The organism is Kocuria sp. WRN011 (assembly GCF_002295155.1).
In the GTDB taxonomy this organism is placed as follows: Bacteria; Actinomycetota; Actinomycetes; order Actinomycetales; family Micrococcaceae; genus Kocuria; species Kocuria carniphila.
Map to the genome: position 1 here is coordinate 398405 of NZ_NSGI01000001.1, position 114417 is coordinate 512821.

Consider the following 114417-nt stretch of genomic DNA (forward strand, 5'->3'; position numbering starts at 1 on the left):
TCACGCTGATCTTCAAGGATCTGCGTTTCGTGGGTCCCATGGTCACCGGCTTGGTGCTGCTCATGCTGTGCGCGGCCACCATCGCGTTCCCCACCCCGGTGTCGCCGCTGCCCCCGGCGCTGCAGTCCTACTGGCTGATCATCCACGTCTCCATCGCCGTGGCGGCCTCCGGCCTGTTCACCATCACGTTCGCCATGGCCGTGCTGCAGTTGCTGCAGTCCCGCCGGGAGAAGAACCTGGCCGCGGGCGAGGAGACCAAGCTGGGCTTCCTGCGCGTTGTACCCAATTCGACCACCCTGGAGAACTTCGCGTTCCGCCTCAATTCCGTGGGCTTCGTGTTCTGGACTTTCACCCTGGCCGCCGGTGCCATCTGGGCCGACCAGGCCTGGGGCCGCTTCTGGGGCTGGGACACCAAGGAGGTCTGGACCTTCGTGATCTGGACCGTCTACGCCGCTTACATGCACGCCCGCGTAACCCGCGGCTGGAACGGCAACCGTTCCGCGTGGCTGTCGATCGTCGGCTACCTCTGCGTGGTCTTCAACTTCACCGTGGTCAACGTGTACTTCCCGGGTTTGCACTCGTACTCGGGTCTGTAAGCGCGTGATTTAGGGTTCCCTATTACCGATTCCGTGGCGAAAATCGGGCATAGCTAACCACAGATCGAAGGAAGCCCCGTACCTCTCGAGAGGTACGGGGCTTCCTTATGAGTTCTGGGCCACCGCGGGTTTGCGTGCCTCTGCAGGGGGCTAGGCGCGGGGGCCGGGTGCGGCGTCCGGTTCCGGACCGTTGTCCGGATCTTGCGGATCGTCAGTGCCAGTGCCGGCAGCGGTGCTGCCGCCGTCCTTGGGGGAGTCGGTGCCGGGGTTTTTCTGGCCCGGGGCGTCAGGCTCGGGGGCGCCGTCGGTGTCTTTCAGGACTTCTTCGCTCAGACGGGGATCGTCCGGGTCCAGCGGCTGGGGTTTCTCTCCCGGGGGACGTCCCGTGCGTTTGAGCTCGTTCTCCCATTCCTGGAGCCTGCGCTCGTGCTCTTGTTGACGACGCCGCTCTTCCAAGTTCCGCAGGAACTGCGGGTCATCGTCGGGGCCGCGACCGCGCTGCGGTTGAGTGGTCGGGTCCGCTTTTTTGGGGCGGCCGAAGAATAACCACAGGACCGCGCCAATGATGGGCAGCAACAGGATCAACAGGATCCACGCACCCTTGGGGATGGACCTGACCTTGTACTTCTCTGTTTGGGCGCATTCGATGAGTGAATAAATGATCACACCCACGGCGAGGGCGCCTGCTCCGATAATGAGTATCGCTCTGCCCATGGCCACAATCCTAGGGGAGCATGCTGATCACTTGCGCATCGGTGTCTGAGCGTTAAGTCATGGGCGTATCTGACGGTGACAAGTTGCGATGACGATCGGGTGCCGGAGCGAAGCATGGCCCCCACATGCGGTGTGGGACGGGTCAACGGGCCGGATGAATCACGTGAACGGCATGGGGCGGGCATCCAGGGCATGCCAGTAGACTGGGCCGCGTGAATTTCCTCAAGTACTCCCTGCTGCGGTTGGGCATCCTGATCGTAGTGTTCGTGATCTCCATGTACGTGGGTGCGGGACTGATCCTGTCCGGCATCGCGGCCGTGGTGGCTGCGTTCGCGATCTGCTACATCTTCTTCCCCAAGCTGCACTTGGCAGCCAGCCAGGACTTCCACCGCTGGATCGACCGCTCTCCCAAGCCCAAGAACCGGGTGGCCATGGAGGACCAGGAGGTCGAGGATTCCTACACGGATCAGCAGGCCCGCAAGGACATCTGAGTCTCTGAGTCCTAGGCGAGGTCGTAAGCCAGCCCTGAACATACTTGTCGGGCCGTGCTCGTTGGACCTAGCTCGCAGACCCTAGACGTACTGGTAGACCAACACGGCCAGTGCGTACAGCACCGTGAATCCGAGGTTGACCAGCCCACACTGTTTGAGCACCGGGATCAACGCCCGGCGTTCCTTGCTCTTGAGGACCGTGATACTCGCGGCCAATGCCAACGGGGTCATCGCGTAGACGAGCAGCACCCACGGGTTGTAGGGCACCAACAGCAGCGGCAGCAACATACCCACGGCCATCTCCGCGGCGAACGTCAAACGCGCCGTGGAATCACCCAGGCGCACTGCCAGGGTCTTCTTGCCTACCTCCCGGTCACCCGGGATATCGCGCACATTGTTGGCCATCAACAGGGCACACGCGAACAAGCCCGTGGAGATTGCCATGATCCAGGCATCGAGGTTCAACCGACCGGCCTGCGTGAGCGTGGTGCCCAGCGTGGCCACGGGGCCGAAGAAGATGAACACGAAGATGTCACCCAGGCCCAGGTAGCCGTAGGGTTTCTTGCCGCCGGTGTAACCCCACGCGGCGAAGACGGCGGCGACACCCACGATCGCGAACCACCACTGCTGGGAGACCACGACGAGTGCCGCACCAGCCAGCGCCGCGAGCCCGAAGCACAAGAACGCCGCGCGCTTCACATGCGAGGGCTTCGCCGCTCCGGAGCCGGTGAGTCGCAGGGGACCCACTCGCTCGTCGTCGGTGCCGCGCACGCCGTCCGAATAGTCGTTGGCGTAGTTCACGCCGATCTGGAGGAACAGCGCCACGAGCAGCGCCAGCCCGGCGTGACCCAGGTGCACCGCGTGCATCTGCTGGGCAGCGGCGGTACCGGCGATCACGGGAGCAGCGGCCATGGGCAGGGTTCTGAGACGTGCGCCCTCTACCCACTGTGCTGGCGTGGCCACGGACATACCTCCGAAAACTGGTGAATTGAACCGCGTTATTGTCTCATGCGTTGGAAAGTTTATTGAAAGCCCAGCTAGCGGAAGATCCGGGTTGCGGCCTGTCGATCCGGTTTGCCCGTGGCGAGCATGGGGATTTCACTGACTTCGCGCCAGTGCTTGGGAACTGCGGCGGAACCGTGCTGTACACGGATCAGATCACGAAGTTCTGCACGTAGCTCGTCAGAGAGTGCACCCTCGCGGGGTACCACCAGCGCTGCGACGGCCTGGCCCCACTCGGCGTCCGGAACCGGCACCACGAGCGCCTGCCGCACTCCCGGGTGCGAGGCCAGGGTGGCGGTCACGACTCCTGCGGAGACTTTGATGCCGCCCGTGTTGATCACGTCGTCCGTGCGACCCAGCACGCTCAACGATCCGTCCTCGTTGGTTCGCCCCAGGTCATCCGTGCGGTACCAGCGCCGTCCGTCGATCACGCGGAAGTGCTCGCCGGTCTGCCGGGGGTCCTCCAGATAGCCTCCGGCAATGACGTCGCCGCCCAGCCAGATGCGCCCTTCTTTCGGCCCGTGGCTAGGCGGGGAAGTGAAGTGCGAGAGGTCGAGAGCGGCGTCGTCGGGGACGGTGCGAATCTCGACGGCATCCAGGGGCCGGCCGTTGTAGACGCAACCGCCACACGTTTCGGACATGCCGTACGTGCTGACCAAGGCGAGGCCTGCGCTGTCGGCTAGCTGGGCGAGGGTGGGCGAGAGTGCGGAGCCTCCCACGAGAATCGCGTCGAATCGTGCGAGGGCGGCCACGGCTTCCGGGTGGGGAGCGGCGTCGGCGGGATCTAGGATGCGTTGCAGCTGGGTGGGGACCACGGACACGTAGCGCGTCTCATGACTCATGCCCGCCGCGGCCCGCGCGAAACCGTCCGGTGTGAACGGCCCGGGACCCATGACAACGGGCGTGGTGCCCGCGAGTACGGACCGGGCGAGCACCTGAACGCCCGCGACGTAGTGCGAAGGGAGACACAGGAGCCACTGACCGGGGCCGGACGTGGCGCGTTCGGTGGCGCGGCCCGATGCCGTGAGCGCCTCGGTGGTCAAGACCGTTTTCTTGGGGCGGCCCGTGGAGCCGGAGGTGGAAACGACCACCGCCGGTTCGGGGCGGGACAGCGCCTGCTTCAGCGGCCCGAGGAGACCCAGTGGGTCGCCCGCCACCGGACCGTCGAAGATGACCGTGTCCGTCGGCAGGTCCGCCGTACTGGGTACGGGCAGTGGCTCTCCGGGAAGCTCAGGCATCAAAAGTAGTAGGGGAACGCGGACCAGTCCGGGTCGCGCTTCTGCAGGAACGCGTCGCGGCCTTCGACGGCCTCGTCGGTCATGTAACCCATGCGCGTGGCTTCGCCGGCGAAGACCTGCTGGCCCACCATGCCGTCGTCCGGGAGGTTGAACGCGTACTTGAGCATGCGCACGGCCTGCGGGGACTGGGCGGTGATCTTGCGAGCCCATTCCAGCGCGGAGGTTTCGAGATCGGAGTGGGGGACCACCTTGTTGACGGCGCCCATGCGGAACATGTCTTCGGCGGAATATTCATCGGCCAGGAAGAAGATCTCGCGAGCGAACTTCTGGCCCACCTGGCGCGAGAGCAGCGCGGAACCGTAACCGGCATCGAAGGAACCGACGGTGGCGTCGGTCTGTTTGAACTTGCCTTGCTCGGCCGAAGCAATGGTCAAGTCGCACACCACGTGCAGCGAGTGACCGCCACCGGCCGCCCAGCCGGACACTGCCGCGATCACCACTTTGGGCATGGTGCGGATCAGGCGCTGCACTTCCAGGATGTGCAGTCGGCCGGCGCGAGCGGGGTCGATGGAGTCCGCGGTCTCACCCTCTGCGTAGTGGTATCCGTCGCGGCCGCGGATGCGCTGATCGCCGCCGGAGCAGAAGGCCCAGCCGCCGTCCTTGGCGGAGGGGCCGTTGCCCGTCAGGATGACCGCGCCTACGTCCGAGGACATACGGGCGTGATCGAGGGTGCGGTAGAGCTCGTCCACGGTGCCCGGGCGGAAGGCATTGCGGACCTCGGGACGATCGAACGCGATACGCACCCACGGCAGATCCTTGACCACTTCACCGTTGTCGTCTCGTTCGACGCCGCGGTGGTACGTGATGTCCTGCAGGTCCTCGAAGCCCTGCACCTGACGCCACTGCTGGGGGTCGAAGATCTCGGATACCTGCTCGGGAAGCTGCGCGTTGGTCATGGGTACCACTTTAGGCGGGAGGGCGAGCTGCCGTGGCACCCGGTGGGTCGTAGCGGACTCCCCGAGGGTTGGACGCGGTCAGCGCATAGATAAGAACGATGACCAGGCCCGCGATCGGGATGATCAGGGTGAAGAGCAAAACGGCGCTGGAATCAGTGTCGTGGAACCTGCGAGCGAGCAACGTGATGCTTGGAATGAGGTTCACCAATTGCCATGCGAACGGGAACATTCCGACGAACATCATCGTTTGCGTGAGAAGTTCCGGGGTGTCATTGGTAACGAAATGCGGCCCACCGATTGACAGCAGACGGCCAGCCAAAGTCCAGGCACCAGCAACGAGTGCCTGAAACAGAACCAGCCACCAAAACTCAGCCCGAGTGGCTCGCCCCCTGGTCCGAAAATAGTTCCGATAAAACAGCCGAACGGCCGTGGTGAACTGCCGCCACGGGGAGAGATCCATCCCACCCGACGGTAGATCATGGAACGACCGCGCATCTCGGTCCACGGAGGCATTTCTAACGGAGCTCGCCATCAGAACTCCTGGACGTCGCGGCCTCCTGGGCGCCTCGTCGATTGGCCATGACAACCGCGCATGCGCCGGTAACCATGGTCGTGAGGCTTAAGAATCCAGTCGCTAGGTTTCCTGCCCCGGTCAGCAGCATCATCAGGATGATTCCGGCCCCAACAATGATCGCCGCAACGCCCAATACACGGCCGAGTCTTGCGGTGGAATCCATCCGTTCCTCCTTTTCGGGGTTTCCACCGTAACAACCGTGTCCGAGGTCTCGGCAATACTTGAAACCATGAGTGCCGCCCCCTTTGACCTGGAACGGATTGGTCACGGCCTACCTTTCGCGGAGTCCGTGTCCGATCTGGAGAGTGCGCTCCAGCAGCGTGTCGCGGTGGTTCAGGCACCTCCGGGGACGGGTAAGACCACCTTGGTTCCGCCGGTGATCGCCAACGCTCTTGCCGACGACGCTCCCGCCTCCCAGCCCATTGGTCGCGTTGTGGTGGTGCAGCCGCGCAGGGTAGCCGCCCGAGCGGTGGCCCGCCGATTGGCTGCGCTGACGAGAACGCAACCGGGCGACGTCGTCGGCTGGAGTGTTCGTGGTGAAAGCACCACGAAACCGAGCACGCGCATCGAGTTCGTGACCCCCGGGATCATGCTGCGGCGCCTGCTGAGAGATCCGGACCTGCCGGGTACAGCGGCGGTGGTTCTGGACGAAGTGCACGAGCGAGGTGTGGAATCCGATCTATTGGTGGGCATGCTCGCGGAACTGCGAGAACTGCGCGATGACCTGACCGTGGTGGCGATGTCCGCGACCGTGGATGCCGCCCGTTTTGCCGAATTACTGGGCGCAGATGAACCCGCGCCGGTCGTCGATTGCCCGTCCGCGTTGTATCCGCTGAACGTTGAATGGGCCCCGGGGCCGCAACGCCTGGACGATCGCGGGGTGACTCCCGCGTTCCTGTCGCACGTGGCTCGCAAGGCTGCGGAGGCCCATTCGAAGGCTCTCAAAGTCCATGACGGCTCGGACGCCCTCGTGTTCGTGCCTGGCGCGCGCGAAGTCTCGCGCGTGGCATCCGAACTCCACAGGCTGTCCGACGCCGAAATTTTGGAACTGCACGGTCAGCTCTCGCCCCGGGAGCAGGACCGAGCGGTCGCTGGGCGCCAACCGGGGGATCCGCCGCGAATCGTGGTCACCACATCGCTTGCGGAATCGTCGCTGACGGTCAACGGGGTACGGCTGGTGGTCGACTCAGGCCTGGCGCGCCAGCCGCGGCGCGACGCGGGGCGCGGGATCTCGGGGTTGGTGACGGTCTCGGCATCGAAGGCCTCGGCCGAGCAGCGGGCCGGTCGTGCCGCTCGCCAGGGGCCCGGCACCGTGGTCCGCTGCTACGACGACGCCACCTGGGGCGCTATGCCGGCGCACACCGTTCCCGAGGTGCGCACCGCCGACCTCACGTTTGCTTGCCTGGCGCTCGCGGTGTGGGGCGCACCGGGCGGTGATGGACTGCGATTGCCGGATCCGTTGCCACCACGTGCTCGCGCGGACGCCGAAGCCGAGCTCATCCGGCTGGGTGCCATCGATGAGCACGGCCGCACTACTGACCTCGGTCGCGTCTTGGTGGACATGCCTGTGGAGCCCCGATGGGGGCGGGCCTTGCTGGACGGTTCGGCTCTGGTCGGGCGGCGTGCCGCTGCGGAGGTTATCGCCGCAATCGCCGACGGCGCTCGCATTCCGGGGGCAGACATTCCCGCGTTCGTGAGGCGGTTGCGTTCCGGCGGGGGAGCGGAGTCCGCACGGTGGAAGCGGGAAGTGTCCCGGTTGGAACGGATCTCTGGGGACCACAGTTCCGTGGCTGAAGCGGACGCTGTACGCGCTAGTGCTGTGAGTAGTGCTCCTGTGGAGGGCAGCTCGCACGGCGAGGTGGCTCGCGATGTGCGGGAGGGCGCCGTCGTCGGCCTGGGGAAACCCGAGTGGATCGCCAAGCGGATGGACAAGGCAGGAGAGCAGTGGCTGCTGGCATCGGGAACTCGCGCGGGGCTCGAGCCGGGGAGCCCGCTGCGACAGCACGAGTGGCTCGCTGTCGCGGAGCTCAGCCGCGCCGCAGGGAAAGTAGCGGCGGGCACCGGAGCGGTGATTCGTGCGGCCGCGCCACTGGATGAGCCCACGGCGTTGCTCATTGCGGGGTTGTTGGCCACCGAGGAGACCCGCGGAACTTTCGAGAACGGCAAAGTTCGAGCGCGCCGAGTGCGAGCCATCGGAGCAATCGAGCTTTCGTCCACGCCGGTCGCTGCCGATCCCACAACCGCACTGCCCGCCGTGCGGAGCGCACTGCACAGTCAGGGCCTGGAACTACTGCCCTGGGACGACGCCCCTCGCTCACTCCGCGCGCGCCTCGCCTTGTTGCACCGGCAACTGGGTGATCCGTGGCCGGCCATGGATGATTCGGCACTGCTCGACCGGCTCGACGAATGGCTGAGCGTGGAATTACAAGAAATCGCTCGAGGAGCGTCGCTGCGGTCGATCAAAGTGGCTGATGCGCTCCGCAGGCTCTTGCCGTGGCCGGAAGCCAGCCGGCTGGAGGAGTTAGTGCCGCAACGGTTGGCGGTGCCGAGTGGGAACACGGCGCGGATCGACTATCCGAAGGTCTATTCGCTGGACGAACCCGAGCAGCCTCCCGTGGTGGCCGTGAAATTACAAGAATGCTTCGGTTGGGCAGACACGCCGCGATTGGTGGACGGTCGGGTGCCCGTGCAGTTCCATCTGTTGTCTCCAGCGCGGCGGCCGTTGGCGATCACCGACGATTTGAAGTCGTTCTGGTCCGGCCCGTACCAGCAGGTTCGCTCCGAAATGCGCGGCCGCTACCCGAAGCATCCCTGGCCCGAAGACCCCTGGAACGCGGTGGCCACGGCTCGAACCAAGAAGCGAAGTGGTGGGTGAAGGTCGGCCGACAAGGTCATGAATTCGCTAGCGGTCGCCCAACGCGAGGATTGCTTGGGAAGAGGCCCGAACGGCGTCGTCCATCCAATCCGGAATGGTTTGGCGGGAAGCGATGTATGGGCGGACCAAACCGTAGGGGCTCTCTTCGCAGGCCGTGAGCATCAGAGTTTGATGGAACTCATCTGACGTGCCATATCTGCGAACGGCGAGCTCTTTCAGGGCAGCTATAACCGGGTGGTTGATCCGAGACACGTCATCTCGGAGTTCCTCGGGTCCGTGGGTGACCAGTTCGTGCTGTCGATAGAGAGTCATGGCAGCTGCGTCATGCGGGTGCTGTCGGCAGAACACAGGAATATGCACGGCACAGTCGATCGCGGCCTGGGCGGGATCCTCGCCGGCTGCTGCTGCCAGGAACCCCTGATGGAAGCGGCGGATGGATCGGATCCACAGATTCACCAGCAGAACGTCACGGGACGAGAAGCGGTGATATAGCGAACCGGTAGGTCCGCCCAGCTCGCTGGCAATCTGCACGAGGGTGACATCCCGGCCACGGTGGGCCACCGCGCGCGCGGCAGCGTCAAGAATGTCCTCCGTTGTGAACTTGGAAGGTCTTGCCACGCGTGCACCTCAGGTCTAGTTTTAAAATATGAATTCTAAAATGGGGATCGAGCCCAGCTCTCCACTCAGTCGAACCCTATCCAATGCCGCATTTCGCGAGTATCACTGCGCGGTCATCGATTCGTCGGTTGACAATGTGTGGGTCGAGCTACATGACCTTCGGTGGCTGGACCTCACTGCCGCCAGGCCACTCCTGTTGGCTCGCGGATTTGGGATTGCCGGACTTATGCACGCCGGCTGCCTGGAGATGTTCATGCTCAACGGCGCGAGTGAGGAATCAGCACCACGCCGGTTCACTGTGGTGATGGTGGGTAAGCCGTGGAGCCCTGTACCTGCATCAGTCCCCGTCTCATCATTGGCCGAGTGCCGACAGTTTTCGGCCCCCGGATGGCTCAAGTACGGGATGGACTGGACACTGACCGAGCTGGGGGATGATCGGACGTTGCTTGAAACCACCACACAGTGTGAACCCACGGACCGCAGTGCCCGATTGAAGTTCTCGCTGTACTGGGCTCTCATCCGAGGATTCAGCGGCCTGGTCCGGCGGGACATGCTGGGCTCCATCGGCAGGCTCGCACGAGGGAAAAGCCGCGTACCTGCCGTCTGATCGACCGTACGACCCGCAACGTCGAGGATTCTGGCTTTACTGTCGATCAGTTTGCAGCGGCCCTGGGGGTGGGTTTTTACGTCGATCAGCGTGCAATGGTCCCGCGAAACCGCCCAAGTTGAGTCTTGATGTGATCTTGGTTACGGTAGCCCTACCGCTTTTGCCCGGCGTGCCATCTCTCACGCGTAGGTCATCAAAGCACTGAACTGGTGCCGCTTGTCCTGGGGCTCTCTACTGGCAGCTGACCCGCTCCGACCGCTTCATCTCTCAGGTTGGTTCAGGCGCTCGGCTGACCCGCGCTTTCACCGCACAGCAGCTGCGGAAGCGTGTCCGTTCTTAGACACAGATCGAGAAGTGAATCATGTCCACCACCCTGTCAGAAACCATCGAAATGACCATTACGACCACTGAGAATCCCAAGGTTGGTCCGGAGCTGGCCCGTTCGTGGCTGCTCGTCAACGGTGCGCAGCCCGCGCGCTTCGACGTGGCGGCGAACAGCGCAGCGGATGTCGTGGTCCTCGATGTCGAGGACTCGGTGGCACCGGCGGACAAAGCCGCAGCCCGTCAGAACGTGATCGAGTGGCTGTCCTCGCGCAACGAACGCCACGAACTCAACCACGGGTGGGTCCGCATCAACGGTTTCGGCACCGCATGGTGGGAGGAAGACCTCCGCGCCCTGCGCGAAGCTCCCGGGCTGGAAGGCGTCATGTTGGCCATGACCGAATCCCCCGAACACGTGACTCGCACCGCGGAGATGCTGCGGGGAACCCGCATCGTTGCACTCGTGGAAACAGCCCGTGGCGTGCAGAACCTGCAGGACATTGCCACGGCGCGCTCCACCTACCGCCTGGCGTTCGGCATCGGCGACTACCGCCGTGACACCGGTTTTGGCGAGAGTCCCATGGTGTTGGCCTATACCCGTTCGCAGTTCACCATTGCCTCGCGTGCGGCCAATCTGCCCGGCCCGATCGACGGACCGGCCGTGGGCGCACTCGGTGCCAAGCTCGCGGAGGCCACCGGTGTGACCTCCGAATTCGGCATGACCGGCAAGCTGTGCCTCATGCCGGAGCAGACCGCCACGGTCAACGAAGGCCTGTCCCCGAGCCTGAACGAGCTGTCCTGGGCCACCGACTTCCTACAGGAGTTCGAGGCCGACGGCGGTCAGATCCGCAACGGCTCCGACCTACCCCGTCTGGCTCGTGCCCGTAAGGTGTTGGGCTTGGCCACCTCGTTCGGCATGAGCATCCCGGAGGGCTATGACGTGCACTTCGAGGCTCCCACCGATACCTATCACTGCTAGTCACCGAGCGCTCGGCCAATAACGCGCCGAGAAACACGAGGTGGTTGACCTCGTCACACGAACTATCCCCGGTGCGGCGGATACGTCACAATGGACTGTGGCAAGACCACATGACCACTGCAGCTCAGACACCACGTGAGCCTGCGGGACGTATCTGCCGTAACCGGGGAGTTTCCATGACCACCAGCACTGAAGCCACCGTCCGTAGAACCAAGATCGGCATTGTGGGAGCGGGGTCGGTGGGAACCTCGCTGGCGTACGCGGCCATGATCCGCGGCACCGCGACCGATATTGCCCTGTACGACCTCAACACCGCCAAGGTTGAAGCCGAGGCCCTGGACCTCTCCCACGGCCAGATGTTCGCTTCCGACACCCGCGTGGAGGGCTCGGATGACGTGGCCGTGCTCAAGGACTCGGACGTCATCCTGATCACCGCCGGCGCCAAGCAGAAGCCCGGCCAGACTCGCCTGGACCTGGCCGGTGCCAATACCGAGATCCTCAAGACGCTCATGCCGCAGCTCCTGGAGCACGCGCCCAACGCGATCTGCGTGCTCGTGACCAACCCGTGCGACGTGCTCACCGTGGTCGCTCAGAAGATCACGGGGCTGCCGTACCGCCAGGTCCTGAGCTCCGGCACCGTGCTGGACACCTCCCGCCTGCGTTGGATGATCGCCAACGAGGCCCGCGTGAACACCACCAGCGTGCACGCATACATCATCGGAGAGCACGGCGATTCCGAGTTCCCGGTGTGGTCCTCCGCTTCGATCGGTCAGGTGCCGCTGCGGGATTGGGAGATCGACGGCCGCAAACCCTTCACCGAGCAGCGCCTGGCGGAGATGACCGATCAGGTGGTCAACGCGGCCTACAAGGTGATCGAGGGCAAGGGCGCCACCAACTACGCGATTGGTCTGTCCGGCATCCGCATTGCCGAGGCCATCTTGCGTGATCTGCGCTCAGTACTGCCTGTCTCCTCGATCCTGGACGACTTCCACGGCATCAGCGGGCTTGCGCTGTCCGTCCCGTCCATCGTGGGCCGCCGCGGTGTGGAGCAACCGCTCGCGATCCCCATGGGTGAGCACGAGGAACAGCAGCTGCGCGATTCGGCCCAGGCCATGCGCAAGGCCCTCGCCTCGCTCGGCTTCTGAGCCTACTTAGCGGACCACGCCTCGGTGTGTTCCCCGGCCACCCGACCAAGGCGCGTGATGGACGACGACGCCGCGAGCGCCGTCGTTCTCGAAAGGTCACGGGCTAGAAGGGGCACGGAAGGACCCGCTCACCCGTCGGTGGGTGGGTCCGTATCGTCACGGGGCACGGTCACGCGTTTCATGAGATCGGCAAGGTATCGCGCATCCGGGTGCCGCATGAGGGACAGGTGCTGCGCGGTGATCGGAACCTCGTCCGCGGGCCGGTTCTGGCCGATCTTCGACTTGAACTCCACGGACCGGGGACGCAGCCGGAAACCCGCGATGACTCTGAGAAGCCGATGCATTGAATCCTCCGCGCTGTCGTTCATCAGCCACGGCCCGGAGGAACTGCCGGGCGCCGCGGTATCGGGCCCCTCCTGGCGCGGGCGCACTCGGTTCTCATGATGGTCGATGAGCCGCCGCAGATGATCCTCCAGCGCGGGCTGGTCCATCATGGTGGCTTGGCCGCGAATATGGACGGGCTCGAAATCGTAGGTGGGTAATCCGGCGTGGGTATACCAGTCCGGGCTGATGTATGCGGAGGGCCCGGGGAAGATCAACAACACCTCCCGGCCCGCGGCCAGATCCGTGTGCAACGGATCTGCCAAGGGGATGTGGCTTTCGACGACCACGGAACCATCGGGCTCCCGAACCGCCAGCATCGGCATATGTGTGGCCACCAGCTCGGAACCCACAATGATCCCCAGAGGGTAGTCGGCAATGAGATCGGCGAAGTCATGACCGGCCACGGGTTGGTAGAGCGGATTGATCAGCATGACTGCATTAACTCTGTGATCGGGGCATAAAGCAAGGGGCCCGCTCACCGTGTGGTGAGCGGACCCCTTGCTTCATCGGCGGGGAAGGAGCCCCGACAACGGGTGGAACTTAGCGGCGACCGGTGGCGACGTCGGACTCGACGCGGGTGGACGTAGCGGCTTCCGTGGGTGCCTGGTGAGGGGAGTTGGCCAGGCGCACGGCCTCGTCGAACTCGGCCTCGATCTCAGGATCACGCTTGTACGTGGCCAAGGAACCGACGATCGCGGCGAACATGCCCAGGAAGAAACCGGGGATGATCTCGTAGAGTTCGCTCCACGGGGTGTACTGCCACACGAACACGGTCACGGCGCCCACGATCATCGCGGTGATCGCGCCGGTGTTGGTGAGCTTGCGCCAGAAGAGGCTCAAGACGACCACGGGGCCGAACGCGGAACCGAAGCCGGCCCACGCGAAGCTCACGAGCTCCAGGATGGTGGCGTTCTGTTCCCACGCGAGAGCGGCAGCGACGATGGCCACCAACAGCACGCCGGCGCGGCCCATCCACACCTGTGCCTTGGGAGAAGGGGTCTTCTTGGAGGCCAGGTTGTACAGGTCCTCGACCAACGCGGAGGAGGAAACAATCAGCTGCGAAGACACGGTGGACATGATGGCGGCCAGCACGGCGGCCAGCACCAGGCCGGCCAGGGCGGGGTGGAACAGGATCTGGGACAGATCCAGGAACACGGCCTCGGGGTCGGTGGGCTCCTGATCCGGGCGGTTACCGAAGTAGGCGATACCCACCAGGGCGGTGGAGGTTGCGCCGATCACGGTGAGGATCATCCAGCCCACACCGATGCGGCGGCCGGACTTGGCGTCGGCCGGGCTGCGCAGGGCCATGAAACGCACAATGATGTGCGGCTGACCGAAGTAACCCAGGCCCCAAGCCAGTGCGGAGATGATGCCCACGGCGGTGCCGCCGGCCAGCAGGGACAGGGCATCCGGCTGGGCGCTCTGGATACGGTCCACCATTTCGGCGGGACCGCCCACCATGAACAGGCCCACAATCGGAACCATGAGCAGGGCCAACAGCATGAGCAGACCCTGGAAGAGGTCTGTGTAAGAAGCGCCCAGGAAGCCACCGAAGAAGGTGTAGAGCACGGTCACGCCCGCGATCAGCAGCATGCCGACCAGGTAGGAAGAACCGAACGAGGACATGAAGAACACGCCGCCAGCGACCATGCCGGAGGAGACGTAGAACGTGAAGAAGACCAGGATGATCACACCGGACACCACGCGCAGCACGCGGGTGTTGCCCTTGAGTCGGTTGTCCAGGAAGGACGGGATGGTGATCGAGTTGTTGGAGACCTCGGTGTACGCGCGCAAACGCGGCGCCACGAACTTCCAGTTCAGCCAGGCACCAATGGTCAAACCAATGGCGATCCAGGCTTCAACCATGCCCGCCAGGTACACAGCACCGGGCAGACCCATGAGCAACCAGCCGGACATATCCGAAGCGCCCGCAGACAGTGCGGCCACGCCGGGCTTGAGGTTTCTACCGCCCAACATGTAATCGTCGAGGTTCTTTGTCTTACTGTTGGCCCACAGGCCAATCGCGATCATGCCTAAGAAATAGATCACAATCGCGATGAGTTGATACGCCTGGTCGGACATAGGTGTACCTTCCGGTGCGAGAAATTTGGACGGCGTCCACTGTATGGGACGTTATTTAGCTACCCAAAGCTGTTAAGTGTCATCGCTCACCCTTAGGGGTGGTTTCAGGCCTGTTTCTGAGGCCATTCGGTGAAGGTGGCGGGGTTCGTGTTCCAGACCCCGGGGTTCCAGTCCTTCAGCAAGTCAGCCGTGGTATTGAGGGGGTCGTTGACCCCCAGCGAAGCACCGAGCCACAGCAACACGTCGCGCGCGCTGTAACCCAGTGCGTGTAATTCCTCAAGTGTTACAGCTCCGTCCCGTTTAGCCAACCGCGCACCCGTTGGCCCCAGCACGAGGGGCACGTGAACGTACTCGGGCGCGGGGTATCCCAACAGCCCTGCCAGGTAGGCCTGCCGCGGCGCGGAGGACAAGAGGTCGTCGCCGCGCACCACCTGATCGATGCCCTGGTGGGCGTCGTCCACGACCACCGCCAGGTTGTAGGCGGGGGTGCCGTCGTTGCGCACCAACACCATGTCGTCCACCGCGCCCGTGTACGCACCCGCAAAGTAGTCGTGCACGGTGAATTCGCTCACGTCCGCGCGCAGTCGGATGGCCGGCGGGCGCTCTTGCCGACGCCGCTCGCGAGCCTCCTCGTTCAGCTCCCGGCACGTACCGGGATAGGCCCCGGGGATCCCGTGCGGTGCCGACGCCGCGGCGTGAATCTCCTTGCGCGTGCAAAAGCATTCGTAGGTCAGTCCGGCAGCCGTGAGACGTTGCACCTCTCGCGAGAACTGCGGAATACGGGGGGCCTGGTAATCAACGGGCCCATCCCAATCCAGACCGATGGCCGCCAGATCCGCGATATTGCGCTCCGCGGCGCCCTTCTTCACACGGTCCAAGTCTTCAACCCGCAGGATGAACTTTCGCCCCGTGGCGCGAGCGAATCCCCACGCGGCCAACGCGGTGCGCAGATTGCCCAGGTGAAGGTCTCCCGACGGTGACGGCGCGAACCGGCCGGCGGGCGGCAGAGCGGCGTCGTTGGGAGAGGGTTTCGGGGAGGGCGAGGCAGGGTGGGAGGCGAACACGCGGGTCAGGCTAGCATTGCGTAACCTCAATCGTTGGGTGGATGTGGAGGGGTTCGGGTCCGGTTAGGCTGTTCGGCATGGCACGCATCCACGAGCTGCGCGACGGCGTTCACGTGATTGGCACGGAGAACTGGAGGTTGAACTCCGGACTCATCGTGGGATCTCAGCGTGCCCTGGTGATCGACACGGGTGCGGGACCGCGCCAGGGTCGCGAGATCCTCGCGGCCGTTCGTGAGGTGACCAACCTTCCCCTCACCGTGGTCAACACCCACGCGCATTACGACCACTACATGGGTAACGCCGTGTTCCAGCGTGCCGGTGTCGAGGAATTCTGGGCGCACAAGGCATGTGCGGTGGCCATGCGGGAGCACGGCGACTACCAGCGCAGTTTTGTGGGGACTCAAGAACCCGAAATGGGAGATGCCGAGGGTCTGGACACCCAGCTCGTGTTGCCGACCAACACCTTGCCCGGCAACGGTCGCCGCCCCTCGCTCACGCGTATCGAATTGGGCGACAAGCCCGTGACGCTGTTCTTCTTGGGCCTCGGTCACACCGACAACGACGTGTGCGTGGGCGTGGAGGACATTGTCTTCTGCGGTGACCTGGTCGAAGAAGGTGCGGATCCCAGCTTCGAGGATTCCTACCCGCAACGCTGGGTGGAAACGTTGCGCTCACTGGCGACGCTCGAGCGCTACAAGGTTTTCGTGCCCGGCCACGGCAGCCCGGTGTCCAACACGTTCGTGCTGCAACAGGCGGACACCATGGCGCTCGCGGTCAAGCGCGCGGAACAGGCCGATCCCACCTCGGCGGGCACTGTGACCGCTTCCATGTTCCGGCTCCCGTATCAGGCGGGGGTGGCCCGGGTCTTCCTGGACCGGTTGGCCACCGTCAGGATAGAGACCGCAGCCAGCGCGCCACAGATCGCCAGCTCAGAGCAGCCGCAGCCGCAATCCCAAGGTATCCCGCAATAACGGTCGCCCGCCCCGCCCACGTGCCTGCCACTGCGGGCGATGGCATCAGCGCCACGGTCACCGCCAGACCGATTGCCAGCACCAGCAGCGTGATGACCGTGCCCCGGCGGGGGCGCACTGGCGCACGATGGCCATGACCCGGTCCGTTGTACTGCGCGTACGGGTTCTGTTGGAATCCCGTGGGCGGGTATGGCTGCTGAGCCTGCGGGTACGGCGCGTTCACATATGGTGCGTTTGAGTACGACGCCGCCGCGGGGCCTTGGGTGCCGAAGCGCGGGTTTCCGTCTCCCCGGGGTCCTGGTTGTCCGATGCCCGGTTGGTGGGGGTTGTGCTGTTGCTGGTGAGATCCGGCGGGCGGGATGAATGCGCTGTCGCCGCGGTCCTCCCGGCGCTCAAGGTTCTCGCGACGGGCGTCCATCTTCTGTCGGACCCGGCGGTATACGTCGCTGGGGTGAGCTCCGGGACGGGACAGGGCGGCGTCGGTGAACCTGATGGCAATGACCGCGAGCACACCCCAGGCGCCCACGATGAGAAGGGCGGCGGCGGCGTCGGACGGGCGGTGCCAGCCGTTCAGCACGGTGAGCATGCCGGTGATCGCGGCCAGGAGCCATCCCCAGGTGGCTGTTTTGGCGCGCAGATGCGGGGGAGCGACCAGCAGAAGCGCCACGAGAATCGTGGCCGTGGCTGTTGTGTGACCGGACGGGAACGAATTGTGGACGATCTGCTGAATGCCGTAGTCGGGCTTGTTTAGGAGCACGCGCTTGAGGAACTGCGTGGTGAAATTGGCGCCCAGGATCATGCCCAGCCCCGCGAGGGCGGGGATCCAACGACGCGTGCGCACCGTCCACACGAGAGCCAGAACGGCGGCGGCGATCGATACCAGTTCCGGTAGGTGCTGGGCCGCGGCCAGGAAGATCCACGGGAAGAAATCGTTGCGATCGGCCTTGGCCTGCGCGAGAGCCTCGTCATCCAGGGACTGACCCGTCATGGTCATGAGGCTGATGTAGGACGCGATGCCAACGCACACGCCCAACATGGCCACGGTCATGAGCGGACGGATCACGGAGCGGCGGGGCATGGAACGCGCGGGCGCGGGAAGGAATGACAACGGGCAGCCTTATCGGGGGAAATCGACGAGCGCGGCCGGATCCGGATGATCGGCCATCGCAATATCTTGCCACGGGAGGCTTTGGTGGGGCTGAGAGAGGGCGCTCCGGCATGAAGGGGCCCCGGCACGGGGTGCGTGCCGGGGCTCAAACGGTCGTGTCTATCGGTTACTTGCGCTTGCGAGTGAATGCCGAGATACCGGTGATCTCGCGACCCACGATGAGTGCCTGCATCGAGTCGGTGCCCTCGTAGGTGGAGACGACTTCCATGTCGGTGAGGTGGCGGCCGATGTGGTTTTCCAGGAGGATGCCGTTGCCTGCGAGCATGTCGCGGGCGGTGCGGCACATGTCCAGGGCCTTGCGGGACGTGAACATCTTGACCATGGAGGCCATGGCGTCCGTGAGCTGGTCGTTCTCCGCCAGGTGGGCCATGCGGGTGCACATGAGCTGCATCGCAGTGAGGTCCGCGAGCATGGTGGCGAGTTTCTCCTGGACGAGCTGATAGTTGGCGATGGGTGCGCCGAACTGTTCGCGGTCCAAAGCATATTGCGCAGCGATTTCGAAGGCGGCCATGCCGTGGCCCAGGGCTTCCCATGAGGCGCCGCCTCGAGTGGCCTTGAGGACGCGGTTGACGTCTTTGAAGCTGTTGCAGTTCGGCAGGCGGTTCTCGTCCGGAACCTTGAGGTTCTCGATCACGATGTCCGCTTGGTTGATGGCGCGCTTGGCGATCTTGCCCTTGATGACTTCGGGACGGTAACCCTCGGGGTACTCGCCGTTGTCCTGCTTCTCGACCACGAAGGCCTTGACCTGCCCATCGGCCTCGTCACGTGCGTAGAGAACGATGACGTCGGCCGCGTGGCCGTTACCGATCCAGCGCTTGTGGCCGTTGATGACCCACTGGTTACCTTCCTTGCGGGCGGAGGTCTCCAGCGAGACGGAGTCGGAACCGTGGTCCGGTTCAGTCAGAGCGAAGGCGCCCGTCTTCTCGAGTTTGGCCATTACCGGAAGCCAGCGGTTGCGCTGCTCCTCGTTGCCGAGCATGTAGATGCTGCCCATGCACAGGTTGGAGTGCACGCCCAGGAACGTATTGAACGAGCCGTCAATGCGACCGAACTCGCGAGCCACGATGCCCGCGGTCTGACGCGAGAATCCGGGGCAGCCGTAGCCGGGAATGAAGGAGCCGATGATGCCCAGCTCGGGCAGCTTGGCGAACACCGGTTCCGGGTGTTCGGCGCGCTCCCAATACTCGTTGATGGTGGGCAGGATTTCTTTCTGACCGAAGGCCCTCACCTTGTCCCGCAGCTCAATGTCCTCGGGGGAGAGGTCCTGATCCAGGAGGAAGAAGTCGGGGTGATCGATGATGGCGGTCATGGTGGGCCTTTCGTTAGCAAGAGATGGATGAGGGTGACCGCTCTGTCGCGGTCTCGAATGTCAGGGTCGTTCAGTGATCAGCGCGGCAGCCAGGGCGTGACGCATGTGGTCGTCCAAGGGTTCGGGCTTCTGGGTGTCCGGATTGAGCTGGACGATCGCGGTTTCCGCAATCACACAGGGCTTGCCCTCCTGGTGCAGTTCGTGGTGCACGGTGTAGGATGTGGACCCGATTCGCGAAATCCACACGTGCGCCCACAGCTCTGGCCCGTAATTGATGGGGCGAAAGAAGTCCACGTTGAGTGAACGAACCACACGAGGCCGCGCGCCGTTGGGCACGGTTCCCGTCCAGTGCAGGGCAGCGCGTACGCGGGCTTCCTCGACCAAGGTGATCGCACGGGCATTGTTGACGTGGCCATTGGCGTCCTGATCGGACCAGCGCAGGTCGATCTCCCGTGAAAACTTGGTGCCTTGCGCTGGGTTGGTTTCAGCCATCACGACGGCGCTCCTCGAGCCAAGCGAGTACGCTCGCCTGATCCGCGCCCAAGGCCGGGGGTGCTTTGTCATACCCCACTGGTGTGCGGCTGAAGGACATGGGGTTCTTGATGGTCGGCACAGCCTCTTCGCCGGAGCCGGTCTCTACCACTGGGTTCAGCCCCAGGCGCTCCGCGTACTGCACGCCTTCATCGATATTGAGGATGGGCGCGCACGGAATGCCCTGGGCCTGCAATTTCGTGAACCATTCGTCCGCCGTCCCGGTGGACAGAGCTTCCACCAGCATGGGCCGAAGAATGTCACGGTGGTTGTTCCGGCCCTTCATGGTGGCAAAGCGTTCGTCCTCGGCCAGGTGGGCCACACCCAAGGTCTTCACCAAACGTGCGAACTGGCTGTCGTTGCCCACGGTGATGATCAAGTCCTTGTCACTCGTGGGGAAGGGGCCGTAGGGGTACAGGCTGGGGTGGTCGTTGCCCAGTCGCTGAGGTACGTTGCCGCACGCCGCGTAGCCGGTGGTCTGGTTGACCAAACCGGACAGCGCTGAGGACAACAGATCCAGCTGCAGGTGCTGACCTTGACCGGACTGTGCGCGTTCGTGCAGGGCACCTAAGATTCCGATGGCTGTGTGCAATCCGGTGATCACGTCGAACATGGCCACGCCCGCACGCTGGGGTGGGCCGTCCGGGGTACCGGTGACGGACATGAATCCTGACATGCCCTGCACCAACAGGTCGTAGCCCGGCATGGTGCGACCACCCTCGGTTCCGAAGCCCGTGATGCTCGCGTGGATCAGGTGAGGCCAACGCTCGGCGACCGAAGCGGCGTCGAGCCCGAATCGCTCGAGACCGCCCGGCTTGAAGTTCTCGACGAAAACGTCCGATGAATCGACGATTTGGTGAGCTGTCTCCAGGTCGGCCGGGTCCTTGAGGTCCAGTGCGACTGAATGCTTGTTCCGGTTCACGGACAGGAAGTAGGTGCTGACTCCGTCACGGTGCGGAGGAATCCACTGGCGGGAATCGTCGCCGCCGGGCCCCTCGACCTTGATGACCGTGGCACCCATGTCGGCCAAGAGCATGGTGCAGTACGGTCCCGCGAGAATGCGGGTGAAATCAGCAACGACCACTCCGCTGAGGGGGCCCTTGGGGGCCTCGGTGGCTGGCAGCGTCATGAAAGTGACCTCGAAGGGTGGGAATGAATGTGTCTTGAACCACATAACCACCGGTATTAGGCTCTGTCTAATATAAATTGCGTCCCCCGGTGATGCTCGAAACGCAATAAAGGCGGCAATTGATGGATGTCCACCAGGCCAAGGCGTTCCTCGCGGTCGCGGAAGAGCTGCATTTTGGGCGGGCCGCTACCAGATTGCGGGTGGCACAGCCGCCCCTGAGCAGGCTCATCAAGCAACTCGAAAAGAGTCTGGGTGCCGAACTCTTCGAGCGGAGCACTCGTCACGTGTCACTCACTCCGGCGGGCAAAGCCTTGATCGAACCGGCTACCAGGCTGGTGTCCACCTCCGAGGACGCCAAACAAGCCGTGCGGGACGCCGTGAGCGGTGAAACCGGGCGCGTCCGGTTGGGCTTTGCCGGCGCGTCCATCAACCACAAGGTGGGAGAGTTGGCGCGGCAAGTGAAGGCTAAGCGGCCCGGGGTCATGCTCGAACTGCACAGTTCGCAGTTCTCGCACTTAGGCCTGGAACGGCTCCTGGACGACTCACTCGATTTGGTCATTGGGCGCTGGGATTTCATCCCCGCGGAACTCAATTCCTGCATCCTGGCGCAGGAAGAAGTCATGGTCGTGTTGCCCAAGAACCACCCGATGGCCAACCAGCCGCGTGTGAGCATGGCCAGCCTGTCAGAAGAATCGTGGGTCACCCTGCCGGGCGGAGCGGTCTCGGCGCTCTCGAACCGCTTGAATTCCTTGGCCATGAGCGCAGGATTCGTCCCCCGCGTGGTGCAGACCGCCCCGGATTCCTGGACCCTGGTCGTGCTGGTGGGCGCGGAAATCGGGTGTGCAGTGAGTCTGGATTCTGTGCGCGACAACGTGTCATCTGACGGCGTGGTGTTCCTGCCGCTCGCTGAGGAGCAGCGCCCGCTGGAAGTCAGATTGGTGTGGCGGGCCTCGGACCGCAACCCTGCATTGCGATCAGTGATCCAGATCGCGCGCACGATGTTCGCCGAGGCCCGCCACACCGGTGAGCAGAACGCTCAGTCGTAGCTGTACCAGCCCTGCCCGGACTTTCGTCCGAAGCGGCCGGCCTCATAGAGCTCCTTGATGGCGGGCCGCGGGAGGCTCTCCGGATTTCCGGTTTGCTCGTACTCGGCCATACGGATCAAGTAAACGACGTCCACACCCACCAGGTCCATCAATTCAAACGGGCCCATGGGATGGCGCAGCGCGGTCTTCGCGGCGACATCGATGTCCTCGAAGTCGGCAATGCCCTCTTCGTAAAGCTTGAGCGCCTCGGTGCGGAGCGCACCCAGCAGACGGTTGGCCACGAAACCGGGGGTCTCCTGCTTGAGCTTCACGGGCTTCTTGCCGAAAGACTTGGCCAAGGCCACCGCCGTTTCGACCGTCTCAGCGGAGGTGTGCTCATTGGGAACCACTTCCACGCACTCCATGACCAGGGCAGGGTTGAAGAAGTGAAAATTGCAGACCTTGTCCGGGCGTTCGGTCGCATCGGCCACGCGGGAGGACACGATATTGGACGAGTTCGTGGCCAGGATCGCATGCGGTGGGCAGATCTGGTCCAGCTCCGTGAACAGTTCACGTTTGATACCCAGATCCTCCACTGCCGCCTCGATGACGAAGTCCGTCTGGGCGGCGCTCCCATCGCGGTCGGTGGTGAATGTGAGCCGATCGAACGCGGCTGCCACGTCCTCCTGAGAACGGCGGCCCTTTTCGACATCGCGATTCATGCGGGATTCAAGTTGAGATTTGGCGCGCTCCACGTACTCCTCGGCGATGTCCACGAGGGCGGTGGTGTATCCGGCCAGCGCGGACACCATGGCGATCTGGGAGCCCATGGCACCGGCACCGATCACGGTGACGTGCTTGACGCCCTCCAGGGGATTGCTGTTGTCGCTCACGCTTCATCGTCCTTTCGCTGGGCAGCTCGGTAGTCGGGCGTGCGCTTTTCCAGGAACGCGTTGGTTCCCTCGACCTTCTCGGCGCTGCTGTACAGCACCGACTGCGCCAGGCGTTCCAAGAGGATTCCCGTGCTGTGATCGGCGTCGAATCCGTGGCGCACCACGGTCTTGGCCAGCTGAGTGGCCAACGGTCCCTTGGAGAGGATCGTCTGCGCGGTTTCCTTGGCCTTTGACATGAGTTCTTCGGGTTCGACGACGTCCGTCACCAGTCCCATGGTCAAGGCCTCTTGGGCTTTGACGCGCCTACTGGTCAGAATCATCTCGGTGGCTCTACCCACTCCCACCAATCGCGCCAGGCGCTGAGTGCCCCCTGCGGCCGGCATGATGCCCAGGCTGGTCTCTGGTAGGGCGAACTGGGCGTTGGTGGACGCGATCCTGATGTCACACGACAAGGCCAGCTCGTGACCCCCGCCGAAGGCATAACCGTTGACCGCGGCGATGGTCGGCTTGTGGAACTGTTCGACCTTTTCGTAGACACCCTGCATTGCGGCGCGCAGGCCGTCCTTCGGCTTGCGGACGGCCAGCTCATTGATGTCAGCACCGGCCACAAAGGCCTTTTCGCCGGCGCCCGTGAAGATCACGATCTGAGCGTCGTCGTTGGCGGCCAGCTCATCCAAGGCCTGGGAAATTTGGCCGAGAACGGTCGCGTTGATGGCGTTGCGTACCTCGGGGCGGTCGATGGTGATCACGGCGATGCCATCCTGGATGTCCACCGTCACGGTGTTGTCAGCAGAAGTCACTGAGCGGGCTCCTTTTCTTCGGCTTGGGGAATGCGGGCTATTTGGCCGGTGTCCGGGTCAATCACCGGTGCAGGTTTCATGATGCGAACCACCACCGCAGAGACGACCACGATGGCCAGACCGATTAAGGTCACTACGAGACCGGGCAGGAACATCATGAATCCGCCCACTGCCAGTAGGACACGGAAGGGAATCGGGACCTGGCGGTCCACGAAGGACATCCAGCCGCCGATGGCCGCTGCCAGTGCATAGACGGCGATCAAGCTGAACACGAAGGCCAGGGCAACTTCTCCCGGGGGCGCCTGGGCAACCAGGGCGGGGTTGAGGGCGAAGCCGAACGGCACCACGTATTTGACCGCTCCGAGTTTCATGGCAGAGAAACAGGTAGCCATTGGCGAGGCCTTGGAGATACCGGCGGCAGCAAAGGCTGCCAATCCCACGGGCGGGGTGATGTAGGAGACCGAGGCCCAGTAGATGACGAACAGGTGTGCGGCGATCGGATCGACGCCCAGGGCGGTCACCGCTGGGACCATCACGATGGCCAGGAACACGTACGCGGCGGAGATGGTCAACCCCATACCGAGCACGAAACACACTGCTGCGCCGGCCACGAGGAGCAGTATGACGTTGTCGCCCACCAAGGCCACCAGGTCACGCGACAGTGACAGGGCCACACCGGTGGCGCTCAAGCCACCCAGGATCAGACCCACACCGGCAATGATGGCCACGATCTGACCGAGGGTCTTGCCCACGTCCACGCCCAGGTCGATCCACTGCGAGGGACCGAACTTCAGGCCGGGCTTGATCAATGCGATGACCAGCAGCAGACCGACTACCCAGAAGGGGACCTGGGATTCGGAATCTCCCACGAAGAGCATGACGGTCAGTAGACCGAGTGCGGCCAGGTACGGCCAGCCGGCGATCAGCGAGGCACCCGCACGGGGCAATAGGTGCTTGGCGGTGCCGCGCAGACCGCGCTGCGCGGCATAGCCGTCGATCTGGAAGAAGATGCCCAGGTAGTAGAGCAGGGCTGGGATCGCCGCGGCGATGAGGATGTTGGTGTAAGGCACACCCACGAAGGACACCATCAGGAATGCCGCGGTGCCCATGATGGGCGGGGTGATGGAACCACCGGAGGAGGCTGTTGCCTCCACCGCGCCGGCCACCTTGGAGCTAAACCCGGACTTCTTCATGGCTGGGATGGTCATGGGGCCGGTGGTCAGAACGTTGGAGACGGCCGAACCGCTCATCATGCCCATGGCTGCGGAGCTTGCCACGGAGACCTTGGCGGAACCACCGCGGTAGCGGCCGAAGATTGCCATGGACAGGTTGTGGAAGAAGTCCGCGCCGCCGGTGTGCTGGAGCACGGTACCGAACAGCAAGAAACCCACCAGGATGGTGCCAGCGGTCTGAAGCGGCAGCCCCAGGACACTGTCCGCGCCCATGGTGTGAACCTGGGCCAGTGTGGGCAGGTCGTAAGAGATGCCCTGCAGGAAGGAGAGCGGAATGGCACCGGCGAATAATGGGTACACCGAGAACGCGAAAGCAATCACGGTCACGATCCAGCCGGACCCGCGACGCAGAGCCTCCAGCACGATGATCCAGAACACGAAACTGAGCACGGTGGCCAGAGTGGGCGCAATGAACTGCCAGCCGTATTCCTGGATCTTCACACCGTTCACAGCGAAGTACCCGCACGTGCCAATGGTGACCAGAATCAGAAGGATGTCGTACCACGGAACTCCGCGAGCGGCGTCGGCGGTCTTGCCAGGGCGCGCTGCCGAGGAACCATCGCCGTCAGATCGTTCAGTAGTCTCTGCGCCCTTGGCCGGCTCCTTCTTCTTGACCAGCGGGGTGGCGATGAAAACGATCGGCACGAAGCACGCGATGAGCAGGTACAGGAACGTATTCGTCAGGACTGCCAGACCACCGATGTTCCAGAAGAACACCTGGTTCATGGTCAGGAGGATGCCGGCGACGGACAGCGCGATAATGACCCCGCGCCAGAAGGGGGTCAGGCGAGGGTTGTGGTCATGGAGCACGGCGTCGCCGGCGTGCGCGTGGGTATCGGCGAACGGATCCACATCCTGCGCCACGGACTGAGCGGATGGCTGACCGGCGGATTTGGCGGGTTGCTGGACGGTGCTCATGCCGCACCTCCGTTATCTGAAGAGTTGGGAAGGTCATCGATGGTGGGGAGCTTGGGTAGGTTCTCGCGCTTCCAATCGACCCACTTGGCGGGCACCTCGGGGTCGTTCTTATGCTGCTCCCAGAAGTCCGGCCAGGCCTCCGCCATCCGTTGTTCCCTGTCCAGCAGGGCGTCGTTGCGGGTTTGAAGGTCTTTGGTCCAGCGACCTTTCTCCTTGAGGAAATCGACCATGGCCTCGTGGAACGGGACCACCATCGGGTCCAGCAGGATCTGGTCGAAGGCGAAGTTCTTGGCGTCCGGGGTGGCGTTCTTGTAGTCCTCGAAGTACTTGTCCATCGCTGTGACCAAGCGAGTGACCTCGTCGTAGGGGCGCTCCGCCAGGGTGGTCAAGGGAATGGAGTACTGCATGTTTACCGCGGACTCGCCGTCGGCCATGCCTGCGCCGTCCGTGAATCGACCGGGGATGACCATGGGGGCGAGTTCTTCCCAGGTTTCGTAGCGGGACTGGTCGTTGCCGCCCAGGTCCAGCCAGCGGATCGGGTACTGCGAAGCAGGTTCCTCCACGTTGGCGCCCACCACGTTTTGATACATGGCGTCCAGCTGTCCGGTCTTGACCGCCTCGATCTGGCCGCCGTAGGAGATGTCCACCATTTCGACGTCCGACCCGGTGAGACCGCCGTAATTGAGGATGGCCTCCAACTTGCGGTTCATGGACGTGCTGGCGACCAGGCGAGGGTACTTTTTGCCCTTGAGGTCGGCCACAGTCTCGATGCCGCTGTCCTTGCGAACCAGCACGCCGTAGTTGCCCGGGGGTGTCCACACCTGGCGCAGGGGTTGGGGTCCCCACTGTTCGGAGGCGAACTCGTCGTTACCTTCAAAGGCGTAGTAGTACTCGTCGCCTGCTCGGGAGTACTGAGCGGTGCCGTTGATCAGTGGAGCTAAGCGGCCAATGCCGGTGTCAGAGGTCATGAGTCGGATCTGGCGACCCGTTTTACCGGTCAGCGTATTGGCTACGGCGGCGAGGTCGTTGTAGGTGCCCGTGCCCACGTTGTAGGTGGACCACACGAGTTGCTGGGTACGGTCGGTTGCACGAGGGCCGGATGAACAGCCCGAAAGCATCGCCAATGCGGACACCGACGACATGCCCATGAGCAATGAGCGTCGACTGATGGGACGTGGCATGTTGCCTCCATGAATCACAGTTGGAGAGGTGTCGCTCGGCAGACGCGCGAGGATCAAAAGTGCGTCGCGCGGTCTCGAAAACCGGCGTTGTTCATTCTTACCGTCATTGTGTGATGCGCAACACTATGCGGGGTGATTCATGTCGAACCGGTCATAATTCGATTCATGAGAAGCAAAGGGATTCGGTCTCGCCGCTGCGTTTTACCCCGGCGGAAACACCCCAGTCCCGCCCAGCGACACCGCCATGATCACCAGCGTGGACAACAGTCCCAGGACCACCGGCCGGCCGCCGACCCGCAGCAGAGTCTTGAAATGCACGCCCAATCCCAGCGCGAACATCGCCGCGGCCAACAGGAGCGTCTGCACCACCTGCACAACCGCGAGGACGCTCTCCGGAAGCACCCCTGCCGTGCGGATCAGCATGGCGATCACGAATCCCACCACGAACAGCGGCACCAGAGGGGGCCGCTTGCCGGCTCGTGCTTGGCCGTGACGATTCATGTACACGGTGATGCCCGCGATGACCGGAGCCAGCATGAGCACACGGGCCAGTTTCACGGTCACCGCCACAGCTAGCGCACCTCCGCCGACGGCGCCGCCCGCCGCCACGACCTGGGCCACCTCGTGCGTGGAGCCACCGATCCACATGCCCAAGGATTCCTCCGGCAAACCCAGTAGTTGTCCCAGGAATGGAACCAACGGGATCATCAGGGTTCCGAAGAAGACCACCAAGGCCAGGGCTGTGGCCGTTTCCTCTTTACTGGCGCAGGCCGTATCTTCCGTGGCCGCCACGGCAGCTGCGCCGCAGATTGAGAATCCCGAAGCGATGAGCAACCGCTGAGCCAAGCTGATGCCCATCAGGTGGCCGATCCACAGGGTCGCCCCAAACGTCATGGTCACGGACAACAGCACAACGAGCAGCACGCCCGGCCCCAGGTCGAGAATTGCGGACAGCGACAATTGGAAGCCCAGCAGGATGATCCCCGTGCGCAGCAGCTTCACGGAGGAAAAATCCACGCCGGGATTCAAGGTCTTCGGGAACGGCAACAGGTTGCGCCACAGGGCACCCAACAAAATGGCGATCAAGAGGGCACTGAGTCCTGGAATGGCTCCCGACACTAGCCAAGAAACGCCGGCGGCCAACAGGCAGACGACTACCCCCGGAACGAGATTTGTTGTGTCCCTTACCTTGCCGACCATGCCTCCGAACCTACCGCCAACAGCGCGGCGGCCTTCGGAGCTGGCGACGTGGTTACTCGGTGGTCGCTTACGGTGCGCTGAACGCGCATGTCAGGCCCTACTCGGTGAATGACCGGACTTTCTCCCGCAGTCCCAGCCGCACGGTTGGCCACTCGCGATCAATGATCGAAAAAACGACGACGTCGCGCACGGTCCCGTCCTGCCACACATCGTGATTGCGCAGCACGCCGTCCTGCTTGGCGCCGAGTGCCGCGATGGCAGCCCGGGAGCGGCGATTGTGCCAGTGAGTGCGGAACTCCACCGCGATGCATCCCAGAGTCTCGAAGGCATAGGTGAGCAACAGGAGCTTGGATTCCGCGTTGATACCCGTTCCTTGGGCGCTGGATGCAATCCATGTGGATCCTATTTCTAGGCGTCTGTCCTCCGGGCGGATATGCAGGAACGTGGTCACGCCGACCGCTCGGCCATCGCTTATCCGCCGGATCGCCCACGGAACCGCTTGTTGTTCTGCGTTCTGATTCAGCCTGGTTTCGATGTCCTCGAGCATGTTTTCCGGTGCTGGCAGCCGGGCAACCCATGTCGTGTAAAGGTCATTCTCCGCAATAGCTTCTGCCAGCTCCGGTGCGTGGTCGACCGATAGCGGCTCGAGCTGCACGAGGTCTCCGATGAGCTCGGGGATTGCGTAGAAGTCCATGGGCTAAGGTTACGACTGGATGCGAGCGGCCGGGGACCGGGAATCATAGATTCGTGTACGAAAATTATGAGTATCTCGGTTACTCATAATTTTTGGAAGTTTCATTATGAACAGGCGCGGTTGCGCCCCCGTGACCGGCTGCGGACGAAGGTGCTTTCCGGCAACGTCGGGCGGGAAATCCCAAGATGATCAGCGGCTTGTTGGGTGGTCAGTCTTTTGTTGGTCGGCACCACAGAGACGCCTCGATCATTGCCGGGTGTGTCTACTACGTGAGTGAGCGGGAAGTAGACCTCTGCGGGGATCTCCTGTTTGTCGCCTGCAGGGGACACTAGGTTAGGGATCTGCCTGTCGCTGGCAGCGGGAGTGCCATCAAGGAATCGAGAAAGAGCTTTGAGCTCTTCCTTGTGTGCGGGGCTGGGGGTCACGGTTGAGCGTTCCTGGGCATTGGTGGTAATGACCCCCGTCTAGTGAATAATCGAAATATTGGAAATGCTGCCCCTACCCCTGAGGGCGTGTCTAGTAGCTCGTGACAATCATGTGTAGGTGCTACTGCAACTCCACCACCGGCACGAACTCGTACCCCAGCCCCCGGATGCCCTCCACCGTCTCTTTGAGGTAGTTGATGTCCAGGTAGGGGTGGAAGAAGAAGCTCGCCGTGGATTCTCGAACGGCCAGGTGCGCTTCGGCCCGGGAGATCAGGAACTCCGGGTCGCGGGTGGCGTGGTTGTTCTGTTCGGCCTCGGTGATGTTGCCGAGGTTCTCCGGGTACACCTTGCTGCCGTAAATGTCATGCACCGCGTACGGGAAGTGCTGGCTGTAGGCGCGCCCGGCCTCACTGGGTTCCCCGGAAAGAATGCCCGCGAAGTAGTCGCTCTGCTCGTACCGGGCGTTGTAGACCTCGGTCATTGCGGCGTAGGCGTTCGGTGAGGCGGCGTAGTGCGGGGTTTCGAAAATCTCCGGCTCACCCAGCCCCGCATCGATCATGACCTGACGGCCTTTCTCGATGCGTGCCTTGTGCTGCTCCACGGCATCCTCGGACACTCTGCCGATCTGGCGAATGTACGAGGTGTTCTCACACTCCCCGAACTCGAACGGCTGCTGCGCCGTCGCGCTGCACCCGAAGCGGTAGAACTCGTAATCCTCGCCCGTGCGGCCGCTGTACGGATTGTCACCCGTGCCGAACTGATGTGTAGTGCCGTGCTGAATCAGCGTGCCGCCGCGATCCTGCATGTACTTGAGCGCGTCCACGATCTCGGGACGGTCCAGCAGACTCAGCCCGTACCAGTCGTTTTCGTCGGGCGTCTTAGCAATGTGAATGGGCATCACGGCCACCTGGAACGGAACACCGGCACCCTGAAGATAATCGGCCATGGCACGCAGGTCGGCCGGATCGGACTCGGGTCCCACATCTTCCAGACGCACCGCGGCCTGCTTGACCGGGGCGGTATCGGGGGCCAGAAGACCATAGAACAAGTCCGAATAGATCAGGTAGACATCATTCTCGTCGATGTAATCCAGTGGAATTTCGCTCACGAACGTCAGATTCTTGGAACGCACCGCCCACGGGACGTCCTGAGCGCCGTCGGCGTCGTCGGCCACGCACGAAACCGGGGCGTCGTCCTTCCGGCACTGCGCGCTGGCCAGCACTTCCACGGAATCGCCGGATCCCACGACGGGCGATTCCACGGTCTCCACGGAATCGGTGTATCGCGCCACGTCCCGGTCGTTGTAGCGCACCGAATACAGCAGGTCGCTGCTCACGGTCTGGGTCTCGCCCGAGTCCCAGCCAAATTTTTCACGGAACGACGCCGCTCGGTCGCCTTGGCCGCCCGACATGGCGTTGAGATTCTCGCCCACCCACATCACCGGAGTGTCCAAGGTCAGAACATCATCCAGGAAAGCTTCCGGGGGATTGGCTACTGAATCCGTCCCGATGTACACCACCGCGTCGTAAGCACTCATGGCGTTGTCCGCGTAATCAGCCACCGGTTTGATCTCCGCGGTGCCGAAATGCGTCACCAGGTTCCCCGTCGCCACGGCGTAGAGCTCGCCGTCCGAGGCGGACTCGCCCGTCTTGTCATAGAGCACCAGCGTGGATGCCTTGCCCTCCTGACCGAACTTCTCGGCAAAAGCCGCTTCCGAACCGCTCGGATCCCCGTCGGAGACGGTGGTGTACTCCCTGGCCAGCGGTGAACCCTGGCCCTCCCGCAACGAGTCGTTAGTCAGCCCGAAAACTACGGCGGCGGACACGAGTACCAGCACCAGCAGCCCCGCCACCCAGGCCGCACGTTGGCCCCGCGTCAATTCAAAAGTTTTGCTCATGGCTCCCCCGCCTGAACGTGATGTGGATCGAGAAATGGGTGTCCGTCCAAGCCCGAACACCTTGCGAAAGGCTTAGCCGACAGCGGTGCGCACCAACGACGGTTCGCCAAAGCTGAACTCTTCAACGGCATCCCCCATGCCGAAGTGCCGGGCGAGCGCGTGCACCGTGCGTTCGGCGGCGCGGCCGTCGCCGTACGGATTGAGCGCGCGTGACATCCGCTCGTACGCGAGGGGATTGCTGATGAGTGTGGACACCTCACGGGCAATGGTGTTCTTGTCGGTCCCCACCATCTTCACCGTTCCCGCGTCAACGGCTTCCGGGCGCTCCGTGGTCTCGCGCATCACCAGAACGGGCTTGCCCAATGAAGGGCCTTCTTCCTGGACGCCCCCGCTGTCCGTGAGAATGATCTTCGACCGTTCCATCAGCGCGCAGAACTGCGCATAGGGCAACGGTTCGATCATCATCACGTTCTCGCACCCCTCAATGGCGGGCCCGATGGACTCTCGCACCAGAGGATTGCGGTGCGCCGGGAAAATGAAATCGTGGTCGGGATGCCTCCGTGCCAAGGCTGCGATGGCGCGGCCCACTGACTTCAGCGGTTCGCCCCACGATTCCCTGCGGTGCGCCGTGACCAGGACGACCGGGTGACCCCGGTCGAGCCGCTGGACCAGAGCGGCGTCGTCAATCCGAGGCTGTGCCGCCACGGTGACCAACAGGGCATCGATCACAGAATTTCCCGTGACCACGATGTCCGCCGCCGCCACGTTTTCCCGGAGCAAATTCTCGCGACTCTCGGCGGTCGGGGCCAGATGCAAACTCGCGATCTGGCCCGTGAGTCGGCGGTTGATCTCCTCCGGAAACGGCGATGACTTGTTCCCCGTGCGTAGCCCGGCCTCGGTGTGAACCACCGGGATTTCGGAGTAGAAGGCGGCCAGAGCGCCAATGAACGACGTGGTCGTGTCGCCCTGCACCAGCACGGCATCTGGACGTTCCGTCTGGAGGATCCGCGTCAGCCCCTCGAGCGTGCGGGCGCTGATCTGCGTGAGGGTTTGACCGGGGGAGTGGATGTTCAGGTCGTGATCCGGCACGATGCCGAAATTCTGGTTGACCTGGTCCAACATCTCCCGGTGCTGGCCCGTCACGACCACCCGCACTCGGAAACGTGGATCGTTCTGCAGCGCCAACACGATGGGCGCCATCTTGATGCCCTCGGGGCGCGTGCCGTAGACGGCCATGACGTTGATGGGTTGAAGGGGGGTTACTCGTACCATGATCTCTCTCCTGAGGGGCGCCGGCCCAGGGCGCCCCGATAGCCAGCGTCAGTCGCCTGGTGCGGCGGCCACGCTGAGGTCCATGAAGCGGACCCGGGCGTCTTCCGTGTACAAACCGATGGAGCCGCCGCGATACGGCCGCTCCCTGTCAACGACCTTGGCCAGTACATGGCCATTGACGCTGACGGTCATTTGCGGCCAGTCCTGCTTGACCTCAACTCGATATTCCTCACCGATGGGAAACGTCATGTCATCACCTGTGGCCAAGAATCGCTGACTTCCCGGGTACTTGGGATCCTGCTTGGAAATCTCCCAGCCGTTGGGCTTGAGAGCCACGGCGTAGAAATGATCGTTGTCCCGGAAATTCCACAGCACCCAGCCCACCTCCCACACGTTGGGAGAACCTTCGCGCACCTGTTCCTCGGTTTTCACCGTGATCTGAAAATCGGCGTCCTGGTAGGTCTCGCTCGTGTGCACGAGCGATCCGTGGGTGACATCCGCGGACGTCGCCGCCTTGGGTTCCAGCACAACTTGCTGGTCCGTGCCCACGGTGCGGCCGTAGCCGTTGTACAGCGCCGTCCACCGGCCATGGGTTTCCCCGTCCGCCCAGGGCTGGAATCGCCACATGTTATTGACTCCCGCCGTGACCAACAGTGCCAGCAGCACTACTCCCAACAGCACTGCCAGGAACTTCCTCAGATAAGGCCTCACCGGTCAGCTCCTCCGCGGACGCATCCACTTGGTTCGTGCTTTCGACATTGCGTTCCGTCTTGGACCACGAGTTCTGACCGACGACGGCGCGGTAGGCGGCCTTCCAGCCCGCCACGTACCAGAGCAGGGCGTAGAGAACGTACCCGTGGATCAGTGCAATGGCCGCCAGCGGATTCAATCCGTGATGTTTCTCCTGCGACCAGTAGACGAGACCGAACAGAACAGCCGGGCCGAATGCCACCAGGTAGGCCGAAAGCCACCATGGCGAGACCACCGCTTCACCCAGGACGATCCCGATCAGGATGTCGAGGACCCAGAACGCGAAGGCCGCACTCAGGAACGACGTGACCAAGAGAAGGAAGGGGCTGGTCAAGTGGTACAGAATGTCCGCCCGGCGCGTTCCCGCGAGATCACGCAGGACCCAGGGCACGAGGTTCCAGGACTGAAGGTGGCCCTGGAACCAGCGGGTGCGCTGCTTGATCCACCGCTTGACGTCCACCAGACCCTGCTGATGGACGGAGGACGTGGAGCAAAACTCGATGTCCCACTCGTCGATGTGCAAGCGCACACCCAGATCCAGATCCTCGGTGAGACTGCGTGACCAAGGGGACGGACCCAATCCCGTGAGCGCGGACAGTCGCACGAACTGACCGTTGCCGCCCAGCCCCACGCTGCCCAGGTGCCGGCGCCCACGCTGGAAGACATGGGTGAACAGCACGAACTCGATATCCTGCATCCGTGCCAGCAAGTTCTGCTGCCGGTTGTTGATGCGAACCCCGATCTGCACGGCACCCAGTTGCTCGTCGGAGAACAGGGGCATGACATCGCCCAGAGTGTGGGGGTCCAATCGGCCGTCCGCGTCCATGACGCATACGATCACTTCGGATTGCGGCAACCCGGCGATCAACTCACCCGCCACGAGGTGGCGGATGGCCGCGTTCAAAGCCTCACCCTTGCCTTGACGAGCTTCCGGTAGGACACGTTGGAACAGGTGAACGCGTGGGTCCGGATGTGAACGAACGATGTCCGCGGTGCCGTCATCGGACCCGTCATCAATCACGAGAATATGGGTCCGCGGGTAAGTGAGACTGGTTAGACGGTCCAAGCTGGCTTCCAGGACGCGATCCTCGTTCAAACACGGAACTACGAAGACCACGGTCTTTCCTGAATCGGAATTTATAGCGTGACCTGGGCGAACTCTGTGTTCACGAGGTTCAAAACGAGAAAGCACCAACAACGTCAATCCGTACAGGACGCTAACCAGTACCAGGGCAATTGCGAGCCATAGGACCAAATCGATCCTGTTCCCAAAAAATATGATCATGACGGATTCTTTACCGTTGACGTGCAGCTTTATTCACGGTGGTGGCCGTGTGTCTGCCCCGAACATGACGACCCGCGTGCAATGCATGTGACCCGCCGGCGATCGCCGTCGCAACGCCGCCCCTGGAGTGCTGCCGCAGCGTCTGCCAGGTGGTGAACGCGCTGGAGATGGTCACGGCGCACAGCATGAAAAGCATGTAGGCGAGGAAGAGCACCATGGCGATCATCAGTAGTAGTCGGCCGCCACTTTGTAGGATCGATTGCGCGGATTCCGAGATGCTGGCCACGCTATTTAAGGGCGTGCTTAAAGCTATGAACATGTGTTTCCCCCAATGGATCAGTCCCGTTCCCCAACAGGACCCACGGCGCCATTCATCATTGATGTGCCGATTGACCTCAGTGTGGCACCAGAGTCTAGTTACCGCAAGGTTTTTCAACGAGTTCGAATTCGTTGCCCGCACAATAGGGGACTAATCCGGAAGTCCCGGTCACCGGTGATTCCAGGATGAAATCCCTTTTTCACTTCGGGAAACGCGGCTCCCGCGATGGGCGCCCGGTCTGCGGCCGCGGCTCGCCCGGCGGGTCGGAAAGTGGGATGCCGCCGAGGCCCTGTCCTCACCGCCCAGCAGGCGGGCGGTAGTTCTGCCGGCAAGAACAGCCACGCTTCGTTAACCCCCGCGAAACCTTTTGATGAGTAACTCAAAATATGACATATTGAACCTATGACCTCGACCACACTTTCCTCGCAGCCGCAGGACCAGGAGAACGGCGGCCACGGCGCCGTCGAACCCCTGTCGTGGGCTGCGCGGATCCGTGAGGCCGGACTGCGGGTCACCAAGCCCCGGTTGGCGGTGTTGGACGCATTGGAGCGATCCCCACACGCGACCGCGGACGAGGTGCTTGCGGCCGTCCGCACGGTGATGCCCAGCATTACCGTGCAGTCCATCTACGTGGTGTTGCACTCGCTCACCAAGGCCGGATTGCTGCGCCAGCTTGACCTGGCAAACTCTCCTGCCCGGTACGAGACTCGGGTGGCCGACAATCATCACCATGCGGTGTGCACGGTGTGTGGGCGCATCGAGGACGTCGCCTGCGCTGTTGGGCACGCTCCTTGTCTGGTCCCCACCGAAACCCATGGGATGAACATCCACGTGGCTGACGTGGTCTACCAAGGTGTGTGTTCAGATTGCTCGGCTCACCAGGTCGACAAGACGATGACCCTGACGTAGACCCTCCCAACTCCGGAAAACCCACCTGGGTCGACCGGTTCTCTCACCCGTCCCCAACCCAACCTAGGAGTAAGTGATGACGGATTCCATGCCGCACGGCACTGGTTCAACCACTCAGGCGGGCATCCCCGCAGTCAGCGACCGCAACTCGCTGACCACCGGTCCCGATGGAGCGATCGTTCTGCACGACCACCACCTGGTGGAGACCCTGCAGCACTTCAACCGCATGAACGTTCCCGAGCGTCGTCCGCACGCCAAGGGCTCCGGCGCTTTCGGTACTTTCGAGGTCACCGAGGACGTCTCCAAGTGGACCAAGGCAGACTTCCTGCAGCCCGGTAAGAAGACCGACATGCTGGCTCGATTCTCCACCGTGGCCGGCGAGCTGGGCTCCCCGGACACCTGGCGCGACGTCCGCGGTTTCGCGCTGAAGTTCTACACCGAAGAGGGCAACTTCGACCTGGTCGGTAACAACACCCCCATCTTCTTCGTGCGCGACCCAATGAAGTTCCCGCACTTCATCCGCTCGCAGAAGCGTCTGCCGGACTCCGGCCTGCGTGACGGCACCATGCAGTGGGACTTCTGGACCCAGAACCCCGAGTCCGCTCACCAGGTGACCTACCTGATGGGCCCGCGTGGCCTGCCCAAGACTTGGCGCAACATGAACGGCTACGGCTCCCACACTTTCATGTGGGTCAACGAAGCCGGCGAGAAGTTCTGGGTCAAGTGGCACTTCATCAGCAACCAGGGCGTGGAGTTCCTCTCCAACGAAGAGGCCGAAGCACTGGCCGGCTCTGACGCTGAGGCTCACCGCCGCGACCTGTTCGACGCCATCGAGCGCGGCGAGCACCCCTCGTGGGATCTGTACGTGCAGGTCATCCCCTACGAAGAGGGCAAGACCTACCGCTTCAACCCCTTCGACGTCACCAAGACGATCTCCAAGAAGGACTACCCGCGTCACAAGGTCGGCACCATGACCTTGAACCGCAACCCGAAGAACTTCTTCGCGGAGATCGAGCAGGCCGGCTTCTCCCCGGCCAACGTGGTTCCCGGTATCGGCATGAGCCCGGACCGCATGCTGCTGGGCCGTAACTTCGCCTACGCGGATGCTCAGCGCTACCGCATCGGCACCAACTTCCAGCAGCTGCCGGTCAACCGCCCGAAGAACGAGGTGCACACCTACAACTTCGAGGGCAACATGTGGTACCACGACAGCGGTGACCGCCGCACGTACGTACCCAACTCCTTCGGTGACTCCTGGTCGGACGAGACCGGCCCCGTGGACAACGGTTGGGAGGACGACGGCGCCCTGGTGCGCGAGTCGCAAGCCCTCCGCGCGGACGACGGTGACTTTGTGCAGGCAGGCATTCTGGTCCGCGAGGTCTTCTCGGATGCCGAGCGCGACGGGTTCGTCGAGACCGTTGCCGGCGCCCTGGACGGCGTGCAGGAGCCGGTGCTGTCCAACGCCTTCCAATACTGGAAGAACGTGGACGCCACCATTGGTGAGCGCATCGAAAAGGCCGTCAAGGACGCAGCCCAGGACGACTCCGTCCCGGGCATGGGCGTTGACGAGGACAAGTAGGGTCTAAATTCCTCATCCCCCGCCGCCGCGCGGTGGGATTGACGGACCCGCGTGAACGGCCCGGCTGGATGTTCCAGTCGGGCCGTTCGCATGTCCCGGGTGCTTCGCGACCCGTTCACGAGCGTTCCCATTGGGCGGACCTACCCTTGAAGCATGACCTCCCCACACACCCTGGATCTCCCGCCCGTTGATGCTCTCCTCGATACCGTTCGCGTGGTCGCACTCCCGATGCGCGTGAAGTTCCGTGGGGTCACGGTCCGCGAGACCGCGATCTTCCGGGGTCCCGCAGGGTGGGGCGAGTTCGGTCCGTTCCCCGAATACCAGGACGCCGAAGCATCGCAGTGGCTCCGCGCTGGCATCGAAGCCGCCTGGCAGGGGTTCCCCGCTCCCGTTCGCGAGAGCATCCCGGTCAACGCAACCGTCCCCGCCGTCCCCGCGGATCGGGTGGGTGACGTACTCGCCGGGTACGGCGGCGCGGTCCCCGCCGTGAAGATCAAGGTCGCCGAGCGCGGCCAGTCCTTGGCTGACGACGTCGCTCGTGTGGCCGCCGTCCGCGACCTCCTTCCTGACGCGGAGCTTCGCGTGGACGCGAACATGGGCTGGGACCAGGATCAGGCCGTCGTGGCGCTGACCGAGTTGGCGGTGTACGACCTTGAATACGCCGAACAGCCCGTGGCCACCATCGAAGGCCTGGCTGCCGTGCGGCAACGGCTGCGGGACAAGAGCATCGATCTGAAGATTGCTGCGGACGAGTCCGTGCGCAAAGTCGAAGATCCCCTCGCCGTGGCCCGAGCGTGGGCCGCGGATCTCATCATCGTGAAGGTGGCCCCGCTCGGGGGAGTGCGTCGAGCACTTGAGATCGTGCAGGACGCGGGGCTGCCCGCCGTCGTCAGCTCTGCGATCGACAGCTCGGTGGGAATCCGCGCGGGCGTTGCCTTGGCCGCAGCGTTACCTGAGCTGCCGTACGCGTGCGGGCTGGGAACTTTGTCGCTCATGGAAGGGGACGTCACCCGCGAACCGCTCAAACCGCAGGACGGCTTCATCGCCGTGCGAGACGTTGCCGTGGACGAAGGCCTGCTGGATGAATTCGCGGTCACGGGGGAGCGACGGGACTGGTGGCTCGACCGGATCCGCCGGGCCCACGCACACCTGGTGAGTTAGCGCACCGCGCTCGCCTCGGCGGCGTGCGACTCAGCCCCGGGCTCTATAGGCACCTCGTACAGCCGCAGCTTGAGCAGCGCGAGCGCGGCGAGCACCACGATCACGGACACACCGATGTAGAGCTGCGTGGGGGTCCACCCGGCGTCCAGCAGCACGCCCACCAGAACGGGCGCCAGGATCGCGCCGATGCGTCCCACGCCAATGCCCCAGCCAACGCCGGTGGTTCGCACGGCGGGAGCATAGGTCTGCGGTGCCACGGTGTAGAGGCCGGCCACGCAACCGTTGATGAGCATGCCCACGATCACGCCGCTGAAGAACGCGAGGGTCGGCATGGACGTGGTCGTAATGAATACCACCAGCGTCACGGCGGAGAGTAGCGAGAACACGAGCAGGGTGAGGCGGGCATCGCGGCGGGTGGTGATCGCGCCGTAGAGCAGCGCACCGAACGTTCCGCCCATCGTCAGCATGATGCCGCCCACGATGCCTTGTTGCTCTGTCATACCGGACTCGACCAGCAGTTTGGGGGTCCACGAATTGGCGAAGTAGAAGCCGAACATGATCACGATGAACGCGATCCACAGCATCAGGGTGGGCACGCGGTAGCGGCCGTTCAGGAGTTGTGTCACGCTGCCCTGGTTGCTGGCTGCGGCGTCGGGCGGGCCCAGAACCACGTCACTCGGCAGGCCAATGCGGCGAGCAATGCGAGCGATCTTTTCGGCGGCGTCCCGGGGACGGCGGGCGCGGTAGTAGTCCACGGATTCCGGCAGGATCAGGGCGGTGAGCACGATTCCGATCACGGTCAGGATCGCGCCGGTGAGGAACACCGAACGCCAGCCGAAGCCGGGGATCAACTGGGTTGCGCCCATGCCGCCGAGCGTGGCACCCACTCCGTAACCGGCCGCGTAAATGCTCACGGCCATGCCACGGTTGCGATTGTTGGAGTACTCGCTGGTGAGAACCGTGATCGTTGCCAGGATGCCGCCCACGCCAACCCCGGTGAGCACGCGCCACAGCCCCAGCTCGACGGCGCTCCCGGCCGTTGCGGACAAGAACAAGCCCAGGCCGTTCAGCACCAAGGCGACCAGCAGAATGTTGCGCCTTCCATATCGGTCCGCGAAGGGACCCAGGAGCAGCGCGCCCGCGCCCATGCCGATCAGGCCAGCGCTCAAGAGCCAGCCCAGCTGGGAACCGGACAGCCCGAACTCCGCAGTCACGGAGGTTGCGGTGAACGCCATCGCCAGGACGTCGTAGCCGTCCAGGGCATTCAAGAAGGTGGCCATGGCCACGATGACCCACTGGTAAACGGACATTCTGGACTGATCAATGGCGCGACGAATGTCCAAAGAGATGCCTTTCGAGGATTGTCACCGGTGTTGGGTGACGGCTGGCGCGAATCGGGAAGTCTCCGCATGAGCAGCCTAGTCAGGACCGAAGGATTCGATGAGACTGATGACACAAGAGGTCACGTGGACCGGGTCGAGACGGCATCGGCACATCCGCCGATGGGTAGCCAAGCAATTAACCTCCCGTTTCATCTGCGGTCGCACCCGGATCACCCACGGGTGATGAGCTATGCATCGAAAGAACTCGCTGACATGCCTATCCGAATGTCGTCACCCAGGGGGACTCCATGACCCAAACGCCCGAACGCCGCAAGCTCCTGCCCATGCTGGGCCACGTCAACGGCAAGCGCAGCCCGCTGACGTGTGAGCTCAAGTGCGGCAGCCAGTGCACCAACCCGGACTGCAACCAGTCCAACAACGAGTACGCGCACGACATCATTTCTGCGGCGGTCAGCCGCCGTTCCGCTCTGGGCCTCGGCCTGGCAGGTGCCGTCACGGTGGGGGTCGTGGCCGGTACCTCTGAGCCCGCCAATGCAACTTACGCGTACTGGGGCAAGGGCCGCGGACGCTTGGACTTCAACCCGATCAAGCCCGTGGACATGACCGTGGACGACTTCAACGTCCCTGAGGGCTATGACTGGTCCCCGATCATCCGATGGGGTGACCCCTTGTTCTACGATGCTCCGGACTTCGATCCGGAGAACCAGACCCCGGAGGCCCAGTCCAAGCAGTTCGGCTTCAACGCCGATTACCTGGACATCCTGCCGGATCCGAACGGTCTGACCGGCGTGCTCGTGAACAACCACGAGTACACCAACGAGAACACGATGTTCCCCACCGGGGAGCAGGAGAAGAACCTGGCCAACGTGGTGCGCACCGCCATGGCTGCGCACGGCATGTCGGTCGTGGAGATCACCCGCACCAAGGTCGGCGAGCCGTGGTCCTACGTGCGCGGTGGCGCTCGTAACCGCCGCATCACCCTGAGCACCCCATTCGTGGTGGACGGTCCCGCCGCAGGTTCGGACCTGCTCAAGACGCAGGACGATCCCACGGGTAAGCGCGTGGCTGGCACTCAGAACAACTGCGCCGGTGGCGTGACCCCGTGGGGCACCATCCTCTCCGGTGAGGAGAACGTGCACCAGTACTTCATCACCTCCGGCACCGCGGAGGAGAAGCGCTACGGTTTCCCCACGGCCATGCCGTCCCGCCGCTGGCCCGAGGTCGAGAAGCGTTTCGACGCTCGCATCGAGGGCTACAAGAACGAGCCCAACCGCTTCGGCTGGATCGTGGAGATCGACCCGCAGAACCCGAACTCCGCGCCGGTCAAGCACACCGCGCTGGGCCGGTTCAAGCACGAGGGTGCCAACGTCCACGTGGGCGACGACGGCGCGGTGGTTGCCTACTCCGGTGACGACGAGAAGTTCGAGTACATCTACAAGTTCGTCTCCTCCCGCAAGTACAAGGAGGGCGACAAGCGCCACAACATGAAGCTGCTCTCCGAGGGCGACCTCTACGTGGCCAAGCTCAAGGGCAACTCCAACCCGGCAGAGATCACCGGCAACCGCACCCTGCCCGCAGACGGCGAGTTCGACGGTTCCGGCGAATGGTTGCCCCTGATCAAGGGCGGCAAGTCCATGATCAAGGACATGGCCGTGGACGAGGTTCTCGTGTACACCCGACTGGCCGCGGACAAGGTGGGTGCCACCAAGATGGACCGCCCGGAGGACGTGGAGCCCAACCCGCACACCAGCAAGGTGTACGTGGCTCTGACCAACAACTCCGACCGCGGCAAGCCCGGCTTCGCGCCGGTGGACGAGGCCAACCCGCGTACCGGCAACCGCGACGGCTACGTTCTAGAATTCACCGAGCGCCACGGTCGCGTGAACTCCACCCGCTTCAACTGGAACTTGTTGCTGGTCTGCGGTGATCCCACCAAGGACTCGGGCACGTACTTCGGCGGTTACCCCAAGGACAAGGTCTCGCCGATCTCCTGCCCGGACAACGTGGCCTTCGACCGGGCCGGCAACCTGTGGGTCTCCACGGACGGCGCGCCGTCCAAGATCGGCTACAACGACGCCCTGTTCAAGGTGGGCCTGACCGGCTCCGAGCGCGGCCGCGTGCAGCAGTTCCTCTCGGTCCCGCAGGACGCCGAAACCTGCGGTCCGGTCATCCACGACAACGAGGACATGGTCTACGTGGCCGTGCAGCACCCGGGTGAGGACGGCTCGTACGAAGAGCCCCGCTCCTACTTCCCGGACTATGCACTGCCCACCCGCCTCGAGGAAGGCGAGTTCTCCATGCCTCGCCCCGCCGTGGTGCAGGTCTTCAAGCTGGAGCGCGACAAGGATCCGGAGTTCCCCGGTGGCGTGAGCGACAAGCCGGGCAAGGGACACGGCCGCGGCAAGCGCCGCAAGAACGGCCCCAAGGGTCCCAAGTACCGCGGCTACCGGGGCAAGTCCAACGCGGATACCCGCAACCGCGCTCGCCGGGCCCGCCGTTCCTACGAGGACTGGAGCTTCCAGGACAGCGGCGGCGAGGGCAACATCACCCGCCCGCTGCCCAAGCGCTGAGCCAGCACCAGCCACGCTTGAGTGCGTGATCAGACCCGTGCGGGGTCGCGATTATCCGCGGCCCCGCACGGGTCTTTAGCGCGTCCAAGTCGACGACGCCGCTCGCGCACCCGTGTGCCCTACCTCGCCCGACATCCCGGCACGGTTTTGCTCGGGACACGCGGTGCCCGCTGCGAAGTCGAGCCTGAAATGTCACCGGGCCGAGCGGCGTCGTCCTGGGTGCCCGCGACCTATGTGACGCGGTGTGACGTGATGTGACTCCCCGTGACAACGGGCTGTGAGGCCCGCCCTGACGTCGGTAGCTTTTATGCAACGGGTCACGCAGAACTGTGCCGCTCGGGGACTTCACCCGTTCCCCGAAGACTCGTGGCGCACCTCCGATCACTAGTTTCCGTTCAAGGAGCTGCCATGGCCGCGCAAACCACGTCGACCGAAACTTCTTCCAAGTCAGCCGCACCGCGCGTGCGCGGACCCCGCCCGGGCACCAACCTGGGCCAGTGGAAGATCAGCGGCAAGGAACCCCTCAACCACAACGAGGAGTTCAAGTCCGAGGGCAATCCGCTGGACGTTCGCGAGCGCATCATCGACACGTACTCCAAACAGGGCTTCGATTCGATCCCCACGGATGACGTGCACGGACGGTTCCGTTGGATGGGTCTGTACACCCAGCGCAAGCAGGGCGTGGACGGCGCCTCCACCTCCAAACTGGATGCGGAATCGCTGTCCGACGAGTACTTCATGATGCGTATCCGCACTGATGGCGGCCGGCTCAACGTGGCCCAGGCCCGAGTGATCGGCGAGATTTCACGTGACTTCGCCCGTGACACCGCCGATGTCAGCGACCGGCAGAACATCCAGCTGCACTGGGTCCGCATTGAGGACGTCCCCGAGATATGGGAACGACTGGATTCGGTGGGCCTGTTGAGTGTTGAGGCGTGCGGTGACACCCCGCGCGTGTTCCTGGGCAGCCCGGTGGCCGGTGTGGACGCCCACGAGATCATCGACTGCACCCCGCAGCTGGACGCCCTGGGCGAAGCGTTCGTGGGCAACCCGGACTTCGTGAACCTGCCCCGCAAGTTCAAGACCGCGATCACCGGCAGCAAGAGCCTGGACGTGGTGCACGAGATCAACGACGTCAGCTTCGTGGGTGTCGAACACCCCGAACTCGGCGTCGGATACGACCTGTGGGTGGGCGGCGCACTGTCGATCACCCCGCGCCTGGCCGAGCGCCTCGGCGTGTTCGTGGCCCCGGAAGACGTGGTCCCCGTGTGGGCCGCCGTGGCGGGGATCTTCCGCGACTACGGCTACCGCAAGCAGCGCACCAAGGCCCGGTTGAAGTTCCTGCTGGCCGAGTGGGGCACCGAGAAGTTCCGCCAGGTCCTCGAGGACGAGTACCTGGGTCGTAAGCTCCCGGACGGCCCCGCACCCGCCCGCGCCGTGGGCCGCCCCGATCACGTGGGCGTGCACGAGCAGCACGACGGCAACAAGTACGTGGGCTTCGCCCTCACCGTGGGTCGCCTCAACTCCGCCGCGCTGCTGGCGCTCGCGGACGCCGCCGAGGCCGCAGGTTCCGATCGCATCCGCTTGACGCCCTACCAGAAGGTTTTGGTGCTGGACGTTCCCGAGGATCGCGTGGAAGAGCTGACCACCGCGCTCAAGCCCCACGGCATGGACGCGCACCCCAGCCCGTTCCGCCGCGCGACCATTGCGTGCACCGGCATCGAGTTCTGCAAGCTCGCGTTCGTGGAGACCAAGGGCCTGGCCGCCCAAGTGATCGACCAGCTCGAAGAGCGGCTCACTGACCTCGAGATCACGAACCCCATTTCGCTGCACATCAACGGCTGCCCCAACTCGTGCGCGCGGATCCAGACCGCGGACATCGGACTCAAGGGCCAGTTCATCGGTGAAGAGTTCGTGTTCCAGGTGCACCTGGGCGGTGGCCTCGCCTCCGCAGATCGCGAGGAGGGCGGCCTGGGTCGCACCGTGCGCGGCCTGAAGGTCACCTCCGACGACCTCACCGACTACGTCGAACGCGTCACCCGCCGCTACATGGCCGAGACCAACGGCGATCTCACCTTTGCCGAGTGGGCACAGAACGCCGAGGAGGATTCTCTGCGATGACCACGCCTATTTCTTCAGTCACTACTTCAACCACGACAACGCCGCCCGAGGCACCTGCCGCGGGTACGTCACCTGACGCGACCACTTCGCCGGCCGCAACCGGAGTGGGCTCCGCAACCGTCGACACCAAGGCGCCCGGAGCGGCGTCGGCGCCCCAACGAACTCGCTCCGAGGCCGAGCTGAAGGCTCTGGTCGAGGAGGCCAACGAACTGTTCGGCGAGCGCAACGCGGACACCCAAGAACTGCTGGCGTGGGCCGGTAGGACGTTCGGGAAGTCGCTCGCGGTCGCGTGTTCGATGGCCTCGGACACGGTGGTGCCCGCCCTGGTCAGCCAGCACATCAAGGACGTGGACGTGCTGTTCCTGGACACCGGCTATCACTTCCAGGAGACGATCGAGACCCGGGACGCGTTCGCCTCGGACTGGCCTGTGAACGTGCGCACCCTGCTGCCGCGGCTGACCGTGCCGGAGCAGGACGCCGAGTTCGGTCCGAAACTCCACGACCGGGAGCCCGCCACGTGCTGCGGGATCCGCAAGGTCGAGCCGCTCGACAACGCACTGGAGGGCTACGAGGCCTGGGTGACCGGACTGCGGCGCGAGGAAACGCCCCACCGCGCCAATGCCGCGCCGGTCGAATGGGATGAACGCCATCACATGGTCAAGATCAACGCGATCGTGGACTGGACCTTTGACGACGTCGTGAGTTGGGCCGAGACCAACCTGGTGGTGGTCAACCCGCTGCTGACGCAGGGTTACCCGTCCATCGGTTGCGCTCCGTGCACACGAAAAGTTGCCCCCGGTGAGGACCCGCGCGCTGGTCGCTGGTCCGGGCTGGGCAAGACAGAATGCGGGATTCACGTATGACCACCACAGCCACCTCCACTGTTACTTCGACCTCCAACTCGGGCGCGCTCACCCAGTTGCAGCGGCTGGAAGCCGAGTCGATGCACATCTTCCGCGAGACCGCGTCCGAGGGCGAGCGCCCCGTGCTGCTGTTCAGCGGCGGTAAGGACTCCGTGGTCATGCTTCACCTGGCCGCCAAGGCCTTCTGGCCGTGCCCCATCCCATTCCCCGTGCTGCACGTGGACACCGGGCACAACTTCCCGGAGGTCCTGGACTTCCGCAATCGCACCGCCGAGCGGCTCAAGGTGCGCCTGGAAGTCGCGAGCGTGCAGGACTACATCGACGACGGGCGGCTCAGCGAACGCCCGGACGGCACCCGCAACCCGTTGCAGACGGTGCCGTTGCTGGACGCGATCACGGACGGCCGCCACGACGTCGTCTACGGTGGCGCTCGCCGTGACGAGGAGAAGGCCCGCGCCAAGGAACGCATCATCAGCCTGCGTGATGAGTTCGGCCAGTGGAATCCGCGCGATCAGCGCCCCGAGCTGTGGAGCCTGTACAACACACGCCACCGCCCGGGCGAGCACGTGCGCGTGTTCCCGCTGTCGAACTGGACCGAGCTGGATATCTGGCGTTACATCGCGGCCGAGAAGATTGAACTGCCTCCCCTGTACTACGCCCACGAGCGGGACGTGATCCTGCGTGACGGCATGCTGCTGGCCGTGGGGGAGTACGTGACCCCGCGCGAGGGCGAAGACATCGAACGCCGCACGGTCCGCTACCGCACCGTGGGTGACATGAGCTGCACCGGTGCCGTTGAATCACCGGCCGCCAACGCTGAGGACGTCCTGGCGGAGGTTGCCACCAGCACACTCACCGAACGCGGAGCCACGCGAGCGGATGACCGCATGTCGGAAGCCGCCATGGAAGACCGCAAGCGAGAGGGCTATTTCTAAAATGAGCGTTGACACCCGAGGAAGCCTGTTGCGCATTGCCACGGCGGGCAGCGTGGACGACGGCAAGTCCACCCTGGTGGGGCGCCTGCTCCACGACACCAAGAACATCCTGGTCGACCAGCTCGAAGCCATCGAGCGAGTCAGCCAGGCGCGCGGTCTGGACTCTGCGGATCTGGCGCTGCTGACGGACGGCCTGCGTGCCGAACGCGAGCAGGGCATCACGATCGATGTGGCCTACCGCTACTTCGCCACACCCGCCCGGAACTTCATCCTGGCCGACTGCCCGGGACACGTGCAGTACACCCGCAACACCGTGACGGGTGCGTCCACCGCGGATGCGCTGATCATCCTGGTGGACGTGGAGCACGGGATTGTGGAGCAGACCCGCCGTCACCTGGCGGTGGCCGCGCTGTTGGGTGTGCCGCACCTGATCGTGGCACTCAACAAAATCGACCTGGTTCCGGATGCCGAGCAACGCTTTGCGCAGTTGAATTCGGACCTGCACGAACTGGCCGATCAATTCGGCGTGCTCGCATTGCATACCATTCCGATCTCCGCATTGCGCGGGGATAACGTGGCGGAGAAGTCGCCGAACACCCCGTGGTACGAGGGTCCTAGCCTGCTGGAATGGCTCGAGACCCTGCCGGATTCCGCGGAACTGACGCAGTCGGAGCGGTTCGCGTTCCCCGTACAGACGGTGCTGCGCCCGCAGTCCGCCGCAGTGGATCCTGCGCTGGTGGATTACCGCGGTTACGCGGGACAGATCGCCGCCGGAACGGTGCGCGTGGGTGACACGGTGACGGTGCAACCGGCCGGTCGCCAGACCACGGTCGAGGGCATCGACCTGGCCGGTCAGCCCTTGGAGGTAGCGGTGGCCGGGCAGTCCGTGACCCTGCGACTGAGCGATCAGATCGACATCACCCGTGGTGATCTCATCTCGGGCGTGGACACGGGTGCCGGGCCCAGCCAGTCCGTGGAGGCCGTGGTCTGCTGGCTCGACGAGAAACCGTTGCACGAGGGCCAGCGCGTGCTGCTCAAGCACACCACGCGGGTGGTGCGGGGGATCGTGGGTTCGATCGACGGTCGGCTGAATCTGGACTCCCTCAGCGCGGAATCCGTGGATTGCTTCGGGCTCAACGACATCGGACGGATCACGGTGCGCGTGGCCGAACCGATCTTCGGCACCGGGTACACGCAGTCCCACGCGTTGGGATCGTTCCTGCTGATCGACCCGCAGACCGGGCGCACGCAGGCCGCGGGCATGATCCAGGACGACAGCGTCGAGACTCCCGGGGTGCTGGGAAGTCTCAAGGCCGAGCACGGGGACTGGCGCATCTGAGGTGCGGCGGCGGCGTCGTTGATCGGACGACGCCGCCCCACGGCACTTTGGCGCGTGACCTCGCCATAAGGCGCTGCATTACGTGGTCGACTGTGAGTGTCCACGCCGATTACTAGAGTGGGCTCCATGATCACTCCAAGCCTGCTGACCGCTACCATCGCACTGAGTGCCCTCGCACGGGCGGGTATGGAGCAGATGGTCGTCGCACCGGGTTCACGGTCCGCACCCGTTGCGTACGCCGCAGCGGCTGCCGAGGCCAGCGGGGCATTGCGAGTGCACGTGCGGATCGACGAGCGCTCGGCGGCCTTCACGGCCCTGGGAATTTCCCGCTCCACCGGGCGTCCCACGGCAATTCTCACCACCAGCGGCACCGCGGTGGGCAATCTATTGCCCGCGGTCATGGAGGCCTCCCACTCGGGAATCCCGCTCGTAGCGTTGACCGCTGACCGGCCCCCGGAGCTGCGCGGAACCGGAGCCAACCAGACCACGTACCAGCCGGGAGTCTTTGAGTCTTTCGTGCGTGCTCAGGTGGATCTGGTACCGGACGATCAGAAGTCCGCTGTGGAGACCCTTGACCGCGCGCTCGCCGCGGCCGGGGGAGACGACACCACTGCCCCGGGGCCGGTGCACCTGAACCTCGCACTGCGAGATCCGCTCTACCCCTGGGCCGAGGAAGACCACGTGTTCCTCAAGAACTGGGCCGAGGAGCTCGCAGCGGAACTCAAGGAGAACCGCCCCGCGCGGCTCGCGCACCCCTGGGCCGTGTTCGACGAATCCCTGGTGACCGAGAATTTGGAAACCGATACCAGTGGACTTCCCCGGGACATCGGCAGGAATTTCCGCATCCACGACGTGCACGGTGGCAGCATCCCGTCGCCGTTGGGGGAGAACCCCGGTAAGCGCCCCACCACACCGGACGGCGCGCGTGCCGTGGTCATGGCCGGTGACGGCGCCGGGCCCGCCGCAGCTCGTTTTGCGGAGGAGGCAGGCCTGCCGCTGATGGCCGAACCGTCCTCGAATGCGCGTTTCGGCAAGTCAGCCGTGCACTCGTATCAGAATGTCCTGGAACTGAACATCGTGGATTTCGTGGACACCGTGGTGCTCGTGGGGCGTCCCACGCTGTCCCGGCAGGTCGCGGCCATGCTGCAGCGCGAGGACGTTCGCGTGCTGGCGGTACGTCCCGGACCGGTTCCGTGGTTCGAGGAAGGCCGCCGCGACGAAGAGGTCGTGCACACGTTCCAGGAAGCCCTTGAACTACTCGGGCCGGTCCGCGATAACTGGTTCGAACTCTGGGAAGCCACCGGCATTGCCGCGTGTGACGCCCTGCGGACCCAGGCGAACTCCACTCCCATCCTGACCGGACCGCACGTGGCCCACGCCGTGTGGGATGCCTGCGCCGCGGACGGCGCCGTCCTGGTGGCAGGTTCGTCCAACCCGATTCGCGACCTGGACCTGGTTGCCTGGCCGGATGATCCGGTGGCCGTGGTGGCCAATCGAGGAGTGTCCGGAATCGACGGCACCGTGGCCACCGCACACGGTGTGGCACTGGGAACGGGCCGCCCGGTCCGCGTTTTCCTGGGCGATCTCACCCTGCTTCACGATGCCGGCTCTCTGCTGGTGGGCGAGGGCGAAGAAATCCCGGATGTGCAGTTCGTAGTGCTTAACGACAAGGGCGGCGGGATCTTCGGCAAGCTCGAGCACGGCGCCGTGGCGGAGGACGAGCGATACACCGGCACCGTGGAACGGTTCTTCGGAACCCCGCACAATGTGTCCTTGCCGGATCTGTGTGCCGCCTACGGGGTGGAGTACAGCGAGGCGAATACCGCCATCGAACTGGCGGCGCTGTTCGCGGCCCCGTTGCGCGGACGAAGGGTCATCGAGATCCCCATCGACCGCGCGGGATTGCGTGAATTCCACAAGGGCATCCGCGGGGCTGCCCAGGACGCGGCCAGGGAGTATCTGGCGAAGAACCCGATCAAGGCGTGACCACGCCTGGTCCTAATCAGGGGTACCCAGGACTCATCGCGCACCCCTGATTAGCATGGGTGCATGACTGAACAGCAGACTGCTTCCAGCAATTCGCCCCGCACCGCTCTGGTTACCGGGGCCACCCGGGGTATCGGTCGTGCCGTGGCCGAGGACCTCGCGCGAGATCATGTGGTGTTCGTGGGCGGCCGCAGCTCCGAGGATGTCGAGCGCGTGCGTTCCGAACTCGAGGGTTTCGGGCCGGGCACGCGACCGTTCGTTGCGGATCTTGCCGACGACGCCGCCGTCCAAGCAGCCTGGGCGCCCCTGGCCGAAGAGTTCCCGGGTCTGAACGTCGTGGTGCACTCGGCCGGTATCGCCCCCATGGCACGGGTGGAAGAGGCCACCCGTGAGCAGTGGCGCGAGATCTTCGAGGTCAACGTCTTCTCCGTGGCGCAGCTGACCAAGCTCGTGTTGCCCCAGTTGCGGACCGTCGGCGGGGACGTGGTGGCTATCAACTCGGGGTCGGGCTTCACGGCCGGGCCGGCGTCGTCGTTGTATTCGGGCACCAAGTTCGCCCTGCGTGCCTTCACGGACGCGCTACGCGAGGAAGAGCGCGAGAACGGTGTGCGTGTGTCCTCGGTGCACCCGGGCCGCGTCGCCACCGACATGCAGGCAGAACTGCACGCCTACCAGGGCAAGGAATATCGTGCCGAGGAATGGATCCAGCCGGCCCAGATCGCCGCGGCCGTGCGCGTAGCCGTGGATGCGGAACGGACCTCTCAGGTCGAGGTCATCACCGTGCGACCTTCCGGTATGCACTAGGTCCCTGGCGACCCCCTTGGTGTCGGACTCTCTCTGACCAGTTTCCGTGTATTTGGTGGTCGGGGAGGGCCCGAATCGCCATGATCAACCCAGCATTAGGTAGCAAATGGTACAAACTACGACCAACTCATATGCAGGCTGTTATTTAACACCCCCTGGCGAAACCCTGGGGGTTATCCCCGTGTGGTAAGGCTCACAGTAGTTCAGGATTGAGATCTAACGCGCAACCATTCCGGAAACGCACCGGGAGTCTAGGGGCTCTCCGGAAGATCTTTGATCCGAGAGGACCACCACTATGAGCAACACACTCGTTGCCGCGGACCCGCGAAAAGAGGCGAGGACCGCCGCTTGGGTCGCAGGTATCGCCTGCACCGCACTGATTTTCGACGGCTTTGACCTCACTATTTACGGAACCGTCCTCACCACGTTGATGGCAGATCCTTCCCACATCGGCGCACTCGATGCCGCCACCGCGGGCACCCTGGGTTCCTACGCATTGATCGGCGTGCTCATCGGCGCCCTGATCTGTGGCTCCATCGGCGACTACGTGGGCCGCCGCCGCATCATCCTGGTGGGCATCGCCTGGTTCTCCATCGGCATGTTCGTCACCGCGCTCTCCACCTCGATCTTTGCTTTCGGCGCGCTGCGCCTGATCACCGGTATCGGCCTGGGCGCGATCCTCGCCACGGCCGGCGCCACCATTGCGGAGTTCGCTCCCGCCGGGCGTCGTAACTTCTACAACGCCATCGTGTACTCGGGTATCCCCGCCGGTGGTGTGCTCGCCGCACTGCTGGGCATGATCCTGCTCGAGCCCCTCGGCTGGCGCGGCCTGTTCATGATCGGTGCAACTCCCATCCTGTTCCTGTTGCCCATCGCGTTCTTCAAGCTTCCCGAGTCCCCGCGTTGGCTGCTCTCCCGCGGTCGTCGTGAAGAAGCTGAGGCACTGTCGCTCAAGACCGGTACTCCTCTGCTCGAGGAAGTTGTCGTCCAGAAGGCCGGCGCTACTCCCGCCAAGACCGGTTTCGGCGCAGTGTTCTCCCCGCAGTTCCGTGCGGGTGCCATCCTGCTGGGCTTCATGTCCTTCTCCGGTCTGCTGCTGACCTACGGCCTGAACACCTGGCTCCCCAAGATCATGGAGAGCTACGGCTACGGCAAGACCTACTCGCTCGCGTTCCTGCTGGTGCTCAACTCCGGTGCCGTGATCGGTGGTGTGGTTGCATCCAAGCTGGCCGACCGCCGCGGCCCGCAGTTCATCGTCGCCACCACGTTCGTGATCGCAGCCATCACCCTGGTGCTGATGACCTTCCAGTTCCCGCTGCCGGTGCTGTTCATGTTCATCGGTATTGCCGGTGTGGGCACCCTGGGTACCCAGGTACTTATTTACGGCTTCACCTCCAACTACTTCACCACCAATGCTCGTGCAGCCGGTGTGGCGTGGTGTTCCGGATTCGGTCGACTGGGCGGCATCTTCGGCCCGCTCATCGGTGGCTGGTTGGTTGCAGCTGGTCTGGGCGGCGCCACCGCGTTCTACATCTTCGGTGGTGTGGCACTGTTCGGCGCACTCGTGACCGTGTTGGTTCCCTGCCAGAAGGCTGTGGAAGCAGCCAAGGAAAAGGCAGAGGAAATCCTGGAGTCCACCGACAACCAGGACACCAACACTCCCTCTACCGTCCTGAACTGATTTTCCGGGAACGGCAGTCGGCCAGCCAACTAGCGCGCTGACCACCGACTGCCTCGGGAAACATAGAAACACCAAGGGTGCCGTTGCTCATTGCGAGCAGCGGCACCCTGCTTTTGCGTGCTGCCCCACCACTTCACTCGTCCCACCGCTTCACCTGCCCCACCACTTCACTCGTCCCACCACTTCAACCGCCCCACCACTTCAACCGCCCCAACCGCCCCACCAGCCGTGCGCTGGCACTGGTCCCCACCATCTGGTGCGCCGTTAGAACCTACTCCCGCATCTGATGCGCCGTTAGAACCTTTCTGGCACCGCCGGAGAGCCCTAACGAAACCTCACGCGTCTTCCACGGCGCTCCCGGAACCTCACACGCACGGCTTCTGCTCGCCGACGGCGCACGGGTCGAGTGGTCTGGCGCGCCGCTGCGACCACCTCCCGCACTTGATGCGCCGTTAGAACCTTTCGGGCGGCGTAAAAGGGTTCCAACGCAACCTCACGCGGGTTCCTCGGCGCTACCGTCCCCTCACGTGCGTGGCTCTCACTCGCCTATCGTCCGCTCATGTGCGTGGCTCTCACTCGCCTATCGTCCGCTCATGTGCGTGGCTCTCACTCGCCTATCGTCCGCTCATGTGCGTGGCTCTCGCTCGCCCCCCGCGCTGCCTGCTGCTTACGTAGGCACCCGCCACGTCGTGCCCGCCGTCGGCGTTCGCGAACCTATTGCTGTTTCGCACACGGGCGCTGCAGTCACCTGAAGCGCCGCCAGGACCGCATTGCCCATCTGATGCTCCGTTGGAACCTTTCTGGCGCCACGGAAGGGCCCTAACGAAACCTCACGTGGGTTCGACGGCGCTCCCGGAACCTCACACGCACGGCTTCTGCTTGCCGGCGGCGCTCCCGGAACCTCACACGCACGGGGCTTCTGCTCGCCGACGGCGCTCGGAGACGCACCACCGCATCGCGCGCCGTCCACTGCCTCCTGACGACGGCGCTCGGCTCGTTCCCATCTCCCCTCGCCGTGCGGAGGGGCCTCCACAGATGCCTCATTGGCAACGTGTGGGCAAGGAAACGGCTTGGTCTGTGGAAAAGGTGACCGAACGGCGTCGAAAATTTCTAGGGTCCGTTCCATGAGAACTCTCGAAGCCATGGACCTGGGACCGAAACTCACGGTGCTGAGCGCCAGGGAATGGGAACGACGTCCCAGAGATCTCCGGCGCAGACCGTACATGCAGCAACTGGCCAGGGGAGCGTGGGTTCGGAGCGCTGAGCCGCTGAATGTTCAGCAGCAATCGGTTCTGTTGCGGGATCACCTGGACCAACATCGAAGCCAGGTGGCGATTACTGGGTTGACCGCGCTGGTCATGCTGAACTTTCCCGTCGATCACGCCTACGGCTGGGAAGAACGGCTCTTGAGACACCCGTCGGCACCGCGGGCTCGGGAGTTCGTAGCGCGATCCAACACCACGCATCTGGCATGGAACGGAACGAGGATCGCCTCGAACCAGAGACTGACGCGGGTGTCCAAAACACTGGGCTTGCCGGAGATCGTGGGTCCATGGGATTGTCCGTTGACTCACCCGATGGAGGCGCTTGTGGTGGCGGCGCCGGTCCTCCCGCTGTGGAGAATCACCGCGTGTTTGGATGCTCTGATCTCGCTGCGGGTCTTGGCTGAAGGGCGCACCGTGATGGAACCGCTCACTGTCGATCAACTGACGGACCTGCTCAACCAGCTGCCACCGCGGGCTCAGAGCGTGGTGCGGGTTCGGCAGGCCATGGCACTAGTCCAGGGGCCCACGATTTCCGCGATGGAAACTCTGCTCCGATTAGTGCTCCTCAACTGCGGACTACCACCCATGGAGAGCAACTTCCCGGTCATGATGGGCGGCAAGTATGTATACCCGGATCTCGCCTGGCCGGAAGACATGGTCGCGCTCGAGTACAACGGACGACCTCACTGGGAGGACGGCAAGGCGTACGGAGACGAGAATTATCGGATTCAACGCCTGCGCGATCACGGGTGGCAGGTCCGAGTGGTGGTGATCGACGACCTCAGGGATCCCAAACGGCGCAGAGAACTCCTGCAGTGGCTGTTCCACCACCTGGATTCAGCACGCGCCAAGCGTTGTCAGAGCCAACCGCCACGCCTGAGGGGTCGTTAGAACCCTCCAGCCACTCGAAAAAGGTTCCAACGGCCCCTCAGGTGTGTTCCAAGGTTCTAGTGGCGCCTGACGTGTGGGGCACCAGATGTAAGTGGCACTCGGGGCCCAGGCGCTGTTACGAATCCCAGCTCCGGCGACCCCTGTCCAGGCCTACTCCGGCGTGTCCACCTTGGTGGGATTGAGCACGCGGGACAGGAAGGACTGCGTGCGTTCGTGCTTGGGGGAGCCGATGACCTCGCGGGCGGGGCCTTCTTCGACCACCACTCCGCCGTCCATGAAGACCACACGGTCGGCGACGTCGCGGGCGAACGACATCTCGTGGGTCACCACGAGCATGGTCATGCCCTCATTCGCGAGCTTGCGCATGATGGCGAGCACGTCACCCACGGTCTCGGGATCCAGGGCCGAGGTGGGCTCGTCGAAGAGCATCAGATCCGGGTTCATGGACAGCGCACGAGCAATGGCCACCCGCTGCTGTTGACCGCCGGAGAGCTGACCGGGGCGCTGCTGCGCCTTCTCGGCCAGGCCCACGCGTTCCAGGTTGGTCATCGCGGTCTGTTCGGCCTCGGACTTGGAACGCTTGAGCACCTTGATCTGCGAGACAGTGCAGTTCTCCAACACCGTCAGGTGGGGGAACAGGTTGAACTGCTGGAACACCATGCCCACGTTGCGGCGCATGGCATCCACATCGATGTCAGGGTCGGTCACGTCGAAACCACTGACCGTGATGTCCCCGGACTGCGGTTCTTCCAGGAGGTTCAGGCAGCGCAGCAGCGTGGACTTACCGGAACCGGAAGGCCCGATCAGGCACACCACTTCACCGGAGTTCACGGTCAGGTCGATTCCGCGCAGCACCTCAAGATCGCCGTAGGCCTTGTTGAGCCCTCGCACGGACACGGCCGGCGTCTCGGCGGGTGTAGATGCCTGAGTGTTTTCGGTTGCAGATGTGGACACCGTGGCTCCTAGGAGGACTTCTTGACGCGGTCGGTCTTGGTTTCAAAGCGGCGGGACAGGATGCCCAGCGGCACGGTGATGATCAGGTAGCAGATACCCGCCGCGACCAGCGGGGTCAGACCCGCGCCGGCACCCGAGATGCCCTCGCGGCCGAACTTGGTGAGCTCGTACTGCGACAGGCCCATGCCCAGCAGATAGACCAGGGAGGAATCCTTGGTCAGCAGGATGACCTCGTTGGTCAGCGGGGGCAGCACGATGCGCAGCGCCTGTGGAATCACAATGGTCACCATGGCGCGGGTGTGGGACATGCCCAGCGAGCGGGCCGCCTCGTACTGGCCCTTGGGCACGGCTTGCAGACCGGCGCGCAATGACTCGGCGATGTACGCCGCCGCCACCACGCCCAACGCGATCATCACGGTCACGTAGTGGTTGAACCTGAAGCCGAACGCCAGCGGAATGCCGTAACCCAATGCCAGGAACACCAACAGCGCCGGAACACCGCGGAAGAACTCGATGTAAAGCGTGGCGATCCACCGATAGGGCGCCACGGAGGAGAGCTTCATGAGCGCCAGGATCACGCCCAGGGTCAGACCCACCACAAAGCCCAGGGCCGTGTAGATGAGCGTGTTCTTCAGAGCAATGGTGATGATCCCGGGGAACTGATCCGCAATCACCGCGGGGTTGAACACTCGTTCGTACAGAACCTGCCAGTCCGCGAGAACGACCAGGGCGATCAACACCAGCACCAACAAGGCGTACTGGATGCCCCTCGACAGCTTGGCGCGCTGCCGGGTGGTCATGGCCATCAGTTTTCTCCCTCAGTCATCACAAAAGTCATCACAATCGTCACCGCAAAATCTCGTTCAATATCTCGCACTCCGCTGACAACGGGCGTGCCGGGCGAGAGACTCGCCCGGCACCCGTTGTCAATCACATCAAAGCTGGTTCAGGACCTGGTTCGAGGGACCGGATCAGAGACCAATCCACTCTTCGCGCATCTTGTCCATGGTGCCGTCCTCGTTGAGGCGGTCCAGGGTCTTGTTCACGGAATCGAGCAGTTCGGTGTTGCCCTTCTTCACGGCCACACCCAGGTTCTCACCGGTGTCCACGGTCTCGACAATTTCGAGGTCCTCATTCTCGTTGGCGCGGTTGCCCAGCGTGGAGATGTTACCGGACACGGCCTTCACACCGCCGGTCTCCAAGGACTGGAACATGAGCTCCACATCCTCGAACTGCTGAATGGTGGCGCCCTTTTCTTGGGCGTACTTCTCACCGGAGGTGGCCTGCTGGGCCCCCACGGATGCGTCACCGATGGAATCGAAGCTGGTGATACCGGAATCCTTGGTGGTCAACAGGCCGATTTCGTCATTGAAGTACGGCTCGGAGAAGTCCATGGAGGCTTTGCGCTCGTCCGTGATGCCCATGCCGGAGATGACCATTTCGCACTGGTCGGTGTCCAGGGCGGCACCGGACTCCAGGGTCTCGAAGTTGGCCTGGATGAATTCCTTCTCCTTGCCCAGGTCCTTGGCGATCTCGTCCGCCAGGGCCATGTCGAAGCCCACAACTTCGCCGTCGCGCTCGAACTCGAACGGGGGATAGGGCGAGTTGGCGCACACGGTGATCGTGCCGCCCTCGCCGCCCGCCTGGGAATCTGACTCGGACGTGGATTCGCAACCGGTCAGGATCAGGCCGGTTGCGGACAGCACGGCCAGTGCGGGCATTACACGGCGAAGCTTGGACATGGGATCTCCCTCGAAAAGCAAAAGCGCTATCTAGTTTGGGGAAAACCTTACTACGCCGTTATTTCCGGCGACCTCAAGCCGAGCCCACCCCGAGCGAATTCACGCGCAAGAATCAAAGACGCGTGGCGGGCAACGCCTCGAGCATGGGCCGCAGCTTGGCCCAGGTCTCAGCCAGCTCGGCTTGCGGATCGGATTCGGCCACGATCCCGCAGCCAGCACTCACGCGCGCCTGATGCGCATCCAACTGCACGGCGCCGCGCAGGGCAATGCCCCATTCGCCGTTACCGGAGGCGTCCAGCCACCCCACGGGCCCGGCATAGAGACCACGGTCCATGCGCTCAAGGTCCTCGATCACGCCGCCGGCCACATCGGTGGGCGTCCCGCACACGGCAGCGGTCGGGTGCACGGCCTCGGCCAGTTCCAGCGGGGAGGGCAGGGTGCCGTCCACGCCGGTGCGCAGTTCGGCGCGCACGTCCGATGCCAAATGCCACACATTGGGCAGGGCCAGGATGAAGGGTTCTTCCTCACCGTGCACGGTCTCCGCGTACGGGGACAGCCCCGCCAGCAGCGAATCCACGGCGAACTTGTGCTCGCGTTGTTGCTTGTCGGAGCCGCCCAGCGTCACACCCGCAAAGTCTTCCGGATTGGCGCCTTCCGGCAGATCGTGCCGGTCCAGTGTTCCCGCAAGCACGCGAGCGGACGCGGTTCCTTGCTTGACGCGGATCAGCATTTCCGGAGTCGCGCCCAGCAACCGCCCAGCGTCCGGATCGTCGATGCCGCCGGGCCGCACACAGTACGTCCAACACGAGTCGTACCGGTCGCTCAGCCGCGCAAGCACCGCACTCAGGTCGATGGGCTGCCCCACGTTGACCACCACGTCCCGCGCGAGCACCAGTTTCTCCAGGTCACCGGCCTGAATCATGTCCACACCGTCCGCGACGGCCGCCATCCAGCGGTTCTCGTCCAGGGCACCCGGGGTCGCGGTGGGGTACGACGACGCCGCACTCGTCGTTTCGGACGCGGGTCGCGTTTCGATCGCGGCCGGTGCCTCGACCACGAGAGCCCGCCAGGCGGCGTCGACGTCGGACTCGGTGAGAGTTTCGGAACCGGGGCGGATCAACGTGACCCACGCGCCGTGGTCATCGGAACCGATGACCACCTCCGGGACCACGAGCCCGGAACTCACGGTGGAGGACGGTGAGAAGGCGAACGCGCCGAAGGCGAGTAGGCCGGTGCCGGGACGGTTGACACGATCGTCCACGCGCGCGGCGTTGCGCACCGCGTCCCACCACACACGAGCGGAGGTGAAGCGGGTGCCACCGCGCACCCGGAACTCGGCGGAACGGCCCAGCCCCAACAATCCCTGACCGCGCAGAATCCACGTGGCCGGATCCGGACTACCCAGCAGGCGGCGGACATCCGGACGGGTCGTGAAATCGGCGGCGGCCTGCACGTCGGTTGCGGGCACCGTGAGAACACTCAGACTGGGCGGGGAAGTATCGATGGTCATTGCCCTCAAGCATAGGACGGCTGCGGGCGGAGAAAGCTCACCGGCAATGACACAATGGACGACGGACCGAGCAGTAACGGCTATGGGCACACGGAGGGCTACGGCAGAGTGAAGGTATTGATCAGCGGGGGAGGGCCCGCTGGAGCCACCGCAGCCTATTGGTTGGCCACCCAGGGAATCTCGGTCACGGTGCTGGAAAAAACCAGCTATCCGCGCGAAAAGGTGTGCGGCGACGGACTGACCCCGCGCGCCGTGAAACAATTGCAGCTCATGGGTCTGCCCCACGACAGCGAGCACGGCTACAAGCGCAATCAGGGTCTGCGCCTGGTAGCCGACGGGCGCACCGTGGAATTCCCGTGGCCCGAACTCACCGACTTCCCCTCCTACGGACTGGTGCGCACGCGCGCCGGTTTCGACGAGGACCTCATCCGGCATGCCCAGCGCGCCGGAGCCACCGTGATCGAGCACCGTTCCGTGCAGGATGTGCTGCGCGACGACACCGGGCGGGTCATCGGCCTGCGGGCCACCGTGATGGACCCGGCGACCGGGCGCCGCACCTCGGAAACCGAGGACTACCACGCGGATCTCGTGATGGCGGCGGACGGAAACTCGACCCGCACCGCCGTGGCCGCGGGACTGCACCGCCGCAAGGACCGCCCCATGGGCGTGGCCGTGCGCACTTACTACCGCTCCCCGCGCTCCGAACTGGACTGGATGGAGGGCTGGCTCGAACTCGTGGATGGCACCGATCCCAAGCGGTCGCTGCTGCCCGGCTACGGCTGGGTCTTCGGCGTGGGCGACGGTACCGCGAACGTGGGCCTGGGCATCCTGGACACCTCGCCCGCCTTCGGGAAACTCGACTACCGTGCCGTGCTGCGCGACTGGGCCGCATCCATGCCCGCCGAGTGGACCTTCGACCCCGAGCATCAAGAGGGCCGCGTGGGATCGGCTGCGCTGCCCATGGCCGCCAACCGTACCCCGCATTACATTCCCGGCCTCATGCTGCTGGGTGATTCCGCCGGACTGGTGTCCCCGTTCAACGGCGAGGGGATTTCCAACGCCATGGAATCCGCGCTGTTCGCCGCATCCTGCGTGGTCGACGCAGCCTCGGCCAACGGAGCGCAGCAGCGCGAGAACGCGCTGGCCCGTTATCCGCACATGGTGCACGACGAATGGGGTGCCCATTTCGTACAGGGCCGGGCGCTCGCCGAGCTCATCGGCCACCCCGCTCTGTTGAGTGCCGGGGTGCGCGCCGGAATGCGGATGCCCCAGCTGATGCGATTCGCGGTGCAGGTCATGACCGAGCTTTCTGATCGCCCCGCCCACACCCTGACCGACCGTGCCGTAGCGCTCATTGATGCGCTGACGCCCGCCCGCTGAATTCTCGATAGAGTGGTACACCGTGACTGAAACCAGCCGACTGAATGGCTCATTGCGTTTGCCCGCAGGATTTGAGCTCATTGCCCAGGACGACCACCTGGGTCCACTTGTCGTGGAATCACTCGCGCAGATCGAAACGCGGCTGGAAGAGGCTCTGCGCTCCACCGATCAACTCGCGGATGTGACCGCCCGTCACCTGCTGCAGGCCGGTGGCAAGCGCGTTCGTCCGTTGCTCACGCTGCTCGCCGCAGAAGCCGCCGGTGAAGTCAACCAGGACGTGATCGAAGCTGCGGCGGTTGTCGAACTGACCCACCTGGCCACCCTCTACCACGACGACGTCATGGATTCGGCCCCCCTGCGCCGCGGTGTGGAGACCGCGCAGACCGTGTGGGGCAATTCCGTTGCCATTCTCACCGGTGACCTGATTTTCGCCCGGGCATCGGCCATGGTGTCCGAACTCGGCCAGGAACCGCTGTTGATCCAGGCCAAGACCTTTGAGCGGCTGGTCATCGGTCAGCTGCAGGAAACCACGGGTCCCGTGGACGGTCAGGATCCCGTGGAGCACTACCTCAACGTGCTGGCCGGCAAGACCGGTTCGCTGATCGCCGCGAGCGGCCAGTTCGGTTCGCTGCTGGGCGGTGCACCGCGAGACGTGATCAATATGATGGTCGAATACGGCGAGAAGGTGGGTCTGGCCTTCCAACTGGCCGATGACATCATCGATCTCACCGGCCACGACGACGTTTCCGGCAAGACTCCGGGCACGGATCTGCGCGAAGGCGTGGACACGCTGCCCGTCCTGCTGTTGCGCCGCGATGCGCAGAGCGCGGACCAGGCCGTGGCGGATTCCGCACGCGAAGTCCTGGAACTCATCGACGGGGACCTCTCCAGCGATGAGGCACTGGCACGGGCCGTGGCCGCCGTCAGTGAGCACCCGGTGTCCGCGGAAGCGTGGGACACGGCCAACCGGTGGGCCGATGACGCCATTGCGGCGATCCAGCCGCTGCCCGAAACCGTGACCAAGGCGGCACTGATCGAATTTGCCCACGCGGTGGTCCACCGAGAAGGCTGATACCTCAGTAAGCTGGGGGCTATCCAAAAACCGCCCCGCGTTACGCTGTGATCCAGACTGATGCTCGGGCGGGATGTGTTCCCCCTGTGAGGATCATCGAATGTCCACAAAACCTTTACGTGGTGGCGCTTCCAACGAGGCTTTCTCGGGACGCACCATGTTCATCTTTGCCGCCATCGGCTCCGCCGTTGGTCTGGGCAATATCTGGCGTTTCCCCTATGTCGCGTATGACAACGGTGGCGGCGCGTTCCTTATCCCTTATCTGGTCGCACTGCTGACTGCCGGCATCCCTCTGTTGATGCTCGACTACGCGGTGGGTCACCGTTACCGTGGCTCCGCGCCCTTGGCGTACCGCCGCTTGCACCCCAAGCTCGAGGCCATCGGTTGGTGGCAGCTGGGCATCTGCGTGATCATCTCGCTGTACTACGCCATCATTCTGGCGTGGGCCATGCAGTACACGATCTTCTCCTTCACCAAGGCGTGGGGAGATGACCCGGCGGCCTTCTTCATGTCCGACTACATGCAGGTCTCCGAAGAAGTCACCATCAGCTTCAACTTCATCTGGCCGGTCTTCATCGCCACCGCCATTGCCTGGTTGGCCCTGTTGGTCGTTCTGATGATGGGCGTGCAGAAGGGCATCGGCCGCATCAACGCGATCCTGATTCCGCTGCTCGTGGTCATGTTCCTGATCATGGTGGGCATCGCTCTGACCCTGCCCGGCGCAGCCGGTGGTCTGGACGCCCTGTTCACTCCATCGTGGGAGGCCCTGGGCGACTCGTCCGTGTGGGTTGCCGCGTACGGACAGATTTTCTTCTCGCTGTCCGTGGGCTTCGGCATCATGATCACCTACGCCGCCTACCTCAAGCCCAAGTCGGACCTGACCGGTTCGGCGTTGGTGGTAGGTTTCGCCAACTCGAGCTTTGAGATTCTGGCGGGTATCGGCGTGTTCGCGGCACTTGGCTTCATGGCCGCCGCTGCGGGCACCGGCGTCGGTGATGTTGCGACCTCGGGTATCGGTCTGGCGTTCATCGCCTTCCCGACCATCATTTCGGAGGCGCCGTTCGGCGTGCTGATCGGTGTGCTGTTCTTCGGCGCGCTGGCCTTCGCAGGCTTCACGTCCATGATCTCGATCGTGGAAGTGATCGTGGCCGGTTTCCGCGACAAGTTGGGCCTGAGCCGCCGCACCGCAGTGGCCGTGGTGGTCATCCCGCTGGCTGCTGTCTCGCTGCTGTTCTTCCCCACGACCACGGGTTTGAACCTGCTGGACGTGACGGACGCATTCGTCAACAACTTCGGCATTGTGGCAGCCGCACTGGTGTCGGTGCTCATGCTGACCGCTGGTTTCTCCGCCCTGCCCACCCTGCGCGATCACCTCAACTCGGTGTCCTCCTTCAAGTTGGGCCGCACCTGGATGATCGTGGCCGGTGCCGTGACACCCGTGGTGCTCGGTTACATGTTGATCGACCAGCTCACGCTGAACCTGGCCGAGGGGTACAACGACATGCCCGCCTGGTTCGTGAACGTGTTCGGTTGGGGCATGGCCGGCAGCCTGGTGGTCATCGCGTACCTGCTGTCCAAGCTGCCCTGGTCCCGTCGCACGGCGGCGGCCTTTACCAGCCCCGCGCCCAGCGTGCAGGACGCTTACCTGGACCGCGACATGCTGACCCAGGACAAGTCCTTCACCCACTACCGAGACACCGCGATGCGCAGCCCGGCGTTGGATCAGGACTACTCATTGCGCGCCATTCAACACGGCACCGTGGTGCACCAGCGCGCTCCCTGGGATGAGGGCAAGGCAACCGCCGACGACGCCCCGGCGTCCCGTTCCGCGGGCCAGCCCACCCATGACAATCACGAAGGAGGTGCCCGATGAGCACCACCGCAATCGTCATGATGGTCGTCGCTATCGTGCTGGTGTGGGGCGGACTTGTGCTCTCCATCATCAACATTCGACGGTCACCGGAAGAGGTCGACGAGCTGGATCCGGACTACCCGGAGCAGCCCGATGGGTTCGGTAACCCGGATCAGCCGGAACAGGGGGAGCGCTCCCGCGTGAGCGAACCGACCCGCTGAGCGGGCGCCGTCGTCACGAGGCGAACGCATGATGAGGGCCGGGGCCAGCCAGGATTCCACGAGGAATCCCGGTGCGCCCCGGCCTTCGCCGCACCCGCGCAGGAGCAGGGGCTAGGCCGCGTCCCGCTCGCGCTGCAGCCTGCGTGCGCGAGGTGCGCGAACGGCGTCGAGAATCATGAGGAGCACGGCGCACCACACGATACCGAAACCGATCCAGCGCTCCAGCGGCATGGACTCGTTGAGCACGGTGATGGCCAAGATGAACTGGCCGATCGGTGCCACGTACTGGATCATGCCTACGGTGCTCAGGGGCAGCCGGGCGGCCGCGGATCCGAAGAGCAGCAGGGGGACCGCCGTGATGATGCCGGAGGACGCCAGCAGCCAGAAGTGGCCCGCGCCCTCGGAGAACAACGTGATCTGACCGTCGGAGTTCAGGAAGAATACGGCCGCCAATGCCAGGGGAGCGATCGCCGCAGTCTCACCGGTGAGCGTGACGAGTGCCGGATAACGGCCGCCGATCGTTGATTTCACCAGCCCGTAGAAGCCGAATGAGAAGGCCAGCGCCAGCGACAGCCACGGCACGGATCCGTAGACCACGGACATGATGAGCACGGCCAGAAAGCCCACCGCTATCGCAGCCCACTGCAGGGGCCGGAGCTTCTCGCGCAGGACGATCACGCCCAGCAGGACCGCCACGATGGGGTTGATGAAGTACCCCAGGGAGGCTTCCAGCGTGTGGCCGGTGGTGGTGGCCACAACGTACAGCAGCCAGTTCGTGGCGATCAGTACACCGGCGATCACCAGGGCAATGACCGCCTTGCCGTCCCGGAAAAGCTGCACCAGCGTGCCCAGCGATCGCGTGAGTGCCAGCAGAATCAGGCAGAACAGCACCGAGAACAGCACGCGCATCGAGACGATCTCGTACGCGGTGGCGGGCAGCAGGAGCACGAAGTACAGAGGCAGCAGGCCCCACAGGCCGTAGGCGCCGAACCCGTACAGAAAACCGGCCCGGGTCCTTTTCTTACGATCAGGTCCCGAGCCGGTCTCAGCGTTATAAGTCACCGTCCGATCCTAACGGCGGACGGCCACTCGATCACACTCCGAAGAAACGACTGAAGAAGCCCTTCTTCTTTTCGCCCTTCTTTTCCAACTGCTCGTTGGTCTCCACTTCTTCGCCGTCGACCACGGCGGGAGCGGAGATGTCCTCGGCGGCATCGGGGCCGGCCACGGTTTCCCGGCGGGCGGCGGCGTCCTGCTCGCGCACCTCACGGATCTCGAGGTCTTCGCGAACCTCCACGACCTCGCGCTCGTCACGTCCACGATCGGCCACGACGGTTTCTTCCTCGCGCGGGATACCCGGCTGGGAAGCAGCCAGGTCCGGCTCGGGAATGCGCGCCATGGTGGTGGTGTCCGGCTGCGGGGACGCCTGCGGGCCCGCAGTGGGCTCGCCCTTGTCTTCCGGATCCGGCAGCACGGTTGTCTGCACACGACCGGGAACGGCCGGTTCCTGGGTGGGCTCCTGGTCGAACGGGCGATCGCCGTCGCGCACCTCGCTCGCGGGAACCGCAACGTCGTCCTCGGGTTGTTCCGGTTCGGGAGCCGAAATGTCCTCGGTGGACAGCTCCTGGGGCAGGGGCTCTTCCTCGGTCGCCGACGCCGCCCTGGCCGCCTCGCGCTCACGACGCTCGTTCTCAGCGGCCTCGCGTTCGCGCTCGTTCTTCTCCTCGGCCTCGGCACGTTGCAGCTCGCCCAGCTGAACGGCGAGCTTCATGGCGACCTGGCGATCCTCGCGCAGGGCCTCGCGGTGGGTCTCGGCCTGGCGCTCGAGCTCCTCGAGTTCCTTCTCACCGACGGAAGGTTCGGCGGGTTCTACCCCGGTGATCTGGTGATCATCGAACCAGAAGCGCTGAGCGCCGTCGTGAACGGTGACCACGCACGTTGCATCCGTGTCCCACTCGACGTGAGCGCCTCGCAGGGCGGCATAACTGTTCACGGCCAGATTGTGGTCCACGGCGGTGTCGGTGGTCAGGGACTCGCCGATCACCTGCATCATGCGCTGCTCGGTCAGGCGGGGCAGCTCGAAAGCATCGCCCTCGAGCAACAACCACGCGGTGATGTTGCCACCGGCGCGTGCGGGGTAGTGGGCGTACAGACCCGTGACGGCCTTGGAGGCCAAGGTCAAGCGACGTGCCAAGCCATCCTGGATGGGCTGTTCGTCGGTGGTGAGTTCGTCGACTTCCAGCCGCTGGCCGGCCTCCTTGGCCTGGACGGCTGCGGAGACGACCTCAGGGTTGAAGTGACCCAGTTCCTGCCAGGACCAGATCCAGGTACCGCGGGAGGCGGACTCGGTGCCCAACAGGTACGGGGTGAGTGTGACCGGCGGGGTCGTCTGCAGGGTGAACGACGGCGCGGAAAAATCCACGTCCCAATCCGCACCCTGAGACAGTTCCGCCAGCACTGCCTGGTATTCGGTGGAGATGAAAATCGAAGCGTCGATCAGCTCCTGCAACGTTTTTGTCATACCACCCAGGCTAACAACTGGCACGGCCCCTCTGTGCAGCCCATGGCGGTTTTGACCGCGTCTGGCAGAAAGATCTCAGGCTGCTGACGTCGCGGCCGCGTTCGATAGGGTTGTTTGCAGAGGAACGCGGGGGAATCCCGCTCTACCAATGGGCGCCGGGTTGCCGGGCCGAAGGGACACCTACTCACCATGACCTCAACTCCGCACGCCGAACAGAACTCCGGTACACGCAGCGAACGAGAGCTGGTGGCGGAGATCGGGCGTTGGGTGCTGTCCGTGCTTCGGACCGAGTCCGGCTGGGACTCCATGCGTGTCGATTTCAAGCCGCAGGGTGATCGCGTGTACTTGCGAGTTGCGGAGAACCGGGACGGCACGGCTATCCCCGGTGCGGCCGGGCCCATTAAACAGGGCAGCCCCGTGTTGGATTCACTCGAAGAGTTGCAACGCAGTTGCTACCTCAAGGGACGCGGGACGTGGTTCTCCACAAGCGTCACGATCGCTGCGAAGGGTTGGCCAGACCCTGAATACCGATTCGCCGCTCGGTACAACTACCACGACCTGCCACCGCAATTCTCGAACGAAGGCCGGTACGGAGCCCAGGACATTGCCACGCATCTCGGCACCTACCCTCGCACCGTGGCACGCACGCCCGAGTGGGCCATCGGCATCACGGGGGAACAGGGAATCGACCTCGAGTTCGTCGACCCCGCCGAGGACCAGAGCGCCCAGGCCGACGACGCCCACCCCCGGTTGCGCGCGGCCATCGCCCAGTACGTCGCGAACCCCGTGGACCAGGCCATGGCCAATGTGCTCCGCGAGGCCATGACCGGAATGGTGCTGCTGGACATCACCGGTTCCGACCTGGTGCCGGGCGAAGACGGCCAGCCTGTGGGTCCGGAATCCAATATTCGTGTGCAGGCCTTGGGGCAGAAGGACGGCACCCGTGCGTTGGCGGTCTACACGACCACCGAAGAAGCGCGCACGGTGTTCCGTGAGAACAACAAGGACTCCGAGAAGACCGAACCCGTGCTGTTCCGACAGCCGTCCGGGGCCGTGCTCAACATGGTCGCCACGGACCCGCAGTACGACGAGCTGGTGTACGACCCCGGGGGAGAAAACCCCATGCGCATCAAGCGCGAACAAATCGAATGGGTCAACAGGACCCCGCAGAACCGACCGGTCAAGGAAGCCCTGCTGGACAACAACATGTCCGGCTTGCTCGCAGCCGTCCTCAACCCCAACGGTCAGTTGTTGTTCGGAACACGGGATCAGGACGGCAAGTCCATGCCGGTGATGGTCCAACCGGAGGACCCCAACGCGGCGCCGGACACCATCATGGTGTTCACCTCCGCCGCGGAAATTGCGGCCCTGGACACCAGCCTGCAGGTTCGCGCGGCACCCTCGCGTGAGGTGTTGAAGTTCGTGGTGGATTCGGGTGCGGCGGGCATGTGCGTGAATGCGCTGCCGCCGGTGGCTACGATTCCCACCCAGCAGTTGCGAGAGCTTCTCGACCTGGTCGCACAGCAGGAGAACCAACAGCAAGACGAACAGCACTAATGGCCACGCTGCTGTACCGGGTAGGCGCCTGGTGTGCCCGGAAAGCTCCGGCCGTCATGATCGTGTGGCTCATGATCCTTGCACTCGCCGGAGCAGCGGCATTCGTGTTCGCCAAGGGAACCAGTAGCCAGTACTCGGTTCCGGACGCCCCGTATCAGCGGGTGCTGGACGAGATGAACGAGCGCATGCCGGAGGCCACCTTCGGCTCAGGCGCCGTGGTGTTCCGTACGACGGGCGGTCAAGCGTTTTCCGAGAAGGAGCGGGAAGAGATCACTTCGGCCCTGGACGGTGCCGTTGAGGACGTCCCGGTCATTTCTTCGATCACGGACCCCTTCGAGGCCCAAGAGCAACTGGACGGCGCCGCGCGGAGCGTGGCCGAGGGGCAGCAACAACTGGACTCGGGTCAGGACGAGCTCCAACGTGGCGAACGTGAGCTCGAGCAGCAGCGCCGCGACTTGGACCGCGCTTAGCAACAGCTGGACCGGTCCCTGGAGCAGTTGCCGGGAAACCCGAGTAGAGAGCAAGCGGCTCAGGCGAATCCCGCCATGGCCGATCAGATCGAGCAACTCGAGGACGGCCAGAGTCAACTTGAGCAGGGCGAGGCCCAGCTCCGGGACTCCCGGCAGGAACTCGAGTCACGGTCGGAAGAACTGAGTACGGCCCAGCGTCAGACGGCGCTCACCGAGGAACAACGATTCGTCAACGAGGACGGGACAGTCGCCCGAGGGGTCGTGGATTTCTCGGAGAGCACCACGTCCATGAGCGCTGAAGAACGCGATCACGTCACCTCGGCGATCAGTGGGGCGCTGCCAGCAGGTGTCGTTGCAGACTATTCCGTGGAGATCACCCAGGACGTCTCAGGGCTCGTGGGCTCCACGGAGCTGATCGGTATTGCGGTGGCGGCCGTCGTCCTGTTCATCGTGCTGGGCAGTATCGTCATGGCCGGGCTGCCCGTGGTCAGCGCCGTGATCGGGTGCGGCACCGGAGTGGCCCTGGTCTACGCGTTGTCCTCCGTGGTGGACATGACCGCCACCGATCCGGTGCTCGCACTCATGCTGGGCATGGGCCTGGGGATCGACTACGCACTGCTCATCACCCACAGACACCGCACCAACGTGCTCGACGGAATCCCGCTGCGGGAATCCATCGCGCGGGCCACCGGCACCGCGGGCACGTCCGTGCTCTTCGCGGGCTTGACCAACGTGATTGCCCTGGCGGCCCTGGCCACCGTGGGCATCCCCTTCCTGGGGACCATGGGCTTGGCCGGCGCTGGCACCGTCATGCTCGTCATCCTGGCCTCGGTCACCGTGACCCCGGCGTTGTTGTCCCTGGTCGGCCACCGTGCAGTGCCCGCCAAGAAATGGCGCGAGCGCGGGTTCACCGAAAACGGCGAGAAGGTGGCTCGACAACGTGAGGTGGGCCCAGCGGCGTCGGCGGGTGAGCTGGCTTCCCGAATGTCCGCGCGAGCCCAGGCCCAGCGCATCGAAGCCGATGTCCGGCGCGAGGCCCTGGCTGCCGGCAACGAACCGGAAGCCCTCGCCCTGGCGCGCGCCAACAAGGGGTGGGGTGCGTTCGTGACGCAGCACCCCATTGCGATGATCGCTGTGGCAGTGGTCGTGCTTCTGGCCCTGGCACTGCCGGCTATGCAATTGCGGCTCGGCCTGCCCGACGGCGCCGCGGAACCTCCCGGGTCCACCGCCAACACCGCCTACCACGTGGTCTCCGAGAACTTCGGCGCGGGGGCCAACGCTCCCATCGTCACCATGGTGTCGCTGCCGGATGAAAGCCCGACCCGCGAGCGGGCCAACGCCGCGGCCGTGGATGCCGCCGAGTACATCGCTGGCATGGACGGTGTGGTTACCGCGGTGCCGGCAACCATCAGCGACGACTTCCGCACCGCGCTCGTGACCGTGACACCGGAGACCGGTCCGGCGGATTCTCGCACCGAAGAACTCGTCAAGGACCTGCGGGACCAGCGTGAGGAGATTCAGGACGCGACCGGCACCGACGTGGGATTCACCGGGCAGACCGTGGCCAACATCGACATCTCGGACACGCTCAACGCCGCCCTGCCCGTCTACATGGCCATTGTGCTGGTGCTGTGCCTGGTCATCATGCTGCTGGTGTTCCGCTCGATCTGGGTGCCCGTGATGGCCACGCTGGGCTTCATCTTCTCCACCGTCGCTAGTTTCGGCGCGGTGGTCATGGTCTATCAAATGGGCTGGGGAGCTGACTTCTTCGGCGTGCACGACCCCGGACCCATTCTGGCGTTCCTGCCCATCCTGCTGGTGGGGGTGCTGTTCGGGCTGTCCGTGGACTATCAGATCTTCATTGTCTCGGGCATGCGCGAGGCGTACATGCGAGGCTTCGAGGCGCACGACGCCGTGCGGGTCGGTTATCGACAGGGCGGCACCGTGGTGACCGCGTGCGGTGTGATCATGGTGTCCGTTTTCGCAGGCTTCATCTTCGCCCACGTGTCCGTGGTGCGGCCCATCGGGTTCGCCCTGGCGTTCGGCGTGGCCATGGATGCGTTCCTGATTCGCACCACGTTCATCCCCGCCACCATGCAGCTGCTCGGCAAACACGCGTGGTGGCTGCCGCGCTGGCTGGACCGGATCCTGCCCAACGTGGACGTGGAAGGCGAGAAACTCAATGAGCGTCTTGCCGCCGAAGACCGGAAGGGCCGGGAGATGTTGGTCGAGACCGTCTGAGGCGGCGGCGTCGTCCATGAGGCCGCGGAATGGGTCGGGACAAGGTGGGCCAGGAGGCAGTTGACCGGGAACAAGGAAGTGGCCCCGGAACGAGTAAGGTCCCGTCCCCGCGTGAAGTGGGAACGGGACCTTCTGCTCGGTGACTGGCCGATCAGCTACTGACCGGCCCGAGAGAACGAACGATCAGATGCCGTACGCGTCGTTGCCAGCATCGCGAGCAACGGCCTCGCGTACGCGTTTGCCGAGGTCGGCGTCAACGTTCTCCCAGTATTGGAAGGCGCGTTCCTGGATGGCCTCGTCGGCCACGTCACCCACGTGACCCGCGATGTTTTCGACCGTCATGGCCTTCTCTTCGTCGTTGAAGACCTCGCGGTACAGCGTGCCCGCCTGACCGAAGTCATCGTCTTCGGAGTGCAGGGTGGCCGCGGCGCGCAGCATATCACCGTCGGATTCCCAACGCAGCTCATCAGCGGCATCCTTGCCACCGGCAACCGGGCCACCCGTGGTGTTGGGGGCGTAAACCGGCTGATTGGGGTGCTTGAACGAGTAGCGCATGGGGCCGTCGTGCGAGTAGGAGTTCTGCTCGGAACGGTACGGGTAGTTCACGGGCAGATCCGCGAAGTTCGCACCAATGCGGTGACGGTGGGTGTCCGGGTAGGAGAACACGCGGGTCATCAGCATCTTGTCCGGGGAGATCTCCACGCCCGGGACCGTATTACCCGGGGAGAACGCAGCCTGCTCGATCTGAGCGAAGTAATTCAGGGGGTTCTGGTTCAGGGTGAACTTACCCACCTTAATGCGGGGGTAGTCCTTCTTGGAGACCGTCTTGGTGACGTCGAACGGGTTGAACCGGTAGGCCTTGGCGTCCTCGTACGGCATGATCTGCACGTACACGGTCCACGAAGGGAAGTCGCCGTTCTCGATGGTTTCGTAGAGATCGCGGCGGTGGGCATCTGCGTCCGCGCCGGCGATTTTCTCCGCCTCATCACCGGTCAAGCATTCGACGCCCTGGTCCGAAACGAAGTGGTACTTGACCCAAAAACGTTCGCCGGCCGCGTTGACCCATTGGAAGGTGTGCGAGCCGTAACCGTTCATGTGACGGTAGGACCTGGGGATACCGCGGGGGCCCATCAGATAGGTCACCTGGTGCGCGGACTCGGGGGACTGGGTCCAGAAATCCCACTGCATGGTGTTGTCACGCAGTGCCGAGCCCGGAAGCCGCTTCTGGGAGTGGATGAAGTCCGGGAACTTGATGCCGTCACGGACGAAGAAGACCGGGGTGTTGTTACCCACGATGTCGAAGTTGCCGTCGGTCGTGTAGAACTTCAGCGAGAAACCACGGGGATCGCGCCAGGTATCCGGAGACCCCTGCTCGCCGGCCACCTGCGAGAAACGAGCCAGCATAGGAGTCTTGGTACCCGGCTGGAACACGGCAGCTTTGGTGTATTGGGAGACGTCCTCGGTGATTTCGAGTTCACCGAAAGCACCGGAGCCCTTGGCATGCACCACTCGCTCCGGAACGCGCTCGCGGTCAAAAGCCGCGAGCTTCTCGACCACGTACGAGTCATGGAGAACGATGGGGCCGTCAGCACCGACGGACAGCGAGTGCTCGTCGGACGCTACTTTCTTCCCCAATTGGTCGGTGGTGGCCGAGCCAGTCATTCGCAGGCCGTGTTCATGGGGAGTGGTGTCAGACATGGTTCCTCCTGGGTGATGGACGGGATCCGACGGACGTGCGGTCAATTACTGAACGGCGGAGCTGTTCGCCATGTCTTGCTGACATTGCGCGCAGATCCCCCGATACACCACCTCGGCGGACAGCAGTTTCATGCCGTGGTCCTCCGAGGGCGTGAGGCACGGCGAGTGCCCCACCGCGCACGCGACATCCGCGATCATTCCGCAGTTGATGCAATACGCGTGATGGTGGTTGTCTCCGGTGCGGGTTTCGTAGCGCGCAGGCGAACCGGGCGGTTCGAACTTGGACACCATGCCAATGGCCGTGAGATCCGCGAGGACCACGTAGATGGACTGAACAGAGATGTTCGGTAGGACCTGACGGACCCGCCGTACGGTGTCGTCCGCCGTGGCGTGAGGCATTGCGTCCACCGCGTCGAGTACCGCGAGACGTTGTTTGGTGACCCTGCGTCCGTTCGAACGCAGCTGCTCGGCCCACTCCTGCTGTGAGGGGTGGCTTGCGCCTGTCTGCGTGGTCTCCATGGCAACCACCATAACTTTATTTTGAGTAGCTCACAATAGAGCTGAGTGGCGTGCGTCTCACTCGGAGGGTTCCAAAAATCTTTTCGGTTTTCGCGTCACGATTCGGACGTTCGGCTGTCTACATAGTGAATCTCGCGCGGGCTGCGTGTGATTCCGGACGGCCTTTTCGCTCGGAGGTCGCCGTACCGCCGCAGTCGGAGCACAAGGACCGGGGAGGGCCCTGCGTCGCGGTGGGCTAGAGCGACCAACTTCCGAGTGGGCTGCTCGGGATGGGGGAGAGACGGGTGACATAGGAGACGGGGGTGCGGACGAGGGGAGACACCGCACCCCCGGCCCACCTCTTGAAACACTTGGTATCGGTTTTGTCACAGTCGGTATCTCAAGCCATGTAGTGCCGGTGTGCTGACACAATAGATGGACCTGTCAGCACCCTTAAGGCGCCATGGAACATCACCGACGTCCCACTCCGAGGGACGGCCAGCAGAATTCGACACCAGCGGCCAACGACGAGCCGTTGCTCGACGCTGTCCGAAACGGGGATAACCAGGCGTTCGGTGAGCTGTACGAGCGTCATCGTGGCGCGGTGTTCGCCGTAGCCCGTTTACACACCCACAGCCAGGCCGAGGCCGAGGACATCACCTCGGAGGCCTTCACACGTGTGCTCGCGCTCCTGAAATCCGGTGGTGGTCCGCGACAGTTCTTGCGCGCCTACCTTGTCACCGCCGTTTCACGCTTGGCCGCCGATCGGGCCAATGACCTCAATCGCACCCAACCGCAGGAACCCCAAGAGCAGGGCAAACTGGATCGTGTCCAGCTCTTCGACGACACCCTGGTGCGACAGGTCGACGCCGCCGTGGTTGCCAGGGCTTTCGCCTCACTGCCCGAGCGTTGGCAAGAGGTGCTGTGGTACCTGGAGATCGAGGGATATCGGCCCCGTCAGGTCGCCTCCGCGGTGGGTATGCAACCCAACGCTGTTTCCGCACTGGGAAAGCGCGCCCGCGATGGCCTCCGCACCGCGTACATGCAGCAGCACGTGTCCGCTCAGGCGCTCGAGGAATGCGGTGAATACTCCGCGCAGCTGGGAGCGTTCGTGCGCGGCACGCTCACCCCGTCCAAGATGAAGCTCATGCAGGACCACCTCGATTCCTGCGAACGGTGCACCGCCGAATACCTCCAGCTCCAGGACCTGGGTGTGGGCCTGCGCGGCTGGATCCTGCCCATCCTGGCTGGTTTGCCTCTCTGGGGCGATGCCTCGGAGCGGCTCATTGCCGCACTCGGCACGGCGGGTGCCGGGGGCGCCGCTGGCGTCTCGGGTTGGTTGTCCGGGACGACGGCGCCGCTCGGGGCCGGTGCCGAGGGCGCCTCAGTTCCTGCAGTGGCCACGGCCACGTCTGTAGGCAGCGCGGGAGCGGCGGCGTCGGGGGCGGTCGCCACTACTGCAGCCGGCGGGTTCCTGGCAGGCTCGGCCACCAAGGTCATTCTCGCGGCGGCTGGTGTAGCCGTTGCCGGAGCGGGCACCGCGGGCATCGTGACTGCGGTCCAACCGGACTCGTCCGAAGTGGAGATCACACGGCAGGCGCAGCCGGCCACGGATGGGCCCGCCGGAGTCGGCACGGGAGAGGGCGCATCTACCGGTGATACCGCCGGGGGTTCTGCTGGCTCTGCGGACGGGTCCTCGGATGTTGACTCCGGTGGCGGCCCAGGTTCTTCTGCCGGATCCGATACCTCCGATGAAGCCGAGGGTCAGGCGGAAGCCGGTGGCAACGGCAAAGCTGATCCCCCCACTGGCGATTCCGGCGGCCGCCAAGCAAACGCGGGTGCCGATAAGGCAGAAGGCGAATCCAACGGCGGATCGGACGGGAAAGAATCCGATGTGACCGGTGCGCCACTGGGGGCACAAAGTCCGAGTGTTGGCGGTGAGAGAGCCAGCGGCGAGCAGCCCGGTGACGTCCTCGCTGGTACTGGTGCGTTACTGCCCCCGTACTCGGACCGGGACTCGGGCCCGGACTCGTCGTCTTCGAGAGATACCCCTTCGGGCATCGACATGCCCTCGTTGCCTGGGGATACCGATATTCCCCAGCTCGAAGTACCATTCATTCCCACCCTGCCGGGCCCTGAGCTGCCTCTTGAACCTCCGGTTTCGGAAGATACGGGTCCTCTGGACGGCCCGGTTGTGGACCCGCTTGACGGTGATGAAGAAGATGGGACGCCCGAGATCCCCGGGCCCATTGACACTTCGGATCCGTTGATCACTCCTGTTCCCGAAGTACCTGTCCCTGAAGCACCTGGCATTGAAGACCCAGTGCCCGGCGATCCTGTACCCGGCGATCCGGATACAGACGATCCAGGTACGGATATTCCAAGTACGGATATTCCAGGTACGGATGTCCCAGAGCTCCCGGGCGAGGACAACAGCGGAAACGACAGCCCAGGGAATTCTGGTAACCCGGGCAACGGCAACGGCAACGGCAACGGCAACGGCAACGGGAATGGGAACGCGGCACCTGAGGGAACCGGCAATACGAACCCGGGCATTCCGCAACCCCAGCCGGGCGCCCCGGAGGTGGGCGCGCCGGTGAGGCCGGGAGCGCCGTCGTTGCCTGAAATCCCGCCGCTGGACGGGCCGGGCACCCAACCCACCGCTCCCGCGGTGAATCCCAATGCGCCGTCGCCAGCTGTACCGACTGTTGAACCCGTGCTGCCCCCGGCTGAGGACGTGGGCGATCGAAACGCGGATAGCGCGGAGAATCCCGGCGATGTCACAGGCTGGTGGGGAACACTTCCAGAAGGTTGGACGTTGTCCGAATGGATCGTCATTGTCTTTACCGGCGGGCGCCCGTGATCTGTGCGTAGTAATGCCGGTGCGGAGGAGAAGGTGGAATGCACAAGCATTACAACGGGCTGAAAACCGTGCTGCTGTTGGGTGGCATGTGGGCGGTGCTGCTGGCCATCGGCGCAATCATTGCCGGTGCAACGCGCAGCTCGGTGTTCATCGTGATTTTTGCCGTAATTGGCCTGGTCGGTACCGCGTACAGCTACTGGAACTCCGACAAACTGGCCATCCGTTCCATGCGTGCGATCCAGGTGACGCCGCAGCAGGCGCCCACCATGTACCGCATCGTGCATGAGCTCTCCCAGCGGGCGGGCCAGCCCATGCCGCGTTTATACATTGCCCCCACTATGAGCCCCAATGCCTTTGCGACCGGACGCAACCCGGAGAATGCCGCCGTGTGCTGCACTGAAGGCATTCTGCAGATCTTGGACGAACGGGAACTCAGGGGAGTGCTGGGCCACGAGTTGATGCACGTTTACAACCGGGACATCCTGACTTCATCGGTAGCCGCGGCCGTTGCGGGTCTGATCACGTCGGCGGCGCAGTTCTTGCAGTTCGCCGCCATCTTTGGTGGCCGCGGTGGTGACCGTGGGGGAAACCCGTTGGTCGCGCTGCTCATGGCATTCCTGGCTCCCGTGGCAGCCATGGTCATTCAGATGGCCATCTCGCGGACCCGCGAATACGACGCCGACCAAGACGGGGCTCAGCTGACCGGTGACCCCCTCGCGCTTGCTTCGGCGCTGCGCAAGATTGAGGGTGGTGCCTCCCAGCGCCCCATGAATCCCAACGATCAGAAGGTGGTCAACACCTCGCACCTGATGATCGCCAACCCGTTCCGCGGTGGCGGCCTCAAGAGCATGTTCCGCACTCACCCGTCGACCGATGACCGGGTGGAACGCCTGGAGAACATGGCGCATAGCGGCGGTTACTACGGTCGCTAATCGATTCAAGATGAAGGTGCGGCCGCGACTTAATTCGTGGCCGCACCTTCATTTACGTTAAGGCTCGTTTTACCCTACGCAAAACATCATAGACTCGTGGATTTTTGTCAATAAGGCGTTCAAGGCGATTTTCAGCCAAAAGTCGTGGTCTTCACGAAAATATAGAGTTTCATCATAGCCTCCCACGGTGAACCAGTCTTGTTTTCGAAACAAGGCGGTTGCAAAGATGATGCCTTCGGTTAGCATCAACTTTAGTGAATATGGGGGAAGTTGCCATGGCCCGGTAGCGTCGCCCATGAATTCTGCCTGTGCATAAACTATCCCAATCGTGGGCTCACTATCTAGTATCTGCGCCGCTTTTGATACGTAAGTGGGGGCAATATAATCGTCTGCGTCCACGGGGAGGATGTAATCGCCCGTTGCTGCGGTGATGCCGGCATTCCGAGCTGCCGCCGACCCTGCATTGTCTTGTCGAATGACTTTGACCCCGTGCCACGGAGGGTTCTCCATGAGAGCTATGGTCTTGGGGTCCGTTGAGCCGTCGTCGACAATGATCACCTCTAGATCAGGGTGATCTTGGTTCAGAACCGAATGCGCGGCTTCATCTACCCATTCATGGGCGTTATAAACCGGAATCACCACTGATACGCGAGTCATTCTCCCTCCCCTGAATGGACCGAGTCAGCGGTAGTTGACGAACTGAAGATCAACTTCCAGCTCTGAGCCCTTGAGTAGGGCAATGACATCTTGCAGGTCATCACGGGACTTTGAAGAAACGCGCAGCTCATCGCCCTGGATGGTGGCCTTCACGCCCTTGGGGCCTTCATCGCGGATGAGCTTGGTGATCTTTTTCGCCTGGTCCTGGGCGATGCCCTCCTTGATGGTGGACTCGATGCGGTACTCCTTGCCGGAGGCGTAGGGCTCTCCGTCGTCCAGGGACTTCAGGGAGATGCCGCGCTTGACCAGCTTGGACTGAAACACGTCGAGAACTGCTTGAGCGCGTTCTTCGGAGTTGGCCTTGATCAAGATCTTTTCGCCGGAGAAGTCGATCTCGGCACCCACCCCGCGGAAGTCGTAGCGCTGGGACACCTCTTTCTGAGCCTGGTTGAGCGCGTTGGAGACTTCCTGCTTGTCTACCTTGCTGACCACGTCGAACGAAGATTCTGAAGCCACGATGTTCCTTTCATTGGGAGTTTCAGGGATGTCGTTAACTCTTACGGACAAGCCTAGTGCTCGTTCCGGTGCCGGAGTTGTTATCAACTTGTCATCGGGAGCACAGGCGGATCTCAGGACGGCAGGTGAGGATAAGTGCATGACTCAGATCGACAGCAGCCGTTCTGCTTCTTCCCATCATTCTTCCTTGTCAGGACACGTTCTCCCTATGAAAAAACAACCGCGCATCCGTGTGCCCGGGGTCAAGGCCTCCAGGTCCGCACTCCGCCGGGGCAGTGGCGCCCTGGCAGGAACGGCCCTTGCCGCAGGCCTGATCGTCGGTGGCTCGGGAGCCGCTCAGGCTCAGCCTCCCCGTGCGCTCATGACGCCTCCAGTGGTTCAACCTGGGGCCATAACCGGTCAGGGCGTGGCGGTTCAGCGGAGATTGGACGGCATCCGGCAAGACCTGGATCGTGCCGTCGCCGTGGGCGACGTGACGCGCGAACAGGCCGACGCGTTCGTCACCAAGCTCGTTCGGCACATGGACTGACAGCTCCGATTTTGGAGTCGGGCTCATCCCTGTGTAATGTTGAGGTGCTCCCGCTCGCGGGGGCACCTTATTGCTCATTCACGTGAGTGATGCCGCGGCAGATTACCCGAGCGGCCAAAGGGGGCTGACTGTAAATCAGCTGGCTATGCCTACGGGGGTTCGAATCCCTCATCTGCCACCGTGTGATCTCTCAGGAGATCAGCGACAACCCGGACCCTTATTTGGGGTCCGGGTTTTTTGCTGTCCGGGTGGTGGTCCTGGGGGTCGTCCGAGGGGTTGGTAGTTGCGGGTGGTGTCGATGGTGAGCTCTTTCAGGAGCTCACCGGTGGCGGCGTTGATAACGCGTAGGTGGAGGTCGTCGACGAGTTTGAGTACGGGGGTTCGGGCGTTTTCGATGCCCATTCCGATGTGGTGCATTGTGCCGTTGACTCGCAGGGTGAGTTTCCCGTGTTTGTCGACTTTGTCGTTAAGGACTCTGTAGTGCCGGTCGTTGGTCGTGGTGGTCGGGGTGGCTTTGGGTCGAGCGTTGTAGATGGTCGCTGGGGTCGCTCGGTGAGGCAGGGATCGGTGGGGCCGGTGGTGGTTGTAGATGGTGGCGAAGGTATTGAGCAGGGTTTGTAGTTCGGTGATGGTGTCTGGTTGATGGGGTTGGCGGGTGAGCCAGGCCTTCATGGTTTGTTGGAAGCGTTCGACTTTGCCACAAGTGGTGGGGTGGTTGGGTCGAGAGTTCTTCTGGGTGATTGAGTGGCGTGCGAGTTCGGTTTCTAGACCGTTGCGTCCGTGGCCGCGGCCAGCGAAGCGGGTGGTGTAAACCAGCCCGTTATCGGTGAGCACGGAGGCGGGGTAGCCGTGGTTTTCGGCGGTGTGGAGGAAGGTGGTTTGCGCGATCGGTCCGGTGATGTGTGGGTGGGCGCTGATGTGCAGTGCGTAGCGGGAGTGGTCATCGAGCCAGGTGATGATTTCGGTGTCGGTGTCGTCGGTGAGCCGGTAGTGGGTGAAGTCTGATTGCCAGGTCTCGTTGGGCATGTCTGCTTGGAAGCGGACGTAGGAGGATTTGGGTCGTTTCTTCGGTGCCGGGGCGACTAGGTGCTCTTTGGTGAGGATCCGGGCCACGGTGGCTGCGGAGATGGTGATGTTGTGGTGATGGGCCAGATGCCAAACGATCGTGTCGGGGCCGGCATCGACACCGCTAGCCACGAGCTGTTGGCGGATACCGGTGATGGTTTTGACCGTTGACTCAGGTGTGGCTGCGGGGCTGGTGCGTGGCCGGCGGGAGCGTGGTTGGAAGGCTTTCTCGCCCTCGGCGCGGTATCTGGCTAGTAGCCGGTAGATCCAGGAGCGGTGGACTCCGTAGGTGCGGGAGACCTCGCTGACGCTGCGGTGTTCCACGATGACGGCGGTGATGACCAGGCGTGCCTTCGACATCCTCGAGCATGACCCATACTGATTGGTGATGCGGATGTCTTGAGAGATCTGTCGCGTATGTCCTGAAGGAACACACCTCATCTGCCTTCGAGAAAGACCCGGACCGTGAGGTCCGGGTTTTTTCGTCGTAGAACTCAGGGTCAGGGTGCATCCACCCACTGAACAAGCTGGACGATGATCCCGTTCGGATCAAGAACTTGGAAGTACCGTTCGCCCCACGGCTCGGTCTCGATGGCGGTGGGGATCACCAGGTCGCGGGAGCCTAATCGGTGCCATTCGGCGTCGATGTCGTCGACCTCGAAGACTATGAGCAGGCCGGTTCCGGCTGTCCCCGCGTGACTGGCTGGTTTGAAGGTATCGAGACCTGCTCGGAGGAGAACCACGTTGAACCCGGCGTCTTCGCGGCTCAATGAGGCGAATCCATCCTGGGCCATGACCTCCTGGAAGTCGAAGTGATCTTTGAAGAACGCGGCTGAAGCTTGAACGTCGTCCACATTGAGGGAGATGGCAGAAGCGGTGATGTTCATGGGGGCTCCTTAGATTAATGCCGTACATCGTACGGCATTAGGTAGAATGCAGTTATGCCACAGAAAATTCCCAAGACCCCGGAGGATAACGACCTCGAGGTCGTGAAGAAGCAGCTTCGGCTGCTGTGGGTTGGTCATGACGAGAAGCCGGTTCGTCCCGGGCCGCGTCCGCGCATCACCGTGGATGACGTGGTTGGCACCGCTATTGAACGAGCTGGATCGGCTGGCTTGAGTGGACTGACTATGCGGGACTTGGCTGCTGACCTCGGCGTGAAAACGATGACTTTGTATGCCCATGTGCCAGACAAAGGGAGCCTCTTAGCGCTTATGTCGGATCATGTTTTCGACAGTTCGGCCAGGTCATTGCCCCATTCAGGGGCGTGGCGCGATCGGGTCGGGGCGGTCATCGACGATACGTTCCAGATGTACTTGTCACATGACTGGCTTTCGTCCATTCACACCGAGCAACCAGTCTTGGGCCCAGGTTTCCTGGGGCGATATGAACGACAGCTCGAGTGTCTTCAAGGGTTGGGTCTCAGCGATATCACTCTGGATGCGACCCTGACTTTCCTCAACAACTTTGCTCGTACGGCAGCGCTGGACGTTGCCGACCGAGAAACCCTGAACAACTCCGGACCGGATTGGTGGCAAGCTGCTGGACCTGTCCTCGAGGAACTGGTATCCCCGAATGACTATCCCCTGGCCACCCGTGTGGGGACCTCCGCCGGTCAGGCGCAGGGTGGGGCGTACAACGCCCGGAGTAACTATGCCTTCGGTGTTGACCGAGTGCTCGACGGCCTGGCTGTTCTCGTGGACAGGCCCTTGCCCTAGCGCTCCTCCAGTCGAACGGAGTTGCTACGCAACCGCGGCAACACCTGGTCGCCGAGTAGGCGTAGCGTTCGCAGAGCGCTCTCGTGCGGCAGTCCGTTGATATCCACACGCAGCAGGATTCGCTCCACCCCCAGTTCCCGGCGCAGGGTCGCGAGTTTGTCGACGACGTCGCTCACCCCACCCACCACGAGCGAACCTTCCGGTCCACACTGAGCCGCGAATTCGTCGAGGGTCCAAGGTGAAACCTCGGGCGAGGCTGCGCCGAACGCGCGTGTGCCCGCGGCGAAGTAGGGGTGCGCCTGCTGGACGGCCGCCTCCCAGGGGGTGGGGGCGGCGTCGTCGGGAATGACGAACGCCGGAACCGCGAGACCCACGCGCGCGGAGGCTTCGTCCCCGAACCCGTGCAACGCCTCGCGATACGCCTTCACGTAGGGGACCAGATGACGCCACTCGCCCTCCATGACGTTGAGCATCACACCGAGCCCGTGTCCCGCCGCGCGCAAGACCGACCTGGGTGAGCCCGACGACGCCGCCCACACCAGATCTCGCGGGTCCCGTCCGGTGGCGGGCAGCTCCACGTTCGTAGCCCGCTCGCGGAAGGTCCCGAGCAGGTCTGAGGGGCCGGGGCGAAGCAGGCCGAGGAGCTGGTCGAGACGTTCTTCGAAGATTTCTTCCCGGAGGTGCGGGTCGACCCCGAAGAGTTCCAGGTCGCGGGGGAGCCCGCCCTGTCCGGCGACGAGCTCGGCGCGACCCCGGGAGAGCAAGGACAACGTGGTGGTTGTTCTGCAAGACGTACCGGATCTGCGGTGGTGAGGTTGCTTGCCGTGGCGGACAGTCGGATTCGGTCGGTCACCGAACTGATCGCAGCCAAGAGCAGCAGCGGATCCTGGTTGATTCGGTGGGGGCCGTGGCCCTCACCAATGCCGAAAATGTCCAGCCCCACGGATTCCGCGGTGCAGCCGAGTTCCAGCACGTGGGCGAGGCGCTGGGCTGGGGTGCATCGGCGGTCGGTCGTCGGGTCAGCGGCGGTCTCGCCCCAGGACAAGATTCCAAGCTGCGTGTTCACACGGCTTCTTCCGCGAAGTTCGCCCCGGCGGGGTCTTGTGCCCGCAGTGAACGCTCTGGGGTTGAAACTCCCGGCGTTTTAGGCTGGTTCCATGGCTACTGTAGACATCACCCAAGACACTCTGGGCCAGACCATCTCCGACAACGATATTGTTCTGTTGGACTGGTGGGCAGACTGGTGCGGCCCTTGCAAGCAGTTCGCTCCAACCTACGAGGCGGCATCTGAGCAGCACTCCGACATCGTGTTCGGCAAGGTGGACACCGAGGACCAGCAGGGACTGGCTGCCGCAGCGCAGATTTCCTCGATCCCCACTCTCATGGCTTTCCGGGAGGGCATTCTGGTGTTCTCCCAGCCCGGTGCCATGCCGGCCAACGCTCTGGACCAGGTCATTGACGCGGTCAAGGGCTTGGACATGGAAGAGGTTCGCGCCGAGGTCGAGAAGCAGGCCGCCGAGGGCGAGCAGGCCAACTGACCCAGCTCAAGACTTAATCGCCCAGGGGTGCTCTCCGGTCGGAGAGCGCCCCTGGGTCTTTTTCTGTTCGAGATGGACCGGCGCGGTATTCCTTCCGCGCGGCCAGATCTCGCTCTCGAGACGGCCGGCTAAGCCGCAGTCACGCCCAGCAAAGATCCAATCAGGAATGTGGCGCCGAGTGCGAGGGCGCCACCGATCACCACGCGAGCAGCGGCACGTCCCACGTGCGGGGTACCACCCAGCCGCGCGCCCAGGCTGCCGGTGATGGCCAGGGCCACGAGCACGGCAACGAACGTCACGGGAATCCGCCATTCCGACGGGGGTAGCAGGATGGCGAGCATCGGGAGCAGCGAACCGAGCAGGAAAGCGACCGCGGAGGCCCATGCTGCGGCCCACGGACTCGGAATGTCTCCCGGATCGATGCCCAGCTCCGCATCCAGGTGCGCCAGCAGGGCATTGCGTTCGGTCAGTTCCACCGCAACTTTCCGAGCTGTGTCATGAGACAGCCCGCGGGACCGGTAAATACCGATCAGTTCTTCCAGTTCGGCCTCCGGCATTTCCCGGAGCTCGAGTTCTTCCTTGGCGATCAGGGCTTCCTGCGAGTCTTTCTGGCTGGAGACCGATACGTATTCCCCCAGCGCCATGGACAGGGCACCGCCGATGACGGCTGCCGAACCGGCCACCAGGATCGGCCATGAATTGGCTGTCGCACTGGCAACACCGACCACCGTTGCAGCGACGGACACGATGCCGTCGTTCGCGCCCAGGACTCCGGCGCGAAGTTTGTTGAGTTTCTCGCCGTACTTGTCATTGTGGGGTTCGGTGATGACGTGCTCGCTCATGTCTTCAGTGTGCTCCGGCACCCAAAATTTAGCTAGCTAGGTTAACCAACCCTCACTTGGCCATTCATTGATTCGGAACTCGACCCCCAGGATCAGTGCCGGCGATGGTCTGCGGGAGTCAGCCGTGGCCCGAACGCCGGCTTTCGATGACCGCTGGCCTTGATGAGCCGCACCACGCGTTGACGGTTCCCCCGCCACGGTTCCAACAATTCCTCCATGCGCTCGTCCGAGCCCGGTGCGCCGTCGAAGAACCAGCACACGTAATCGGCCAGGTGGTAATCGCGCACGCTGATCCCGTCAGGGTCCGCGTGCGTACACTGGGTAATTTCCGCGGCGGTCCACACACCGATCCCGTTGAGAGTCTGCAATTTGGCACGCACCACGACGGGGTCCTCGAGCAGCCCGAGGCGTTCCAACGCCGATGCGCGCTGAACTACTCGCATGACGGTCGCGGACCGGTGCGGATCCACGCCGGCACGGTGCCACTGCCAGGACGGGATCTTGCGCCACTGCTCCGCCGTGGGGGGCGCGTACATTCCGACGGGGGCGGGGCCGGGCGAAGGTTCACCCGCCAGTCGGACCAGGTAGCGATAGGCACGAATGGCCTCGATGGCCGTGACACGTTGCTCAATGATGGCGATGACGGCCCGGTCAATCACCGCGCCGGTGGCCGGCAACCGCAGTCCGGGGTGCCGACGGCGCGCCAGTGTCAATCGTTCCGGGAGTAGGCCGTAGGCGGGGGAGGACTCGAAATCAGTCCAGTCATCCGCGGCACCACACCACCGTGGAGCCTGTGAAATCCATGCGGCCGCTCCCGGGCCCCATGCATCAACCACGATGTCCCGTTCCAGCGCGGTCGTGTCCGTGCCACCGGATCCGCGGGTGAATCGTGCGGAGACGGCCGAGCCCAGATACCTGGTGGTGATCCACACGCACTCGGGGGAAAGTACCCTCACCGTGGGATCGTTCGTGCCGCGGCCAAGCACCGACAAGGTCTGCCCCAGATGCACCGATCCGCGCGGTGACCAGCGGAGCCGCACGGGCTCGGACCCGAGTTGCTGCGCGGTGCTGGCGACCATTTCCAGGGACATGCTCGTCATCATTCCACGGGCCTACGACACGCATAAACGACTCGCTCGTACGGGGGCCGCAGCAATCGGCACGCCGACCTTTGCCGAATTTTATGTCGTTTACATGTTCATCTGCAGGTGAGAGGGCTGGGATATCCTGCCCACGACTACCACCCACGTGAGGAAATACCGTGTCCACCTCGTTCGCGCGTTCCAAGCCTTCAAGGGGCGGCTTGGTGGTGCGCGGGGTCAAGGCTCCCAGCGTCGGGCCCTGGTTGCCATGTGCGATCGCAGTGGCGTGCACGACCCTGTACGTGCTCTTCTCACTGTCCCAGTGGTACCGCTGGGACGTGCCGTCGTGGGATAACGCGATCTTCACCCAGTTGCTGCAGTCTTACGCCTCCGGTCAGCCACCCGTGGTCAACATCAAAGGCCACGACTTCAATTTGCTCGGCGATCATTTTCATCCGTTGCTAGTGGTGCTCGCGCCGGTCTACGGCTTGTTCCCCTCCGCACTGACCTTGATGATCACCCAGGACGTCCTGTTGGGCATTTCGGTGGGGGTGGTCACAGGGTGCGCCGTCCGCTCCCTCCGGCCGGCACCCGCCGCCGCGATCGGAGTGGCCTACGGGTTGAGCTTCGGTCTACAGGGTGCCGTATCGGTGCAGTTCCACGAGATCTCCCTCGCCGTGCCGCTCCTGGCTCTCGCAGTGGCAGCACTGAGGGAACGGCGGTGGGTCACAGCAACCCTGTGGAGCGCGCCGGTGGCCCTGGTCAAGGAAGATCTGGGTATGACGGTCGCAATGTTGGGCGCGGTCATGTTTGGTCACGCGTTCCGGCCCGCGGCGCGGGTGTCGGGGATGCTCTTGAACCGCGTGTACGAACCGGCGACCGAGCGCGGACCGGGCGCGCGAGCGGCGTCGTCGTCGTCGTCGGCGGCAACGGTGAGAGAATTCGGCGCGGCTTTGAGCCGCACCGCGCAACGGCCGGCCCTGCTGGGTGCCCTGCTGATGCTGTGGGGGGTGGGGCTGAGCCTGCTGGCGATCTGGGTGGTGCTTCCCGGTCTGAACCCCAATGATTCCTTTGCCTACGCGGACAAACTGGACATCGCCGGAATCCTGCGTGATCCGGCCGGAGCGGTGATCTCCTTGTTCGTTCCGGAACAGAAACTGGGCACGTGGCTGCTGACCCTTGCGGCCGGCGCGGTGATTGCGGTGCGCTCGCCGCTGGCGCTGATTGCGCTCCCCACCCTGGCCTGGAGAATGCTGTCGCCCAATCACGGTTATTGGGGAACGGGCTGGCACTACAACGCGGTGATCATGCCCATCGTGTTCATCGCCCTCGTCGACGCCGTGGTGAGACTTCGCGCATCCGGCGCCGGGACTCGTGCGCCCCGGACACTTGCAAAGATGGCCCCGTGGCTGGCTCTGGGCGTGGCGCTCGTGGTGGCAACTCAGCAGCCGCTGTCTCAGTTGGTCACGGGGGAGGCGTGGCGCGGGGACCCGCGGGCGGGCGTCAAGCGCGCCACGGTCCAGGCGGTACCGGAAGGCGCATCCGTGGCAACGGACTTGACGCTGATCAACGGGCTGGTGTCCCGCGCGGACGTGCACTGGATCGGCAATCCCGGTGATCCCGCCCCCGAATTCGTGGTGATCGACCGCGAAGGTGGCACGTGGGGAGAGGACCCTCCGCAAGGCGCCTCGGAGTACGCGGAGGAGCTCTATGGGGAGACGTATGTCACCGTACGTGATGAGGCCAACATCATCTTGTTGGAACGGGAGTCTCCGTAACGTGACGATGTGCGCTAGAGTAGGGCGTTATCATTCCGGTTTTTATGTCCTCATTAAATCGTTTCGCCGTAGCAGGCATGTCGATCAGAGGCACACGCGGTAGGACCGCACGCGCCGGTGTCAATCATTTCCACCCCACCGAAGCGAGGTTCACCCATGCCTACTGAATTCACCCCTGAAACTGCTGCAGAGCTTGAGACGCCCACCACTACCGAGGCTCCCCAGGACGCTGAAAACGTTCCTGAGCCCGCCGATTCCAAGCCCGACACCCCTACCTTCGCCGACCTCGGCGTGGACGGCCGCATCCTGGCCGCTCTCGACGATGTCGGGTACGAGTACCCCTCGCCCATCCAGGCAGCCACCATTCCCGCTCTGCTGAGCGGCCGCGACGTGGTGGGCCTGGCCCAGACCGGTACCGGTAAGACCGCGGCCTTCGCGGTTCCGGCACTGTCCAAGCTGGCTGAGCTGTCCGACCTGCACGGCCCGCAGCGTTCCACCCGCGTTCTGGTGCTGGCCCCCACCCGTGAGCTCGCGCTCCAGGTGGCCGAGGCCTTCGGTTCCTACGCAACCCACCTCGACGAGTTCACTGTGCTGCCCGTGTACGGCGGTTCCTCCTACGGTCCGCAGCTGGCCGGCTTGCGCCGCGGTGCCCAGGTCGTCGTGGGTACCCCCGGCCGTGTGATCGATCACCTGAGCAAGGGTTCGCTCAAGCTCGACGACATCGCGTACGTGGTGCTGGACGAAGCCGACGAGATGCTTCGCATGGGCTTCTCGGAGGACGTCGAGAAGATTCTGAGCCAGACCCCGGAGGAGAAGCAGGTCGCGCTGTTCTCCGCCACCATGCCCAAGGCCATCCGCCGCATCGCGCAGCAGTACTTGCGCGATCCCAAGGAGATCACGGTCAAGGCCAAGACCACCACGGGCACCAACACGCGTCAACGCTTCATGCAGGTCATGGGCCCGCACAAGCTGGACGCCATGACCCGCGTGCTCGAGGTCGAGGACTACGACGGCGTGATCGTCTTTGTCCGCACCAAGGCCGCGACAGAGGAAATCGCCGACAAGCTCAAGGCCCGGGGCTACACCGCAGCAGCGATCAACGGTGACATTCCGCAGAACCTGCGTGAGCGCACCGTGGACTCACTGCGTGACGGCAAGGTCGACATCCTGGTCGCCACCGACGTCGCCGCTCGTGGCCTGGACGTCGAACGCATCTCCCTGGTCGTCAATTACGACATCCCTCACGACACCGAGTCCTACGTGCACCGAATCGGCCGTACCGGCCGCGCGGGCCGCAAGGGCGAGGCCATCCTCTTCATGACTCCGCGCGAGAAGTACCTGCTGCGCGCCATCGAGAAGGCCACGCGGCAGCCGGTCGAGCAGATGCGCATGCCGTCCGTGGAGGACGTCAATCGCACCCGCAAGGAGAACTTCGCGAACCAGATCGCGGAGACCATCGAGTCCGAAGATCTCTCCTTCTTCCGCGAGCTCGTGGAGCAGTACGAGAACGAGCACGACGTGGATGCCGCTGAAATTGCTGCGGCCCTCGCTGTGATCGCTCAGGACGGCCGCCCCTTCCTGGCTGAAGAGCTGCCCGAGGTCCCCCAGCGCAAGCGTGACCGTGAGCGCCGTGAGGGCTCCGACGGACCTCGTGGCGGCGGTGGCCGCCGCAGTGGACCCGAGGCCGGAATGCGAACCTACAAGCTGGCCGTGGGCCATCGCGACCGCGTGGCACCGGGTGCCATCGTGGGCGCGTTGACCCACGAAGGCGGCCTGAACGGGTCGCAGATCGGTGCGATCGACATCCACCCCAACTTCACATTGGTGGGCCTGTCCGAGAACCTGCCCGCAGGCACCATGGACAAGCTCTCCAATACCCGCATCAACGGCTCCCCGATCCGGATCCAGGAGGATCGTGGACCCGGTGGCGGTGGTGGCGGATCTCGCGGAGGCTCCCGTGAGGGTGGCCGGTTCCGTGACCGTGACGGTGACCGCGGTGGTCGTTTCGACCGCGGCGGCCGCTCGGACCGCGGTGGCGACCGTGGCGGTGACCGCGGAGGCTTCCGCGGCGGTGACCGCCCCCGCAGCGGTGGCTCCTCGTACCAGGATCGCCCCCGCAAGAAGGGCTTCCCCAAGGGCAATGGTGGCTTCCGCGACCGCTGATAGACCCCGCTGACCGCCCGATTCAGGGTGGTCGGCACCCCGCGGATACTCTGCGGATTCGGCGAGTTCACCTCGTTTTTGCAACTCGCCGAAATGCTGTTAGAGTTTTCCGCGTTGCCCCGATAGCTCAGTGGTAGAGCGCCATCTTGGTAAGATGGAGGTCCCGGGATCGATTCCCGGTCGGGGCTCTCATGATGAGGGCCTGCGGCTTGTGTGAACGAGCCGCAGGTTCGTTCATGAAATGGCGGTGTAGCTCAGCTGGTTAGAGCGCACGACTCATAATCGTGAGGTCGACGGATCGAGCCCGTCCACCGCTACTTTCAAGGCGTCGTTCCACACGGAACGGCGTCTTTTTCTATGCCGTGCTGGTCGGCCCAGTAGGCTGAGGGAAAATCTTCCGTCCGACCGAGGAGAGCCATGGCCATTTCAGAAGAGGTGGTGGGGCGCACGTACCCCGCCGCCCCCGCTTATCAGGTGTCCCGAGAGAAGATCCGCGAGTTCGCCTCGGCGGTCAAGGCCACGGACGGCGTCCACTTCGACGTCGAGGCCGCCCAGGCCGCCGGTTACGACGATCTCGTGGCTCCGCCCACCTTTGCGATCATCGTGTCCCAGCGCGCCGACGCCGCTCTGATCCAGGACCCGAGCGCGGGCATCGACTTCTCGCGCGTGGTCCACACCGAGCAGCGCTTCACGCACCACCGTCCCATCGTGGCCGGTGACGAGCTGCTCGCCGCGGTCACGGTGGACCAGGTGCGTCCGCTGGGTTCCGGGGCCATGATCACGTCCCGGGTGGAAATCACCACGCTCGGGGGAGACCAGGTGGCCACCACCACGTCGTCGCTGTTGGTACGCGGGGAGGATCAGTAATGAACATCGCATTCGATCAGCTCGAAAAGGGCCAGTCCATCGGTGAGCGCACCGTGCCGGTGTCCCGTGCCGACCTCGTGAAGTACGCCGGTGCCTCCGGTGACTTCAACCCGATCCACTGGAATCAGGACTTCGCCCAGAACGTGGGTCTTCCCAACGTGATTGCCCACGGAATGTTCACCATGGGAGCCGCGGTGGGTCTGGTGACGGAGTGGGCTGGTGACGCGGGCGCCGTCGTCGACTATCAGACGCGTTTCACCAAGCCCGTGGTCGTGCCCAACCGTTTCGACGGTGAGGTCGAACCGAGCACGGCGTTGTCGGTGCGCGGCGCGATCGGCCTGGTGGATCCGGACGCTCGCACCGTGCGTGTGGACCTGACCGTGACCGCCCCGGATCTGGCCCAGGAAGGTGCGGATCCGGCTGAGGCCAAGGCGCTCAAGGTCTTGGTCAAGGCTCAGGTTGTTGTGAAGTTCTAGCACTAGAGTTGTCCATCATGAACGCACCCCGACTGGCCGATCTGACCACCACTGCGGTGGGAGGCCCCGCGACCCGTTACCTCAAGGCGGAGACCGAACAGCAACTGGTCCAGGCGGTGGCACAGGCCGATGAAGTTGGGGAGCCGGTCCTGATCGTGGGTGGCGGATCCAACATTTTGGCCTCGGACCACGGCTTCGAGGGAACGGTGGTGCACGTGGCCACTCAGGGTATCGACGTGCTCGACACGGATCCGGCCATGGGCACCCTCGTGACGGTCCAGGCCGGTCATTCGTGGGATCAAGCGGTGCTGTGGAGCGTGGAGCAGCGCTTGGCGGGCCTGGAGACGCTCTCGGGCATTCCCGGCACCACGGGTGCAACCCCCGTGCAGAACGTGGGCGCGTACGGCACCGAGGTCTCACAGACCATTGAAAATGTCCACACGTGGGACCGTCAGGCTGGGGAACCCCGAACCTTCAGCGCGGACGAGCTGGAATTCTCCTATCGTGATTCCGTGCTCAAGCGGAGCATGGAACACGGATCACCGCGCTATGTAGTGCTCTCCGTGGCCTTCCGCTTGCTCCCGCAGGAGGTGGGTCTCCCTGTGCGCTATGGGCAGCTAGCAGGAGCGCTGGGCGTCGAGATCGGCGAGTGCGCACCCTTGGACACCGTGCGCGAGACCGTGCTGCGATTGCGCGCCTCCAAGGGCATGGTGCTCAACCCTGAGGATCGGGACACTTACAGCACCGGGTCGTTTTTCACGAACCCGATCGTGGACGATCCCGCCCGGCTGGCAAGCATCCCGGACGACGCCCCACGCTATCCGGTGCTCGACGCCGCCGGTCACGAGATCCCCGGTTCCACCAAGCTCTCCGCAGCCTGGCTGATCGATCATTCCGGATTTGCCAAGGGGTTTGGCCTTCCAGGGTCCCGCAATCAGCAGCTGGACCTTGACGGGGAGACCGTGGCCAACGGCCGCGCAGCCCTCTCGACAAAGCACACCCTGGCCATGACTAACCGCGGTGGGGCGTCTTCGGATGATTTAGCGGCGCTGGCGCGCACCGTGCGCGACGGTGTGGAGCACGTGTTCGGCGTGCGCCTGGTTCCCGAGCCTGTCCTGCTGGGGATGAGCCTCTAGATGCTCGCTTCAGTATGAGTTCCGAATTACAGGAAGAAATCCGGCGAGGCGAGGAAGGCGGCCGGATCCACAGGACCGTGCTGCGGATCAAAGCCTTCTCGCACAAACACCCCGCTCTGCGCGCGATTCACCTGACATTGGTGACCGTGCTGGGCGCGGTCTTCGTGGTGCTGGGGATCATCATGCTGGTCACCCCCGGCCCGGGATGGCTGTTCATCTTTCTGGGCATCGGACTATGGAGCACCGAATTCGCGTGGGCGCACCGGCTCAACCAACGAGTCAAGCGGCTGGCGATCACGGCGTGGCGCTGGTGGTCCAACATCGTGGCCGAGTGGCGCTTCCGCCGAGCCCGTGACAAGCCCCATCACCTAGTTCAGGGGCCGCGACACATGCGTGTCACGGCCCCTGAAACGAACGAGAAGTAACTACCTACTTACAGCGTGCCTGTCACGATCTTGAGCATGCGGCGCAGGGGCTCAGCGGCACCCCACAGCAGCTGATCTCCCACGGTAAAGGCGGAGATGTACTCCGGGCCCATCGAGAGCTTGCGGATGCGGCCCACGGGGATGTCCAACGAACCGGAAGCAGCCACCGGAGTCAGATCCTGTGTGCTGGCTTCCTTGGTGTTCGGAATGACCTTGGCCCACTGGTTCTCGGCATCAATGATCCGCTCGATCTCGTCCACCGGGATGTCTTCCCGCAACTTGATGGTCAGCGCCTGGGAGTGGCTGCGCATGGCCGCAATGCGCACGCACAACCCGTCCACGGGAATTGAATCCTTGCCGGAGCGACCCAGGATCTTATTGGTCTCGGCCTCGGCCTTCCACTCCTCGCGGGACTGGCCGTTACCCAGGTCGGCGTCGATCCAGGGGATCAGCGACCCGGACAGCGGGACACCGAACTGAGATGCGTCCAATTCGCCGGAACGCTGCTTGGCGAGTACCGCGCGATCGATCTCGAGAATGGCCGAGGCGGCGTCGGCGAGCTGATCCGAGACCGAACCGTGGATGTCGCCGAACTGCTGAATGACCTCGCGCATGTGGCGGGCACCGCCACCGGAGGCGGCCTGGTAGGTCATGGATGTGGTCCACTCGACCAGGTCGTTGTTGAACAGCCCGCCCAGGCCCATGAGCATGCACGAGACGGTGCAGTTACCGCCGGTGAAGTCCTTGACGCCGCGCGCCAGGCCGGCGTCGATCACGTCGCGGTTGACCGGGTCCAGCGGGATGATGGAGGACTCCTCCATGCGCAGCGTGGACGCCGCGTCGATCCAGACGCCGTCCCAGCCGGCCTCGCGCAACTTGGAGTGCACGGCCTTGGTGTAGTCGCCGCCCTGCGCGGTCACCAGAATGGGCAGCGCGGACAGAGCCTCAATGTCGTAGGCGTCCTTCAACGTGCCTGTGTCGCCCAGACCGTCAATGGTGGGTGCGGCACCTCCGGCGTTGGAAGTGGAGAAGAACACGGGATCAAGGCTCGCGAAATCGTTCTCGGCGCGCAGACGGTCCATCAGAACGGAACCGACCATGCCGCGCCAGCCGATGAAGCCTACGGCTGAGGGTTGTGAAGTCATGCCGCCCAGTCTATCGACCGATGGATAGGGCACGAATCACAGTTACTCCTGGTTGCGGGGATCCGGGGTCTCGGCGACCAGATCCCGGTAACTCGGGAACCGCTCCAGGTAATCGAGCACGTACGTGCAGGTGGGGCGGATCTTCACGCCTTGTTCGCGGAACTGATCGAAAACGAAAGTCACCAGCGTGCGCGCGTAACCTTGGCGGCCGAAGGCCTCGGCCACGATGGTGTGTTGCACGTCCACGGTGCCGTCCTCGAGGACTTCCACGCCCAGGAAGCCAATGAACTGCTGGTCGTCCCACAAGTCGTAACGACCGAGGTCGGGATTGGCGCGGAGCTCGAGCGTGGGGCTTTCATGAATGCTCGGTGTGGGGCCAGTAGTCACGGCGGCTCAATCCTCCAAGGTTGATGTGGTCAAGATCACGCTATCGCATGTATCGAGGGCACCGCGCACTGAGTCGCGCGAAGACTCACGTCCGGGTGTATTCGTCCACGCGGAAGCGGGGGCCCTTGCTCGATTCGGCCCAGTCGGCCAGTTCGCGATGGCTCCAGGACTCATCCAGTTCCGGCGCCACGGTATCGCCTTCGACGGGTAGGTCCACGGTGGTCACGTAGGCCCGGCGCAGCGGCAGTTCTGGGTGCGCGAGGGCGTCGGCCCAGATGCGGGTCCCGCCGATCGCCCAGATGTCGCCGTCCGGCTGCTTGAGTAGCGATTGGGCCAGATCCAGGGCTTCGGCGTACGACGCCGCCGTCCACACGTTGTTCTGGTCGCTCGCCACGGTCTCGGGGTGGCTGGTGACCACGATGTTCGGTCGGGCCGGCAACGGGCGGAACTTGGGCGGGAACGATTCCCACGTGCGGCGGCCCATGATGACGGGATTCCCGGTGGTCGTGATCGAGAAGAATCGCAGATCTTCGGGCACGTGCCAGGGGATCGTGCCGTCCTTGCCGATCACACCCTCCGGGCTCTGCGCCCAGATGCCACCCACGGTGGGGCGTGCCGATCCTTTGGCGCTCATACCGCCACCGGCGCCTTGATGCCCGGGTGGTGCTGGTATCCCACGACCTCGAAGTCCTCGAACTCGTAGTCGAAGATGGATTCCGGTTTGCGCAGGATTTTCAACTGAGGATACGGGTAGGGCTCGCGGGCCAGCTGCTTGGTCACTTGTTCCACGTGATTGCTGTAAATGTGGCAGTCACCACCGGTCCAGATGAACTCACCGGGCACCAGATCGCACTGCTGAGCCACCATCATGGTGAGCAGCGCATAGGACGCGATGTTGAACGGCACACCCAGGAACAGATCCGCCGAACGCTGGTACAGCTGGCAGCTCAGGGCATCGGGGCCGTCCTCACGGGGCTGGACGTAGAACTGGAACAGGGCGTGGCACGGCGGCAGCGCCATGTTCTCGACCTCGGCCGGGTTCCACGCCGTCACCATGTGACGGCGCGAATGCGGCGACGTCTTGATGGATTCCACTACGCGGGCGATCTGGTCGATGCTCTCCCCATGACCGGCCGGCCAACTGCGCCACTGCACGCCGTACACCGGACCCAGATCACCGTTTTCGTCCGCCCACTCGTCCCAGATGCTCACGCCGCGTTCCTGCAACCAGCGCACGTTCGAGGATCCGGAGAGGAACCACAGCAGTTCCAGGGCGAGGGACTTGAAGTGCACACGTTTGGTGGTCAGCAGAGGGAAGGACTCCGAGAGGTCATAGCGGATCTGACGACCAAATACGGAGCGCGTGCCCGTGCCGGTGCGGTCGGACTTGATCGCACCGTCGGCCATGACTTCGGCCAGGAGGTCTTCGTAGGGCGTGGGAATGACGGTCATGGTTTCCTTTGTGCAGAATACGACCCGGTGTCGTTGTCTTGATCGCGGGGCAGCCCGGCGGGCGCGGGCCCGGCGGCCACGGGTACTGGGTCGAGGAGAAAGGCCGGGTTGACCCTCGGGGGTCAGTCGTCGAACGGGGTGATGATTTCACAACTAACGGCCCGGCTCTTTTTGTTCCGGGGCATTTGCAGCACGATCATCTCGCCGGGGGACAGGTACGGGTCCGACTCCGGCAGGTCGTCGCCCAACGAATTGGGCATATGGCGGGAGAGCACTTTCAAGACGGTCGGGAGCACCGGTCGGTGCGTGCACAGCACCACGGGGTGTTCCGTGTCGAAGAGCTGCTCGACCACGGCGGCAGCTTTCTTGGGAGAACGCTTGTGGGAGGCCTCGGTCAACTGCGACCGTTCCTTGACCTTGGCGTTGTACTTCTTGGCGAACGGAATCACCGTGGACATGCAGCGCAACCACGGAGAGGTGATGACCCGGCGGGGTTGCCAGGCGGCCAACAACCGGGTGACGGCCAGGGCTTGCCGTTTGCCCGTGGCGGCCAGGGGGCGGTCACCTTCGGCCCGCTGCCACGAAGAACGGGGCTTGGCCTTGGCGTGGCGCACGATGATCACGGGGCGGGTGGCTAGGTTTCCGTGGCGGTGCAACCGGACCAGCTCGTCGAGGGGCTCGCGGTCGTCGTCGTTGGTCAGCATCTTGCGTGCGTGGTCGGCGGACACCCATCGGAGCTCGTCAACTTCACCGTGATCCGGTTTGGCCTTGACGGACGGTGAGATCTCGGCGGCCCAGTACTTCACCAGCTTCCACTGGTCCTTCACCTGGTAGCGGATGTCAGGCAGTGGCACACCAAGGCGCACAGAGAGACCCACTTCTTCACGCAGTTCACGCACCGCGGTTTCCGGGAGAGTTTCCCCGTTGTCCTGCTTGCCCTTGGGCCAGGACCAGTCGTCGTAACGCGGCCGATGAATGACCAGCACTTGTAGCTCACCTGCGCTGATACGCCAGCACAAACAGCCTGCGGCGTAGATGTCGATCTTTCCGGAGGCATTACTTTTCGCCATGACCCGCTCTCTGTCTGATGGACCGAGGTGGTGCACACGGATCCACCTTGTGGGGTGGAGCGGCACCTCTTCGATGCTATCCGGTGATCCGCTATCCGGTGATCTCGCCCCGGAACATCACGTCCAGGTGCCAGCGCTCGAAACCGAGTTTCTCGTACAGAGCCATGGCTGCGGTGTTGTCCCCGTCGACGTAGAGCATGACATCCTCGAGGTCCTGATCCGCGAGGTAGTTGATGCCCGCCGCAGTCAGCGCCTTGCCCACACCGCGGCCCTGCTGCTCGGGGGAGATGCCCACCGCGTAGACCTCGCCCATCGCGGGCGAACCATCAGAGGCCGGGTGAATCTTGGTCCAGTGGAAACCCTGGATGTCCTGGGGATCCTCCGCGCGTACGGCCAGCAGGAAGCCGGGTGCGTCGAACCAGTCCTCGGCTTCCCTCTGCCGCAGGTCGTCGAGGGTCATCTTGCCCTGCTCGGGGTGTTCGGAGAAGGCTTGGGAGTTGACCCGCAGCCAGCCGTTCTCATCACGATCCACCTCGAACGGACGAATCTCGAGGTTCTCGGCCAAGTCCACCGGCAGGGGAAGATCCGACGCCCCACGCAGCGAGCGCTTCAACCGGTAGAGGTCTCGCACGGAGCTCAGCCCGTAGGTTTCCGCGAGCCGTTGGGCACCCGGATGATTGCCGTGGGCCCACGCCTCCACGGTGCCCTCGACCTGCCCGCGGACCTCACGCGCGAGGGCCGTGCCGATTCCCGCACCGCGGTGTTCGGGGTCCACCACCAGTTCAACCGTGAAGGTCGAGGCCTGATCCGGATCGGGATTGATGACGGCCGCGCCCACCAGGGCGCCGTCCTGGACGGCGGTGACCGACCGGAGCCCCGCCTTGGCCGAACGCACGTCAACCAGAGTTTGGTCCGAGAAGGGGGGATCGCCGTCGGCGCGTGTGGCTCGCTGAGCTAAGTCCGACACTGCTGCGGAATCGGTGATTCCGTCCTGGCTGAAAATGGTCACGGCCATGGCATACCTCCACTATGAGCGGTTGACCGGCGCGTCAGGACTCGGTGTCCCGACCCGCCGTGAAGCTGTACCCCACGTTACGCACCGTGGTGATCAGGTGCTCGTGATCGGCACCCAATTTCGCGCGCAGCCTTCGAATATGCACATCCACCGTGCGAGTGCCGCCGTAGTAGTCATAGCCCCACACTTCGGACAGCAACTGGGCCCGTGTGTAGACCCGCCCCACGTTCTGCGCCAGGAACTTGAGCAGCTCGAATTCCTTGTAGGTGAGGTTGAGCGGAGTGCCACCGATCTTCACGGTGTAGGAACCATCGTCGATGGTCACGTTGCCTGCACGGATCAACGTGTCGTCCTCGGTTTCCTCGGCCACCTTGGCGCTCGCGAGCCGCAGTCTCGCCTCGATCTCCGCGGGCCCGGCATTGGTCAGCACCACGTCCGTGACACACCACGACGCCGCCACGGCCGCCATTCCGCCCTCGGTCAGGGCCACGAGCACGGGGGCGGGGTTGTCGCGAGCGGCCAAGGCTTGGGCCGTGTTGCGCGCGGCCACCATGTTTGAGGTGCCGTCGAGAACCACGACATCCGGTCGCTGCACTCGCTTGAGCGCCCCGGGGGAACTGAGGGGCACCACTTCTACCTTGTGCGACAGCAGTTCGAGTCCCGGCAAAACGCCGGCAAGCGCGTTGGTTGCATCGCTGAGCAGCACAATCTGGAGCACGGATCATCCCGTCAGTGGTGAGCGGAGCCCCGTACGGGAGTTCCCCGGGAGGCTGTGACGACCATTATAAATATTCGAAAGGTCCGTTAACTTTCACCGACATGGCGGAACATCCAAGCTCCGGTCCAGTTGCACGCTGACGTGTTCCCCACGCGGGGGCGGTTAGGCTGAAGGCAGCATTTTTCCCTGACCGTGCGCGAAGGACACCCATGAGATACGCAAGAATCATCGGCGCTGCCGCCGTCTCGTTGATTCTTGCCCTCGCCGCCAGTGTGCTCGGCGGCTGGCTCCCCTTGATCGTCTCCGTGGCCATGGCCGTGGTCATCGCCGTGGGATGGCCCGCTGCAACGGGCATCAACGCGCGACGTAGGCACAACGTGATCATTGCGGTGGCGGGTGTCATCGCGTGCTCACTCGTCACCTTCGTCCCGGATCAGCAACTGATTTGGCTTCCCGCGGTGGTGGGTGTGGCGTTCATGGCCGTGTGCGTGGCCGAGCTCGTGCGCGGCGAAGGTGCCAAGGGGCGCCTGGAATCCACTCTGGCGTCCGTCACAGGCGTACTCGCCGCTGTCAGTGCCTCCGGCTGGGTCGGCCTGGGCCACGTGGAAGAACTGTATGGACTGGGAACCTGGGTGACCCTGGGGGGCGTGGGCCTGCCGCTGGCCGTCATCATCACCGTTGTGGGATTCCGGATCATCTCGGCAGCGCCCGAAACCCCCAAGCGACGGGGCCTGTTGACCCTCGGCGTAACACCCGTTGCACTACTCGGCGTGGCCGCACTTTTTGCCGGTCGGGTGCTGGGCTCCGTGGTAGCTTAGAGCCATGCTTGCACTCGAAATCTTCTTCCTCGTCCTGTTGGTTCTGGCCGGTCTCGCTATCGGCGGCATAGCACTGAAGGTCATCACCAGCCTCTACAAGGGCCAGCTCTAAATCCATGCCCGTAGAGATCCCCACCAATCTCACCCCGGAGCTCGTGCCGTTCGCATGGCTCCTGGGAACCTGGGAGGGTGACGGCTTCGTCGGTTACGGAGACGCCGAACAGCGTGCGTTCCGGCAACGAGTCACGTTCGAGCAGCACGGTCTGCCGTTCGTGATCTATCGTGCCCAAACCACGCTCCTCAATGAAGAGGGCGAATCCCAGCGCGAGGCCACCTACGAACAGGGTTTCTGGGAACTGGCTCGTCCCCGCGAAGACGGCGACATCGGTCCCGGCATGCTGCCACCCGATCCCGTGCCGGTCCTGAAGGCCGCACAAGACGTCGAGGATCTGCGCAACGCGGACGGTGGCTTCGACATCTCCGTGTCCATGCTGCACCCCGGCGGCATCTCCGAGCTGTACCTGGGGCAGATCAAAGGACCTCGCGTGGACCTGGCCACTGACGCCGTGATGCGCGCTCAGGGCTCCAAGGAGTACGCCTCCGGGACCCGGCTCTACGGTCTGGTCAATGGGAATCTCATGTGGGCCTGGGACATGGCCGCCAACGGTCACGAACTGGCCACGCATGCCTCCGCCGAACTGAAAAAGGTTGATCCGCAACAGTGACTTCCACTGAATCCTCGTACCGATCCGTTCTTCTGTCGCGTCCCGGCGCGGTGGAGGCAGAAGGCCTGGACGAGGGGGTGGCAGGCCACTACGGAGATCCCGTTCCCGAACAACGTGCCCTCGCGCGCGGCACCGGGTACGTGGACCAGTCGCAGCGCGGCGTGGTCACCGTGACCGGCGCTGATCGTCTCAATTGGCTCACCACGCTGTCTTCTCAGGTGCTCACGGGTCTGAAGCCAGGACAGAGCACCGAAACCATGTTCCTGAGCGTCCAAGGCAGGGTTGAGTACGCTCCCCACGCCGTGGATGACGGGACCACCACGTGGCTCATTGCCGAGGCCCAGGAAGCACCAGGGCTGGCTGCGTGGCTGGAGTCGATGCGCTTCGCCCTGCGGGTCGACGTTGCGGACGTCACGGACCAGTGGGCCGTTATTGCCGCGACCAAGGATCTGAGTTCGGAACTGGCCGGTGCCCCGGAAGGCGAGCAGGCGGCGTCGGCATCCGTGATCACGTGGCGCGATCCCTGGCCCGAGATTTCTCCGGGTGGCTACGCTTACAGTGCGGCACCGGAACACCCGGGGCTGGAACGCCCCTGGTTCGAGCACCTGATTCCTATGACGGTACTGGATTCAGCGGCAACTGCACTGAACCAGCGTGGACTCGTCCCGGCGGGTTCCTGGGCCGCGGAGGCGCTGCGCATTGCCGCGTGGCGCCCGCGCTGGGGTGCCGAAACGGATGTCAAGACCATTCCCCACGAGCTCGACTGGATGCGCACGGCAGTGCACCTGTCCAAGGGTTGTTACAAGGGGCAGGAGACCGTGGCCCGTGTGCACAACCTGGGACACCCGCCGCGTAGGCTCACGTTCCTGGATCTCGATGGGTCCCAGCACACCCTGCCGTCAGCGGGGGCGGAGGTCACGCTCAACGGTAAGAAGGTGGGGCAGGTGACGTCGGCGCGACTGCATTATGAGGCCGGCCCCATTGCGTTGGCCGTGCTCAAGCGCAACGTGGACCCGCAGGCCGAGCTGCTGGTGCGGGACACTGTCGAAAGCGCCGCGGCACAGGCTGACGCCACCCTGCCGGAGGGCGCCGAGGACGCGGGATCGACCGAGCAATGGTCTGCCGCCCAGACCGTGGTGGTCCAGCCCGACGCGGGTTCCGTGGTCGGTAGGCCCAAGGACCTCATGCGCGGACCTCGCGACGGCGGCATGCGACTTTAGGTCTCGCCAGACAAGAGAATCGCGGCGGTTCAGGTAGCTACCTGAACCGCCGCGATTCATCTCTCTGCCCCGGCCACGGGGAGGGGTTGCCTTGCAGTGGGGCCGGTGCCGGTTCGCCAGCGCCGGTTCGCCGACGCCGCCGGGAGACTACCGCCCGAATAGCACCATGGCCTCTTCGTAGCGATCCAGCGGGACCTCCTTGAGGCCGTCCAGTGCCTCGGCGAAGTCGACGCGCACCACGTCGGTGCCGCGCAGGGCGCACATCTGACCCCAGTCCTGATCCGCGGCCATGGTCGCTGCAGCCATGCCGAGACGCGTGGCGAGTACACGGTCGAAACCGGTGGGCGCGCCGCCGCGCTGGATGTGCCCCAGGATGGTGTTACGGGTTTCGATACCGGTGATGTCCTCGATCTCACGGGTCACGTAATCCCCGATGCCGCCCAGGCGCGGTCGGCCGGATGCTTCCTGGCCCTTGCCCGCGATGGCCTCTTCGTAGCCTTCGGGGATGAAACCCTCGGCCACGACCACGAGCGGTGCGCGACCGCGGTCGTAGACTTCCTTGACCCACTTGAAGACCTGCTCCATGGAGACCCCGTATTCGGGGATCAGGATCGCGTGGGCACCGGCCGCCATGCCGGAATGCAGCGCGATCCAGCCCACGTGGCGGCCCATGACCTCAGCCACCATGCAGCGGTGGTGTGATTCACCGGTGGTGCGCAATCGGTCCATGGCGTCGGTCGCGATAGACACGGCGGTGTCGAAACCGAACGTGTAGTCGGTGGCCTTCAAATCGTTGTCGATGGTTTTGGGAACGCCCACCACGGGGAGCCCCGCATCCGCAAGCCTCTTGGCGCCGGCCAGCGTGCCCTCGCCGCCGATGGCAACGATCGCGTCGATCTCGTTGGCCTCCAGCACCTTGGCAATGTTCTCCGGACCGCCGTTGGGGCCGTCGAACGGGTTGGTCCGCGAGGTGCCCAGAATGGTGCCGCCCTGGCGCGCCAGGCCACGAACACTCTGGCGAGGAAGGTCCATGATGTCGCCTTCAACCACACCGCGCCAACCGTCACGGAAGCCCACGAACTCGTGGTCGTAGGACTTGATTCCGTGCAGGACAGCACCGCGGATCACGGCATTCAGTCCGGGGCAGTCTCCACCGCTCGTCATTAGGCCAATTCTCATGCGTGCTTCAGCGCTCCTGGGTGATCGAGTGTCGAACCTTCCGTTTCCAGTCTAGTGAGTTGGGAGTATTGCGGATGAAGGCCGGTACCGCGCCGTGTTCAACACTCGTTAACCCCGCCAACTAGGATTGATCGCGAGACGTATACAGGTGCCGCCCGCGGCACAACCCACTAGGAGGACATATGACCCCGCAGCAGGAACCGGCACGGGAGAACCTCCGCGAGTTCATCGACAAACTTGTGGAACAGGGGTACACGGTGCGGGACGGGCAGTCTCCGGACCCGGACCTCATCGATCCAGGTGGAAGCGCCGTGGAGACGTGGCGCGAGGGCTACCCGTATGACGAGCGCATGTCCCGCGAGGACTACGAACTCGAGAAGTACCAGCTCCAGATCGAGCTGCTCAAGTTTCAGTACTGGGGTCAGGACAATGACCTCAAGCACGTGATCGTGTTCGAGGGCCGTGACGCCGCAGGCAAGGGCGGCACCATCAAACGCTTCACCGAGCACCTCAACCCGCGTGCCGCACGTACGGTGGCGCTGAACAAGCCGTCGGACCGTGAATTGGGTCAGTGGTACTTCCAGCGCTACATCCAACACTTGCCCACCAATGGCGAGATCGTGCTGTTCGACCGTTCGTGGTACAACCGTGCCAACGTGGAACGCGTCATGGGCTTCTGCACCGACGAAGAGTACGAAAGTTTCATGGAGCAGGCACCCACGTTCGAGCAGATGCTCGTGGACGCGGGAATTCACCTGACCAAGTTCTGGTTCTCCGTGACCCAGCACGAACAGCGCACCCGCTTCGCGATCCGCCAGATCGACCCCGTGCGCCGTTGGAAGCTTTCGCCCATGGACCTGGCTTCCCTGGACCGCTGGGAGGACTACACCGTGGCCAAGGAAGAGACCTTCCGCCGCACGGACACGGACCACGCGCCGTGGATCACCATCAAGTCCAACGACAAGAAGCGTGCCCGACTAAACGCCATGCGCTACTTCCTCAACCAGTTCGACTACGAGGACAAGGACACCTCGGTGGTGTACCCACCGGATCCGCTGATCGTCCGGCGCGGCCGCGACGCCGTGGACGACTGACGACCACCGGTCGTTGAACAGAAGCAGGGACCCGCACCACGTGGTGCGGGCCCCTGCTTCTGCTGGCTGATCCCTCAGGCGATCTCGTTCAGTTCCTCCTCGGCCCGGGCGAAATTGTGGCGGTCCACCAGGAACCACGAGGCCGCCGAGTTGACGGCCGCCACGGTCAGCACGGAGGGCCACGCGCCGATCTTCTTGGCCAGCGGGTGGGACAACCCGAAGCCCGCCAGGTACAGCACGCTCAGGCCCGCGGTCGTGGCGGGTCCGGCGGACTTGTACCAAGTGCGTCCGGCCATTACGCCGTCCGCCAGCAGGGCCACACCGCCCAGCGCGCGGATTTTGGTCAGGCGGGCCACGGCGTAGCCACCGATCAGACCACTGGCGACCACGGCGGAGCTGGGCATCTCCACGGGGGAGGGTAGCTGCTGGTCCACGGAGTGCAGGGTTTCTTTGAAGTTCATCTACTTGGCTCCCAGAACTTTCTGTAGGCGGGACAGGCCCTCGGCAAGATCATCGTCTCCCAGGGCGTAGGACAGGCGCAGGTAACCGGACGGGCCGAACGCTTCACCAGGGACCACAGCCACTTCGGCCCGTTCCAGGATCATTTCGGCCAGCTCTGCGCTGGTCTGGGGCGTCACGCCGTCGAATTCGCGACCCAACAGTGCGGTCACGTCCGGATAGGCATAGAACGCGCCGGTGGGGGTGGGGCAGACCACGCCGTCAATGGCATTGAGCCCGTCAACGATCACCCGACGACGGCGATCAAAGGCCTCGCGCATGGCAGTCACCTGGTCCATGGGCCCGTTCAGGGCGGCGAGTGCCGCGCGCTGGGCCACGTTGTTCACATTGGAGCTGAGGTGGGACTGCAGGTTGGCGGCGGCATTGATGACATCCTTGGGGCCGACCATCCACCCCACGCGCCAACCGGTCATCGCGTAGGTCTTGGCCACACCGTTGAGCAGGATCAGGTGCTCGTGCAATTCGGGAGCGGCCTGGGCGATCGAGGTGAACTCCACGCCGTCGTAAGTCAGGTGTTGGTAGATCTCGTCGCTGATCACAAAGATGCCCTTGGACGCGGCCCATTCGCCCACGGCCTTGGTCTCCTCGGCGCTGTAGACCGAACCGGTGGGGTTGGAGGGCGAGCAGAACAGCAGTGCCTTGGTGTTCTCCGTGTAAGCGGCCTCAAGCTGTTCGGGGGTGACCTTGTAATCCTGATCCGCGCCGGCAAACACCTCGACGGGGTTGCCCCCGGCCAAGCGGATGGCCTCGGGATAGGTGGTCCAGTAGGGGGCGGGGAGCAAGACGTCGTCGCCCTCGTCCACCACGGTATGGAATGCCTCGTACACGGCCTGCTTGCCGCCGTTGGTGACCAGAACCTGCGACGGTTCTACGGTCCAGCCGCAATCACGAGCGGTGGCGTCGGCTATTGCCTGACGAAGCTCGGGCAGGCCTGCGGCGGGGGAGTACCGGAAGTTCTTGGGATCCTTGAGAGCCTCGGCGGCAGCCTCGACAATGTAATCGGGGGTCGAGAAGTCGGGTTCACCGGCACCGAAACCGATCACGGGACGCCCCTCGGCCTTGAGCGCCTTGGCCTTCGCGTCCACCGCGAGGGTCGCGGACTCGGCAATCGCGTCGATCTTGCGGGAAATTCGCTGCTGAGCTGGGGGCATGGTGGTCAACTCTCCTCGGTTCGGTGACGGCGTCCGCCCTGACTGCGCAGCCAGTAGGCGCTCGCCTCCCAGTTTAGGCGCGGATCTGCTTGCTTTGCACGGAGGGCCCCGTGCGCGTACCATGGCTTGTTGGTGCGTTTACTTTCGCACGCCTGAATTCGGACCGAGTGCCGGATCGGTCGGGCGAAGGTGGTAAGCTCATGCACCGTGTTCGTGGTCTTGTGTGAACAAGCCGCAAACTGAAGGGCAGTGGCGCAATTGGTAGCGCAGCGGTCTCCAAAACCGCAGGTTGCAGGTTCGAGTCCTGTCTGCCCTGCTTCAGACCTACAACGGCACATAAACCACCGCCGGGAACCAATCCACGCAGGGGAGAGCCGATGTCGCACACCGTTACCGGAGAAACCTCGGACCAACCCGCTGGATCCAATCAGCAGCGGGGCTTTTTAGGTCGCATCTGGTTGTTCATCCGACAGGTCATCGGCGAGCTGAAGAAGGTCGTGGCGCCTTCTCGCCGCGAACTCGTCAACTACGTTCTGGTCGTGCTGGTCTTCGTGGCCTTCATGATGTTGCTGATTTCGCTTCTGGACCTGGGCTTCGGTCAGGTTGCCATTTGGCTCTTCGGCAACGGCGAACAGGCCTGAGACCACTCAATCTTCTAGTCGTCCATAGAAAGCAGGAATCACCAGTGACCGACCACGAGCTCGAAAACGAAGCCACTGAGGCAACGCAGCCGGAGTCCGCCTCGGCGGATGCTGCGCAGTCAGAGGCTGCCGAGAGCGTGTCCGCCACTGCCGATCAGGCTGAGCAGGCCCCGGCTGAGACCGAGACCGCAGACGTCGATCAGGCCGACGCCACGGAAGCCCCGGCTGAGGCACCGGCAGAGGCAGAGGGTGCTGAGGAGCAGGACACCGAGGACGAGGTCGACCCCGTCGAGGAGTTCAAGTCCAAGCTGCGCCGCCAAGAGGGCGACTGGTTCGTGATTCACACCTACGCCGGTTACGAGAATCGCGTGAAGACCAACCTGGAGACCCGTATCCAGTCCCTCAACATGGAAGAGGACATCTTCCAGATCGAGGTGCCGATGGAAGAGGTCGTGGAGATCAAGAATGCCCAGCGCAAGACCGTGCGCCGCGTTCGGATCCCCGGCTACGTGCTGGTTCGCATGAACCTCACCGACGCCTCCTGGGGCGCGGTTCGCCACACCCCGGGCGTCACCGGATTCGTCGGGCAGGATGCCTACAACCCCGTGCCGCTGCGCATGGACGAAGTGTTCGAGATGCTCGCACCGGTGTTCGAGACCCCGGAGAAGGCCAAGGGCCTGGGCGACACCTCCGGCGGCGGTGCCGCGGGCGGTGCGGCGGAACCGGCCATCACCGTGGACTTCGAGGTCGGCGAGTCCGTGATCGTGAAGGAAGGTCCGTTCGAGACCCTCCCCGCCACGATCTCCGAGATCAAGGTGGAATCCCAGCAGCTCGTGGTGCTGGTGTCCATCTTCGAACGCGAAACCCCGGTCACCCTGGGCTTCCACCAGGTCACCAAGATCTGATCTGGTCTTTAATTTTCGGACACCCCCGGATGAGCTTTGGTCCGGGGCGTTTCCGTTCGGTCACCGCGCCACGGTGACCACCCGCCGTCGTACGCTCCTGTGCGGCGGTACGTACAGCAAGCAAAGGACCATCACATGGCTCCCAAGAAGAAGGTCGCAGGCCTGATCAAGCTGCAGATCCAGGCAGGTGCCGCTAACCCGGCTCCTCCCGTGGGTCCCGCACTGGGTCAGCACGGCGTCAACATCATGGAATTCTGCAAGGCCTACAACGCGGCCACGGAATCCCAGCGCGGCAACATCGTGCCGGTGGAAATCACCGTCTACGAGGACCGTTCGTTCACTTTCATCACCAAGACCCCGCCGGCTGCTCAGCTGATCAAGAAGGCTGCAGGCGTCGCCAAGGGTTCCGGTGTGCCCCACACCAACAAGGTCGGCAAGATCACCATGGACCAGGTCCGTGAGATCGCCGAGACCAAGAAGGAAGACCTCAACGCCAACGATGTCGAGGCTGCTGCCAAGATCATCGCCGGCACTGCCCGTTCCATGGGCATCGAGGTTGCCTGAGCGCTCTAACTAGCTCTCAGTACCAGACATTTTCCCGTGGCAGGGCCGAGCGCGGTCCGCAGACCACAACTGCACAAGGAGAACAAGCAGATGGCAAAGCGCAGCAAGGCATACCAGGCGGCTGCCGCCAAGATCGAAGAGGGCAAGTTCTACGCCCCCGCCGACGCAGTCGCCCTGGCCAAGGAATTGGCCGAAGGCAGCAAGTCCGACCCCACCGTCGAGGTGGCCATGCGTTTGGGCGTTGACCCCCGCAAGGCGGACCAGATGGTTCGCGGCACCGTGAACCTTCCCCACGGCACCGGTAAGACCGCTCGCGTGGTCGTCTTCGCAACCGGTGACAAGGCTGCGGCTGCTGAAGCAGCCGGCGCCGACTACGTGGGTTCCGACGACCTGATCGCCAAGGTCCAGGACGGCTGGGTGGACTTCGACGCCGCCGTGGCCACCCCGGACATGATGGGCAAGGTCGGTCGTCTGGGTAAGGTTCTGGGTCCCCGTAACCTGATGCCGAACCCCAAGACCGGCACCGTGACCATGGACGTGGCCAAGGCTGTCGGCGACATCAAGGGCGGCAAGATCGATTTCCGTGTCGACAAGCACTCCAACTTGCACTTCATCATCGGCAAGGCGTCCTTCGACACTCAGAAGCTGGCCGAGAACTACGGCGCTGCACTGGAAGAGGTGCTTCGTTTGAAGCCCTCCGCTTCCAAGGGCCGTTACGTCACCAAGGCCACCGTTGCCACCACGTTCGGCCCGGGTGTTCCCGTGGACCCGAACGCCACCGAGGTTGTCAGCGAGGCGTGAGCATCGCCCGTGCCCGGATGAGGCACGGTTGACGCTATAGAACAGAAGGGCTCGGACCATTCATGGCCGGGCCCTTCTGTCTTGCCCGAGGCCGCAGCGGTAAACTAGGCAGTAGACTTGCTGTTTCAATCGGCTGCAATGGTGCATGATCGATTGTAGGCAGGTGCGTTCCGAACAGCTCGGAGCGTGAAAGGAGTCCCCCGTGAGTCAGACATCAGCGCTTGCCATTGAGCTGATGCGTATCCCTGACGAGTTCGATCAGGCCGCGCAGGATCAACTCGGGCAGGTAGCCGCCCTCGTGCAGGCCTCGCGTCGTTACGTGTGGGGGACCTCCGAGCTGAGCAATGAGGCCCATGACATCTACCGTGACCTCAAGGACCCGTACGAACGGGTCAATATTCTGTGTGCCTACATGGACGGTCGGCTGGTCGGTCGGGCGGAGGTGCGCATGCCGTTGATCGCCGACACTGATGTCGCCCAGATCGTGGTGGACGTGGACCCGGACGAACTGTCCGAAGGCATCGGACGGACCTTGCTGTCGGCGGCCGAGCAACTGGCGTACGGGGAATCGCGGCGCGTGATCCGGTTGGTGACGGAACATCCGGCGTCGGAATTGCGAGCCCCGGCCGGTCCCGGTGACGGAAGCGTCATGGGCGGTGAGACCAGCGGTGTGGGTGTCGAATGGATCGACGCCGCGGACGGTTCCGGGAAACTTCCTGCGAGCCACCGGCAAACCCGCTTTGCCGAGCACGCCGGCTACGAACTTCAGACCGTGAGCAGTTTCGCGCTGCTGGACGTTCCCTTGCCGCAGGAGCGCCTCGAGGCAATCGAACGGTCGTTGGAAGAAGTACCCTTCGCCGATCGCTACGCACTGCACACGTGGGTTGGTTCTGCGCCGGAACACTTGTTGGAGCCGCTGGCTCGACTCCACGCGCGGTTGCCGAGCGACTCCTTCGTGAAGCCGATCGTGACCGATCCGGACCCGTGGGACGCCGAACGCGTGCGCCGCACCGAGCAGCTGCGCGAAGAAGACGGAGACCGGTCCCTCATGGCCGTGGCCGAGGACCGGGACGCCGGTGAGCTGGTGGGAATGACCGAACTGATCCTGGCGCAGCACCGACCCACCCTGGCCCTCCAGGACGAGACGCTGGTGATCCGCGAACACCGAGGGCGTCGGCTGGGCATGCGACTGAAAATGGCCAACCTCAAACAACTGGTCGAGGTGCAACCCGAAGTGGACACGGTGTACTCGTGGACCCACACCGGCAACGACCGGATGAACTGGGTCAACGCACAATTGGGTTTCCAGGACGCTGGGCAGTCCGCCGTGTGGATGAGGGATTTCCGGGCCGACTGACCCAGGGTCTACCAGGGCAGGGCCAAGGCCTCGGTCCGGGCACCTGCGGATAAGCCCTCGACCGGCACACTCAGCAGCGCTTGGGCGCTGGACAACCCTCGAAGCATGTTGGCGCCGATCTGCCTGCATGGTGACCAGGCGCCGTCGGCGTGTTGGAAAGCCGGGACCAACCGTTCGCGGCGGGTGCCGGCAATCTCGTGGGCGACCGTCACGCTGACCGGCACCGGAGCAGGGCGGCCCAGGAGTCCGCAGAGGAATGGCACAGCCAACACCGTCAGCGCCGTCATGGCTGCCAAGGGATTCCCCGGCAGGGCGAGCACCGCGGTGCCCGGGCCGCACGCGGCGAACAAAGTGGGATGACCGGGTTGAAGATCCAGTTCGTCGATGATCGGTGTCGTACGACGTTCCAGGTGCGCTCGCACGTGATCGGCGCGGGAGCGGGCCGTGCCTCCGGTCGTGATGACGAGCGGCACGCGGTCCGTGATCGCGACGTCGAGGGCGGCCGCAAAGACAGCGGCGTCGTCGGGCAGCCGCCGCACGGAATCGACACGTGCGCCCAGGGACGTGAGAACGGGCGGCACCGTGGGCGCGAAGGCGTCGCGGACGAAACCCGGTGTCGGAACCCCTGAGGATTGGACCTCCGAACCCGTGAGCAGTAGCCGTGCATCCGGAACGGGAACCACCGGTACCTTGTCCACCCCGCTCACCGCGGCCAAGGCGATGTCCGCCGGACTCAGGACGCTCCCGGCAGTGAGAATCCTTTCGCCGGATCGACATTCGGTCCCTGCGGGCCTGATGTGCCGGCCCTCGAGTTCGGAGGTCGGGCAGGAATCGTCGAACCGTAATTCATCTCCGGTACGCAGCGCGTATTCATCCCGAATGACGGTGTCGGTTCCGCCGGGGATCACCCCGCCCGTCACCACGGGCACGGCCTGACTCGGAGCCAATTCGAGAGCCGCAGTGGACGCGGCATCGTGCACAGAAGTGTCCCCGGTCATCACTCGCCAGGGGCCCGAGCCGCACACGGCATAACCGTCCATGGCACTCGAGGCGTAATGGGGCACAGGGCACAACGCGTGGACATCGCAGGCCAGGGTCGCTCCGACCGCGTCCACGAGGTCCACCGATACGGCGGAAGAACGGGTGCTGACCAGCGCACGGCCCAGCTCGTGAGCGATGTGCTGCGCAGCGCCACGGCGTGCATGGCGAACGACCTCGACGCCGCGCCACCACGTTCCGTCGGGCAATGGGGGCGGGGGCGCTGACTCAGCCACCGGCAAACGGAGGCAGCACGTCCACCGTGGCCGCCGGAGCAATGGGCGATTCCGGATCCTTGCGGGCCACGCCATTGACCAGCCAGGAACACTGAGGAAGGACCTGCGCCAGGGTCTTTTCACCCGCGGGGGCCACGGGGTGCAAATGAGTGAGCACTTGCTGAAGTTCCGAACGCGTCATGGCCGTGTCAGCGGCCACTTCTTCCTGCTCGGTGCCTGCGGATGCGGCGGCGGCCGCGAAGTAACGAACGAGCACTGTTGTGTCAGCCTCCAATGGCGCTCATGCTGCGATCGGGCTGAACATAATCCTCGGAGTCCAGGCCCGCGTGGTCCATGCCGTGGGCGCGGGGTTTGACCCACATGGCAGCCCGCCAACGCTGGGCGATGTCGTGGTCTGTTGCGTCAGAGCGCAGCAACTGCATCAGGTCTGTCTCGTGGTGGGAGAACAGGCACGAGCGCACCCTGCCCTCGGCGGTGATGCGGGTGCGCGTGCAGTCCGCGCAGAACGGTTCGGTCACGGAGGCGATGATGCCCACGGTGCCGATAACTTCTGTTCCTCCGCGTTCGCGCACGATCATTTTCTCCGCGGGCGCGCCGTTACGCGGATCCCGATCCGCGCTCAGATCGAAGTGCTCGGAGAGGTCCTCGCGAATCTCCGCAGCGGTCACCATGTTGGTGCGGGTCCAGCCGTGATCGGCGTCGAGCGGCATCTGCTCGATGAAGCGCAGCGAACAATTGTGCTCGAGCGCCCAGCGCAGCAGCTCGGGGGCTTCGCGGTCGTTGACGCCGCGCATCAAGACGGCGTTGAGCTTCACCGGAGACAGCCCCGCAGCCTGCGCGGCGGCCACGCCCTCAAGGGTCTCGCTGAGTTTGTTGCGGCGCGCGAGTTGCTTATACGTCTCGGCGCACAGGGTGTCCAGGGAGACGTTCACGCGGGTCATGCCAGCCGCGACAAGCCCTTCGGCGCGCTGGGCCAGGCCGATCCCATTGGTCGTCATGGAAACTGGGAAGCCGGGCAGCGCCTCGGTCACCGCGGCCACGATTTCTTCGAGGTCCGGGCGGATCAGGGGCTCGCCGCCGGTGAGCCGGAGTTCCTTGACCCCGAATTCTTCTGCGGCAATGCGGGTGAGCCGCACGATCTCGTCAGTGGTCATCAGGGACGACTTGGACAGCCAGTCCATTCCCTCCGCGGGCATGCAGTACGTGCAGCGCAAATTGCACTTGTCCGTGATCGAAATTCTCAGGTCCGTGGCCACGCGCCCGAAGCGATCCACCAGGGGCCCCTGTTCGGGCACGCCCCGGGTCGGTAGCGCTTGCGGGATACCGAGGAAAACGGACATGGGGCCAGTCTAAGGCGTGTGTCCAGCCCGCTTAGGGTAGGGGGTATGAGCCGCAGCATCGACGATCACGCCGCAGCCGTCTGCGACGCCCTCGCCCACGGTTACGACGCCGCCGTCGCCGGTCTCGAGCTTCCCTTGGCTCGGGCGCGTGGCCGCGTGCTCGCTCGGGACCTGACGGCTCCGATCTCGCTGCCGCCCTTCACGAACTCCCAAATGGACGGGTTCGCCGTGCGCAGCTCGGAGTTTCGCAGGACTCCGGATGGAGAAGGAAACGTCACGCTGCCCGTGTCCGGAACGCAGGCGGCCGGGGCCGCGCCGTCGGCCCTCGCACCCGGCACCGCCATGGCCGTGATGACCGGAGCCGCCCTGCCCGCCGGCGCCGATGCCGTGATTCCCGTGGAGCGAGTCACACCCTCATCCTTCGACACCGATCGCATCACCGTCACGGCGGAGAACGCCGCCACGATTGACCCCGGGACTTTCGTGCGCGCGGAGGGCAGCGACGTCGAACGCGGTTCGGTCGCCTTGCCCGCCGGGACCACTCTGGGACCCGCCGCGCTGGGTGCGTGCGCCGCACTGGGTCTGGACGGCGCTGCCACGGTGACGGTGCGAAATGGCCCAGCCGTCCTGGTGGTGACCGGTGGGGACGAAGTCCTCGCGGCCGGGCAACCCTTGGAACCCGGTGCCATTTACGACGCCAATGGTCCGCTGCTCGAGGCGTGGCTCGAGGAAGCGGGTGCGTTCTCCGTGACCACGCTCAGCGTCACGGACGACCCGGAAGAATTTTCCCGGAGACTTCGAAAGGCCGTGGCCGGCGCAGCTCCCCATCTGATCATCACGAGCGGGGGGATCAGCGCCGGCGCCTTCGAGGTGGTCCGAGTGACCTTGGAACGTGAAGCCCAGATGTGGTTCGGGCACGTGGCAATGCAGCCAGGAGGGCCCCAGGGCCTGGGCGTGTACCGGGACGTACCCGTGGTCTGCCTTCCCGGCAACCCTGTCAGCACGTGGGTCTCGTGCGAGATGTTCCTGCGGCCCGCTCTTGCGGACGTCTGGGGTTGCTGCACGCCACCCCGCTGGGCCTCCGCGGTTCTCGCAGAACCAGTACGCGGTCTGCCCGGTCGCACCCAGCTGCGTCGGGGTGTTCTCGAAACGACGGACGACGCCGCGCGGGAACCTGTCGTGCGCTGCGTGGGGGGAGCGTCGTCGCACCTGTTGATGTCAGCCGCGCGCGCTAACGTGTTGCTGCGGATCCCCGCGGGAGCCAACGAACTCACGTCCGGGACACGCGTACAAATTTTGCCCGTCAGTGGCGGGGCGATCAGACAGGAGACGGCCAGTGAGTGACAACCAGGAACGGTTGACGCACGTGCGCGAAGACGGCACGGCGCACATGGTGGACGTGAGCGAGAAAGCCGTGACGTCTCGCGAAGCCACCGCGGTAGCCGAGGTGATCACGCGACCGGACGTCATCGAGCTGCTGGCCACCGGCGATCTCCCCAAGGGCGATGCCCTGGCCGTGGCCCGGATTGCCGGCATCATGGCGGCAAAGCGCACTCCTGATCTGATTCCGCTGTGCCACCCGCTGCCGTTGTCCAAGGTCACGGTGGATCTGGTTCCGGGCGAAGACCGTGTGAGCATCAGCGCCACGGTCAAAACACGCGGTGTCACCGGGGTGGAAATGGAAGCCCTGACGGCGGCCAGCGTTGCCGGACTCACGCTCTACGACATGATCAAGGCCGTGGACAAGGCCGCCCAGATCACGGGCGTGCAGGTCGTGGCCAAGTCCGGCGGTAAGAGCGGCGATTGGAGCAGACAGTGACCGACACCCACGGGCCCAGCGATGAGCACGGGGTCAAAGATCACGGTCCCCATCGGGACGAATCACACGGGGCGAACCTGCTGGGCCGCCGCGCGGTGGTCGTGATCGTGTCCTCGTCCGCCGCACGTGGCACGGCCCAGGATCTGTGCGGCCCCATCCTGCACGAGTGGCTCACCGGAATGGGGCTCGCCGTGGATCCGGTGCGCGTGATTCCGGACGGTCCGGAGGTCGAGCAAACCCTGCGCGAGCTCACAGAACAGACACCGCAGGCCGAACGCCCAAGGTTCATCGTGACCAGCGGCGGAACCGGTCTCAACTCTGACGACGTCACCCCGGAAGCCACAGCGCGGATCCTGGAACGGGAATCCCCCGGAGTCATGCACGGCTTGTGGGCGTATGGGCTTCAGAAGACCGCCACCGCCGTAATGAGCCGCGGGGTGGCAGGTCAAGTGGGTATGACATTCGTCGTGAATCTGCCCGGTTCCAAGGGTGGGGTGAAGGACGGGATGGCGGTGCTCGAACCGCTGCTGGACCATATCAGCGCTCAACTGGAGGACGTGCACGGCCACGGGGAGGAGCGCGGTACGGCAGCCGAACCCGCGCCAGCGGCGTCGTCGTCCCGAGTACTGCACGCACAGGTGACGAACGAGCCCTTGGACCCGGCGCGCGCCCAAGCGGCCGTGAGCGCGGCTGACTGCGGGGCGGTGGTGGGCTTCAGCGGTGTGATTCGTGACCATGACGACGGCCGCTCGGGCGTTACGGGACTCGAGTACAGCGCTCACCCGGATGCCGACACCGTGATCCGCCAGGTGGCCGAGGAGATCGCGGTGGAGTTCCCGCAGGTGCGGATCTGGGCCGAACATCGCATCGGCTCGCTGGCAGTGGGGGACAGTGCACTGGAAGCCGCGGTCGCGTCCGCCCACCGCAAGGAAGCCTTTGCGGCGTGTGATGCCTTGGTGGACCGCATCAAGGCCCGCGTGCCCATCTGGAAGCGACAGACCTATACCGATGGCACCCATTCGTGGGTGGGCCTGGACGGATGACGACTCATGGTCAGCAGAATCGTGGTTCCCACTCGAGTACGGAAATTGTCTGCGGACGGTGAAGAATTCACCGGACCGGACAAGCTCGCGGGTGAAGAACCGTTGGAGATCCGGCTCAACGGCGAACAGTTCACCGTGACCATGCGCACGCCCGGCCACGACTTCGAACTGGTGCCCGGCTACTTGCTGAGCGAAGCAGTCGTCCGGCAGATGGACCACATTGCGGGGATGGATTACAGCTCGGGTGTGGACCAGGACGGCCATCGAACCTACAACGTGATCGACGTGCGGCTGGCTCCGGGAGCGCCGGGGCCCAAGAGGGTTGCAGCGCGCAACGTCTACACCTCGTCCTCGTGCGGGGTCTGCGGGACGTCGTCCATGGAGGAGATCGTCAAGCCGAGTTCGTATCCGCTGCCGCCGGTGCGCCCGGCCATGGGAGCGGAACGGCTCGTGCGGTTGCCCGATGAACTCCGCGATCATCAGAAGGTCTTCGATGCGACCGGGGGAGTCCACGCCGCAGGGTTGTTCCTGGCCTCGACCCAGGAGCCGCTCGTGGTGCGGGAGGACGTGGGCCGGCACAACGCCGTGGACAAGGTCATCGGATGGGCCATGCACCACGACAAACTCCCGCTCAACGACTGCGTACTGCAAGTGTCCGCCCGGGCATCCTTCGAACTGGTCAGCAAGGCCGCCATGGCCGGAATCCCGGTGCTCTCGGCCGTCAGCGCGCCCTCGGCACTCGCGGTGAAGCACGGCCGCGAGCACGGGGTGACCGTGGTGGGTTTCAACCGCCGCGGCACGTGCAACGTGTACACGCACCCGGAGCGGATCAGGGAGTAGAAAGCTCGCCACGAGACATCCGAATCTGCGGAACGTGTTGCGGGAACTGTCGATTTGGCGTGCCCCGAAATCGTCGGGTACATTGGTGCGTACCTAAGACCGCCGGTCATCACGCGTGCGCAAGCCTGTGTGATCGAAGAGTTCTCCGGAAACGGAGAATGGCCAGCGCAGGTGAACCAGCACGAATCTTTTCGACAGCGTCCTGCGGAGTGAACCGTTTGCGTTGTGTATCAGGTCGAGCCCCGGGCATCTGCGCGGGGCTTTTTTGTGTTCCGAAGCGGATCACGAGAATCCGGCATACACAAGCAAGGAAGGAGCACCATGGCGAATCCTGAAAAGGCTGCCGCGGTTGCGGAGTTGAAGGAATTCTTCTCCAACTCGCACGCTGCCGTCCTGACGGAGTACCGCGGGCTCACCGTGGCTCAGCTGAAGACGCTGCGCCGCGCACTCGGTGAGAACGCTGAATACGCCGTGGTGAAGAACACGCTGACCGCAATTGCGGCCAAGGAAGTCGGCATCGACGCGTTCGAGGGCCAGCTTAACGGCCCCTCGGCTATCGCGTTCATCTCGGGTGACCCTGTCGAAGCTGCCAAGAGCTTGCGTGACTTCGCCAAGGACAACCCGGAGCTGATCGTCAAGGGCGGTTACCTTGACGGCGTTGCAATGGACGAAGCGGAGATCAAGAAGCTTGCGGACCTCGAGTCCCGCGAGGTTCTGCTGGCCAAGGTCGCAGGCGCTGCCAAGGCGTCCCTGTCCAAGGCTGCCGCGCTGTTCCAGGCCCCGCTGTCCAAGACCGTGCGCACCGCAGAAGCCCTGCGTGCCAAGGTCGAGGAACAGGGCGAGAACGCCGCCTGATCCCTCACGGGATCCCCTGGGTTTCGGGTTCCGGTTCCGGCCGGATGAACCCGTGTTCTATCACCACGCAAAACCTCGTCAGCGCCCGCG

Annotated in this window: 105 protein-coding genes, 4 tRNA genes and 1 pseudogene (1 of these 110 running past the window's edge); 56 read left to right on the forward strand and 54 right to left on the reverse strand. The window is 64.1% G+C overall.

All coding sequences use genetic code 11. The features are described from left to right. Positions 1 to 596: the 3' portion of a c-type cytochrome biogenesis protein CcsB gene (gene ccsB / locus CKW39_RS01870; RefSeq protein ID WP_173674263.1), read on the forward strand. It extends 556 nt beyond the left edge of the window; the window shows 596 of its 1152 coding nt (coding positions 557–1152); its start codon lies off the left edge, out of view; the stop codon is at positions 594 to 596. A 150-nt stretch (positions 597 to 746) separates the two neighbouring features. Here the strand turns inward: ccsB and CKW39_RS01875 are convergent, their stop codons facing one another. Beyond that, a complete protein-coding gene (locus CKW39_RS01875; protein ID WP_095796472.1) occupies positions 747 to 1310 on the reverse strand; it encodes a PLDc N-terminal domain-containing protein in 564 nt (187 codons plus the stop codon). A gap of 212 nt (positions 1311 to 1522) precedes the next feature. On the opposite strand from CKW39_RS01875, the gene CKW39_RS01880 reads away from it, so the two are divergent. Further along, positions 1523 to 1801 (forward strand): DUF4229 domain-containing protein, encoded by a 279-nt coding sequence (locus CKW39_RS01880; protein ID WP_095796473.1) that lies wholly within the window; start codon positions 1523 to 1525, stop codon positions 1799 to 1801. A gap of 81 nt (positions 1802 to 1882) precedes the next feature. On the opposite strand, the gene CKW39_RS01885 is transcribed toward CKW39_RS01880, so the two are convergent. The 5 genes from CKW39_RS01885 to CKW39_RS01905 all read right to left on the reverse strand — a co-directional run bounded on the left by CKW39_RS01885 (position 1883) and on the right by CKW39_RS01905 (position 5734). Beyond that, positions 1883 to 2764, reverse strand: a complete 882-nt coding sequence (locus tag CKW39_RS01885; protein ID WP_095796650.1) for a 1,4-dihydroxy-2-naphthoate polyprenyltransferase — start codon at positions 2762 to 2764, stop codon at positions 1883 to 1885. Positions 2765 to 2838: 74 nt separating this feature from the next. Beyond that, positions 2839 to 4041, reverse strand: coding sequence for an AMP-binding protein (locus tag CKW39_RS01890; RefSeq protein ID WP_095796474.1), 1203 nt, complete (start codon positions 4039 to 4041; stop codon positions 2839 to 2841). Beyond that, entirely contained in the window at positions 4041 to 4997 is a 957-nt protein-coding gene (locus CKW39_RS01895; protein WP_095796475.1) for a 1,4-dihydroxy-2-naphthoyl-CoA synthase, read from the reverse strand. Before CKW39_RS01895 ends, CKW39_RS01890 begins: the two co-directional genes overlap by 1 nt. Before the next feature lie 10 nt (positions 4998 to 5007). Continuing rightward, positions 5008 to 5529 carry a DUF805 domain-containing protein gene (locus CKW39_RS01900; RefSeq protein ID WP_095796476.1) on the reverse strand — a complete coding sequence of 174 codons (522 nt, stop codon included), beginning with the start codon at positions 5527 to 5529 and terminating at the stop codon, positions 5008 to 5010. Continuing rightward, positions 5513 to 5734 (reverse strand): hypothetical protein, encoded by a 222-nt coding sequence (locus tag CKW39_RS01905; protein ID WP_095796477.1) that lies wholly within the window; start codon positions 5732 to 5734, stop codon positions 5513 to 5515. The genes CKW39_RS01900 and CKW39_RS01905 overlap by 17 nt, the downstream gene beginning before the upstream one ends. A gap of 66 nt (positions 5735 to 5800) precedes the next feature. Here CKW39_RS01905 and hrpB point away from each other — a divergent pair, with 66 nt between their 5' ends. Then, a complete protein-coding gene (gene hrpB, locus CKW39_RS01910) occupies positions 5801 to 8446 on the forward strand; it encodes an ATP-dependent helicase HrpB (protein ID WP_095796478.1) in 2646 nt (881 codons plus the stop codon). 27 nt (positions 8447 to 8473) lie between these two features. Here hrpB and CKW39_RS01915 read toward each other — a convergent pair whose 3' ends face one another. Continuing rightward, complete coding sequence (locus tag CKW39_RS01915) at positions 8474 to 9064, reverse strand: TetR/AcrR family transcriptional regulator (RefSeq protein WP_095796479.1); 591 nt, start codon at positions 9062 to 9064, stop codon at positions 8474 to 8476. 226 nt (positions 9065 to 9290) lie between these two features. Between CKW39_RS01915 and CKW39_RS01920 the strand changes: the two genes are divergently transcribed. From CKW39_RS01920 to CKW39_RS01930, 3 genes are all read left to right on the forward strand, one after another. Next, the gene (locus CKW39_RS01920; protein WP_143469921.1) at positions 9291 to 9671 is read left to right on the forward strand and encodes a hypothetical protein; all 381 of its coding nucleotides are present in this window, start codon (positions 9291 to 9293) and stop codon (positions 9669 to 9671) included. A 361-nt stretch (positions 9672 to 10032) separates the two neighbouring features. After that, a complete protein-coding gene (locus tag CKW39_RS01925) occupies positions 10033 to 10971 on the forward strand; it encodes a CoA ester lyase (RefSeq protein ID WP_095796481.1) in 939 nt (312 codons plus the stop codon). Between the two features lie 176 nt (positions 10972 to 11147). Beyond that, positions 11148 to 12116, forward strand: a complete 969-nt coding sequence (locus tag CKW39_RS01930; protein WP_095796482.1) for an L-lactate dehydrogenase — start codon at positions 11148 to 11150, stop codon at positions 12114 to 12116. A 128-nt stretch (positions 12117 to 12244) separates the two neighbouring features. On the opposite strand, the gene CKW39_RS01935 is transcribed toward CKW39_RS01930, so the two are convergent. From CKW39_RS01935 to gluQRS, 3 genes are all read right to left on the reverse strand, one after another. Further along, positions 12245 to 12931 carry an FMN-binding negative transcriptional regulator gene (locus CKW39_RS01935; RefSeq protein ID WP_095796483.1) on the reverse strand — a complete coding sequence of 229 codons (687 nt, stop codon included), beginning with the start codon at positions 12929 to 12931 and terminating at the stop codon, positions 12245 to 12247. Positions 12932 to 13040: 109 nt separating this feature from the next. Beyond that, the gene (gene putP, locus CKW39_RS01940; RefSeq protein WP_095796484.1) at positions 13041 to 14582 is read right to left on the reverse strand and encodes a sodium/proline symporter PutP; all 1542 of its coding nucleotides are present in this window, start codon (positions 14580 to 14582) and stop codon (positions 13041 to 13043) included. Between the two features lie 104 nt (positions 14583 to 14686). Further along, positions 14687 to 15646, reverse strand: a complete 960-nt coding sequence (gene gluQRS, locus CKW39_RS01945; RefSeq protein WP_371514522.1) for a tRNA glutamyl-Q(34) synthetase GluQRS — start codon at positions 15644 to 15646, stop codon at positions 14687 to 14689. A 77-nt stretch (positions 15647 to 15723) separates the two neighbouring features. Between gluQRS and CKW39_RS01950 the strand changes: the two genes are divergently transcribed. Then, a complete protein-coding gene (locus CKW39_RS01950) occupies positions 15724 to 16617 on the forward strand; it encodes an MBL fold metallo-hydrolase (protein ID WP_095796485.1) in 894 nt (297 codons plus the stop codon). On the opposite strand, the gene CKW39_RS01955 is transcribed toward CKW39_RS01950, so the two are convergent. The 4 genes from CKW39_RS01955 to CKW39_RS01970 all read right to left on the reverse strand — a co-directional run bounded on the left by CKW39_RS01955 (position 16535) and on the right by CKW39_RS01970 (position 20754). Further along, positions 16535 to 17725, reverse strand: a complete 1191-nt coding sequence (locus tag CKW39_RS01955) for a phosphatase PAP2 family protein (RefSeq protein ID WP_254049228.1) — start codon at positions 17723 to 17725, stop codon at positions 16535 to 16537. The genes CKW39_RS01950 and CKW39_RS01955 overlap by 83 nt on opposite strands. 166 nt (positions 17726 to 17891) lie before the next feature. Next, a complete protein-coding gene (locus CKW39_RS01960) occupies positions 17892 to 19094 on the reverse strand; it encodes an acyl-CoA dehydrogenase family protein (RefSeq protein WP_095796486.1) in 1203 nt (400 codons plus the stop codon). A gap of 60 nt (positions 19095 to 19154) precedes the next feature. Beyond that, positions 19155 to 19586, reverse strand: coding sequence for a thioesterase family protein (locus CKW39_RS01965; RefSeq protein ID WP_095796487.1), 432 nt, complete (start codon positions 19584 to 19586; stop codon positions 19155 to 19157). Then, positions 19579 to 20754, reverse strand: coding sequence for a CaiB/BaiF CoA-transferase family protein (locus tag CKW39_RS01970; protein WP_173674264.1), 1176 nt, complete (start codon positions 20752 to 20754; stop codon positions 19579 to 19581). Before CKW39_RS01970 ends, CKW39_RS01965 begins: the two co-directional genes overlap by 8 nt. A gap of 122 nt (positions 20755 to 20876) precedes the next feature. Here CKW39_RS01970 and CKW39_RS01975 point away from each other — a divergent pair, with 122 nt between their 5' ends. Next, positions 20877 to 21800, forward strand: coding sequence for a LysR substrate-binding domain-containing protein (locus tag CKW39_RS01975; RefSeq protein WP_095796489.1), 924 nt, complete (start codon positions 20877 to 20879; stop codon positions 21798 to 21800). On the opposite strand, the gene CKW39_RS01980 is transcribed toward CKW39_RS01975, so the two are convergent. The 11 genes from CKW39_RS01980 to CKW39_RS02035 form a co-directional block, all read right to left on the reverse strand. Beyond that, positions 21791 to 22672: a 3-hydroxyacyl-CoA dehydrogenase family protein gene (locus CKW39_RS01980; RefSeq protein WP_256382220.1), complete on the reverse strand. Its 882-nt coding sequence runs from the start codon at positions 22670 to 22672 to the stop codon at positions 21791 to 21793. The two genes, CKW39_RS01975 and CKW39_RS01980, sit on opposite strands and share 10 nt — an antisense overlap. Then, positions 22669 to 23472 (reverse strand): enoyl-CoA hydratase/isomerase family protein, encoded by an 804-nt coding sequence (locus CKW39_RS01985; protein ID WP_095796490.1) that lies wholly within the window; start codon positions 23470 to 23472, stop codon positions 22669 to 22671. The genes CKW39_RS01980 and CKW39_RS01985 overlap by 4 nt, the downstream gene beginning before the upstream one ends. Further along, positions 23469 to 25622 (reverse strand): TRAP transporter permease, encoded by a 2154-nt coding sequence (locus CKW39_RS01990; RefSeq protein ID WP_095796491.1) that lies wholly within the window; start codon positions 25620 to 25622, stop codon positions 23469 to 23471. The genes CKW39_RS01985 and CKW39_RS01990 overlap by 4 nt, the downstream gene beginning before the upstream one ends. Next, on the reverse strand, positions 25619 to 26803 hold the full coding sequence (locus CKW39_RS01995) for a TAXI family TRAP transporter solute-binding subunit (RefSeq protein ID WP_095796492.1): 1185 nt from the start codon (positions 26801 to 26803) through the stop codon (positions 25619 to 25621). Before CKW39_RS01995 ends, CKW39_RS01990 begins: the two co-directional genes overlap by 4 nt. A 201-nt stretch (positions 26804 to 27004) precedes the next feature. Continuing rightward, positions 27005 to 28003, reverse strand: a complete 999-nt coding sequence (locus tag CKW39_RS02000) for a YeiH family protein (protein ID WP_095796493.1) — start codon at positions 28001 to 28003, stop codon at positions 27005 to 27007. 97 nt (positions 28004 to 28100) lie between these two features. Then, positions 28101 to 28697 (reverse strand): GNAT family N-acetyltransferase, encoded by a 597-nt coding sequence (locus tag CKW39_RS02005; protein WP_095796494.1) that lies wholly within the window; start codon positions 28695 to 28697, stop codon positions 28101 to 28103. A gap of 546 nt (positions 28698 to 29243) precedes the next feature. After that, on the reverse strand, positions 29244 to 31019 hold the full coding sequence (locus CKW39_RS02015; RefSeq protein ID WP_095796495.1) for a DUF2334 domain-containing protein: 1776 nt from the start codon (positions 31017 to 31019) through the stop codon (positions 29244 to 29246). Positions 31020 to 31091: 72 nt separating this feature from the next. Continuing rightward, positions 31092 to 32291 carry a non-hydrolyzing UDP-N-acetylglucosamine 2-epimerase gene (gene wecB / locus CKW39_RS02020; protein ID WP_216823137.1) on the reverse strand — a complete coding sequence of 400 codons (1200 nt, stop codon included), beginning with the start codon at positions 32289 to 32291 and terminating at the stop codon, positions 31092 to 31094. Between the two features lie 48 nt (positions 32292 to 32339). Further along, positions 32340 to 32972, reverse strand: coding sequence for a family 16 glycoside hydrolase (locus CKW39_RS02025; protein ID WP_095796496.1), 633 nt, complete (start codon positions 32970 to 32972; stop codon positions 32340 to 32342). Next, positions 32920 to 34326, reverse strand: coding sequence for a glycosyltransferase family 2 protein (locus CKW39_RS02030; RefSeq protein WP_095796497.1), 1407 nt, complete (start codon positions 34324 to 34326; stop codon positions 32920 to 32922). The genes CKW39_RS02025 and CKW39_RS02030 overlap by 53 nt, the downstream gene beginning before the upstream one ends. A gap of 10 nt (positions 34327 to 34336) precedes the next feature. Beyond that, positions 34337 to 34552, reverse strand: a complete 216-nt coding sequence (locus CKW39_RS02035; protein WP_143469922.1) for a hypothetical protein — start codon at positions 34550 to 34552, stop codon at positions 34337 to 34339. 495 nt (positions 34553 to 35047) lie between these two features. On the opposite strand from CKW39_RS02035, the gene CKW39_RS02040 reads away from it, so the two are divergent. From CKW39_RS02040 to CKW39_RS02050, 3 genes are all read left to right on the forward strand, one after another. Further along, positions 35048 to 35554 carry a Fur family transcriptional regulator gene (locus CKW39_RS02040; RefSeq protein WP_095796499.1) on the forward strand — a complete coding sequence of 169 codons (507 nt, stop codon included), beginning with the start codon at positions 35048 to 35050 and terminating at the stop codon, positions 35552 to 35554. 76 nt (positions 35555 to 35630) lie between these two features. Continuing rightward, positions 35631 to 37133, forward strand: a complete 1503-nt coding sequence (locus CKW39_RS02045; RefSeq protein ID WP_095796500.1) for a catalase — start codon at positions 35631 to 35633, stop codon at positions 37131 to 37133. Between the two features lie 153 nt (positions 37134 to 37286). After that, positions 37287 to 38294 (forward strand): o-succinylbenzoate synthase, encoded by a 1008-nt coding sequence (locus CKW39_RS02050; protein WP_095796501.1) that lies wholly within the window; start codon positions 37287 to 37289, stop codon positions 38292 to 38294. On the opposite strand, the gene CKW39_RS02055 is transcribed toward CKW39_RS02050, so the two are convergent. Beyond that, on the reverse strand, positions 38291 to 39604 hold the full coding sequence (locus CKW39_RS02055; RefSeq protein ID WP_254049229.1) for an MFS transporter: 1314 nt from the start codon (positions 39602 to 39604) through the stop codon (positions 38291 to 38293). The two genes, CKW39_RS02050 and CKW39_RS02055, sit on opposite strands and share 4 nt — an antisense overlap. Positions 39605 to 39924: 320 nt before the next feature. Here CKW39_RS02055 and CKW39_RS02060 point away from each other — a divergent pair, with 320 nt between their 5' ends. The 9 genes from CKW39_RS02060 (at position 39925) to CKW39_RS02100 (ending at position 54092) form a co-directional block, all read left to right on the forward strand. Beyond that, complete coding sequence (locus tag CKW39_RS02060) at positions 39925 to 42207, forward strand: PhoX family phosphatase (protein ID WP_095796503.1); 2283 nt, start codon at positions 39925 to 39927, stop codon at positions 42205 to 42207. A gap of 408 nt (positions 42208 to 42615) precedes the next feature. After that, positions 42616 to 44328: a nitrite/sulfite reductase gene (locus CKW39_RS02065; RefSeq protein WP_095796504.1), complete on the forward strand. Its 1713-nt coding sequence runs from the start codon at positions 42616 to 42618 to the stop codon at positions 44326 to 44328. Beyond that, entirely contained in the window at positions 44325 to 45191 is an 867-nt protein-coding gene (locus tag CKW39_RS02070; RefSeq protein ID WP_371514523.1) for a phosphoadenylyl-sulfate reductase, read from the forward strand. The genes CKW39_RS02065 and CKW39_RS02070 overlap by 4 nt, the downstream gene beginning before the upstream one ends. Continuing rightward, on the forward strand, positions 45188 to 46126 hold the full coding sequence (cysD, locus tag CKW39_RS02075) for a sulfate adenylyltransferase subunit CysD (protein WP_254049230.1): 939 nt from the start codon (positions 45188 to 45190) through the stop codon (positions 46124 to 46126). Before CKW39_RS02070 ends, cysD begins: the two co-directional genes overlap by 4 nt. Position 46127: 1 nt before the next feature. Further along, positions 46128 to 47465: a sulfate adenylyltransferase subunit 1 gene (locus CKW39_RS02080; RefSeq protein ID WP_095796507.1), complete on the forward strand. Its 1338-nt coding sequence runs from the start codon at positions 46128 to 46130 to the stop codon at positions 47463 to 47465. 126 nt (positions 47466 to 47591) lie between these two features. Further along, positions 47592 to 49451: a 2-succinyl-5-enolpyruvyl-6-hydroxy-3-cyclohexene-1-carboxylate synthase gene (gene menD / locus CKW39_RS02085; RefSeq protein WP_095796655.1), complete on the forward strand. Its 1860-nt coding sequence runs from the start codon at positions 47592 to 47594 to the stop codon at positions 49449 to 49451. A gap of 63 nt (positions 49452 to 49514) precedes the next feature. After that, positions 49515 to 50255, forward strand: coding sequence for an SDR family oxidoreductase (locus CKW39_RS02090; protein ID WP_095796508.1), 741 nt, complete (start codon positions 49515 to 49517; stop codon positions 50253 to 50255). Positions 50256 to 50550: 295 nt separating this feature from the next. After that, on the forward strand, positions 50551 to 51936 hold the full coding sequence (locus CKW39_RS02095; RefSeq protein ID WP_095796509.1) for an aromatic acid/H+ symport family MFS transporter: 1386 nt from the start codon (positions 50551 to 50553) through the stop codon (positions 51934 to 51936). 1124 nt (positions 51937 to 53060) lie between these two features. Continuing rightward, positions 53061 to 54092 (forward strand): hypothetical protein, encoded by a 1032-nt coding sequence (locus CKW39_RS02100; protein ID WP_129701758.1) that lies wholly within the window; start codon positions 53061 to 53063, stop codon positions 54090 to 54092. A 150-nt stretch (positions 54093 to 54242) separates the two neighbouring features. Here CKW39_RS02100 and CKW39_RS02105 read toward each other — a convergent pair whose 3' ends face one another. From CKW39_RS02105 to CKW39_RS02120, 4 genes are all read right to left on the reverse strand, one after another. After that, positions 54243 to 55046: an amino acid ABC transporter ATP-binding protein gene (locus tag CKW39_RS02105; RefSeq protein WP_095796511.1), complete on the reverse strand. Its 804-nt coding sequence runs from the start codon at positions 55044 to 55046 to the stop codon at positions 54243 to 54245. An 8-nt stretch (positions 55047 to 55054) separates the two neighbouring features. Beyond that, positions 55055 to 55852: an amino acid ABC transporter permease gene (locus tag CKW39_RS02110; protein ID WP_095796512.1), complete on the reverse strand. Its 798-nt coding sequence runs from the start codon at positions 55850 to 55852 to the stop codon at positions 55055 to 55057. Positions 55853 to 56017: 165 nt separating this feature from the next. Then, positions 56018 to 56788 (reverse strand): ABC transporter substrate-binding protein, encoded by a 771-nt coding sequence (locus CKW39_RS02115; protein WP_254049231.1) that lies wholly within the window; start codon positions 56786 to 56788, stop codon positions 56018 to 56020. 112 nt (positions 56789 to 56900) lie between these two features. Next, positions 56901 to 58298, reverse strand: a complete 1398-nt coding sequence (locus CKW39_RS02120; RefSeq protein ID WP_095796513.1) for an isochorismate synthase MenF — start codon at positions 58296 to 58298, stop codon at positions 56901 to 56903. A gap of 108 nt (positions 58299 to 58406) precedes the next feature. Between CKW39_RS02120 and CKW39_RS02125 the strand changes: the two genes are divergently transcribed. From CKW39_RS02125 to CKW39_RS02140, 4 genes are all read left to right on the forward strand, one after another. Further along, positions 58407 to 59678, forward strand: coding sequence for a geranylgeranyl reductase family protein (locus tag CKW39_RS02125; RefSeq protein WP_095796514.1), 1272 nt, complete (start codon positions 58407 to 58409; stop codon positions 59676 to 59678). A gap of 22 nt (positions 59679 to 59700) precedes the next feature. After that, the gene (locus tag CKW39_RS02130) at positions 59701 to 60750 is read left to right on the forward strand and encodes a polyprenyl synthetase family protein (RefSeq protein ID WP_254049232.1); all 1050 of its coding nucleotides are present in this window, start codon (positions 59701 to 59703) and stop codon (positions 60748 to 60750) included. A 100-nt stretch (positions 60751 to 60850) separates the two neighbouring features. Further along, complete coding sequence (locus CKW39_RS02135; protein ID WP_095796516.1) at positions 60851 to 62623, forward strand: sodium-dependent transporter; 1773 nt, start codon at positions 60851 to 60853, stop codon at positions 62621 to 62623. After that, entirely contained in the window at positions 62620 to 62823 is a 204-nt protein-coding gene (locus CKW39_RS02140) for a methionine/alanine import family NSS transporter small subunit (protein ID WP_095796517.1), read from the forward strand. Before CKW39_RS02135 ends, CKW39_RS02140 begins: the two co-directional genes overlap by 4 nt. A gap of 111 nt (positions 62824 to 62934) precedes the next feature. Here the strand turns inward: CKW39_RS02140 and rarD are convergent, their stop codons facing one another. Beyond that, entirely contained in the window at positions 62935 to 63885 is a 951-nt protein-coding gene (rarD, locus tag CKW39_RS02145; RefSeq protein ID WP_095796518.1) for an EamA family transporter RarD, read from the reverse strand. A 31-nt stretch (positions 63886 to 63916) separates the two neighbouring features. Beyond that, a complete protein-coding gene (locus tag CKW39_RS02150; protein WP_095796519.1) occupies positions 63917 to 65344 on the reverse strand; it encodes a DUF6882 domain-containing protein in 1428 nt (475 codons plus the stop codon). Between the two features lie 189 nt (positions 65345 to 65533). Here CKW39_RS02150 and CKW39_RS02155 point away from each other — a divergent pair, with 189 nt between their 5' ends. The 3 genes from CKW39_RS02155 (at position 65534) to CKW39_RS02165 (ending at position 69612) form a co-directional block, all read left to right on the forward strand. Further along, positions 65534 to 66901, forward strand: a complete 1368-nt coding sequence (locus CKW39_RS02155) for an SseB family protein (RefSeq protein ID WP_095796520.1) — start codon at positions 65534 to 65536, stop codon at positions 66899 to 66901. Further along, on the forward strand, positions 66901 to 67371 hold the full coding sequence (locus tag CKW39_RS02160; RefSeq protein WP_095796521.1) for a hypothetical protein: 471 nt from the start codon (positions 66901 to 66903) through the stop codon (positions 67369 to 67371). The genes CKW39_RS02155 and CKW39_RS02160 overlap by 1 nt, the downstream gene beginning before the upstream one ends. A gap of 75 nt (positions 67372 to 67446) precedes the next feature. Continuing rightward, positions 67447 to 69612, forward strand: coding sequence for an MMPL family transporter (locus tag CKW39_RS02165; protein WP_095796522.1), 2166 nt, complete (start codon positions 67447 to 67449; stop codon positions 69610 to 69612). Between the two features lie 183 nt (positions 69613 to 69795). Here CKW39_RS02165 and CKW39_RS02170 read toward each other — a convergent pair whose 3' ends face one another. Continuing rightward, entirely contained in the window at positions 69796 to 71310 is a 1515-nt protein-coding gene (locus CKW39_RS02170) for a catalase (protein ID WP_095796523.1), read from the reverse strand. 45 nt (positions 71311 to 71355) lie between these two features. Then, positions 71356 to 71829, reverse strand: coding sequence for a Fur family transcriptional regulator (locus tag CKW39_RS02175; RefSeq protein ID WP_095796657.1), 474 nt, complete (start codon positions 71827 to 71829; stop codon positions 71356 to 71358). Positions 71830 to 72271: 442 nt separating this feature from the next. On the opposite strand from CKW39_RS02175, the gene CKW39_RS02180 reads away from it, so the two are divergent. After that, on the forward strand, positions 72272 to 74671 hold the full coding sequence (locus CKW39_RS02180) for a sigma-70 family RNA polymerase sigma factor (RefSeq protein ID WP_095796524.1): 2400 nt from the start codon (positions 72272 to 72274) through the stop codon (positions 74669 to 74671). Positions 74672 to 74709: 38 nt separating this feature from the next. After that, the gene (gene htpX, locus CKW39_RS02185) at positions 74710 to 75603 is read left to right on the forward strand and encodes a zinc metalloprotease HtpX (protein ID WP_095796525.1); all 894 of its coding nucleotides are present in this window, start codon (positions 74710 to 74712) and stop codon (positions 75601 to 75603) included. Positions 75604 to 75672: 69 nt separating this feature from the next. Here htpX and CKW39_RS02190 read toward each other — a convergent pair whose 3' ends face one another. After that, complete coding sequence (locus tag CKW39_RS02190; RefSeq protein ID WP_095796526.1) at positions 75673 to 76260, reverse strand: glycosyltransferase family A protein; 588 nt, start codon at positions 76258 to 76260, stop codon at positions 75673 to 75675. Positions 76261 to 76284: 24 nt separating this feature from the next. After that, positions 76285 to 76776 carry a YajQ family cyclic di-GMP-binding protein gene (locus CKW39_RS02195; RefSeq protein ID WP_095796527.1) on the reverse strand — a complete coding sequence of 164 codons (492 nt, stop codon included), beginning with the start codon at positions 76774 to 76776 and terminating at the stop codon, positions 76285 to 76287. Positions 76777 to 76984: 208 nt separating this feature from the next. Here CKW39_RS02195 and CKW39_RS15235 point away from each other — a divergent pair, with 208 nt between their 5' ends. After that, positions 76985 to 77305 (forward strand): hypothetical protein, encoded by a 321-nt coding sequence (locus CKW39_RS15235; RefSeq protein WP_143469923.1) that lies wholly within the window; start codon positions 76985 to 76987, stop codon positions 77303 to 77305. Between the two features lie 96 nt (positions 77306 to 77401). Further along, positions 77402 to 77483: transfer RNA gene (locus tag CKW39_RS02200), tRNA-Tyr, on the forward strand. Between the two features lie 20 nt (positions 77484 to 77503). Here the strand turns inward: CKW39_RS02200 and CKW39_RS02205 are convergent. Both CKW39_RS02205 and CKW39_RS02210 read right to left on the reverse strand, forming a co-directional pair. Continuing rightward, complete coding sequence (locus CKW39_RS02205; RefSeq protein ID WP_095796528.1) at positions 77504 to 78730, reverse strand: IS481 family transposase; 1227 nt, start codon at positions 78728 to 78730, stop codon at positions 77504 to 77506. Positions 78731 to 78870: 140 nt separating this feature from the next. Next, on the reverse strand, positions 78871 to 79257 hold the full coding sequence (locus CKW39_RS02210; RefSeq protein WP_095796529.1) for a VOC family protein: 387 nt from the start codon (positions 79255 to 79257) through the stop codon (positions 78871 to 78873). Positions 79258 to 79311: 54 nt separating this feature from the next. Between CKW39_RS02210 and CKW39_RS02215 the strand changes: the two genes are divergently transcribed. After that, on the forward strand, positions 79312 to 80088 hold the full coding sequence (locus CKW39_RS02215) for a TetR/AcrR family transcriptional regulator (protein WP_095796530.1): 777 nt from the start codon (positions 79312 to 79314) through the stop codon (positions 80086 to 80088). Here CKW39_RS02215 and CKW39_RS02220 read toward each other — a convergent pair. Then, a pseudogene (locus CKW39_RS02220) lies at positions 80085 to 81154 on the reverse strand (LLM class flavin-dependent oxidoreductase). The gene CKW39_RS02215 and the pseudogene CKW39_RS02220 overlap by 4 nt on opposite strands. Positions 81155 to 81245: 91 nt before the next feature. On the opposite strand from CKW39_RS02220, the gene trxA reads away from it, so the two are divergent. Then, entirely contained in the window at positions 81246 to 81626 is a 381-nt protein-coding gene (trxA, locus tag CKW39_RS02230; protein ID WP_095796532.1) for a thioredoxin, read from the forward strand. A 128-nt stretch (positions 81627 to 81754) separates the two neighbouring features. Here trxA and CKW39_RS02235 read toward each other — a convergent pair whose 3' ends face one another. Both CKW39_RS02235 and CKW39_RS02240 read right to left on the reverse strand, forming a co-directional pair. Continuing rightward, positions 81755 to 82468 (reverse strand): VIT family protein, encoded by a 714-nt coding sequence (locus tag CKW39_RS02235; protein WP_095796533.1) that lies wholly within the window; start codon positions 82466 to 82468, stop codon positions 81755 to 81757. Positions 82469 to 82560: 92 nt separating this feature from the next. Beyond that, positions 82561 to 83559: a DNA-3-methyladenine glycosylase gene (locus tag CKW39_RS02240; protein ID WP_254049233.1), complete on the reverse strand. Its 999-nt coding sequence runs from the start codon at positions 83557 to 83559 to the stop codon at positions 82561 to 82563. Between the two features lie 170 nt (positions 83560 to 83729). On the opposite strand from CKW39_RS02240, the gene CKW39_RS02245 reads away from it, so the two are divergent. From CKW39_RS02245 to CKW39_RS02280, 8 genes are all read left to right on the forward strand, one after another. Beyond that, entirely contained in the window at positions 83730 to 85328 is a 1599-nt protein-coding gene (locus CKW39_RS02245; protein WP_254049234.1) for a DUF2079 domain-containing protein, read from the forward strand. A 156-nt stretch (positions 85329 to 85484) separates the two neighbouring features. After that, positions 85485 to 87491: a DEAD/DEAH box helicase gene (locus tag CKW39_RS02250; protein WP_095796534.1), complete on the forward strand. Its 2007-nt coding sequence runs from the start codon at positions 85485 to 85487 to the stop codon at positions 87489 to 87491. 116 nt (positions 87492 to 87607) lie between these two features. Continuing rightward, positions 87608 to 87679, forward strand: a tRNA-Thr gene (locus tag CKW39_RS02255). 55 nt (positions 87680 to 87734) lie between these two features. After that, a tRNA-Met gene (locus CKW39_RS02260) sits at positions 87735 to 87808 on the forward strand. A 100-nt stretch (positions 87809 to 87908) separates the two neighbouring features. Continuing rightward, a complete protein-coding gene (locus CKW39_RS02265; RefSeq protein WP_095796535.1) occupies positions 87909 to 88358 on the forward strand; it encodes a MaoC family dehydratase N-terminal domain-containing protein in 450 nt (149 codons plus the stop codon). Then, complete coding sequence (locus CKW39_RS02270; RefSeq protein ID WP_095796536.1) at positions 88358 to 88834, forward strand: MaoC family dehydratase; 477 nt, start codon at positions 88358 to 88360, stop codon at positions 88832 to 88834. Before CKW39_RS02265 ends, CKW39_RS02270 begins: the two co-directional genes overlap by 1 nt. 17 nt (positions 88835 to 88851) lie before the next feature. Then, positions 88852 to 89970 (forward strand): UDP-N-acetylmuramate dehydrogenase, encoded by a 1119-nt coding sequence (locus tag CKW39_RS02275; RefSeq protein ID WP_095796660.1) that lies wholly within the window; start codon positions 88852 to 88854, stop codon positions 89968 to 89970. Between the two features lie 14 nt (positions 89971 to 89984). Next, positions 89985 to 90395 (forward strand): PGPGW domain-containing protein, encoded by a 411-nt coding sequence (locus CKW39_RS02280; protein WP_095796537.1) that lies wholly within the window; start codon positions 89985 to 89987, stop codon positions 90393 to 90395. An 8-nt stretch (positions 90396 to 90403) separates the two neighbouring features. On the opposite strand, the gene asd is transcribed toward CKW39_RS02280, so the two are convergent. The 7 genes from asd to CKW39_RS02315 all read right to left on the reverse strand — a co-directional run bounded on the left by asd (position 90404) and on the right by CKW39_RS02315 (position 96182). Further along, complete coding sequence (gene asd, locus CKW39_RS02285) at positions 90404 to 91540, reverse strand: aspartate-semialdehyde dehydrogenase (protein ID WP_095796661.1); 1137 nt, start codon at positions 91538 to 91540, stop codon at positions 90404 to 90406. A gap of 42 nt (positions 91541 to 91582) precedes the next feature. Then, positions 91583 to 91927: a GNAT family N-acetyltransferase gene (locus tag CKW39_RS02290; protein WP_095796538.1), complete on the reverse strand. Its 345-nt coding sequence runs from the start codon at positions 91925 to 91927 to the stop codon at positions 91583 to 91585. Positions 91928 to 92012: 85 nt separating this feature from the next. Continuing rightward, positions 92013 to 92561: a dihydrofolate reductase gene (locus CKW39_RS02295; RefSeq protein WP_095796539.1), complete on the reverse strand. Its 549-nt coding sequence runs from the start codon at positions 92559 to 92561 to the stop codon at positions 92013 to 92015. Then, on the reverse strand, positions 92558 to 93379 hold the full coding sequence (locus CKW39_RS02300; RefSeq protein WP_095796540.1) for a thymidylate synthase: 822 nt from the start codon (positions 93377 to 93379) through the stop codon (positions 92558 to 92560). Before CKW39_RS02300 ends, CKW39_RS02295 begins: the two co-directional genes overlap by 4 nt. Positions 93380 to 93501: 122 nt before the next feature. Further along, positions 93502 to 94449, reverse strand: a complete 948-nt coding sequence (locus tag CKW39_RS02305; RefSeq protein ID WP_095796541.1) for an NUDIX hydrolase — start codon at positions 94447 to 94449, stop codon at positions 93502 to 93504. Between the two features lie 91 nt (positions 94450 to 94540). Further along, positions 94541 to 95464 (reverse strand): mycothiol synthase, encoded by a 924-nt coding sequence (gene mshD / locus CKW39_RS02310; RefSeq protein ID WP_095796542.1) that lies wholly within the window; start codon positions 95462 to 95464, stop codon positions 94541 to 94543. 34 nt (positions 95465 to 95498) lie between these two features. Further along, positions 95499 to 96182, reverse strand: a complete 684-nt coding sequence (locus tag CKW39_RS02315) for a response regulator transcription factor (protein ID WP_095796543.1) — start codon at positions 96180 to 96182, stop codon at positions 95499 to 95501. Positions 96183 to 96391: 209 nt separating this feature from the next. Here CKW39_RS02315 and CKW39_RS02320 point away from each other — a divergent pair, with 209 nt between their 5' ends. From CKW39_RS02320 to CKW39_RS02330, 3 genes are all read left to right on the forward strand, one after another. Further along, positions 96392 to 97000 (forward strand): hypothetical protein, encoded by a 609-nt coding sequence (locus CKW39_RS02320; protein ID WP_095796544.1) that lies wholly within the window; start codon positions 96392 to 96394, stop codon positions 96998 to 97000. Positions 97001 to 97116: 116 nt separating this feature from the next. Next, entirely contained in the window at positions 97117 to 97725 is a 609-nt protein-coding gene (locus tag CKW39_RS02325; protein WP_095796545.1) for an FABP family protein, read from the forward strand. After that, a complete protein-coding gene (locus CKW39_RS02330) occupies positions 97722 to 98945 on the forward strand; it encodes a folate-binding protein YgfZ (protein WP_095796546.1) in 1224 nt (407 codons plus the stop codon). The genes CKW39_RS02325 and CKW39_RS02330 overlap by 4 nt, the downstream gene beginning before the upstream one ends. 147 nt (positions 98946 to 99092) lie before the next feature. Here the strand turns inward: CKW39_RS02330 and CKW39_RS02335 are convergent, their stop codons facing one another. Then, positions 99093 to 100124: a 6-phosphofructokinase gene (locus CKW39_RS02335; protein ID WP_095796547.1), complete on the reverse strand. Its 1032-nt coding sequence runs from the start codon at positions 100122 to 100124 to the stop codon at positions 99093 to 99095. 182 nt (positions 100125 to 100306) lie between these two features. On the opposite strand from CKW39_RS02335, the gene ppk2 reads away from it, so the two are divergent. Then, positions 100307 to 101218, forward strand: coding sequence for a polyphosphate kinase 2 (gene ppk2 / locus CKW39_RS02340; RefSeq protein WP_095796548.1), 912 nt, complete (start codon positions 100307 to 100309; stop codon positions 101216 to 101218). A gap of 74 nt (positions 101219 to 101292) precedes the next feature. Here the strand turns inward: ppk2 and CKW39_RS02345 are convergent, their stop codons facing one another. Together CKW39_RS02345 and CKW39_RS02350 are read right to left on the reverse strand one after the other, a co-directional pair. After that, the gene (locus tag CKW39_RS02345) at positions 101293 to 101679 is read right to left on the reverse strand and encodes a hypothetical protein (RefSeq protein ID WP_129701807.1); all 387 of its coding nucleotides are present in this window, start codon (positions 101677 to 101679) and stop codon (positions 101293 to 101295) included. Then, positions 101680 to 102888, reverse strand: coding sequence for a pyridoxal phosphate-dependent aminotransferase (locus CKW39_RS02350; protein WP_095796549.1), 1209 nt, complete (start codon positions 102886 to 102888; stop codon positions 101680 to 101682). Positions 102889 to 103131: 243 nt separating this feature from the next. Between CKW39_RS02350 and CKW39_RS02355 the strand changes: the two genes are divergently transcribed. From CKW39_RS02355 to CKW39_RS02380, 6 genes are all read left to right on the forward strand, one after another. Then, positions 103132 to 103204 (forward strand) — tRNA-Trp (locus tag CKW39_RS02355). 61 nt (positions 103205 to 103265) lie between these two features. Then, complete coding sequence (gene secE / locus CKW39_RS02360; protein ID WP_095796550.1) at positions 103266 to 103529, forward strand: preprotein translocase subunit SecE; 264 nt, start codon at positions 103266 to 103268, stop codon at positions 103527 to 103529. A 44-nt stretch (positions 103530 to 103573) separates the two neighbouring features. Next, on the forward strand, positions 103574 to 104434 hold the full coding sequence (gene nusG, locus CKW39_RS02365; protein ID WP_095796551.1) for a transcription termination/antitermination protein NusG: 861 nt from the start codon (positions 103574 to 103576) through the stop codon (positions 104432 to 104434). A 135-nt stretch (positions 104435 to 104569) separates the two neighbouring features. Then, positions 104570 to 104998, forward strand: coding sequence for a 50S ribosomal protein L11 (rplK, locus tag CKW39_RS02370; protein ID WP_016995820.1), 429 nt, complete (start codon positions 104570 to 104572; stop codon positions 104996 to 104998). 90 nt (positions 104999 to 105088) lie between these two features. Continuing rightward, positions 105089 to 105799, forward strand: coding sequence for a 50S ribosomal protein L1 (gene rplA, locus CKW39_RS02375; protein ID WP_095796552.1), 711 nt, complete (start codon positions 105089 to 105091; stop codon positions 105797 to 105799). Between the two features lie 202 nt (positions 105800 to 106001). Then, positions 106002 to 107156 carry a GNAT family N-acetyltransferase gene (locus CKW39_RS02380; RefSeq protein WP_095796553.1) on the forward strand — a complete coding sequence of 385 codons (1155 nt, stop codon included), beginning with the start codon at positions 106002 to 106004 and terminating at the stop codon, positions 107154 to 107156. Positions 107157 to 107164: 8 nt separating this feature from the next. Here the strand turns inward: CKW39_RS02380 and CKW39_RS02385 are convergent, their stop codons facing one another. Genes CKW39_RS02385 through moaA form a run of 3 tightly spaced genes read right to left on the reverse strand, consistent with a single transcriptional unit; the run spans position 107165 to position 109770 of the window. Then, positions 107165 to 108430, reverse strand: a complete 1266-nt coding sequence (locus tag CKW39_RS02385; RefSeq protein ID WP_238663244.1) for a molybdopterin molybdotransferase MoeA — start codon at positions 108428 to 108430, stop codon at positions 107165 to 107167. Continuing rightward, positions 108423 to 108686, reverse strand: a complete 264-nt coding sequence (locus CKW39_RS02390) for a MoaD/ThiS family protein (RefSeq protein ID WP_095796663.1) — start codon at positions 108684 to 108686, stop codon at positions 108423 to 108425. The genes CKW39_RS02385 and CKW39_RS02390 overlap by 8 nt, the downstream gene beginning before the upstream one ends. 7 nt (positions 108687 to 108693) lie before the next feature. Then, positions 108694 to 109770, reverse strand: coding sequence for a GTP 3',8-cyclase MoaA (gene moaA, locus CKW39_RS02395; RefSeq protein ID WP_095796555.1), 1077 nt, complete (start codon positions 109768 to 109770; stop codon positions 108694 to 108696). 45 nt (positions 109771 to 109815) lie between these two features. Between moaA and glp the strand changes: the two genes are divergently transcribed. The 5 genes from glp (at position 109816) to rplJ (ending at position 114327) form a co-directional block, all read left to right on the forward strand. Next, positions 109816 to 111114 carry a gephyrin-like molybdotransferase Glp gene (gene glp, locus CKW39_RS02400; protein ID WP_095796556.1) on the forward strand — a complete coding sequence of 433 codons (1299 nt, stop codon included), beginning with the start codon at positions 109816 to 109818 and terminating at the stop codon, positions 111112 to 111114. Beyond that, on the forward strand, positions 111107 to 111589 hold the full coding sequence (gene moaC, locus CKW39_RS02405; RefSeq protein WP_095796557.1) for a cyclic pyranopterin monophosphate synthase MoaC: 483 nt from the start codon (positions 111107 to 111109) through the stop codon (positions 111587 to 111589). Before glp ends, moaC begins: the two co-directional genes overlap by 8 nt. Beyond that, positions 111586 to 112632 (forward strand): molybdenum cofactor biosynthesis protein MoaE, encoded by a 1047-nt coding sequence (locus tag CKW39_RS02410; protein WP_238663245.1) that lies wholly within the window; start codon positions 111586 to 111588, stop codon positions 112630 to 112632. The genes moaC and CKW39_RS02410 overlap by 4 nt, the downstream gene beginning before the upstream one ends. A gap of 6 nt (positions 112633 to 112638) precedes the next feature. Beyond that, positions 112639 to 113472, forward strand: a complete 834-nt coding sequence (gene fdhD, locus CKW39_RS02415; protein ID WP_095796558.1) for a formate dehydrogenase accessory sulfurtransferase FdhD — start codon at positions 112639 to 112641, stop codon at positions 113470 to 113472. Between the two features lie 321 nt (positions 113473 to 113793). Continuing rightward, positions 113794 to 114327, forward strand: coding sequence for a 50S ribosomal protein L10 (gene rplJ, locus CKW39_RS02420; RefSeq protein WP_095796559.1), 534 nt, complete (start codon positions 113794 to 113796; stop codon positions 114325 to 114327). Positions 114328 to 114417: the final 90 nt, after the last annotated feature.

Bases quoted from the DNA above. Each gene is read 5' to 3' on its own strand.
- rplJ (WP_095796559.1), top strand. From the start codon at position 113,794: ATGGCGAATCCTGAAAAGGCTGCCGCGGTTGCGGAGTTGAAGGAATTC.
- CKW39_RS02155 (WP_095796520.1), top strand. From the start codon at position 65,534: ATGACCTCAACTCCGCACGCCGAACAGAACTCCGGTACACGCAGCGAA.
- CKW39_RS02170 (WP_095796523.1), bottom strand. From the start codon at position 71,310: ATGTCTGACACCACTCCCCATGAACACGGCCTGCGAATGACTGGCTCG.
- CKW39_RS02265 (WP_095796535.1), top strand. From the start codon at position 87,909: ATGGCCATTTCAGAAGAGGTGGTGGGGCGCACGTACCCCGCCGCCCCC.
- CKW39_RS02325 (WP_095796545.1), top strand. From the start codon at position 97,117: ATGCCCGTAGAGATCCCCACCAATCTCACCCCGGAGCTCGTGCCGTTC.
- rplK (WP_016995820.1), top strand. From the start codon at position 104,570: ATGGCTCCCAAGAAGAAGGTCGCAGGCCTGATCAAGCTGCAGATCCAG.
- CKW39_RS02295 (WP_095796539.1), bottom strand. From the start codon at position 92,561: ATGAGCGCCAAAGGATCGGCACGCCCCACCGTGGGTGGCATCTGGGCG.
- CKW39_RS02095 (WP_095796509.1), top strand. From the start codon at position 50,551: ATGAGCAACACACTCGTTGCCGCGGACCCGCGAAAAGAGGCGAGGACC.
- CKW39_RS01900 (WP_095796476.1), bottom strand. From the start codon at position 5,529: ATGGCGAGCTCCGTTAGAAATGCCTCCGTGGACCGAGATGCGCGGTCG.
- moaA (WP_095796555.1), bottom strand. From the start codon at position 109,770: ATGTCCGTTTTCCTCGGTATCCCGCAAGCGCTACCGACCCGGGGCGTG.
- wecB (WP_216823137.1), bottom strand. From the start codon at position 32,291: ATGGTACGAGTAACCCCCCTTCAACCCATCAACGTCATGGCCGTCTAC.
- CKW39_RS02275 (WP_095796660.1), top strand. From the start codon at position 88,852: ATGAACGCACCCCGACTGGCCGATCTGACCACCACTGCGGTGGGAGGC.
- CKW39_RS02250 (WP_095796534.1), top strand. From the start codon at position 85,485: ATGCCTACTGAATTCACCCCTGAAACTGCTGCAGAGCTTGAGACGCCC.
- CKW39_RS02280 (WP_095796537.1), top strand. From the start codon at position 89,985: ATGAGTTCCGAATTACAGGAAGAAATCCGGCGAGGCGAGGAAGGCGGC.
- CKW39_RS02150 (WP_095796519.1), bottom strand. From the start codon at position 65,344: ATGACAAAAACGTTGCAGGAGCTGATCGACGCTTCGATTTTCATCTCC.
- ppk2 (WP_095796548.1), top strand. From the start codon at position 100,307: ATGACCCCGCAGCAGGAACCGGCACGGGAGAACCTCCGCGAGTTCATC.
- CKW39_RS01995 (WP_095796492.1), bottom strand. From the start codon at position 26,803: ATGCCACGTCCCATCAGTCGACGCTCATTGCTCATGGGCATGTCGTCG.
- htpX (WP_095796525.1), top strand. From the start codon at position 74,710: ATGCACAAGCATTACAACGGGCTGAAAACCGTGCTGCTGTTGGGTGGC.
- CKW39_RS02100 (WP_129701758.1), top strand. From the start codon at position 53,061: ATGAGAACTCTCGAAGCCATGGACCTGGGACCGAAACTCACGGTGCTG.
- CKW39_RS02120 (WP_095796513.1), bottom strand. From the start codon at position 58,298: ATGACCATCGATACTTCCCCGCCCAGTCTGAGTGTTCTCACGGTGCCC.
- CKW39_RS02045 (WP_095796500.1), top strand. From the start codon at position 35,631: ATGACGGATTCCATGCCGCACGGCACTGGTTCAACCACTCAGGCGGGC.
- CKW39_RS02300 (WP_095796540.1), bottom strand. From the start codon at position 93,379: ATGACCGTCATTCCCACGCCCTACGAAGACCTCCTGGCCGAAGTCATG.
- CKW39_RS02240 (WP_254049233.1), bottom strand. From the start codon at position 83,559: ATGTCCCTGGAAATGGTCGCCAGCACCGCGCAGCAACTCGGGTCCGAG.
- CKW39_RS02000 (WP_095796493.1), bottom strand. From the start codon at position 28,003: ATGGTCGGCAAGGTAAGGGACACAACAAATCTCGTTCCGGGGGTAGTC.
- CKW39_RS01930 (WP_095796482.1), top strand. From the start codon at position 11,148: ATGACCACCAGCACTGAAGCCACCGTCCGTAGAACCAAGATCGGCATT.
- CKW39_RS02235 (WP_095796533.1), bottom strand. From the start codon at position 82,468: ATGAGCGAGCACGTCATCACCGAACCCCACAATGACAAGTACGGCGAG.
- CKW39_RS02015 (WP_095796495.1), bottom strand. From the start codon at position 31,019: ATGAGCAAAACTTTTGAATTGACGCGGGGCCAACGTGCGGCCTGGGTG.
- CKW39_RS02035 (WP_143469922.1), bottom strand. From the start codon at position 34,552: ATGATCGCCATGGTGCTCTTCCTCGCCTACATGCTTTTCATGCTGTGC.
- CKW39_RS01950 (WP_095796485.1), top strand. From the start codon at position 15,724: ATGGCACGCATCCACGAGCTGCGCGACGGCGTTCACGTGATTGGCACG.
- CKW39_RS02165 (WP_095796522.1), top strand. From the start codon at position 67,447: ATGGCCGATCAGATCGAGCAACTCGAGGACGGCCAGAGTCAACTTGAG.
- menD (WP_095796655.1), top strand. From the start codon at position 47,592: ATGATCACTCCAAGCCTGCTGACCGCTACCATCGCACTGAGTGCCCTC.
- CKW39_RS01960 (WP_095796486.1), bottom strand. From the start codon at position 19,094: ATGACCGCCATCATCGATCACCCCGACTTCTTCCTCCTGGATCAGGAC.
- CKW39_RS15235 (WP_143469923.1), top strand. From the start codon at position 76,985: ATGAAAAAACAACCGCGCATCCGTGTGCCCGGGGTCAAGGCCTCCAGG.
- CKW39_RS02110 (WP_095796512.1), bottom strand. From the start codon at position 55,852: ATGGCCATGACCACCCGGCAGCGCGCCAAGCTGTCGAGGGGCATCCAG.
- CKW39_RS01935 (WP_095796483.1), bottom strand. From the start codon at position 12,931: ATGCTGATCAATCCGCTCTACCAACCCGTGGCCGGTCATGACTTCGCC.
- trxA (WP_095796532.1), top strand. From the start codon at position 81,246: ATGGCTACTGTAGACATCACCCAAGACACTCTGGGCCAGACCATCTCC.
- CKW39_RS01890 (WP_095796474.1), bottom strand. From the start codon at position 4,041: ATGCCTGAGCTTCCCGGAGAGCCACTGCCCGTACCCAGTACGGCGGAC.
- CKW39_RS02210 (WP_095796529.1), bottom strand. From the start codon at position 79,257: ATGAACATCACCGCTTCTGCCATCTCCCTCAATGTGGACGACGTTCAA.
- CKW39_RS02215 (WP_095796530.1), top strand. From the start codon at position 79,312: ATGCCACAGAAAATTCCCAAGACCCCGGAGGATAACGACCTCGAGGTC.
- CKW39_RS02040 (WP_095796499.1), top strand. From the start codon at position 35,048: ATGACCTCGACCACACTTTCCTCGCAGCCGCAGGACCAGGAGAACGGC.
- CKW39_RS02180 (WP_095796524.1), top strand. From the start codon at position 72,272: ATGGAACATCACCGACGTCCCACTCCGAGGGACGGCCAGCAGAATTCG.
- CKW39_RS02320 (WP_095796544.1), top strand. From the start codon at position 96,392: ATGAGATACGCAAGAATCATCGGCGCTGCCGCCGTCTCGTTGATTCTT.
- CKW39_RS02190 (WP_095796526.1), bottom strand. From the start codon at position 76,260: ATGACTCGCGTATCAGTGGTGATTCCGGTTTATAACGCCCATGAATGG.
- CKW39_RS02030 (WP_095796497.1), bottom strand. From the start codon at position 34,326: ATGATCATATTTTTTGGGAACAGGATCGATTTGGTCCTATGGCTCGCA.
- CKW39_RS02055 (WP_254049229.1), bottom strand. From the start codon at position 39,604: ATGTCCGTTTACCAGTGGGTCATCGTGGCCATGGCCACCTTCTTGAAT.
- putP (WP_095796484.1), bottom strand. From the start codon at position 14,582: ATGTCCGACCAGGCGTATCAACTCATCGCGATTGTGATCTATTTCTTA.
- CKW39_RS01905 (WP_095796477.1), bottom strand. From the start codon at position 5,734: ATGGATTCCACCGCAAGACTCGGCCGTGTATTGGGCGTTGCGGCGATC.
- CKW39_RS02345 (WP_129701807.1), bottom strand. From the start codon at position 101,679: ATGAACTTCAAAGAAACCCTGCACTCCGTGGACCAGCAGCTACCCTCC.
- CKW39_RS02065 (WP_095796504.1), top strand. From the start codon at position 42,616: ATGGCCGCGCAAACCACGTCGACCGAAACTTCTTCCAAGTCAGCCGCA.
- CKW39_RS02175 (WP_095796657.1), bottom strand. From the start codon at position 71,829: ATGGAGACCACGCAGACAGGCGCAAGCCACCCCTCACAGCAGGAGTGG.
- CKW39_RS01970 (WP_173674264.1), bottom strand. From the start codon at position 20,754: ATGACGCTGCCAGCCACCGAGGCCCCCAAGGGCCCCCTCAGCGGAGTG.
- CKW39_RS02350 (WP_095796549.1), bottom strand. From the start codon at position 102,888: ATGCCCCCAGCTCAGCAGCGAATTTCCCGCAAGATCGACGCGATTGCC.
- CKW39_RS01875 (WP_095796472.1), bottom strand. From the start codon at position 1,310: ATGGGCAGAGCGATACTCATTATCGGAGCAGGCGCCCTCGCCGTGGGT.
- CKW39_RS02135 (WP_095796516.1), top strand. From the start codon at position 60,851: ATGTCCACAAAACCTTTACGTGGTGGCGCTTCCAACGAGGCTTTCTCG.
- mshD (WP_095796542.1), bottom strand. From the start codon at position 95,464: ATGGCCGTGACCATTTTCAGCCAGGACGGAATCACCGATTCCGCAGCA.
- CKW39_RS01920 (WP_143469921.1), top strand. From the start codon at position 9,291: ATGCACGCCGGCTGCCTGGAGATGTTCATGCTCAACGGCGCGAGTGAG.
- secE (WP_095796550.1), top strand. From the start codon at position 103,266: ATGTCGCACACCGTTACCGGAGAAACCTCGGACCAACCCGCTGGATCC.
- cysD (WP_254049230.1), top strand. From the start codon at position 45,188: ATGACCACCACAGCCACCTCCACTGTTACTTCGACCTCCAACTCGGGC.
- CKW39_RS02335 (WP_095796547.1), bottom strand. From the start codon at position 100,124: ATGAGAATTGGCCTAATGACGAGCGGTGGAGACTGCCCCGGACTGAAT.
- CKW39_RS02080 (WP_095796507.1), top strand. From the start codon at position 46,128: ATGAGCGTTGACACCCGAGGAAGCCTGTTGCGCATTGCCACGGCGGGC.
- rplA (WP_095796552.1), top strand. From the start codon at position 105,089: ATGGCAAAGCGCAGCAAGGCATACCAGGCGGCTGCCGCCAAGATCGAA.
- CKW39_RS02305 (WP_095796541.1), bottom strand. From the start codon at position 94,449: ATGGCGAAAAGTAATGCCTCCGGAAAGATCGACATCTACGCCGCAGGC.
- CKW39_RS02050 (WP_095796501.1), top strand. From the start codon at position 37,287: ATGACCTCCCCACACACCCTGGATCTCCCGCCCGTTGATGCTCTCCTC.
- CKW39_RS02140 (WP_095796517.1), top strand. From the start codon at position 62,620: ATGAGCACCACCGCAATCGTCATGATGGTCGTCGCTATCGTGCTGGTG.
- hrpB (WP_095796478.1), top strand. From the start codon at position 5,801: ATGAGTGCCGCCCCCTTTGACCTGGAACGGATTGGTCACGGCCTACCT.
- asd (WP_095796661.1), bottom strand. From the start codon at position 91,540: ATGACTTCACAACCCTCAGCCGTAGGCTTCATCGGCTGGCGCGGCATG.
- glp (WP_095796556.1), top strand. From the start codon at position 109,816: ATGAGCCGCAGCATCGACGATCACGCCGCAGCCGTCTGCGACGCCCTC.
- CKW39_RS02270 (WP_095796536.1), top strand. From the start codon at position 88,358: ATGAACATCGCATTCGATCAGCTCGAAAAGGGCCAGTCCATCGGTGAG.
- CKW39_RS02005 (WP_095796494.1), bottom strand. From the start codon at position 28,697: ATGGACTTCTACGCAATCCCCGAGCTCATCGGAGACCTCGTGCAGCTC.
- CKW39_RS01895 (WP_095796475.1), bottom strand. From the start codon at position 4,997: ATGACCAACGCGCAGCTTCCCGAGCAGGTATCCGAGATCTTCGACCCC.
- CKW39_RS02090 (WP_095796508.1), top strand. From the start codon at position 49,515: ATGACTGAACAGCAGACTGCTTCCAGCAATTCGCCCCGCACCGCTCTG.
- CKW39_RS02115 (WP_254049231.1), bottom strand. From the start codon at position 56,788: ATGTCCAAGCTTCGCCGTGTAATGCCCGCACTGGCCGTGCTGTCCGCA.
- CKW39_RS02160 (WP_095796521.1), top strand. From the start codon at position 66,901: ATGGCCACGCTGCTGTACCGGGTAGGCGCCTGGTGTGCCCGGAAAGCT.
- CKW39_RS02070 (WP_371514523.1), top strand. From the start codon at position 44,325: ATGACCACGCCTATTTCTTCAGTCACTACTTCAACCACGACAACGCCG.
- CKW39_RS02205 (WP_095796528.1), bottom strand. From the start codon at position 78,730: ATGTCGAAGGCACGCCTGGTCATCACCGCCGTCATCGTGGAACACCGC.
- CKW39_RS01965 (WP_095796487.1), bottom strand. From the start codon at position 19,586: ATGGCTGAAACCAACCCAGCGCAAGGCACCAAGTTTTCACGGGAGATC.
- CKW39_RS01925 (WP_095796481.1), top strand. From the start codon at position 10,033: ATGTCCACCACCCTGTCAGAAACCATCGAAATGACCATTACGACCACT.
- CKW39_RS02060 (WP_095796503.1), top strand. From the start codon at position 39,925: ATGACCCAAACGCCCGAACGCCGCAAGCTCCTGCCCATGCTGGGCCAC.
- CKW39_RS01975 (WP_095796489.1), top strand. From the start codon at position 20,877: ATGGATGTCCACCAGGCCAAGGCGTTCCTCGCGGTCGCGGAAGAGCTG.
- fdhD (WP_095796558.1), top strand. From the start codon at position 112,639: ATGGTCAGCAGAATCGTGGTTCCCACTCGAGTACGGAAATTGTCTGCG.
- CKW39_RS01990 (WP_095796491.1), bottom strand. From the start codon at position 25,622: ATGAGCACCGTCCAGCAACCCGCCAAATCCGCCGGTCAGCCATCCGCT.